105 protein-coding genes and 2 riboswitches (1 of these 107 running past the window's edge) are annotated in these 115,343 nt (G+C 72.1%); of the genes, 72 read left to right on the top strand and 33 right to left on the bottom strand.

All coding sequences use genetic code 11. The features are described 5' to 3' along the window. The 7 genes from ACFY0I_RS26745 to ACFY0I_RS26715 form a co-directional block, all read left to right on the top strand. A protein-coding gene (locus ACFY0I_RS26745; RefSeq protein WP_281204606.1) for a heme-copper oxidase subunit III crosses the window boundary here: on the top strand, positions 1-462 show its 3' portion. Its footprint begins 159 nt before the window's first position; the window shows 462 of its 621 coding nt (coding positions 160-621); the start codon falls outside the window, past its left edge; its stop codon occupies positions 460-462. A 76-nt stretch (positions 463-538) separates the two neighbouring features. Next, positions 539-1,348, top strand: coding sequence for a c-type cytochrome (locus tag ACFY0I_RS26740; protein WP_388900619.1), 810 nt, complete (start codon positions 539-541; stop codon positions 1,346-1,348). Continuing rightward, on the top strand, positions 1,345-2,403 hold the full coding sequence (locus ACFY0I_RS26735) for a Rieske 2Fe-2S domain-containing protein (RefSeq protein WP_388900617.1): 1,059 nt from the start codon (positions 1,345-1,347) through the stop codon (positions 2,401-2,403). Before ACFY0I_RS26740 ends, ACFY0I_RS26735 begins: the two co-directional genes overlap by 4 nt. Further along, on the top strand, positions 2,400-4,031 hold the full coding sequence (locus ACFY0I_RS26730; RefSeq protein ID WP_388900615.1) for a cytochrome bc complex cytochrome b subunit: 1,632 nt from the start codon (positions 2,400-2,402) through the stop codon (positions 4,029-4,031). The genes ACFY0I_RS26735 and ACFY0I_RS26730 overlap by 4 nt, the downstream gene beginning before the upstream one ends. 165 nt (positions 4,032-4,196) lie before the next feature. Next, positions 4,197-5,261: an anthranilate phosphoribosyltransferase gene (gene trpD, locus ACFY0I_RS26725; RefSeq protein WP_388900613.1), complete on the top strand. Its 1,065-nt coding sequence runs from the start codon at positions 4,197-4,199 to the stop codon at positions 5,259-5,261. Between the two features lie 82 nt (positions 5,262-5,343). Further along, a riboswitch (SAM riboswitch) is annotated at positions 5,344-5,460 on the top strand. A gap of 215 nt (positions 5,461-5,675) precedes the next feature. Further along, positions 5,676-7,085, top strand: coding sequence for an aminotransferase class V-fold PLP-dependent enzyme (locus ACFY0I_RS26720; RefSeq protein WP_388900611.1), 1,410 nt, complete (start codon positions 5,676-5,678; stop codon positions 7,083-7,085). Positions 7,086-7,098: 13 nt separating this feature from the next. Beyond that, entirely contained in the window at positions 7,099-7,299 is a 201-nt protein-coding gene (locus tag ACFY0I_RS26715) for a hypothetical protein (protein WP_388900610.1), read from the top strand. A gap of 3 nt (positions 7,300-7,302) precedes the next feature. Here ACFY0I_RS26715 and ACFY0I_RS26710 read toward each other — a convergent pair whose 3' ends face one another. Both ACFY0I_RS26710 and ACFY0I_RS26705 read right to left on the bottom strand, forming a co-directional pair. After that, a complete protein-coding gene (locus ACFY0I_RS26710; protein ID WP_281204614.1) occupies positions 7,303-7,584 on the bottom strand; it encodes an Lrp/AsnC family transcriptional regulator in 282 nt (93 codons plus the stop codon). Next, positions 7,581-8,315 carry a rhomboid family intramembrane serine protease gene (locus tag ACFY0I_RS26705; protein WP_388900608.1) on the bottom strand — a complete coding sequence of 245 codons (735 nt, stop codon included), beginning with the start codon at positions 8,313-8,315 and terminating at the stop codon, positions 7,581-7,583. The genes ACFY0I_RS26710 and ACFY0I_RS26705 overlap by 4 nt, the downstream gene beginning before the upstream one ends. A gap of 112 nt (positions 8,316-8,427) precedes the next feature. Here ACFY0I_RS26705 and ACFY0I_RS26700 point away from each other — a divergent pair, with 112 nt between their 5' ends. The 7 genes from ACFY0I_RS26700 to ACFY0I_RS26670 all read left to right on the top strand — a co-directional run bounded on the left by ACFY0I_RS26700 (position 8,428) and on the right by ACFY0I_RS26670 (position 16,900). Further along, a complete protein-coding gene (locus ACFY0I_RS26700) occupies positions 8,428-8,667 on the top strand; it encodes a hypothetical protein (RefSeq protein ID WP_007263676.1) in 240 nt (79 codons plus the stop codon). Positions 8,668-8,706: 39 nt separating this feature from the next. Then, entirely contained in the window at positions 8,707-10,071 is a 1,365-nt protein-coding gene (locus tag ACFY0I_RS26695) for an NYN domain-containing protein (RefSeq protein ID WP_388900794.1), read from the top strand. Between the two features lie 255 nt (positions 10,072-10,326). Further along, positions 10,327-11,364, top strand: a complete 1,038-nt coding sequence (locus ACFY0I_RS26690; protein ID WP_388900606.1) for an NlpC/P60 family protein — start codon at positions 10,327-10,329, stop codon at positions 11,362-11,364. Positions 11,365-11,607: 243 nt separating this feature from the next. Then, positions 11,608-12,651, top strand: a complete 1,044-nt coding sequence (locus tag ACFY0I_RS26685; protein ID WP_388900604.1) for an NlpC/P60 family protein — start codon at positions 11,608-11,610, stop codon at positions 12,649-12,651. A 96-nt stretch (positions 12,652-12,747) separates the two neighbouring features. Beyond that, a complete protein-coding gene (locus ACFY0I_RS26680; RefSeq protein WP_388900602.1) occupies positions 12,748-13,881 on the top strand; it encodes a hypothetical protein in 1,134 nt (377 codons plus the stop codon). A 53-nt stretch (positions 13,882-13,934) separates the two neighbouring features. Beyond that, entirely contained in the window at positions 13,935-15,077 is a 1,143-nt protein-coding gene (locus ACFY0I_RS26675) for a glycosyltransferase family 4 protein (RefSeq protein ID WP_388900600.1), read from the top strand. 206 nt (positions 15,078-15,283) lie between these two features. After that, complete coding sequence (locus ACFY0I_RS26670) at positions 15,284-16,900, top strand: GMC oxidoreductase (RefSeq protein ID WP_388900599.1); 1,617 nt, start codon at positions 15,284-15,286, stop codon at positions 16,898-16,900. 22 nt (positions 16,901-16,922) lie between these two features. Here ACFY0I_RS26670 and ACFY0I_RS26665 read toward each other — a convergent pair whose 3' ends face one another. Then, positions 16,923-18,719, bottom strand: a complete 1,797-nt coding sequence (locus ACFY0I_RS26665; protein ID WP_388900597.1) for an AMP-dependent synthetase/ligase — start codon at positions 18,717-18,719, stop codon at positions 16,923-16,925. Positions 18,720-18,984: 265 nt separating this feature from the next. Between ACFY0I_RS26665 and ACFY0I_RS26660 the strand changes: the two genes are divergently transcribed. The 6 genes from ACFY0I_RS26660 (at position 18,985) to ACFY0I_RS26635 (ending at position 24,199) form a co-directional block, all read left to right on the top strand. Continuing rightward, entirely contained in the window at positions 18,985-19,767 is a 783-nt protein-coding gene (locus tag ACFY0I_RS26660) for a metallophosphoesterase (RefSeq protein ID WP_388900595.1), read from the top strand. A gap of 135 nt (positions 19,768-19,902) precedes the next feature. Next, on the top strand, positions 19,903-20,343 hold the full coding sequence (locus ACFY0I_RS26655) for an SRPBCC family protein (protein ID WP_388900593.1): 441 nt from the start codon (positions 19,903-19,905) through the stop codon (positions 20,341-20,343). Positions 20,344-20,678: 335 nt separating this feature from the next. Next, positions 20,679-21,821: an ArsA-related P-loop ATPase gene (locus ACFY0I_RS26650; RefSeq protein ID WP_388900591.1), complete on the top strand. Its 1,143-nt coding sequence runs from the start codon at positions 20,679-20,681 to the stop codon at positions 21,819-21,821. 67 nt (positions 21,822-21,888) lie between these two features. Then, positions 21,889-22,362 (top strand): DUF5304 family protein, encoded by a 474-nt coding sequence (locus tag ACFY0I_RS26645; RefSeq protein ID WP_388900589.1) that lies wholly within the window; start codon positions 21,889-21,891, stop codon positions 22,360-22,362. A 61-nt stretch (positions 22,363-22,423) separates the two neighbouring features. Beyond that, complete coding sequence (locus ACFY0I_RS26640) at positions 22,424-23,365, top strand: ROK family glucokinase (protein WP_388900587.1); 942 nt, start codon at positions 22,424-22,426, stop codon at positions 23,363-23,365. Between the two features lie 69 nt (positions 23,366-23,434). Next, positions 23,435-24,199 (top strand): endonuclease/exonuclease/phosphatase family protein, encoded by a 765-nt coding sequence (locus tag ACFY0I_RS26635; RefSeq protein WP_388900585.1) that lies wholly within the window; start codon positions 23,435-23,437, stop codon positions 24,197-24,199. A gap of 220 nt (positions 24,200-24,419) precedes the next feature. On the opposite strand, the gene ACFY0I_RS26630 is transcribed toward ACFY0I_RS26635, so the two are convergent. Both ACFY0I_RS26630 and ACFY0I_RS26625 read right to left on the bottom strand, forming a co-directional pair. Further along, entirely contained in the window at positions 24,420-25,019 is a 600-nt protein-coding gene (locus tag ACFY0I_RS26630; protein ID WP_388900583.1) for a hypothetical protein, read from the bottom strand. Further along, complete coding sequence (locus ACFY0I_RS26625; RefSeq protein ID WP_388900582.1) at positions 25,012-25,791, bottom strand: alpha/beta hydrolase; 780 nt, start codon at positions 25,789-25,791, stop codon at positions 25,012-25,014. The genes ACFY0I_RS26630 and ACFY0I_RS26625 overlap by 8 nt, the downstream gene beginning before the upstream one ends. A gap of 650 nt (positions 25,792-26,441) precedes the next feature. Between ACFY0I_RS26625 and ACFY0I_RS26620 the strand changes: the two genes are divergently transcribed. The 5 genes from ACFY0I_RS26620 to ACFY0I_RS26600 all read left to right on the top strand — a co-directional run bounded on the left by ACFY0I_RS26620 (position 26,442) and on the right by ACFY0I_RS26600 (position 31,425). Next, the gene (locus ACFY0I_RS26620) at positions 26,442-27,182 is read left to right on the top strand and encodes a lysophospholipid acyltransferase family protein (RefSeq protein ID WP_388900793.1); all 741 of its coding nucleotides are present in this window, start codon (positions 26,442-26,444) and stop codon (positions 27,180-27,182) included. A gap of 38 nt (positions 27,183-27,220) precedes the next feature. Then, positions 27,221-28,432, top strand: coding sequence for a MacS family sensor histidine kinase (gene macS, locus ACFY0I_RS26615; protein ID WP_388900580.1), 1,212 nt, complete (start codon positions 27,221-27,223; stop codon positions 28,430-28,432). 32 nt (positions 28,433-28,464) lie between these two features. Continuing rightward, entirely contained in the window at positions 28,465-29,109 is a 645-nt protein-coding gene (locus ACFY0I_RS26610; RefSeq protein WP_388900792.1) for a response regulator, read from the top strand. Positions 29,110-29,286: 177 nt separating this feature from the next. Further along, complete coding sequence (locus ACFY0I_RS26605; RefSeq protein ID WP_388900791.1) at positions 29,287-30,315, top strand: 6-phosphofructokinase; 1,029 nt, start codon at positions 29,287-29,289, stop codon at positions 30,313-30,315. Between the two features lie 111 nt (positions 30,316-30,426). Further along, entirely contained in the window at positions 30,427-31,425 is a 999-nt protein-coding gene (locus ACFY0I_RS26600) for a 2-hydroxyacid dehydrogenase (RefSeq protein WP_388900578.1), read from the top strand. An 18-nt stretch (positions 31,426-31,443) separates the two neighbouring features. On the opposite strand, the gene ACFY0I_RS26595 is transcribed toward ACFY0I_RS26600, so the two are convergent. Then, positions 31,444-33,324: an anthranilate synthase family protein gene (locus ACFY0I_RS26595; RefSeq protein ID WP_388900576.1), complete on the bottom strand. Its 1,881-nt coding sequence runs from the start codon at positions 33,322-33,324 to the stop codon at positions 31,444-31,446. A 282-nt stretch (positions 33,325-33,606) separates the two neighbouring features. Here ACFY0I_RS26595 and ACFY0I_RS26590 point away from each other — a divergent pair, with 282 nt between their 5' ends. Together ACFY0I_RS26590 and ACFY0I_RS26585 are read left to right on the top strand one after the other, a co-directional pair. Beyond that, positions 33,607-34,962, top strand: coding sequence for a class II 3-deoxy-7-phosphoheptulonate synthase (locus tag ACFY0I_RS26590; protein WP_383988859.1), 1,356 nt, complete (start codon positions 33,607-33,609; stop codon positions 34,960-34,962). A 156-nt stretch (positions 34,963-35,118) separates the two neighbouring features. Beyond that, complete coding sequence (locus ACFY0I_RS26585; RefSeq protein ID WP_388900574.1) at positions 35,119-35,370, top strand: bacterioferritin-associated ferredoxin; 252 nt, start codon at positions 35,119-35,121, stop codon at positions 35,368-35,370. Between the two features lie 120 nt (positions 35,371-35,490). Here the strand turns inward: ACFY0I_RS26585 and bfr are convergent, their stop codons facing one another. Continuing rightward, the gene (gene bfr / locus ACFY0I_RS26580; protein ID WP_281204637.1) at positions 35,491-35,970 is read right to left on the bottom strand and encodes a bacterioferritin; all 480 of its coding nucleotides are present in this window, start codon (positions 35,968-35,970) and stop codon (positions 35,491-35,493) included. 173 nt (positions 35,971-36,143) lie between these two features. Here bfr and ACFY0I_RS26575 point away from each other — a divergent pair, with 173 nt between their 5' ends. Then, a complete protein-coding gene (locus ACFY0I_RS26575; protein ID WP_385572093.1) occupies positions 36,144-36,776 on the top strand; it encodes a sulfite oxidase-like oxidoreductase in 633 nt (210 codons plus the stop codon). A gap of 44 nt (positions 36,777-36,820) precedes the next feature. Here ACFY0I_RS26575 and ACFY0I_RS26570 read toward each other — a convergent pair whose 3' ends face one another. From ACFY0I_RS26570 to thiO, 6 genes are all read right to left on the bottom strand, one after another. Continuing rightward, on the bottom strand, positions 36,821-37,393 hold the full coding sequence (locus tag ACFY0I_RS26570; RefSeq protein ID WP_388900572.1) for a DUF4396 domain-containing protein: 573 nt from the start codon (positions 37,391-37,393) through the stop codon (positions 36,821-36,823). A 95-nt stretch (positions 37,394-37,488) separates the two neighbouring features. Continuing rightward, entirely contained in the window at positions 37,489-38,397 is a 909-nt protein-coding gene (locus tag ACFY0I_RS26565; protein WP_388900790.1) for a deoxyribonuclease IV, read from the bottom strand. A gap of 20 nt (positions 38,398-38,417) precedes the next feature. Continuing rightward, entirely contained in the window at positions 38,418-40,331 is a 1,914-nt protein-coding gene (pknB, locus tag ACFY0I_RS26560; RefSeq protein WP_388900570.1) for a Stk1 family PASTA domain-containing Ser/Thr kinase, read from the bottom strand. A gap of 148 nt (positions 40,332-40,479) precedes the next feature. Beyond that, positions 40,480-41,280, bottom strand: a complete 801-nt coding sequence (locus tag ACFY0I_RS26555) for a thiazole synthase (RefSeq protein ID WP_388900568.1) — start codon at positions 41,278-41,280, stop codon at positions 40,480-40,482. Between the two features lie 5 nt (positions 41,281-41,285). Next, complete coding sequence (gene thiS / locus ACFY0I_RS26550; RefSeq protein WP_388900567.1) at positions 41,286-41,486, bottom strand: sulfur carrier protein ThiS; 201 nt, start codon at positions 41,484-41,486, stop codon at positions 41,286-41,288. Next, entirely contained in the window at positions 41,483-42,652 is a 1,170-nt protein-coding gene (gene thiO, locus ACFY0I_RS26545) for a glycine oxidase ThiO (RefSeq protein ID WP_388900565.1), read from the bottom strand. Before thiO ends, thiS begins: the two co-directional genes overlap by 4 nt. Next, positions 42,650-42,762: riboswitch (TPP riboswitch) on the bottom strand. (Overlaps the previous gene by 3 nt.) 146 nt (positions 42,763-42,908) lie before the next feature. Here thiO and ACFY0I_RS26540 point away from each other — a divergent pair. From ACFY0I_RS26540 to ACFY0I_RS26520, 5 genes are all read left to right on the top strand, one after another. After that, a complete protein-coding gene (locus ACFY0I_RS26540; RefSeq protein ID WP_388900563.1) occupies positions 42,909-44,129 on the top strand; it encodes an NAD(P)/FAD-dependent oxidoreductase in 1,221 nt (406 codons plus the stop codon). Positions 44,130-44,258: 129 nt separating this feature from the next. Then, the gene (locus ACFY0I_RS26535; RefSeq protein WP_362879710.1) at positions 44,259-44,624 is read left to right on the top strand and encodes an Rv2175c family DNA-binding protein; all 366 of its coding nucleotides are present in this window, start codon (positions 44,259-44,261) and stop codon (positions 44,622-44,624) included. Between the two features lie 71 nt (positions 44,625-44,695). Beyond that, positions 44,696-45,346 carry a thiamine phosphate synthase gene (gene thiE / locus ACFY0I_RS26530; RefSeq protein ID WP_388900561.1) on the top strand — a complete coding sequence of 217 codons (651 nt, stop codon included), beginning with the start codon at positions 44,696-44,698 and terminating at the stop codon, positions 45,344-45,346. 149 nt (positions 45,347-45,495) lie between these two features. Further along, positions 45,496-46,410, top strand: a complete 915-nt coding sequence (metF, locus tag ACFY0I_RS26525) for a methylenetetrahydrofolate reductase [NAD(P)H] (protein ID WP_388900559.1) — start codon at positions 45,496-45,498, stop codon at positions 46,408-46,410. A 50-nt stretch (positions 46,411-46,460) separates the two neighbouring features. Further along, positions 46,461-47,369, top strand: a complete 909-nt coding sequence (locus tag ACFY0I_RS26520) for a hypothetical protein (RefSeq protein WP_388900557.1) — start codon at positions 46,461-46,463, stop codon at positions 47,367-47,369. Between the two features lie 28 nt (positions 47,370-47,397). On the opposite strand, the gene ACFY0I_RS26515 is transcribed toward ACFY0I_RS26520, so the two are convergent. The 5 genes from ACFY0I_RS26515 to ACFY0I_RS26495 all read right to left on the bottom strand — a co-directional run bounded on the left by ACFY0I_RS26515 (position 47,398) and on the right by ACFY0I_RS26495 (position 51,628). Beyond that, on the bottom strand, positions 47,398-48,852 hold the full coding sequence (locus ACFY0I_RS26515; RefSeq protein ID WP_388900555.1) for a phytoene desaturase family protein: 1,455 nt from the start codon (positions 48,850-48,852) through the stop codon (positions 47,398-47,400). A gap of 9 nt (positions 48,853-48,861) precedes the next feature. After that, entirely contained in the window at positions 48,862-49,509 is a 648-nt protein-coding gene (locus tag ACFY0I_RS26510) for a DUF4126 domain-containing protein (RefSeq protein ID WP_388900553.1), read from the bottom strand. Positions 49,510-49,608: 99 nt separating this feature from the next. Beyond that, positions 49,609-50,010: a DUF3040 domain-containing protein gene (locus ACFY0I_RS26505; RefSeq protein WP_362879700.1), complete on the bottom strand. Its 402-nt coding sequence runs from the start codon at positions 50,008-50,010 to the stop codon at positions 49,609-49,611. Between the two features lie 291 nt (positions 50,011-50,301). Continuing rightward, the gene (locus tag ACFY0I_RS26500; RefSeq protein ID WP_362879699.1) at positions 50,302-51,060 is read right to left on the bottom strand and encodes a methyltransferase; all 759 of its coding nucleotides are present in this window, start codon (positions 51,058-51,060) and stop codon (positions 50,302-50,304) included. Positions 51,061-51,136: 76 nt separating this feature from the next. After that, a complete protein-coding gene (locus tag ACFY0I_RS26495; RefSeq protein WP_388900551.1) occupies positions 51,137-51,628 on the bottom strand; it encodes an SAV_6107 family HEPN domain-containing protein in 492 nt (163 codons plus the stop codon). Positions 51,629-51,830: 202 nt separating this feature from the next. Between ACFY0I_RS26495 and ACFY0I_RS26490 the strand changes: the two genes are divergently transcribed. From ACFY0I_RS26490 to ACFY0I_RS26480, 3 genes are read left to right on the top strand one after another with little or no spacing between them, the layout of a single operon-like run. Then, positions 51,831-52,979, top strand: a complete 1,149-nt coding sequence (locus ACFY0I_RS26490; protein ID WP_388900549.1) for an ATP-binding cassette domain-containing protein — start codon at positions 51,831-51,833, stop codon at positions 52,977-52,979. Continuing rightward, a complete protein-coding gene (locus ACFY0I_RS26485) occupies positions 52,951-55,044 on the top strand; it encodes a YhgE/Pip family protein (protein ID WP_388900547.1) in 2,094 nt (697 codons plus the stop codon). Before ACFY0I_RS26490 ends, ACFY0I_RS26485 begins: the two co-directional genes overlap by 29 nt. A 29-nt stretch (positions 55,045-55,073) precedes the next feature. Next, positions 55,074-55,706 (top strand): TetR/AcrR family transcriptional regulator, encoded by a 633-nt coding sequence (locus tag ACFY0I_RS26480; protein ID WP_362879694.1) that lies wholly within the window; start codon positions 55,074-55,076, stop codon positions 55,704-55,706. Between the two features lie 329 nt (positions 55,707-56,035). Here the strand turns inward: ACFY0I_RS26480 and ACFY0I_RS26475 are convergent, their stop codons facing one another. The 4 genes from ACFY0I_RS26475 to ACFY0I_RS26460 form a co-directional block, all read right to left on the bottom strand. Continuing rightward, the gene (locus tag ACFY0I_RS26475; RefSeq protein WP_388900545.1) at positions 56,036-58,450 is read right to left on the bottom strand and encodes a transglutaminaseTgpA domain-containing protein; all 2,415 of its coding nucleotides are present in this window, start codon (positions 58,448-58,450) and stop codon (positions 56,036-56,038) included. After that, positions 58,447-59,802, bottom strand: a complete 1,356-nt coding sequence (locus tag ACFY0I_RS26470; RefSeq protein WP_388900543.1) for a DUF58 domain-containing protein — start codon at positions 59,800-59,802, stop codon at positions 58,447-58,449. Before ACFY0I_RS26470 ends, ACFY0I_RS26475 begins: the two co-directional genes overlap by 4 nt. Then, a complete protein-coding gene (locus ACFY0I_RS26465) occupies positions 59,802-60,812 on the bottom strand; it encodes an AAA family ATPase (RefSeq protein WP_388900542.1) in 1,011 nt (336 codons plus the stop codon). The genes ACFY0I_RS26470 and ACFY0I_RS26465 overlap by 1 nt, the downstream gene beginning before the upstream one ends. A 138-nt stretch (positions 60,813-60,950) precedes the next feature. Further along, positions 60,951-61,538 (bottom strand): beta-class carbonic anhydrase, encoded by a 588-nt coding sequence (locus tag ACFY0I_RS26460; RefSeq protein WP_388900540.1) that lies wholly within the window; start codon positions 61,536-61,538, stop codon positions 60,951-60,953. A gap of 275 nt (positions 61,539-61,813) precedes the next feature. Here ACFY0I_RS26460 and rsmH point away from each other — a divergent pair, with 275 nt between their 5' ends. From rsmH to ACFY0I_RS26380, 16 genes are all read left to right on the top strand, one after another. After that, positions 61,814-62,773, top strand: a complete 960-nt coding sequence (rsmH, locus tag ACFY0I_RS26455) for a 16S rRNA (cytosine(1402)-N(4))-methyltransferase RsmH (protein WP_362879686.1) — start codon at positions 61,814-61,816, stop codon at positions 62,771-62,773. Then, positions 62,770-63,459, top strand: coding sequence for a hypothetical protein (locus ACFY0I_RS26450; protein ID WP_388900538.1), 690 nt, complete (start codon positions 62,770-62,772; stop codon positions 63,457-63,459). Before rsmH ends, ACFY0I_RS26450 begins: the two co-directional genes overlap by 4 nt. A gap of 144 nt (positions 63,460-63,603) precedes the next feature. Next, complete coding sequence (locus ACFY0I_RS26445) at positions 63,604-65,625, top strand: peptidoglycan D,D-transpeptidase FtsI family protein (RefSeq protein ID WP_388900536.1); 2,022 nt, start codon at positions 63,604-63,606, stop codon at positions 65,623-65,625. A 37-nt stretch (positions 65,626-65,662) separates the two neighbouring features. Further along, positions 65,663-67,357 carry a UDP-N-acetylmuramoyl-L-alanyl-D-glutamate--2,6-diaminopimelate ligase gene (locus ACFY0I_RS26440; RefSeq protein ID WP_388900533.1) on the top strand — a complete coding sequence of 565 codons (1,695 nt, stop codon included), beginning with the start codon at positions 65,663-65,665 and terminating at the stop codon, positions 67,355-67,357. After that, a complete protein-coding gene (murF, locus tag ACFY0I_RS26435; RefSeq protein ID WP_388900530.1) occupies positions 67,354-68,778 on the top strand; it encodes a UDP-N-acetylmuramoyl-tripeptide--D-alanyl-D-alanine ligase in 1,425 nt (474 codons plus the stop codon). The genes ACFY0I_RS26440 and murF overlap by 4 nt, the downstream gene beginning before the upstream one ends. After that, on the top strand, positions 68,775-69,845 hold the full coding sequence (mraY, locus tag ACFY0I_RS26430; RefSeq protein ID WP_281206008.1) for a phospho-N-acetylmuramoyl-pentapeptide-transferase: 1,071 nt from the start codon (positions 68,775-68,777) through the stop codon (positions 69,843-69,845). Before murF ends, mraY begins: the two co-directional genes overlap by 4 nt. Beyond that, positions 69,827-71,254, top strand: a complete 1,428-nt coding sequence (murD, locus tag ACFY0I_RS26425) for a UDP-N-acetylmuramoyl-L-alanine--D-glutamate ligase (RefSeq protein WP_388900527.1) — start codon at positions 69,827-69,829, stop codon at positions 71,252-71,254. The genes mraY and murD overlap by 19 nt, the downstream gene beginning before the upstream one ends. A gap of 69 nt (positions 71,255-71,323) precedes the next feature. Next, complete coding sequence (ftsW, locus tag ACFY0I_RS26420; RefSeq protein ID WP_388900525.1) at positions 71,324-72,685, top strand: putative lipid II flippase FtsW; 1,362 nt, start codon at positions 71,324-71,326, stop codon at positions 72,683-72,685. Positions 72,686-72,691: 6 nt separating this feature from the next. Next, entirely contained in the window at positions 72,692-73,786 is a 1,095-nt protein-coding gene (gene murG / locus ACFY0I_RS26415; protein WP_281206005.1) for an undecaprenyldiphospho-muramoylpentapeptide beta-N-acetylglucosaminyltransferase, read from the top strand. 32 nt (positions 73,787-73,818) lie between these two features. Further along, positions 73,819-74,646: a cell division protein FtsQ/DivIB gene (locus ACFY0I_RS26410; RefSeq protein ID WP_388900522.1), complete on the top strand. Its 828-nt coding sequence runs from the start codon at positions 73,819-73,821 to the stop codon at positions 74,644-74,646. 279 nt (positions 74,647-74,925) lie between these two features. Next, positions 74,926-76,128 carry a cell division protein FtsZ gene (gene ftsZ, locus ACFY0I_RS26405; protein WP_388900520.1) on the top strand — a complete coding sequence of 401 codons (1,203 nt, stop codon included), beginning with the start codon at positions 74,926-74,928 and terminating at the stop codon, positions 76,126-76,128. After that, positions 76,125-76,874: a peptidoglycan editing factor PgeF gene (gene pgeF, locus ACFY0I_RS26400; RefSeq protein WP_388900517.1), complete on the top strand. Its 750-nt coding sequence runs from the start codon at positions 76,125-76,127 to the stop codon at positions 76,872-76,874. The genes ftsZ and pgeF overlap by 4 nt, the downstream gene beginning before the upstream one ends. After that, on the top strand, positions 76,861-77,580 hold the full coding sequence (locus ACFY0I_RS26395) for a YggS family pyridoxal phosphate-dependent enzyme (protein WP_388900514.1): 720 nt from the start codon (positions 76,861-76,863) through the stop codon (positions 77,578-77,580). The genes pgeF and ACFY0I_RS26395 overlap by 14 nt, the downstream gene beginning before the upstream one ends. A gap of 170 nt (positions 77,581-77,750) precedes the next feature. Beyond that, positions 77,751-78,368 carry a cell division protein SepF gene (locus tag ACFY0I_RS26390; RefSeq protein WP_281206000.1) on the top strand — a complete coding sequence of 206 codons (618 nt, stop codon included), beginning with the start codon at positions 77,751-77,753 and terminating at the stop codon, positions 78,366-78,368. 60 nt (positions 78,369-78,428) lie between these two features. Further along, entirely contained in the window at positions 78,429-78,725 is a 297-nt protein-coding gene (locus tag ACFY0I_RS26385) for a YggT family protein (protein WP_030155988.1), read from the top strand. A gap of 76 nt (positions 78,726-78,801) precedes the next feature. Beyond that, the gene (locus ACFY0I_RS26380) at positions 78,802-80,043 is read left to right on the top strand and encodes a DivIVA domain-containing protein (protein ID WP_388900511.1); all 1,242 of its coding nucleotides are present in this window, start codon (positions 78,802-78,804) and stop codon (positions 80,041-80,043) included. A 498-nt stretch (positions 80,044-80,541) separates the two neighbouring features. Here the strand turns inward: ACFY0I_RS26380 and ileS are convergent, their stop codons facing one another. Next, a complete protein-coding gene (gene ileS / locus ACFY0I_RS26375; RefSeq protein ID WP_388900508.1) occupies positions 80,542-83,688 on the bottom strand; it encodes an isoleucine--tRNA ligase in 3,147 nt (1,048 codons plus the stop codon). 541 nt (positions 83,689-84,229) lie between these two features. Between ileS and ACFY0I_RS26370 the strand changes: the two genes are divergently transcribed. The 5 genes from ACFY0I_RS26370 (at position 84,230) to ACFY0I_RS26350 (ending at position 89,062) form a co-directional block, all read left to right on the top strand. Next, entirely contained in the window at positions 84,230-85,030 is an 801-nt protein-coding gene (locus tag ACFY0I_RS26370) for a TraR/DksA family transcriptional regulator (protein WP_388900506.1), read from the top strand. Between the two features lie 216 nt (positions 85,031-85,246). Further along, positions 85,247-85,813 carry a signal peptidase II gene (gene lspA, locus ACFY0I_RS26365; RefSeq protein ID WP_388900503.1) on the top strand — a complete coding sequence of 189 codons (567 nt, stop codon included), beginning with the start codon at positions 85,247-85,249 and terminating at the stop codon, positions 85,811-85,813. 52 nt (positions 85,814-85,865) lie between these two features. Then, positions 85,866-86,807 carry an RluA family pseudouridine synthase gene (locus ACFY0I_RS26360; protein WP_281205993.1) on the top strand — a complete coding sequence of 314 codons (942 nt, stop codon included), beginning with the start codon at positions 85,866-85,868 and terminating at the stop codon, positions 86,805-86,807. Further along, the gene (locus tag ACFY0I_RS26355; RefSeq protein WP_388900500.1) at positions 86,804-87,280 is read left to right on the top strand and encodes a GNAT family N-acetyltransferase; all 477 of its coding nucleotides are present in this window, start codon (positions 86,804-86,806) and stop codon (positions 87,278-87,280) included. Before ACFY0I_RS26360 ends, ACFY0I_RS26355 begins: the two co-directional genes overlap by 4 nt. A gap of 189 nt (positions 87,281-87,469) precedes the next feature. Further along, positions 87,470-89,062 (top strand): Na+/H+ antiporter, encoded by a 1,593-nt coding sequence (locus tag ACFY0I_RS26350; protein WP_388900497.1) that lies wholly within the window; start codon positions 87,470-87,472, stop codon positions 89,060-89,062. A gap of 27 nt (positions 89,063-89,089) precedes the next feature. Here the strand turns inward: ACFY0I_RS26350 and ACFY0I_RS26345 are convergent, their stop codons facing one another. Then, the gene (locus ACFY0I_RS26345; protein WP_388900789.1) at positions 89,090-90,127 is read right to left on the bottom strand and encodes a mechanosensitive ion channel family protein; all 1,038 of its coding nucleotides are present in this window, start codon (positions 90,125-90,127) and stop codon (positions 89,090-89,092) included. 48 nt (positions 90,128-90,175) lie between these two features. On the opposite strand from ACFY0I_RS26345, the gene ACFY0I_RS26340 reads away from it, so the two are divergent. Continuing rightward, positions 90,176-90,754 carry a dienelactone hydrolase family protein gene (locus ACFY0I_RS26340; protein WP_388900494.1) on the top strand — a complete coding sequence of 193 codons (579 nt, stop codon included), beginning with the start codon at positions 90,176-90,178 and terminating at the stop codon, positions 90,752-90,754. Positions 90,755-90,900: 146 nt separating this feature from the next. On the opposite strand, the gene ACFY0I_RS26335 is transcribed toward ACFY0I_RS26340, so the two are convergent. The 5 genes from ACFY0I_RS26335 to ACFY0I_RS26315 all read right to left on the bottom strand — a co-directional run bounded on the left by ACFY0I_RS26335 (position 90,901) and on the right by ACFY0I_RS26315 (position 96,773). Then, entirely contained in the window at positions 90,901-91,848 is a 948-nt protein-coding gene (locus ACFY0I_RS26335; protein ID WP_388900788.1) for a zinc metalloprotease, read from the bottom strand. Positions 91,849-92,069: 221 nt separating this feature from the next. Further along, entirely contained in the window at positions 92,070-93,743 is a 1,674-nt protein-coding gene (locus ACFY0I_RS26330; RefSeq protein WP_388900491.1) for an alkaline phosphatase D family protein, read from the bottom strand. A gap of 108 nt (positions 93,744-93,851) precedes the next feature. Further along, positions 93,852-94,646, bottom strand: coding sequence for a DsbA family protein (locus tag ACFY0I_RS26325; RefSeq protein ID WP_388900489.1), 795 nt, complete (start codon positions 94,644-94,646; stop codon positions 93,852-93,854). 49 nt (positions 94,647-94,695) lie between these two features. After that, positions 94,696-95,385 (bottom strand): hypothetical protein, encoded by a 690-nt coding sequence (locus tag ACFY0I_RS26320; protein WP_388900487.1) that lies wholly within the window; start codon positions 95,383-95,385, stop codon positions 94,696-94,698. 62 nt (positions 95,386-95,447) lie between these two features. Then, complete coding sequence (locus tag ACFY0I_RS26315) at positions 95,448-96,773, bottom strand: DUF2252 domain-containing protein (protein WP_388900485.1); 1,326 nt, start codon at positions 96,771-96,773, stop codon at positions 95,448-95,450. Positions 96,774-96,940: 167 nt separating this feature from the next. Here ACFY0I_RS26315 and dnaE point away from each other — a divergent pair, with 167 nt between their 5' ends. Continuing rightward, positions 96,941-100,483 (top strand): DNA polymerase III subunit alpha, encoded by a 3,543-nt coding sequence (gene dnaE, locus ACFY0I_RS26310; RefSeq protein ID WP_388900483.1) that lies wholly within the window; start codon positions 96,941-96,943, stop codon positions 100,481-100,483. 69 nt (positions 100,484-100,552) lie between these two features. Here dnaE and ACFY0I_RS26305 read toward each other — a convergent pair whose 3' ends face one another. Continuing rightward, a complete protein-coding gene (locus tag ACFY0I_RS26305) occupies positions 100,553-100,717 on the bottom strand; it encodes a hypothetical protein (RefSeq protein ID WP_388900480.1) in 165 nt (54 codons plus the stop codon). 212 nt (positions 100,718-100,929) lie between these two features. On the opposite strand from ACFY0I_RS26305, the gene ACFY0I_RS26300 reads away from it, so the two are divergent. From ACFY0I_RS26300 to ACFY0I_RS26285, 4 genes are read left to right on the top strand one after another with little or no spacing between them, the layout of a single operon-like run. Then, positions 100,930-102,234, top strand: a complete 1,305-nt coding sequence (locus ACFY0I_RS26300; RefSeq protein WP_388900477.1) for an NYN domain-containing protein — start codon at positions 100,930-100,932, stop codon at positions 102,232-102,234. A 22-nt stretch (positions 102,235-102,256) separates the two neighbouring features. Next, entirely contained in the window at positions 102,257-103,294 is a 1,038-nt protein-coding gene (locus ACFY0I_RS26295; RefSeq protein ID WP_388900474.1) for an ABC transporter ATP-binding protein, read from the top strand. Further along, complete coding sequence (locus tag ACFY0I_RS26290) at positions 103,291-104,064, top strand: ABC transporter permease (protein ID WP_362880598.1); 774 nt, start codon at positions 103,291-103,293, stop codon at positions 104,062-104,064. The genes ACFY0I_RS26295 and ACFY0I_RS26290 overlap by 4 nt, the downstream gene beginning before the upstream one ends. Positions 104,065-104,098: 34 nt before the next feature. Then, positions 104,099-104,839 (top strand): hypothetical protein, encoded by a 741-nt coding sequence (locus ACFY0I_RS26285; protein ID WP_388900471.1) that lies wholly within the window; start codon positions 104,099-104,101, stop codon positions 104,837-104,839. A gap of 52 nt (positions 104,840-104,891) precedes the next feature. Here the strand turns inward: ACFY0I_RS26285 and ybaK are convergent, their stop codons facing one another. Genes ybaK through ACFY0I_RS26270 form a run of 3 tightly spaced genes read right to left on the bottom strand, consistent with a single transcriptional unit; the run spans position 104,892 to position 107,770 of the window. Next, complete coding sequence (gene ybaK, locus ACFY0I_RS26280; protein WP_388900468.1) at positions 104,892-105,389, bottom strand: Cys-tRNA(Pro) deacylase; 498 nt, start codon at positions 105,387-105,389, stop codon at positions 104,892-104,894. Between the two features lie 16 nt (positions 105,390-105,405). Next, entirely contained in the window at positions 105,406-106,146 is a 741-nt protein-coding gene (locus ACFY0I_RS26275; RefSeq protein WP_388900466.1) for an LON peptidase substrate-binding domain-containing protein, read from the bottom strand. 34 nt (positions 106,147-106,180) lie between these two features. Next, a complete protein-coding gene (locus ACFY0I_RS26270) occupies positions 106,181-107,770 on the bottom strand; it encodes an oxidoreductase (protein WP_388900463.1) in 1,590 nt (529 codons plus the stop codon). 122 nt (positions 107,771-107,892) lie between these two features. Here ACFY0I_RS26270 and hisD point away from each other — a divergent pair, with 122 nt between their 5' ends. The 9 genes from hisD to ACFY0I_RS26225 all read left to right on the top strand — a co-directional run bounded on the left by hisD (position 107,893) and on the right by ACFY0I_RS26225 (position 114,958). Then, a complete protein-coding gene (gene hisD, locus ACFY0I_RS26265; protein ID WP_388900461.1) occupies positions 107,893-109,224 on the top strand; it encodes a histidinol dehydrogenase in 1,332 nt (443 codons plus the stop codon). Continuing rightward, positions 109,221-110,336 (top strand): histidinol-phosphate transaminase, encoded by a 1,116-nt coding sequence (locus ACFY0I_RS26260; RefSeq protein WP_388900458.1) that lies wholly within the window; start codon positions 109,221-109,223, stop codon positions 110,334-110,336. Before hisD ends, ACFY0I_RS26260 begins: the two co-directional genes overlap by 4 nt. Further along, a complete protein-coding gene (hisB, locus tag ACFY0I_RS26255) occupies positions 110,333-110,926 on the top strand; it encodes an imidazoleglycerol-phosphate dehydratase HisB (protein ID WP_215035049.1) in 594 nt (197 codons plus the stop codon). Before ACFY0I_RS26260 ends, hisB begins: the two co-directional genes overlap by 4 nt. Before the next feature lie 2 nt (positions 110,927-110,928). Next, positions 110,929-111,096, top strand: a complete 168-nt coding sequence (locus ACFY0I_RS26250; protein WP_281205974.1) for a hypothetical protein — start codon at positions 110,929-110,931, stop codon at positions 111,094-111,096. A gap of 5 nt (positions 111,097-111,101) precedes the next feature. Continuing rightward, positions 111,102-111,743, top strand: a complete 642-nt coding sequence (gene hisH / locus ACFY0I_RS26245) for an imidazole glycerol phosphate synthase subunit HisH (protein ID WP_388900787.1) — start codon at positions 111,102-111,104, stop codon at positions 111,741-111,743. Then, the gene (gene priA / locus ACFY0I_RS26240; RefSeq protein WP_388900455.1) at positions 111,743-112,483 is read left to right on the top strand and encodes a bifunctional 1-(5-phosphoribosyl)-5-((5-phosphoribosylamino)methylideneamino)imidazole-4-carboxamide isomerase/phosphoribosylanthranilate isomerase PriA; all 741 of its coding nucleotides are present in this window, start codon (positions 111,743-111,745) and stop codon (positions 112,481-112,483) included. The genes hisH and priA overlap by 1 nt, the downstream gene beginning before the upstream one ends. After that, a complete protein-coding gene (locus ACFY0I_RS26235; protein WP_388900452.1) occupies positions 112,480-112,860 on the top strand; it encodes a RidA family protein in 381 nt (126 codons plus the stop codon). Before priA ends, ACFY0I_RS26235 begins: the two co-directional genes overlap by 4 nt. Next, entirely contained in the window at positions 112,857-113,612 is a 756-nt protein-coding gene (gene hisF, locus ACFY0I_RS26230) for an imidazole glycerol phosphate synthase subunit HisF (RefSeq protein ID WP_388900449.1), read from the top strand. Before ACFY0I_RS26235 ends, hisF begins: the two co-directional genes overlap by 4 nt. Before the next feature lie 83 nt (positions 113,613-113,695). After that, a complete protein-coding gene (locus ACFY0I_RS26225) occupies positions 113,696-114,958 on the top strand; it encodes an MFS transporter (RefSeq protein WP_388900446.1) in 1,263 nt (420 codons plus the stop codon). Positions 114,959-115,343 lie beyond the last annotated feature (385 nt).

The raw sequence follows: 115,343 nt of genomic DNA, 5'->3' as shown, positions 1-115,343 counted from the left end.
ACGGGTGCCGAGTACTGGACAGAGCAGGCTTCGGCCTTGAATCTGCCCTTCTCGGCAACGAACACGACGATCCTGGTGCTCTCCTCGCTCACCTGCCAGCTCGGCGTATTCGCCGCCGAGCGCGGTGACGTGAAGAAGCTCCGATCGTGGTTCATCATCACGTTCGTCATGGGTGCGATCTTCATTGGCGGGCAGGTGTTCGAGTACACCGAGCTGGTCAAGCACGAGGGGATGTCCCTCTCGTCCGGACCGTACGGCTCGGTCTTCTACCTGACCACCGGCTTCCACGGTCTGCACGTGACGGGCGGTCTCATCGCCTTCCTGCTGGTCCTCGGCCGGACGTACGCGGCCAAGAGGTTCACCCACGAACAGGCCACGTCGGCCATCGTCGTGTCCTACTACTGGCACTTCGTCGATGTCGTCTGGATCGGCCTCTTCGCCACGATCTACCTGATCAAGTAGCGAACACGTCGCCGGGCCCGGCTCGGCACTCCATCCAGAAACACCGACGCAGAAGATCCTGACACCGGGGTAATCCGTGAAAAAGCTCTCCGCACGACGACGCCATCCGCTGGCGGCGGTCGTCGTTCTACTCTTCGCGCTGGCGGTCACTGGGGGGCTGTACGCCGCCTTCGCGCCCGCGGGCAAGGCGCAGGCCGACGAAACCGCCCAGTCCCTCGCCATCGAGGAGGGCCAGAAGCTCTACGCCGTGGGCTGCGCAAGCTGCCACGGTACCGGCGGTCAGGGTTCCTCTGACGGCCCCAGCCTGGTAGGCGTCGGCTCCGCTGCCGTCGACTTCCAGGTGAGCACGGGCCGCATGCCCGCCCAGCAGCCCGGCGCCCAGGTGCCGAAGAAGCCGAACATCTACTCGCAGGCCCAGATCGACCAGCTCGCGGCGTACATCGCTTCGCTCGGCGCCGGCCCGATCACGCCGTCCGAGAAGCAGTACGACCCGGCCGGGGCCAACATCGCCAAGGGTGGTGAGCTGTTCCGCAACAACTGCGCGCAGTGCCACAACTTCACCGGCGAGGGCGGCGCCCTGACGAACGGCAAGTACGCCCCGAACCTCGAGGACGTCTCGCCGAAGCACATCTACGAGGCCATGCTCACCGGCCCGCAGAACATGCCCTCCTTCCCGGACAGCACCATGCCGGAGCAGGGAAAGAAGGACATCATCGCGTACCTCCAGAACGTCAACGGCGAGAAGTCGACCAGCCCCGGTGGTCTCAAGCTCGGCGGCCTCGGCCCCGTCTCCGAGGGTCTGTTCGGCTGGATCTTCGGTCTGGGTGCGCTGATCGCTGTCGCCGTCTGGGTCGCGGCCCACACCGCTAAGGCCAAGAAGTCATGAGTAGCCAAGACATTCCCGAAGAGAAGCACCTGCCGAGCGAGCAGGGCGACGCACACCACGGTGGCGTGGCGGTCGCGGACGACCCGTTCGCCGACCCGGGCCTTCCGGTCCACAAGCCCCGTATCCAGGACATCGACGAGCGGGCGGCGAAGCGCTCCGAGCGCACCGTCGCGATGCTGTTCACGTTGTCGATGCTGGCCACGGTCGCCTTCATCGCCTCGTACGTGATCTTCCCGGTCGACAAGATCGTCTACATCTTCCCCATCGGGAAGGTGAGCGCGCTGAACTTCGCGCTCGGTCTCACCCTGGGCACGGCCCTCTTCTGCATCGGCGCGGGCGCGGTCCACTGGGCCCGCACCCTGATGTCCGACGTGGAGGTCGCCGCCGAGCGCCACGAGATCGCCGCTCCGCCGGAGGTCAAGGCGCAGGTCCTGCAGGACTTCGCCGACGGCGCGAACGAGTCCGGCATCGGCCGCCGGCCCCTGATCCGCAACACCCTGCTCGGCGCGCTGGCCCTGGTGCCGCTCTCCGGCGTGATGCTGCTGCGCGACCTGGGCCCGCTGCCCGAGGACAAGCTCCGCAAGACGATCTGGGCCAAGGGCAAGCTGCTCATCAACCAGAACACGATGGAGCCGCTGCGTCCCGAGGACATCCTGGTCGGCTCGCTGACCTTCGCCAAGCCCGAGGGCCTGGAGGAGGACGCGCACGACTACATGTCCCAGATCGCCAAGGCAGCCCTGATGATCGTCCGTATCCAGCCGGACGACATCAAGGACAAGAAGGAACTGGAGTGGTCCCACGACGGCATCGTGGCCTTCTCCAAGATCTGCACCCACGTCGGCTGCCCGATCAGCCTGTACGAGCAGCAGACGCACCACGTGCTCTGCCCGTGCCACCAGTCCACTTTCGACCTCTCCGACGGCGCCCGTGTCATCTTCGGCCCGGCCGGTCACGCGCTTCCGCAGCTGCGGATCGGCGTGAATGACGAGGGCTTCCTCGAAGCGCACGGCGACTTCGAAGAGCCCGTCGGTCCTGCATTCTGGGAGCGCGGATGAGCACTGCCACAGACAACAAGACGGGGCGCAAAGCGCCTGCCGGCGAGCGCGTAGCGGACTGGGCGGACGGCCGCCTGGGCATCTACGGCCTCGCCAAGGCCAACATGCGCAAGATCTTCCCGGACCACTGGTCCTTCATGCTGGGTGAGATCTGCCTCTACAGCTTCATCATCATCATCCTCACGGGTGTGTACCTGACGCTGTTCTTCCACCCGAGCATGAACGAGGTCGTGTACCACGGCTCGTACGTGCCGATGCAGGGTGTCCGGATGTCCGAGGCGTTCGCCTCGACCCTGGACATCAGCTTCGACGTCCGCGGCGGTCTGCTCATCCGGCAGATCCACCACTGGGCGGCACTGATCTTCGTCGCGGCGATGATGGTGCACATGATGCGCGTCTTCTTCACCGGCGCGTTCCGCAAGCCGCGCGAGATCAACTGGATCTTCGGCTTCCTGCTGCTGGTCCTCGGCATGTTCACCGGTTTCACCGGTTACTCGCTGCCGGACGACCTGCTCTCGGGCACCGGTGTCCGCTTCATGCAGGGCGCGATCCTGTCCGTGCCGGTCGTCGGCACGTACCTGTCGATGTTCCTGTTCGGCGGGGAGTTCCCCGGCCACGACTTCGTGGCCCGGTTCTACTCCATCCACATCCTGCTGCTGCCCGGCATCATGATGGGCCTGCTGGTCGCCCACCTGATCCTGGTCTTCTACCACAAGCACACCCAGTTCGCGGGCCCCGGCAAGACGAACAACAACGTCGTCGGCATGCCGCTGCTGCCGGTCTACATGGCGAAGGCAGGAGGCTTCTTCTTCCTGGTCTTCGGCATCATCGCGGCCATCGCGGGCATCGCCTCGATCAACCCCATCTGGGCGCTCGGTCCGTACGTCCCGGACCACGTGTCCACGGGCGCGCAGCCCGACTGGTACATGGGCTTCTCCGAGGGCCTCATCCGTGCGATGCCCGGCTGGGAGATCAACCTCTGGGGTCACACGCTCGTCCTGGGCGTGTTCGTCCCGCTGGTGATCTTCCCGCTGGTGCTGGCGACGATCGCGGTGTACCCGTTCGTCGAGTCCTGGGTCACCGGCGACAAGCGCGAGCACCACATCCTGGACCGCCCGCGCAACGTCCCGACCCGTACTGCCTTCGGTGTGGCCTGGCTGACCTGGTACGTCATCCTGCTGATCGCCGGTGGAAACGACATGTTCGCGCAGTACTTCCACCTCTCGATCAACTCGATCACCTGGTTCGCCCGGATCGGCTTCTTCGTCGGCCCGGTCATCGCCTTCGTCATCACCAAGCGGATCTGCCTCGGCCTCCAGCGCCGGGACCGGGACAAGGTGCTGCACGGTCGCGAGACCGGCATCATCAAGCGCCTGCCGCACGGTGAGTTCGTCGAGATCCACGAGCCGCTCCCGCAGGGCCAGCTCCACACGCTCACCTCGTACAACACGTACGAGCCGGTCGAGATCGGCCCGACGGTCGACGAGAACGGCGTCGAGCGCAAGGTGAAGGCCACCGAGAAGCTGCGCGCGAAGCTCAGCAAGAGCTACTACGCCGAGGGCGGCCAGATCCCGAAGCCCACGGTGGAGGAGTACAAGGAGATCCAGAGCGGCCACGGCCACCACTGATCCCCCGCACGACCGCTTGAGGGATTGGTTTCGGCCAATCCTGGTGTCGCCACGGCGAGAGCCCCGTCCAGTCTCTGGACGGGGCTCTTTGCCGTCTCCGGGGCTGGATAGGCTGGTCCCCTTCCCATTCGACGTGGCAACCTCACCAGGCAGCAGGAGCGGACCATGAACGTTGTGACCCCGGCAGGCGGCGACAGCGTGGCGGCCCGTGGCTGGCCGGGCCTCCTCGACGCCCTGCTGACCGGTCGGAACCTCGGTGCGGACGACACCGCCTGGGCGATGGAGCAGATCATGCGGGGCGAGGCCACCGACGCGCAGATCGCCGGCTTCGTGGTCGCGCTGCGGGCCAAGGGGGAGACCGTCGCGGAGATCAACGGCATGGTGCGGGCCATGTACGAACACGCCAACCTGATCGAGGTCCCGGGCCGGACGGTGGACATCGTCGGCACCGGCGGCGACGGCGCCAAGACGGTCAACATCTCGACCATGTCGGCGATCGTGGTGGCCGGCACGGGCGCGAAGGTCGTCAAGCACGGGAACCGGGCGGCGTCCTCCGCGAGCGGCTCCTCCGACGTGCTGGAGAAGCTCGGCGTCAACCTCAACCTCACCCCGGCCCGGGTCGTGGAGGTCGTCGAGGAAGCCGGGATCACGCTCTGCTTCGCGGTGAAGTTCCACCCGGCGCTGCGGCACGTGGCGGCCGCCCGCAAGGAGTTGGGCATCCGGACGACCTTCAACTTCCTCGGCCCCCTGACCAACCCGGCCAAGGTGCGGGCCCAGGCCACGGGCGTGGCCGATCCCCGGGTGGCCCCCATCATGGCGGGGGTGCTGGCCGAACGGGGCTCCTCCGCGCTGGTGTTCCGCGGGGACGACGGCCTCGACGAGTTGACCACCACCGCCACCTCGCGGGTGTGGTGGGTCCGGGACGGCTCGGTCACCGAGACCCCCTTCGACCCGCGCGACATCGGGATCCCGCTCGTCGACGTGTCGGCGCTGCGCGGCGAGGACGCCTCGTACAACGCCGACGTCGCCCGCCGGCTGCTGGCGGGGGAGACCGGCCCCGTCCGGGACGCCGTACTGCTGAACTCGGCCGCGGCCCTGGTGGCGCTGGACCCGGGGACGGGCTCCCTGGAGGAGCAGCTCGCGGCGGGCGTGACCCGGGCGGCCCAGTCCATCGACTCGGGATCCGCTCGCGCCGCGCTGGACCGCTGGGTGGCGGCGAGCAACGCCTGAGGCACCGTTTCGGCCAAGACCCCGGTCCGCATCGTGGACCGGGGTCTTGCGCACGGGAGATCGTGTGGCAGGATTCTGACCAGGTCACGAGTGACAGCGTTTAGGCCCCGGCTTGCTGTCCGGCAACCCTCCTTCCGTGGCGGGGTGCCCCGGGTGATGACCAGGCCGTAGGCAGCGAGGTCTACGGCAAGCGCGGATCCCTCGATACCAGGGGTCCTGGTCTCTCGAGGAGCGTTTTCCGTGAGCAAGCGAATGCGATAGGGCGACTCCGCCCCCACTTCACCCCTCGGACCGGGGCACTTCCGTGCATCCCGCGTCACTCCGAGGGCTTTCCCGTACCCCGACGGCCGCAGCGCCGCATCCGCGTACGGGCACACCGAAGCCATTCCGCCCTGCCTGCCGGGAGATACCGCCATGTCCGCATCCCTGAACGCCGCCGCCGTCGCCACCGCCACCGACGTGTGCGTCGACGAGCCCACCTGCGCCGAGCCGCTGGCCGTGCTCGGCCGCGACGTCACCGTCCCGCTCGTGACCGGCGGCGAGGTCACCTACGCCGCCCTGGACTACGCTGCCAGCGCCCCGGCGCTCCAGCGGGTCTGGGACGACGTCGCCGCCTACGCCCCCTACTACGGCAGCGTCCACCGCGGGGCCGGCTACCTCTCCCAGCTCTCCACCGACCTCTTCGAGCAGAGCCGCGTCACCGTCGCCGAGTTCCTCGACTGCCGGGCCTCCGACCAGGTGGTCTTCACCCGGTCCACCACCGACTCCCTCAACCTGCTCGCCGCCGTCCTGCCGGCCGACTGCCAGGTGTTCGTCTTCGAGACCGAGCACCACGCCTCGCTGCTGCCCTGGACGAACGCCCGCGTCACCTACCTCAACGCCCCCCGCACCCCCGGCGAGGCCGTCGCCACCCTGGAGCGGGCGCTCGCCGACCGCACTGCGTCGATTGAAGAGGGTTACGGCCCGGCGCTGGTCTGCGTCACCGGCGCCTCCAACGTCACCGGCGAGCTGTGGCCGGTCAAGGAACTCGCCGCCGCCGCGCACGCCCACGGCGCGCGGATCGTCCTGGACGCCGCCCAGCTGGCCCCGCACCACCCCGTCTCCGTCCGGGACCTCGACGTGGACTGGGTCGCCTTCTCCGGCCACAAGCTGTACGCCCCCTTCGGCTCGGGCGTCCTCGCCGGCCGCGCGGACTGGCTCCAGGAGGCCGACCCGTACCTCGCCGGCGGCGGCGCCTCCCGCAAGGTGGCCCGCCGCGAGGACGGCGGCGTCGACGTCGAGTGGCACACCACCGCCGCCCGGCACGAGGCCGGTTCCCCGAACGTCATCGGCGTCTACTCCATCGCCTCCGCCTGCAAGGCCCTGAAGGAGGCCGGGTTCGAGAACCTGGTCGCCCGCGAGAACCACCTCATCGCGAAGGTCCGCGAGGGCCTGTCGGAGGTCCCGGCCGTACGCGTCCTGTCCCTGTTCGGGGACGACGCCCCGCGCGTCGGCGTCATCTCCTTCGTGGTCGACGGCTGGAACAGCTCCCACTTCGCCGCCGCCCTGTCCGCCGAGTACGGCATCGGCGTCCGCGACGGCCTCTTCTGCGCCCACCCGCTGGTCCGCACCCTCCTCGGCAGCGAGCCGCAGGAGCCGGGCGAGTGCGGGGCGCCGGAGGCCGCGCCGGGGGAGCGCTCGCTGAACGCCATCCGCGTCAGCTTCGGCGCGGGCACCCCCGACGAGCACGTCGAGCGGTTCGTCCGCGCGGTGAAGGAACTCGTCGCGGACGGCGCCAAGTGGCAGTACCGCACCGAAGAGGGCCGCTGCGTCCCGGCCGTCTGAGCTCGTTCGGGTCATGACGTACGGGGATCGGCCACCCGTGCTCCGCGCGGCCGTCGACAGGCCGCTGCCCGGGGACCCCGAGGGTGAGGCCACCGGGGCGCGGGCGTACGTCGCGCACGTCGACGGGGATCTCGGCGGCTACCCGCGCGGGTACCTGATCCGGCTCCGGGAGGGGCGCCCCGCCCGGGTGGGCGAGGCGCTGCCCGGGCTGTGAACGCTACGCGTCGAGGCCGATCGCGAAGGCGGCCTCGAGGTCGTGCTGGGAGTACGTGCGGAACGCGACGTGCGTGTCCGTCGCCTCGACGCCGGGGATCTTGCTGATGCTGCCCGGGATGATGTCCGCGAGGTTCTCGTGGCGGGCGACGCGGACCAGCGCGATCAGGTCGTACGTTCCGGTGACCGAGTAGACCTCGCTGACGCTGTCCAGCTGCGCGATGGACTCGGCGATCTCGGGGATGCGGTCCACGCTGGTCTTGATGAGCACGATCGCGGTGATCACGGTTGGCTGTCTCCCTCGCCGGATGTCACTGGTCGCCTCACTGTAGTCGTACGCCGATATCGGGCCCACGCGTACAGGAAGCCGAGGGAGAAGCCCACCACGTGGGCCAGGTAGGCCACCCCCGGACCGCTGTCCGCCCGGTGCGCCGCCAGCCATTGCAGGCCGAACCAGAAGAGCAGCACGATCCACGCCGGGAAGCGCAGCGGCAGGAACAGCAGGAACGGGAACAGGCTGGTCACCCGGGCGTGCGGGAACAGGCAGAGGAAGGCGCCGAGGACCGCCGAGATCGCGCCGGACGCGCCGACCAGGGTCTGGTCGGAGGAGGCGTTGGCCGCCGCGTACGAGGCCAGTGCGAGGTATCCGGTGCAGACGTAGAACACGAGGAAGGGCGCGCGGCCCATCCGTTCCTCCGTCATCGCCCCGAAGACGTACAGGAAGAGCATGTTCCCGAGCAGGTGCAGCCAACTGCCGTGGACGAAGAGGGCCGTCAGGGGGGTGAGCAGCGCCCGGCCGGCTCCCGAGAACAGTTCGTCCGGGACCACGCCCCAGTGCCGGAAGTACGCGGTGCCCGTCTCCGTCAGCCGATCTCCCGTCCCGTACGAGGGGTTCAGGCCCGATGCCGGGCCGAGGACGAACGCCACGCAGCAGCCGGCGATCAGCGCGTACGTGATCACCGGGCCCCGGGCGGCCTCGCGGACGGTCCGCCACCTTACGATCATGCGACAGAGCATGACGCAGGTGGACCCCCTCGGGGGTGGTGCCAGGCCGTAGGGTTACGTGCGCGGTCCGCGGACCGCCGCGGAAGGCTTTGATTGAATGAGCTACGAAGGAGAGAGCGGCCTGATGACGGTTCCCCTGCCGACCGACACCACCCGGTGGCGCTGCACGCTGTGCGGCAACCTCACGCGGTTCGACGTCACCCGATCGTCGAAGGTCGTGGAGTACGTCCACCTGGACCTCGCCGGGGAGCCCAAGGTCGAGGAACGCGAGGTGGTCAGTGAGACCATCGAGTCGGTCCGCTGCCGCTGGTGCAACGCGGTGGACCAGATCGAACTCGTGGACAGGCCGGGCACCGACTCCTGACGGAGCCGGGCCCACAGTAGATCACGGTAGGGGTGACGGATTGTGGAGCCAGCAAGCGGCGCTGAGCCGGCCGACGAGGCCGGCGACGCCGCCGAGGCGCTCGACCGCCCGCTGCCCGAAGGCGTGCGGCGCCGGGTCGTCGCGCTCGTCTCGGACGCCTTCGGCGGCCTGACGGTCGCCGACCTCCCGGCGCAGCTGCGCCAGTACGCGCGGTTCACCCCGACCCGGCGCGCCAAGTTCGCCGGCAACGCGATGGCCGCCGCCGTGGAGACGGACGCCGTCTTCCGCGGCCGGGTCGCGGACAAGCTGCGCGAGGCGCAGCCGGAGCTGACCGGGGCGCTGGAGTCGGGTGCGCCACCGGCCGCGGCCGACCCGCTGGACGTGGCGGCCGCCGCGTACGTGCTGCGCCCGGCCGGCTGGGTCAAGCTGGTGGCCTCCGCGGGCGAGGAGGCGCAGCGCGCCGACGCCGAACGGGTGGGCGACGAGACGCGGCGCGAACTGGAGCGGCTGCGCGAGGAGCTGGCCCAGGTACGGGAACTGCAGCGTTCGGGCGGCGAGCAGGTGCGCGCCGACCTAGAGGCGGCCCGCAAGGAAGCCGAATCGCTTCAGCGCAAGCTGCGCAGCGCCCTGAGCGACGTCAAGCGGGGCGAGGCGGCCCTGCGCAAGGTGGGCGCCGAGGTCGACGGGATCCGCGGGGAGGCGGCCGCGCAGGTGGCCGCCGCCGAGAGCGAGTCCCGGCGGCTCAAGTCCCGCCTCGCGGAGGTGGAGTCGGCGCTGGAGATCTCGCGCCGGGCCACCCGGGAGGGCCGGAGCATCGAGGACATGCGGCTGCGGTTGCTGCTGGACACCGTCCTGGACGCGGCGGCCGGGCTGCGGCGCGAGCTGGCGCTGCCGCCGGTCAGCACCCGTCCCGCGGACACCGTGGAGGCGGTGGAGCCGGGTCGGATGACGCCGAAGGACATCGCGGCGCGGGCCCTGTCGGAGACCGATCCGGCGTTGCTGGACCAGTTGTTGGCGCTGCCCCAGGCGCATCTGGTGGTCGACGGCTACAACGTGACGAAGACCGGCTATCCGACGATGCCGCTGGAGAAGCAGCGGCTGCGCCTGCTGGGCGGGCTGTCGATGCTGGCCGCGCAGACGGGCGCCGAGATGACCTGCGTGTTCGACGGGGCGGAGCTGGCGGCGCCGGTGCTGCTCGCGCCGCCGCGCGGGGTGCGGGTGCTGTTCTCCAAGGCGGGCGTGACGGCGGACGAGCTGATCCGCCAGCTGGTGCGGGCCGAACCGCCGGGCCGCCCGGTGGTCGTGGTCTCCACCGACCGTGAGGTGGCCGACGGGGTCGCGAAGGCGGGAGCCCGGCCCGTGACGTCCGCCCTGCTCCTGAAGCGGCTTTCGCGCGTTTCGTAACCGCCGGGCGCAATGCCGGGATTGGCGGTGTCCGTGGGGGACGCACCGTCAGTCCGTCGGCACGCAGCGTGCGGCCCGGGTAAAGAAGCGGGCAGGACGACGAATTTTTCCGTACGGGCATTTGAAGTGATCAAGCGCGTGTCACTAGGGTCTGCTCAAACCTTCGTGCGGTAGTTCACTCATTCGAGTGGCGACGGGGTTGCTGCCGGGCGTGCGTTCCCCCTCGGCGGTCCGAGGAAGAAGGAGCTCGTCTCCGTGGCGTCCCACCGTCGACCCAAGCACCCGGCCCGCGCGCGCGTGACCGTGCTCACCGCCACCGCCGCGGCGGCCGTCGCGCTCTCCTCGCACTCGGCCGTGGCCGCCCCGGACAAACCGAACAAGGACGAGGTCAAGACCAAGGTCGACACCCTCTACGAGGAGGCCGAGCAGGCCACCGAGAAGTTCAACGGGGCCAAGGAGCGCCAGGAGAAGCTGGAGAAGGAGATCGCCCAGCTCCAGGACCAGGTCGCCCGCGGCCAGGACGAGCTCAACACCCTGCGCACCACGCTCGGTTCGATGGCCACCGCCCAGTACCGCGGCGGCGGATTCGACCAGTCGGTGGAACTCTTCCTCTCCGCCGACCCCGAGACCTACCTCGACAAGGCCGCCACCCTCCAGCAGTTGAGCGGCAAGCAGGTCGACGCCATCGGCAAGATCCAGGCCAAGCAGCGCACCCTCGCACAGCAGCGCCAGGAGGCCTCGGGCAAGCTCGCCGACCTCGACGCCACGCGCAAGGAGCTCAGCGAGAAGAAGAAGGCCTCCCAGGACAAGCTCGCCGAGGCCCAGGCCCTCCTCAACACCCTGACCGCGCAGGAGCGCAGGCAGCTGAAGGACGAGGACGCGAAGGCCGGCGAGGCCGCCCGCGGCGAAGGCGAACGCACCCCCGCCGCGCCGCCCGCCAACGCCTCCGGCCGGGCCGCCGCCGCGCTCGCCGCCGCCAAGACCAAACTGGGCAGCGCCTACATATCCGGCGCCGAGGGCCCCAGCGCCTTCGACTGCTCCGGGCTGGTGCAGTGGGCGTACAAGCAGGCCGGGGTGTCCGTCACCCGCACCACCTACACCCAGGCGAACGAGGGCACCCGCATCAGCCGGAGCCAGCTCCAGCCCGGTGACCTCGTCTTCTTCTACGGCGACCTGCACCACGTCGGCCTGTACGCGGGAAACAACACCACCCTGCACGCCTCCAACCCGCGCGGCGGCGTCAAGTACGAGTCGATCGACAACATGCCGTTCCAGTTCGGCGTCCGCATCTGAGACGACCCGCTCCCGCCGGGACGCGCCCGCGCACCGCCCATCCGGGCGAATTCCCGCGTCCCGCCGCGACCGCACGCCCCGCCCATGACCTGCGTCTGAGGCGGGGCGTCCGCGTACGGGCCCGCCGGCGGTCGTTGGTCGGCGCGTGGTCGCGCCGCTACTGTCTGCCAGCGCGGAACCCGGCACACGGCCGTCCACGGAGGGCGGACCCGGGCCCCGCGCAGCGGAAGGGAGCGGTTCCACGTGGCGTCCCATCGCCGGACCGGGCTCACCAGCCTCGACCGGAACACCAAGGTCACCGTCTTCACCGCCGCGGCGGCCACCGCCGCCGTAGCCATGACGGGCGCACCCGCAGGTGCGGCCCCCGGCCTCCCGCAAGAGCCCCCCTCGGGCACCCGGGCCCAGGTCGACCGGCTCTTCGAGGAGGCCGAGCAGGCGACCGAGCAGTTCAACGCGGCCGGGGAGAAGGCCGACCGGCTGCGCGCCGACATCGGCAGGGCCCAGGACGCGGTGGCCCGCGGCCAGGACCGGATCAACACCATGCGCGGCGTCCTCGGCACCTTCGCCGGAGCCCAGTACCGCTCGGGCGGCCTCGACCCCACCGTCGAGCTGATGCTCTCCGACGACCCGAACGACTATCTGGACAAGGCCGCCGTCCTGAACCGGCTCAGCGGCCGGCAGGCCCGCCAACTGGGCGAACTCCGCGAGGAGCAGCGCCGGCTCGGCCAGCAGCGCCAGGAGGCCTCCCACAAGCTGGCCGAACTCGACGCCCTGCGCGCGGACGTCGCCCGGCACAAGCGCTCCGTCACCGCGAAGCTCGCCGCCGCCCGCCGGCTGCTCAACGAGATGCCGACCGGGGAGCGCGCCGACTTCGAGCGGGCCTCGCGCTCCGGCGGTCGCCCCGGCGCGCCGCCCGAGCCGGCCGTCTCCGGCCATGCCTCGGGCCGGGCCATGACGGCCGTGATGGCCGCCCGCGCCGCGGTGGGAAAGCCGTACGTGTGGGGCTCCACCGGCCCCTCCGGCTTCGACTGCTCCGGGCTGATGGTGTGGTCGTACCGGCAGGCGGGGGTCTCGCTGCCGCGCACCTCGCAGGCCCAGCGCGGCGCGGGCCGGCAGGTCCCGCTCTCGCAGGCCCAGCCCGGCGACCTGGTGACGTACCGCTCGGACGCCAGTCACGTCGGGATGTACGTCGGCAACGGCCAGGTCGTCCACGCCCCCTACCCGGGAGCCCGGGTGCGCTACGACCCGGTCGGGATGATGCCGGTGTCCTCGGTCACCCGACCGTAGGGCGTCCCCGCGAAGTCCCTCCCGGTCGTGGGCACGCCCCCGGGCGGCGCCGCGGCCGGGGGCCCCGCCCCGCCGGGCGCTGCGTACGATCGGGCGGTGACCCCCCTGCCGCGAGCCGTCGTCCGCCTCCTGCTGCCGTGCCTGCTCGCGGTGGCCGGGTGCACGGCGCCCGCTCCGGCCGGCGTCGACGGGCGCGACGTCCGGCGGGCCGTGGCCGACTGGTCCGCCGCGCCGCCCGCGCGGCTGGCCGGGATCCCGCTGGAGGGCTGGTCGTACGAGGTCGCCTCGATCCGGCGGGACGGCGTACGGGCCACCGCGCGGGCCCGGCTGCGCTACGGCCTCGCCGGCCACGACGGCGCCCCCACCGAGGCGGACCGCGAGGTGGAGCTCACCCGTGGCGCGGCCGGCTGGCGGGTCGACGGGGACCGGCCCGCGCCGGGCGCGCTGCCGCAGTTGTGGGACCAGGGCGAACCCGAGGTGGCGCGGGGCGCGCACGCGCTGGTCCTCGGGGTCGGGCAGAGCCCGCGGACCCTGTCGGACATCGCCGCGGAGGCCGACCGGGCCGTGCCCGCCGTGAGCGCCGCATGGCCGGGGAAGTGGGCCGGGCGGGTGGTGGTCCTGGTCCCCGGCAGCCTGGACGCGATGGCCGCGCTGCTCGGCCGGCCGGCCGACGCCTACCGGGGCCTGGGCGCCGTCACCACGGGAAGCACCGGGAGCGGCCCGGCCCCCGCCGACCGGGTCGTCGTCAACCCGGAGGGGTACGCGCAACTGTCCGAGCGGGGCAAGCGGATCCTGCTGACCCACGAGACCACCCATGTCGCGACCCGCGCCGCGACCACCGCCAGGACCCCGCTGTGGCTGTCCGAGGGCTTCGCCGACTGGGTGGCGTACCGCGACACCGGGCTGACTCCGGTCGTAGCCGCGCCCGCCCTCGGCCGGGCCGTGCGACGCGGAGAGGTCCCCGCCGAGCTGCCACCGGACGAGGCCTTCGCCTTCGGCGGCGACCCGGAAGCCCAGGCCAGGGCGTACGAGGGGGCCTGGCTGGCCTGCCGGCTCGTCGCCGACAGGTGGGGCGGGGCCGCGCTGAGCGCACTGTACGAACGGGCCGGACGCGAAGGGCCGGCGACCGCGCTCGCGCAGACCATCGGGGGAGACCCGGCCGGCCTGACCACCGCCTGGCAGGCGGCGCTGCGCACGGAACTCGGCGGGGGCGCTCCCGCCACCGGCTGAGCGCCGGCGTCCGCGCCCGGTGGCCGCGGGCGCGTCCGGTACTTTGGCCGGTGATGCACAAGACGCTGATCGTGACCAACGACTTCCCGCCGCGCCCGGGCGGCATCCAGGCCTTCCTGCACAACATGGCGCTGCGCCTGGATCCCGACCGGATCGTCGTCTACGCCTCCACCTGGAAGCACGGCGAGGAGGGCCGCGCGGCCACCGCCGCCTTCGACGCGGAACAGCCGTTCCAGGTGGTGCGCGACCGTACGACGATGCTCCTGCCGACCCCCCGGGTGACCCGGCGCGCGGTCGGCCTGCTGCGCGAACACGGCTGCGAGTCCGTGTGGTTCGGGGCGGCCGCCCCGCTGGGCCTGATGGGCCCGGCGCTGCGGCGCGCGGGCGCGCGCCGGCTCGTCGCCACCACGCACGGGCACGAGGCCGGCTGGGCCCAACTGCCCGCGGCCCGGCAACTGCTGCGCCGCATCGGCGAGGGCACGGACACCCTGACCTACCTGGGGGAGTACACGCGCGCGCGGATCGCCTCGGCGGTGACCGACCGGGCGGCGGCGCGGATGGTGCAACTGCCGCCGGGGGTCGACGAGAAGACCTTCCACCCCGGATCGGGCGGCGCCGCGGTGCGGGCCCGGCTCGGGCTCACCGACCGCCCGGTCGTCGTGTGCGTCTCGCGGCTGGTCCCGCGCAAGGGGCAGGACACCTTGATCGAGGCGATGCCGCGGATCCTGGCCTCCGTGCCGGACGCGGTGCTGCTCGTCGTGGGCGGCGGCCCGTACGAGGCCGACCTGCGAAGGCTCGCCGTGTCCACCGGGGTGGCCCGTTCCGTGGTCTTCACCGGGGCCGTTCCCTGGGCCGAACTCCCGGCCCACTACGGCGCGGGCGACGTGTTCGCGATGCCGTGCCGGACCCGACGCGGCGGCCTGGACGTCGAAGGACTCGGCATCGTCTACCTGGAGGCCTCGGCGACGGGCCTGCCCGTGGTGGCGGGTGATTCCGGCGGAGCCCCCGACGCCGTACTGGACGGGGAGACGGGCTGGGTCGTGCGCGGCGGCTCCCCCGAGGAGGCGGCCGACCGGATCACGGCCCTGCTCCAGGACCCGGAACTGCGCCGCAGCATGGGCGAGCGGGGCCGCGCCTGGGTCGAGGAGAAGTGGCGCTGGGACCTGCTCGCGGAACGGCTGCGCGAGCTGCTGTAGGCGCGGTCCCGAGCCCCCTTTCCACGGGGAAGGGGGTCCGGGAAGGGGGGGATTATCGCTCCCGACGGCCCCGCCGCGGGCGAAGTCCGGCGAATCGCGCGGACCCCGGCGGGGGCCGCATACGGTCGAGCCATGTCTGACTGTCACTCAGAAGCGTGTCAGTGCGGGTTATGGCCGGTTGGGCGGAATCCGCTCATGATGCGGCCATGACACCCAACCTGACGCGTCGTCATGTCCTGGGGCTCGGCGCCCTCCAGGCCGCCGCGGCGCTCGGCTTCACCCGCATCGGTCCGGCCGCCGCCGCGGGCGCCGAGCCGCCACCCGCCCGGTACGCCCCCGCCATCGTCGTCGGCTCCGGCTACGGATCCGCCGTCGCCGCCCTGCGGCTCGGGCAGGCCGGCGTACGTACCGTCGTCCTCGAAATGGGGCGGCTGTGGGACACCCCCGGGCCCGACGGCAAGATCTTCCCCGCCACCTCGGCGCCCGACCACCGCTCCATGTGGTTCCGCACCCGCACCGAGGCCCCGCTCGCCCAGTTCCTCTGGCTCGACGTGGTCAACCGCGACATCAGCCCCTACCCCGGCGTCCTGGACCGGGTGCACTACGGCGACATGTCCGTGTACGTGGGGCGGGGCGTCGGTGGCGGCTCCCTGGTCAACGGCGGCATGGCGCCGACCCCGCGCCGCTCGTACTTCTCCGAGGTGCTGCCCCAGGTCGACGCCGACGAGATGTACGGCACCTACTACCCCCGGGCCCGCGCCATGCTCGGCGTCAACGACATCGACCCGGCCTGGTTCGAGTCCACCGAGTGGTACCGCTTCGCCCGGACCTCGCGCAAGCACGCCCACAACACCGGACTGAAGACCGTGTTCGTGCCCAACGTCTACGACTTCGACCACATGAAGCGCGAGGCCGCCGGCACCGCCCCCCGCTCCGCGCTCGCAGGCGAGGTCATCTACGGCAACAACCACGGCAAGAAGAGCGTCGACAAGACCTACCTCGCCGCCGCCCTCGGCACCGGCAACGTCACCATCGAGACCATGCAGCGCGTGGTCGGCGTCCGCCCGGACCCGGCGGGCGGCTACGTCCTCACCGTCCGCACCAGTGACCTCAGCGGACGCGTCACGCAGGTCCGCGAGCTGGGCTGTCGCCAACTCTTCCTCGGCGCCGGCAGCCTCGGTACGACCGAGATCCTGCTCCGCGCCAGGGAAACCGGCACCCTGCCCGCGCTGAACGACCAGGTCGGACTCGGCTGGGGGCCCAACGGCAACGTCATGACCGCCCGCGCCAACCACATCTGGGACACCGTCGGCGCCAACCAGGCCACCATGCCCGCCCTCGGCATCGACGACTGGGACAACGCGGCGAACCCGGTCTTCGCCGAGATCGCCCCGCTGCCCATGGGCTTCGAGCACTGGATCTCGATGTACCTGGCCATCACCAAGAACCCGGAACGCGGGCACTTCACCTACGACGCCGCCACCGACTCGGCGCGGCTCCAGTGGCGGCGGGCACAGAGCGACCCGTCGCTGAACGCGGCCAAGAACCTCTTCGACCGCATCAACCGCCGCAACTTCACCGTCTACCGGCACGACCTCTTCGGCGGAAACCGGGCGTTCGCCGGCGACTTCACCTACCACCCGCTGGGCGGCTGCGTGCTCGGCCGCGCGACGGACGCCTACGGCCGCGCCAAGGGCTACCAGGGCCTCTACGTGGTGGACGGATCCCTCGTCCCCGGCTCGCTCGGGGTGAACCCGTTCGTGACGATCACGGCCCTCGCGGAGCGGAACATGGCGCGGATCCTCGCCGAGGACCCGCGCTAGGCCGCCGCCCCTTCCGGACCCGTCAGGCCCGGTACAGGTTCTCGATCTCGTCCGCGAAGTCCTTCGCCACCACGTTCCGCTTCAGCTTCAGCGACGGCGTGATGTGGCCCGACTCCTCCGTGAACTGGGAGGGCAGAATGCGGAATTTCCGCACCGATTCCGCCTTGGAAACCGCCGCGTTGCCGTCGTCCACGGCCTGCTGGACGGCGGCGATCAGATCCGCGTCCTCCCGCAGCTCCGCCGCCGTCACGCCCGCCGGCTTGCCGTGTTCCACGGCCCAGCGGCCGAGGAACTCCTCGTCGATGGTGACCAGCGCGGCGACGAACGGCCGCGCGTCGCCGACCACCATGCACTCCGCGACCAGCGCGTGGGCGCGGATCCGGTCCTCGATCACCGCGGGCGCCACGTTCTTGCCGCCCGCCGTGACGATGAGTTCCTTCTTGCGGCCGGTGATCGCGAGGTATCCGTCCTCGTCGAGGGTGCCGACGTCGCCGGTGTGGAACCAGCCGTCGGTGAGCGCCTCGGCGGTCGCCGCCTCGTTCTTCCAGTACCCGGTGAAGACGTGCTCGCCGTGCAGCAGCACCTCGCCGTCGTCCGCGATGCGCACCACGGAGCCCGGCAGCGGCTGACCGACCGTACCGATCTTCTGCTTGTCCCACGGGTTGAAGGTGGTGGCCGCGCAGGACTCGGTCAGGCCGTAGCCCTCCAGCACCGTGAAACCGATGCCGCGGAAGAAGTGCCCGAGCCGCTCGCCCAGCGGCGCGCCGCCGGAGATCGCGTACTCGCCGCGCCCGCCGAGGACCGCGTGCAGCTTGCTGTAGACGAGCTTCGAGAACAGCTTGTGCTTGAGCTTCAGCCCGAAGGACGGCCCGCGCGGGGTGTCCAGCGCGCGGCTGTACGCGATCGCCGTCTCGGCGGCGGCGTCGAAGATCCGGCCCTTGCCGTCGGCCTGCGCCTTGGCGCGCGCCGAGTTGTAGACCTTCTCGAAGACGCGCGGCACGCCCAGGATCAGCGTCGGCCGGAAGGACTGGAGCTCGTCGGTCAGGTTCTTGATGTCCGGTACGCAACCCAGCCGGATCGGCGCCAGCACGGCCGCCACCTCCACCAGGCGTCCGAAGACGTGCGCCGCGGGCAGGAACAGCAGCACCGAGCACTCGCCGGTCTTGAACAGCGGGCTCAGCCGCTCGACCGCGTTGCCGCACTCGGCGAAGAAGTTCCGGTGGGAGAGCACGCAGCCCTTGGGGCGGCCGGTCGTGCCCGAGGTGTAGACGATGGTCGCCGGGTCGTCGGCGTTCGCCAGACCGCTGCGCTCGTCGACCTCCGCGTCGGTGATCGCGGCGCCCGCGGCCTTCAGCGACTCCAGGGCGCCCTGCTCGATCTCCCAGACCTCGCGCAGCTCCGGCAGCCGGTCGCGCAGCGCGGCCACGGCCCCGCTGTGGCCCGGGCTCTCGACGATCGCCGCGGCGGCGCCGGAGTCGCCGAGGATCCACTGGATCTGCTCGGGGGAGCTGGTCTCGTACACGGGGACGGTGACCGCGCCCGCGCTCCAGATCGCGAAGTCGAACAGGACCCACTCGTAGCGGGTGCGGGAGATCAGGGCGACCCGGTCGCCCGGCTGGATCCCCGCCGCCATCAGGCCCTTGGCGGCGGCCCGTACCTCGGCGAGGAACTCCGTCGCGGTCACGTCCTGCCACCGGCCGTCCACCTTGCGGCTCATGACGGCGGTGTCTGGATGCTGAGCGGCGTTGCGGCGGATGAGATCCGTCAGGTTCCCGTCCGACGGGACCTCGTACAGAGCCGGAAGGCTGAACTCGCGCAAGACTGCTGCTCCTCTGGGCGCCATCGCCACCGTGTGGACCGACCGGACGTTACCCACCGGTAGTGGGTTCCGGATAGAGGGAACCGGCCAGATGTTCCGTGCGTCACATTCTGTACATCGTCAGACATTGCCAGGACGTCGCACGCCCGGTATCGGCGATGCCGACAGTAGTCGACCCTGTTTGCGACTAGGAAGTAACCGCAGGTCCGGCGGGCTTCCAGGGCCGCTCTACCCGTCCGGCCCGGTCGCCCCTAGGGTTGCGGGCATGGGTGGCAGCAGGAGTCGTACGAAGGTCCACGTCGTCAGCGACGTCCATGGCAACGTCGAGGCGCTGGCCCGGGCCAAGGACGGCGCCGACGCGCTGATCTGCCTCGGTGACCTGGTGCTCTTCCTCGACTACGCCGACCACTCGCGCGGCATCTTCCCCGACCTGTTCGGCGTGGAGAACGCCGACCGCATCGTCGAGCTGCGCACGGCCCGGAAGTTCACCGAGGCACGTGATTTCGGCCGCCGGCTGTGGGCCGGACTGGACCGGGACCGGCTGATCGAGGAAGCCGTGCGACGTCAGTACGCCCAGATGTTCGCGGCCTTCCCCTCCCCGACGTACGCCACCTACGGCAACGTCGACGTCCCGTCGCTGTGGCCCGAGTACGCGGGCCCGGGCACGACCGTCCTCGACGGGCAGCGGGTGGAGATCGGCGGCCGCGTCTTCGGCTTCGTCGGCGGCGGACTGCCCTCCCCGATGCGCACGCCGTACGAGGTGTCCGAGGAGGAGTACGCCGCCAAGGTGGAGGCGCTGGGCGAGGTCGACGTGCTGTGCTCGCACATTCCGCCCGAGGTCCCCGAGCTCTGCTACGACACCGTGGCCCGCCGCTTCGAACGCGGCAGCGAGGCCCTGCTGGCCGCCATCCGCCGCACCAAACCGCGGTACGCGCTCTTCGGCCACGTCCACCAGCCGCTGGCCCGGCGCATGCGGATCGGCGGCACGGAATGCGTGAACGTGGGCCACTTCGCCTCGACCGGGCGGCCGTGGGCCCTGGAGTGGTGAACTCCGCCGCCCCCGCTCCTCGAAGAGCCCGGCGGGAGGCGCTGGAGTGGCCGCACCCACACGCGCGGTAGCCTTCACGCGGCGGCCGGAGGCCTCCCGCACACTTGTCGAACACTCCCCGGAGGAGCGACCGCGATGGCGGAACACACCAGCTCGAGCATCACGATCGAGGCCTCGCCGGCCGACGTCATGGCCGTGATCGCCGACTTCGCCCGCTACCCCGAATGGACCGGCGAGGTGAAGGAGGCGGAGGTGCTCGCCACCGACGCCGCGGGCCGGGCCGAGAAGGTGCGCCTGTTGCTCGACGCGGGCGCGATCAAGGACGACCACACCCTCGCGTACGCCTGGAAGGGCTCGGACGAGGTCAGCTGGACCCTGGACAAGTCCCAGATGCTGCGCCAGCTCGACGGCTCGTACCGGCTGTCGCCGCTGGACGGCGGCCGCCGCACGGAGGTCACCTACCAGCTGACCGTGGACGTCAAGATCCCGATGCTGGGCATGATCAAGCGCAAGGCGGAGAAGGTCATCATCGACCGCGCGCTGGCGGGCCTGAAGAAGCGCGTCGAATCCGCCTGATCCCGGCACGGGGATCGGCCCGACCCCGCCAGGGGGGCGGGCGCCGTCCCTGCCCCTGATGCCGGTGGTGGCTCCGGTGGTGGCCCCGGTGTTTGGCCGCGGCCCGGTGCCGGTGCGGCTCCCGGCGCGGCCGGCGGCCTCCTGTCGCCCGTCCTGACGCGCCGCGGGCACGGGGCCGCGGGGCACCGATCCCGCTTCGCGCCGCCGGTCCCGGCGCGCGCCACCGCGGCCGGACCCCGTCCGCCGGGCCGGCCGGTCGGGCGCCCGTCCTCGGCCGGGGCCACCCTCGGGCCGAGTTCGCCCCCGGGCCGCGCCCGATCCGTACGAGGAGAACCATGCCCCGCACCCTGCTGATCACCGGCCCCGGAGGGGCGGGGCGGACCACCGTCGCCGCCGCGACCGCGCTCGCCGCGGCCCGCGCGGGACAGCGGGTGCTGCTGCTCTCCGGGGACCCGGCGGCCGACCCCGGGACCGTTCCCGGGCTGAGGTTCGCCGGCATCGACTCCGGCGAGGAGTTCCGCGCCGAGCTCGCCGCCCTCCAGGAACGCGGAGCCTCCCTCATCGGCATGCTCGGCGGACGCCCGCTCGGCGCCGAGGAACTCACCGAACTGCCCGGCGCCGAACAGTTCGCCCTGCTCCGCGCCCTGCGCCGGGCCGCCACCGCACCCGCGACGGACCTCGTCGTCGTGGACATGCCCCCGCTGCACCAGACCGTGGCCACCCTCGCGCTCCCCGCCCAGCTGCGCCGCTACCTGGCCCGGCTGCTGCCCGCCGAACGACAGGCGGCCCGCGCCCTGCGCCCCGTACTGGCCCAGCTGGCGGGCGTCCCGATGCCCGCCCAGTGGCTCTACGAGGCCGCCGCCCGCTGGGACGAGGAGCTCGCCGCCGTCCAGGCCGTCGTCGAGGCCGCCGACACGGCCGTACGGGTCGTCGCCGAGCCCGGGGACGCCGCGACCGCCACCCTGCGCGCCGGGCTCCTCGGCCTCGCCCTGCACCAGCTGCCCGTCACCGACCTGGTGGCCAACCGCCTCGCGCCCCGGGAGTCCGCCGATCCCTGGGTCGCGGGCATCGCGGCCCGGCAGGACGAGTTCCGCGAGGAGTGGGGCCGGGACCTCCGCGTCCTGGCCCTGCCCCACACGGGCCGGGAGCCGCGCGGCCCGGGTGAGCTGGCCGCCCTCGCCGCCGCCGGCCCGCTCGTCCCCCCGGACGCCCCCGGACGCCCCCGCTGGGCCGTGGAGGACCGGCGGGCCGAGGACGGGGTGCTGGTCTGGGTGGTTCCGCTGCCCCGGGCCCGCAAGAGCGAGCTCGACCTGATCCGGCGCGGTGACGAGCTGCTCCTCGCGGTGGGCCCCCACCGCAGGATCGTTCCCCTGCCCGCCGTACTGCGCCGCTGCACCGTTTCCGGCGCCGCCCTCACCGACGGCGTGCTCCGCGTCCGCTTCACCCCGGACCCCCAGCTGTGGCCACGGACGCACTGAGCGCCGTACCGCCGTTCGGGTAAGGTCGAAAGTGGCTGCACCGTACGCCCCGCAAGGAGAGTCCGCGATGAGCGAGACCGCCGACCGCCCCACCGACGACGACGCCTGGGCGAAGGCCTGCGAGGAGGACCTCGCCGCCGAGCGGGAGCGCCGCCGCGCCGGCCGGGACGGCGCCGCCGCGGGCAACGGAACCGCCGCCGAGGAACTGTTCAAACTCTTCGAGGCCGTGGCCGACAAGGTCTCCTCCCTGAACAACCCGATCGTCGGCGCCGTCGCCCAGGACGCCGTACGCCAGTTCGTCAACCAGGCCAAGACCGCGGCCAAGCCCGTCGTCGAGCGCAATCCCGAGGTATTCGGCCACCTCGCGGCCGCCGGCGCGGAACTCCTCGCGGCCTACCGCTCGGCCGTCGAGGGCCACGAGCGCCGGTGGACGCGCGACGAGCCGCCCACCGCACCGACCACCCGCAAGGACGGCGACCCCGGTCACGGACCCGACGAGGACCCCGGAGCGGGCCCGGCCGAGCGGATCGATCTCGACTGATCCTCCGGCCGCCTCGGGTACGGTGGGCCGTGGCGGGGCTTGACCGGAAACCGAGGGACTAATGGGACTCACCATCGGCGTCGACATCGGCGGCACCAAGATCGCGGCCGGCGTGGTCGACGAAGAGGGCACCATCCTTGAGACGTACAAGGTGCCCACCCCACCGACCGCGGACGGGGTGACGGAGGCCATCTGCGCCGCCGTCGCGGAAGTCAGCAGCAACCACACCATCGAAGCCGTCGGCATCGGCGCCGCCGGATACGTGGACGACAAGCGCGCGACCGTGCTCTTCGCCCCGAACATCCACTGGCGGCACGAGCCGCTCAAGGACAAGGTCGAGCAGCGCATCGGCCTGCCGGTGGTCGTCGAGAACGACGCGAACTGCGCCGCCTGGGGCGAGTACCGCTTCGGCGCCGGCCAGGGCCACGAGGACGTCATCTGCATCACGCTCGGCACGGGCCTGGGCGGCGGCATCATCATCGGCAACAAGCTGCGGCGCGGACGCTTCGGCGTCGCGGCCGAGTTCGGCCACATCCGCGTCGTTCCCGACGGCTTGCTGTGCGGCTGCGGCAGCCAGGGATGCTGGGAGCAGTACGCCTCCGGCCGAGCCCTCGTCCGCTACGCCAGGCAGCGCGCCAACGCCACCCCCGAGAACGCGGCGATCCTGCTCGCCCTCGGCGACGGCACCCCCGAAGGCATCGAGGGCAAGCACATCAGTCAGGCGGCCCGCCAGGGCGACCTGGTGGCCATCGACTCCTTCCGCGAGCTGGCCCGTTGGGCCGGCGCCGGACTGGCCGACCTGGCCTCGCTCTTCGACCCGTCGGCGTTCATCGTCGGCGGCGGCGTCTCCGACGAGGGCGACCTCGTCCTGGACCCGATCCGCAAGTCCTTCAAGCGCTGGCTGATCGGCGGCGCGTGGCGGCCGCACGCGCAGGTGCTGGCCGCGCAGCTCGGCGGCAAGGCCGGACTCGTCGGCGCGGCCGACCTGGCCCGCCAGGGCTGACCAGCCCTTCGTCACGACCGCCCGTCGCGCCCCTTGGGGGAGCGGCGGGCGGCTGCGTATGTTGCGGGCATGGACCCGACGCCGCCCCTGCCGCCCAAGTCCGTGACGGAGCCCGATGGTTCCGTCGTCATCCGGGTGCTCAGCTACAACATCCGCTCGCTGCACGACGACGAGGACGCGCTCGCCCGGGTGATCCGGGCCTGCGCACCGGACCTGGTGCTCGCGCAGGAAGCCCCGCGGTTCTTCCGCTGGCGCAAGCACGCCGCCCGACTGGCCGCGAAGTGCGACCTCGTGGTGCTCGGTGGGGGAGCGACGGCGTCCGGGCCGCTGCTGCTGTGTTCGCTGCGGGCCCTCGTGGAGCGCACCGAGGACGTCCTGCTGCCGCTCAGCCCCGGCCGGCACCGGCGCGGCTTCGCCACGGCGGTGGTCCGGTTCGGGGCGGTCCGGCTCGGGGTGATCAGCGCGCACCTGTCGCTGGCGCGGGAGGAGCGGACGCGGCAGGCGGGGATGCTGCTGGACCGCGTCGCGTCGATGGACGTCCCGTACGTGATCGCCGGGGGTGATGTGAACGAGACCCCTGCGGGGGATGCGTTCGGGAGGTTGGCCGGGGCGTTGCAGGACTGCTGGGCGGTGGCGCCCTGGGGTGGCGAGCACACGTTTCCGGCGGGGCCGGGTGCGGATCGGCGGATCGACGCGGTCTTCGCTTCGCGGGGGGTGGAGGTGCTGGCCTGTGGGGTTCCGGTCGGGTTGCCGGGGGTGACGTCGGCCGATCTGGGGGCGGCCACCGATCACCTGCCGGTGTTGGCCGTGCTGCGGCTTGCGGCGGTGCCGTAGCCCGGGCGGGGGTGGGCCGCTGCGCGGGGCCGCTCCCCGACCCGCCCCTTCTCCGTTTCCCGGGACTGCGTCCCGGCCCCCCTTCCGGGGGCTCCGCCCCCGTACCCCCGCGCCTCAAACGCCGGCGGGGCGGGATAGGGGGGTCGCGTCGTCCGGCGTTGTTGGCGGCGGCAGCCTGGCCGCCGCGCCGGACGGGGTCCGGCGCGGCGGGGGGAAGGGGTCAGACCACCGCGCCGCGGCCCGGGTCGTCGTCCTCGTCGTCGTCGCCGTGGGCCATGCGGGCCACCAGGGTGGCGAAGCCGCCCAGGAAGCCGCCGATGCCCAGGGTGGTCAGCCACCAGGTCATGTTCCACTGGAGCAGCACCGCCAGGAGCAGCAGCACCGGGCCGCCGATCACCGCCAGCCACGCGAATTTCGCCGTCGTGTCCGCGGGCGGGAGCTCCGGCTCCGGCGGGACGAAGTGCCCCTCCTCCGAGCCCGGGTCATCGTCCTTCGGTTCGGCCGGTGAATGGTCCCGGGGACCGGTACCCGGTCCGGTCACGCCCACGCCCGGGGCGAAGACCACCGAACTGCCCAGCGGCGGCAGGGGGTCCGGGTCGGGCCCCTTGCCCTTGCCCTGATCCGCGTCCGACACGGGCGCGGGCGCCGGCGGGGCCGGCTTCACGTCCTCCTCGGGCAGCATCAGGTTCTCGATCGGCCGGAACGGCCGGGCCCCGGGCGGGTCCGGGGGCTCCTGTCCGTACCCGGCGACGATCGCCGCCCACGCCGCCTCCTCGTCCAGCGGGGGAACGCCCCCGGACGACTCCTCGTGCTCAGCCACCGCTGGCCGCCCCCTCCTTGCCGACGCTCTTCGCGAGCCGACCGACGAACGCATAGCTGTCCGCGAAGATCCGCTCCGCGTCATGGTCCAACGTCGCGACGTGGTAGCTCTGTTCCAGCAGGGTCTCGGTGACGTCCGTGGAGGACACCCGGGCCAGGATGCGCGCCGAGTCGACCGCCGGTACGACGTGGTCCTGCGGGCTGTGCAGCAGCAGCACCGGTTGCGTGACCTGCGGCAGCTCGGCGTCGACCAGCCGGAAGAACGTGCGCAGCGAGTGCGCGGCCCGGGTCGGGACCCGGTCGTAGCCGACCTCGACGGAACCCGGCTTGGCGATGTCGCTCGCGATGCCCGGAGTCGACCGGATGAAGTGCTTGGCCACCGGGAGGGCGACGGCGAGCGGGTCGTGGACCTTGTTGGCCGGGTTGACGAGCACGATGCCGCTGATCGCGTCCCCGTGCTTGGCCGCCAACCGCAGGGTCAGCGCGCCACCCATCGACAGCCCGAACACGAACACCTGCGTGCAGGAGTCCAGCAGCTCCCGCAGGGCGCGGTCCACCTCCGCGTACCAGTCCTGCCACCCCGTGAGCTGCATGTCCTGCCAGCGCGTCCCGTGCCCGGGCAGCAGCGGCAGCGACACGGTCAGGCCGCGCTCGGCCAGATACTCGGCCCAGGGGCGGAGCGACTGCGGCGAACCGGTGAAGCCGTGGCAGAGAAGCACGCCGACCTCTCCGCCCTCGTGGCGGAACGGCTCTGCTCCAGGGAGGACGGGCACCAGAGTCTCCTTGTCGATCAGGATGCGCGGGGGTACGGGGAGCGTTGCACTGTGTGACTTCACCGTACGCGACCGGGGTGGTACCGACCAGGGTCGTAGGGCAGCTCCGGACGGAGACCGGGGTGGGGGACTGCTGACGGCTGAGCGTGAACGAGTGCCCACGAGTCGCTCCGGTCAGTTTTTTGATCTTGGTCGTCGGGTGCCCCGCGAGACGTGGGAGCGTGTTGCGTCAGCCAGTGGCTGGGCCACGACCGCCGGAAGCCGCTTACGCGTATCAATGCCACTGGGTGCCGGTAGATTCGTGGTGTCGATCGGGGAGGGGCGGGACCGTGCGGCGAGATCGGGGAAAGCAGCTGCGTGTGATCGCCGATCCTTTCGCGGCGCGACGCGCCCTCGGGGCATCGGACCGTCCGGGCCGGACCGGGTGCACGAGGGCGCGAGGGAACCCGCCCACCCGTCACGGAACGTGTACGACGCACGCGGCCGAGCGGGGAACACCGGAACGCGGGCAACCAGTCGGACATCCAAAACCGTTCGGTATGTCCGCAGTGACCAGATATGGGTATAAAACTCACTCCTGCTCACTTAATTGGAACGGTTAAGGTCTGTTCGACAGACACAGGAAGGCTTTCGAGTTGATCTACGGCGCAATGAAGTTCTCCATCGGCGGGTCCCTGAAGCTCGCCTTCAGGCCCTGGGTGGAGGGCCTCGAGAACATTCCCGCGGAGGGGCCGGCGATCCTCGCGAGCAACCACCTGTCCTTCTCGGACTCCTTCTTCCTCCCGGCCGTGCTCGACCGGAAGGTGACCTTCATTGCGAAGGCGGAGTACTTCACCTCCCCCGGGGTCAAGGGCAAGCTGACGGCCGCGTTCTTCAAGGGCGTCGGTCAGCTTCCGGTGGACCGCTCCGGCGCGCGCGGTGCGGGCGAGGCCGCGATCAAGAGCGGCATCGACGTCATCGAACGCGGGGAGCTGTTCGGTATTTACCCCGAGGGGACGCGTTCACCCGACGGCCGGCTCTACCGCGGCAAGCCCGGCGGTCTGGCCCGGGTGGCGCTCGCCACCGGCGCCCCGGTGATCCCCGTCGCGATGATCGACACGGAGAAGATCCAGCCGCCCGGCAAGGTGGTCCCGAAGCTGATGCGTCCGGGCATCCGGATCGGCAAGCCGCTGGACTTCAGCCGCTACCACGGCATGGACGGGGACCGCTTCATCCTCCGCTCGGTGACCGACGAGGTCATGTACGAGATCATGAAGCTTTCCGGCCAGGAGTACGTCGACATCTACGCGACGGCCGCCAAGCGGCAGATCGCGGACGCCGAGAAGGCCGAGAAGGCCGAGAAGTCGGACAAGGCCGGCAAGGGCGAACAGCAGGACCGGGTCGCGGAGTAGGCGGGCGGCGGACGTACCGCCCGCGGAGGGTGGGGGAGATGGCGAAGCGCGAGCGCGTCGTACGCATGTCGGTCGAGCAGCCGCTGTGGCGGGCCCTGACGGCCTACCGGCTGCTCACCATGGTCTACGCGGTCCTGCTGTTCGCCTTCGCCCACAAGGAGTTCGACCGGCCCGGGGTCGCGATCGGCTACCTCTGCCTCCTCGCGGTCTGGACCCTGGCCACCCACCCCAGGGTGGCGAACGCGGCCAGCTGCACCCGGGGTTTCCTCGGCGCGGACCTCGCCGTCGCGCTGACCGGCATCCTGCTCACCCCGCTCGCCGATTCCCACCAACGGATAGCGGACGGCGGCTCGACCCTGCCGAGCATCTGGACCGCGGGATCGGTCCTCGCCTTCGCCATCAAGGGCGGCTGGCGCTGGGCCGCTTTCGCCTCGTCCTTCGTGGCCGCCGCCAACCTCGTCATCCACGCGGGGCAGCCCACCCGCGACACCCTCCACAACGTCCTGCTGGTCTGGGTCGCGTCCATCGCGATCGGCTACGTCGTCGAGGTCGCCCGGGCCAGTGAGGCGACGCTCGCCCGCGCCCTGGAGATCGAGGCGGCCACCCGCGAGCGCGAGCGCCTGGCCCGCGACATCCACGACGGCGTCCTCCAGGTCCTCGCCATGGTCCAGCGGCGCGGCACCGAGCTGGGCGGCGAGGCCGCCGAGCTGGGACGGATGGCGGGGGAGCAGGAGGTCGCCCTGCGCACGCTGGTCTCCAGCGGGCTGGTGCACCCCTCCCGGGTCTCCCGCGACGAGTCCCTCGGCGCGCTCGTCGACACCTACGAGGTGGACGAGCGCGAGGCCGGGTCCGGGGAACTGGACCTGCGCTCGCTCCTCGCCCCGCACGCCGGATCGAGGGTGAGCTTCGCCGAGCCGGGGACGCCGGTGATGCTGGGGGTGCCCGCCGCCCGGGAACTGGCCGCGGCCGTCGGCGCCGCCCTCGACAACGTGCGCAAGCACGCCGGGGAGGGCGCCCGGGCCTGGATCCTGGTGGAGGACTGGGGCGACGAGGTGATCGTCACCGTCCGGGACGACGGCCCGGGCATCCCGTCGGGCCGGCTCGACCAGGCGGCGGGCGAGGGCAGGATGGGCGTGGCCCTGTCCATCCGGGGCCGGTTGCGCGACCTCGGCGGCAGCGCCGAGCTGGTGTCCGTCCCCGGACAGGGCACCGAAGTGGAACTGAAAGTACCGAGGGGGAGGACCCAGTGAACGCGCCGAACGAACTCCACGACATCAAGGTGATGGTCGTCGACGACCATCCGATGTGGCGGGACGCGGTCGCCCGCGACCTGGCCGCCGCCGGGTTCGACGTCGTGGCCACGGCCGGCGACGGTCCCGAGGCCGTGCGCCGCGCCCGCGCCGTCGTCCCGCAGGTCCTGGTCCTCGACCTCAACCTGCCGGGCATGCCCGGGGTGCAGGTCTGCAAGGAGCTCGTCGGCGCCGATCCCGCCCTGCGCGTCCTGGTCCTGTCGGCCAGCGGGGAGCACGCGGACGTGCTGGAGGCGGTGAAGTCCGGTGCGACCGGCTACCTGATGAAGTCGGCCGGCGCGCAGGAGCTGATCGACGCGGTCCGCCGCACGGCCGCCGGCGACCCGGTGTTCACCCCCGGACTGGCCGGCCTCGTGCTCGGCGAGTACCGCAGGTTGGCGACCGACCCCGCCCCGGTCGCCGCCGACGAGCCCAAGGCGCCGCAGCTGACCGACCGGGAGACCGAGGTCCTGCGACTGGTGGCCAAGGGCCTCTCGTACAAGCAGATCGCCGAACGCCTGGTCATCTCGCACCGCACGGTGCAGAACCACGTCCAGAACACCCTCGGCAAGCTCCAGCTGCACAACCGGGTGGAGCTCGTCCGGTACGCCATAGAGCGCGGGCTCGACGACGCCTGAACGGGCCCGCCGACCCGACGCATCCCGCGAACCGGGTGTCGAAGGTCGTACTTACGTCCTCATACGAGTGAACCGGTGTACGCAACGCCCCTTGATTCCACCTGAATTGCCCGCGCCCGGCCCCTTGCTGTGACCTGGGTCACCACTAGCGTGACCGTCATGGCGAAGGGAGATTCCATGAAGGTCGGAGTGCTCACGGGCGGCGGCGACTGCCCCGGACTCAACGCGGTGATCAGGGCCGTCGTCCGCAAGGGCGTGCAGGAGTACGACTACGGGTTCGTCGGGTTCAAGGACGGCTGGCGCGGGGCCGTCGAGGGCAACACCGTCCCGCTCGACATCCCCGCCGTCCGGGGCATCCTCCCCCGAGGCGGCACGATCCTCGGGTCCTCGCGCACCAACCCGTTCAAGACGGAGAACGGCGTGCGCTCCATCAAGGAGAACCTCGCCAAGTTCGAGGTCGACGCCCTCATCGCGATCGGCGGCGAGGACACCCTGGGCGTGGCCGCCAAGCTGTACGAGGAGTACGGCATCCCGTGCGTCGGCGTCCCCAAGACCATCGACAACGACCTGTCGGCCACCGACTACACCTTCGGCTTCGACACGGCCGTGGGCATCGCCACCGAGGCCATCGACCGGCTGCACACCACGGCCGAATCCCACATGCGGGTCCTGGTCGTCGAGGTGATGGGCCGGCACGCCGGCTGGATCGCCCTGCACTCGGGCCTCGCGGGCGGCGCCAACGTCATCCTCATCCCCGAGCAGCGCTTCGACATCGACAAGGTCTGCGCCTGGGTCACCTCCCGGTTCAAGGCGAGCTACGCCCCGATCGTGGTCGTCGCCGAGGGCGCGATGCCGACCGACGGCGAACTGGTCCTCAAGGACGCCACCACCGACTCCTTCGGGCACGTCCGCCTCTCCGGCGTCGGCGAGTGGCTGGCCAAGGAGATCGAGGCGCGCACCGGCAAGGAGGCCCGTACGACGGTCCTCGGGCACATCCAGCGCGGCGGCACCCCGAGCGCCTTCGACCGCTGGCTGGCCACCCGCTTCGGCCTGCACGCCGTCGACGCCGTGCGGGACGGGGACTTCGGCAAGATGGTCGCGCTCAAGGGGACCGACATCGTCCGGGTGCCGATCATCGAGGCCACCTCGAAGTTGAAGACGGTGGACCCCGCGCTCTACGAGGAGGTCGGCGTCTTCTTCGGCTGAGCGGCCCGGGATTCCCGAGGGTCGTGAGCGGCTGGGTCGCCGGGCGCGGCCGGACCGTGGGTCGTATCGTGACGGACGACCCATGGTCCGACATACCGTACGGGAGCGCGCGTGGAGATCCTGGCCTTCGGAGTGACCGCCGACGAGAAGCCGCTCCTGGAGCGCGCCTTCTCGGGGGAGCACGAGGCCCGCTGCCTCGAAGTCTTCCTGACCGAGGACACCGCGCCCATCGCCGCCGGGTACGAGATCGTCTCCTCCAGTGTCAACGCCGACTTGAACGCCCGCGTCCTGAACATCCTCGCCGACGGCGGGACCAGGATGATCGCCCAGCGGTCCACCGGCTTCAACAACATCGACCTGGACGTGGCCGGCCGGCTCGGCATGACCGTCGGCCGGGTCTCGTACTACTCGCCCTACTCGGTGGCCGAATTCGCCTGGACCCTCGCGATGGCCGTGAACCGGCGGATCGTCCGCGCCTCGATCCGCACCCGCGACTTCGACTTCCGGTTGAACGGGCTGATGGGCCGCGACATGCGCGGCCGCACCGTCGGCGTCCTCGGCACGGGCAAGATCGGCGAGGCCTTCACCCGGATCGCGCACGGCTTCGGGATGAACCTGCTCGGCTGGGACGTCGCCGAGAACCCGGCCTGCGCGGCCCTGGGCATGAAGTACGTGGACAAGGAGGAACTGTTCGCCTCCTCGGACCTGATCAGCCTGCACGTGCCCCTGCTGGAGTCCACCCACCACGTCATCGACGCGGCCGCCCTGAAGGCGATGCGCGACGACGCGATCCTGGTGAACTCCAGCCGCGGCGGACTGATCGACACGGAAGCCCTGGTCACGGAGTTGCGGGCGGGCCGCTTCAGCGGAGTCGGCCTGGACGTGTACGAGGCGGAGGCCGGGGTGTTCTTCCTCGACAAGTCCCTGGAGACCGTGGAGGACGACACCCTGGCCCGGCTGGTCACCTTCCCGCACGTGGTGGTCACCTCCCACCAGGCGTACTACACGAGCGACGCGGTGGGCCAGATCATCGAGACCACCGTCCAGAACGTGGCCGACTACCTCGCCGGCCGCCGCTCCGAGAACACCCTGGTGCCCGGCCCCGCCTGACCCGGGCGGCGCAAGGCCTCACACCGGCGCCCGCACCCCGCTCAGGAGGTCGCGCACCAGCTCCACGCCGCGCAGCGTCAGGACCGACTCGGGGTGGAACTGGACGCCGGCCACGCCCGCGGCCGCCGACCGCAGGGCGTGGACCTCGCCCGTCACCGGATCGCGGGACACCTCCACCCCCTCGACGGCCAGCCGCGCGGCCAGGTCGTCGGCGCAGTGCGCGGTGTACGTGTTGTAGAAGCCGACCACCTCCTCGGCCCCGAACAGGTCGATGCGGGTCTGCGCGCCCTGCGCGGGCTCCGCCTTGCGGACGAGCGGCAGACCCAGCTCGGCCGCCAGCAACTCGTGACCCAGGCAGACGCCCAGGATCCCGCCCCGGTGCGCGGCCAGCAGCTCCCCGGTCAGGGCGCGCAGCATCCGCATCTTCGGGTCGTGCGCGTCCGCCGGGTTGCCGGGCCCCGGGCCCAGCACGACCGGGCCCGCCCAGGCGGTCGCCGCCGCCCGCAGCCCCGGATCGTCGTAGCGGCGTACGGTCACCTCCAGGCCGGTCACCCGCAGCAGGTGCGCCAGCATCGCGGTGAAGGTGTCCTCGGCGTCCACCACCAGGGCGTGCCCGGTGATCTCCGCCGGGCGGTCCTGCATCCGCAGCCAGAACGGGGCCAGGTCCCGGCGCCGGGACGCGAGCGCCTCCCGCACCCGCGGGTCGTCGGCCAGCCGGGCGCCGGCGAAGGCGGGCCGGGGCGCGGCCTCCCGCACACCGAGCGCGGCCAGCACCCCGGCCGCCTTCGCGTGGGTCTCGGCGACCTCGCCGGCCGGGTCGGAGTGCCGGACGAGGGTGGCGCCGACCGCCACCCGCAGCGCGCCGTCCGGGGCGATGTCGGCGGTGCGGATCAGGATGGGGGAGTCCAGGGTCTGGGCCCCGGCGGCGTCCGTGCCGAGGAGCGCCAGCGCCCCCGCGTAGTAGCCGCGGCCGCCGCTCTCGTACCGCTCGATGACCCGGCAGGCGTTCTGGACGGGCGAGCCCGTCACCGTCGCCGCGAACATGGTTTCCCGCAGCACCTCCCGGGCGTCCAGCGAGGAACGGCCGCGGAGCTCGTACTCGGTGTGCGCGAGGTGGGACATCTCCTTCAACCGGGGCCCGACGACGACCCCGCCCATGTCGCCGACCGTGCACATCATCTTCAGCTCCTCGTCGACGACCATCGACAGCTCCTCGGTCTCCTTGCGGTCGCCGAGGAAGGCGAGCAACGAATCGGCCGTCGGGCCGCCCGCGGGATACCGGTACGTCCCGCTGATCGGGTTCATCACGACGGTGCCGCCCGACATCCGTACGTGGACCTCCGGACTGGCCCCGACCAGGGTGCGGTCCCCGGTGTGGACGACGTACGTCCAGTACGCGCCCCGCTCGCCCTCCAGCAGCCGCCGGAACAGGGCCAGCGCGTCCGCCCGGCCGAAGCCGTCGATCCGGCCGCCGTAGGTGCGCCGGATCACGAAGTTCGCGCCCTCGCCGCGGCCGATCTCGTCGCGGATGACCCGTTCGACGGTGGCCGCGTACTCCTCGTCGCCGACGTCGAAGCCGCCGCCCTCGACCCGCACCTCGTGCGCGGGCAGCGCGGCCAGCGCCTCGGCGAGCGGCACCTCCCAGGCCTCCTCGGCGGCCAGCACGCTCAGCGGGGTGCCGTCGTCGCGCACGTCGAAGCCGCGCTCGCGGATCTGCCGGAACGGTACGAGGGCCAGGGTGGGCAGCGGGCCGACGGGCAGGTCGGCGAGGCGCTCGGCCTCGTGGACCGGACCGACGAGGACTTCGACGGTGTCGTGGTCACGGCCCGGGGTCCGCCGGCGCAGCAGCGCGAACGGCGGGGCGGAGTCGTGGAGCAGGCGGCTGAATCCCGCGGTCATGGTGGGTCGTCCTTCCGGAGGGAGGGACGGCCCGGGCTCCTGCGCGGTGTCGGTGGCACCACATGCGGAAGGCCGCCCCTCGGGGCGGCCTTCGCGTCACTCGTACGTGTCAGTGGGTACGCGCGAGGTGTGGGCCGCCGGAAGCGGGCCACCACCAGTTCTGGTTCGAGTGCGCGTACATGGCGTCGACCCTAACCCACACCGCGTACATCGGGGGAGACGGCTGTCTCACGTATTGGGCAACGGGCTGGACGGCCCGTACGACGCCGTAATGTGTACGAGGTGACCGTGAACGCTGAAACCCAAGCCCCCGCCGCCAAGGCGACCTGGCGAGACCTTCCCGCGGCGCAGCAGCCTTCGTACCCCGATGCCGAGGCACTGCGCGCTGTCGTCGCGGACCTCGAGTCGTATCCTCCCCTCGTTTTCGCGGGTGAGTGCGACCAGCTGCGTGCCCGTCTGGGAGCCGTCGCCAAGGGCGAGGCGTTCCTGCTTCAGGGCGGCGACTGCGCAGAGGCCTTCGACGGGGTGTCCGCCGAACACATCCGAGCCAAGCTGAAGACGCTGCTCCAGATGAGTGCCGTCCTGACGTACGCGGCCTCCGTGCCGGTCGTCAAGGTCGGCCGCATCGCCGGCCAGTACTCCAAGCCGCGCTCCAAGGACACCGAGACCCGCGACGGCGTCACCCTGCCGACCTACCGCGGCGATTCCGTCAACGGCTTCGCCTTCACCGAGGCGGACCGCATCCCGGACCCCGAGCGGCTGAAGCGGATGTACAACGCCTCCGCCTCCACGCTCAACCTGGTCCGCGCCTTCACCACCGGTGGTTACGCCGACCTGCGTCAGGTGCACGCCTGGAACCAGGACTTCGTGAAGTCCTCCCCGTCCGGGCAGCGCTACGAGCAGCTCGCGCGGGAGATCGACAACGCGCTCAACTTCATGAAGGCCTGCGGCACCGACCCGGCGGAGTTCAAGGCCGTCGAGTTCTACGCCTCCCACGAGGCGCTGCTCCTCGACTACGAGGGCGCGCTGACCCGCACGGACTCGCGTACCGGCAAGCTGTACGACACCTCCGGCCACATGGTCTGGATCGGTGAGCGCACGCGCCAGCTGGACCACGCGCACATCGAGTTCTGCTCGCAGATCGCGAACCCGATCGGCATCAAGCTCGGCCCCACGACGACCGTCGACGAGGCCCTGACGTACATCGACCGCCTCGACCCCGAGCGCGAGCCGGGCCGGCTGACCTTCGTCGTCCGCATGGGCGCCGACAAGGTCCGCGACAAGCTCCCCGAGCTGGTCGAGAAGGTCACCGCCTCCGGCGCGACCGTCGCCTGGGTCACCGACCCGATGCACGGCAACACCTTCGAGGCGGCCTCCGGCCACAAGACGCGCCGTTTCGACGACGTGCTCGACGAGGTCAAGGGCTTCTTCGAGGTCCACAAGGCGCTGGGCACCCACCCGGGCGGCATCCACGTCGAGCTCACCGGTGACGACGTCACCGAGTGCGTGGGCGGCGGCGACGAGATCTTCGTCGACGACCTGCACCAGCGCTACGAGACGGCCTGCGACCCGCGGCTCAACCGCAGCCAGTCCCTGGACCTGGCGTTCCTGGTCGCCGAGATGTACCGCGACCAGTAGGGATCAATCAGTACCTTCGTACGACGATGGGGCGCGGATCGATGTGATCCGCGCCCCATCGTCGTATCGAGGGCTTTTAGGGTTGCCTAACTTTGGGTACGGTTAGGTAAGCCTCACCGAATCGGGGATGGCCGCCGAACCGTTCCTCGCCAGGAGGTGAACCGCGTGTACGTCTGCTCTTGCTTCGGGGTCACCGACAAGCAGGTCAAGGACCACGCGGCGGCCGGGGCCTGTACCCCCCGCCAGATCGCCTCGGAGACGAAGGCCGGCACCGACTGCGGCTCGTGCGTGCGCACCATCCAGGGCCTCCTGGGCCGCGGGGCGTGCCCGCGCCGGGAGCTGCTGGACCAGGGCAGGACGGCAGCCGTCCTCTCGGCCGACGAGCCCGCGCTGGCCGAAGCGGCCTAGTCGCCGGTCCGCGCCGGGTCGGCTCGAAGCCTTCCGGTCCACCCACGCCTTCCGGTCCACCCACGCCTTCGGGTCCACCGACGCCTTCCGGTCCGAAGGCCTTGCGCACTGCCTTCGGGTCTAGCTCTCCGGCTGCTCGATCAGCTGCGCGATGTAGAGCGGCTCGCCGATGCTCTCGATCAGTTCCAGCTGGGTGTCGAGGTAGTCGATGTGGTGCTCCTCGTCCTCCAGGATCTCCTCGAAGAGCCGCGCCGAGGTGACGTCACCCTTGCCGCGCATGACCTCGATGCCGCGCTTGAGGCGGTCGATGGCCTCGACCTCGACCTGCCGGTCCGCCTGGAACATCTCCGTGAGGGTCTGACCGACGCGCACGTGGAAGAGACGCTGGTAGTTCGGCAGACCGTCGAGCATCAGGATGCGCTCGGTGATCTTGTCCGCGTGCTTCATCTCGTCGATGGACTCGGCACGGGTGTAGTTGGCGAGCTTCGTCCAACCCTTGTTGTCCTGGATGCGGTAGTGCAGCCAGTACTGGTTGATGGCGGTCAGTTCGCCGGTCAGCTGCTCGTTGAGAAACTCAAGGACCTCGGGGTCGCCCTGCATCGCAGAAGCTCCTTCCAAGCAATGTCATCTAAGTGACTGGGCAGGTGCGCGCATCCTTGCACCGCCACCGGAGGCCGTCCAGTAAGTGCCTCCTTAGTGGGAGTTACCGGGACTTGCCCGAATAGGCCCAGACCTGGTCATGACCACCCTGCCCAGTCTGTCACCATGGAGTCATGGGTCAGCCGGAAAACCGGGAATCTCCGGGAGCAGAGCAGCTTGAGCTCCCTCCGGGGCAGCGGTTGCAGCGGGGCTGGCCCGTCACCCACTACGGTCCCGTACCGAAGTTCAAGCCGGACCGCTGGGAGTTCCGCGTCTTCGGCGCGACCGCCGACGGCGAGAAGCGCTGCTGGAACCACGAGGAGTTCGCGGCGCTGCCGTTCGACTCGGTCGTCGCGGACCTGCACTGCGTCACCAAGTTCAGCATGCTGGGCGCCGAATGGGGCGGCGTGCTCGCGCGCACCCTCCTCCAACTGGCGCCCCCGGCCCCGCAGGTCACGCACGTGATGGTGTGGGCCGAGTACGGCTTCAGCTCGAACATGAGACTCGCCGACTTCGCCGCCGAACGGACCGTCTTCGCCACCCACATGGGCGGCGAACTGCTGACGGCCGAACACGGTTTCCCGCTGCGCCTGGTCGTCCCGCACCTGTACGCGTGGAAGGGCCCCAAGTGGGTCCGCGGCATCGAGTACATGACCGCCGATCGCCGCGGCTTCTGGGAGGAGCGCGGCTACCACAACATCGGCGACCCCTGGCGCGAGCAGCGCTACTCGTACCAGGAGGAGCCGGGCGACGGGCCCGAGCTCTAGCCCGTCCCTCTCGGATGTGGCCCGGCCCGTGAAGTGGCCCCGGTTCAGTGGTGGTAGCGGTGGACGACCGCGTGACCCTTGCCGCGGCCGATCATCCACCTGTTCACCGGCACGGTGATCACGAAGGCGGCGGCCAGCGCGATCGCCAGGACGATCCAGAACAGCGGGTCCGCCAGGTGCGCGTCCATCGCGCCCGGCCACAGCGCGATCACCCCGTTGTCGATCAACTCCATGACCGCGATCGACAGCGTGTCCGCGGCCAGCGCCACCCGGACGGCCGAGCGGAAGTCCACCCCGGCCGCGAGGATCCCGCGCAGGGTCAGCGCGTAACCGAAGACGAACGCGAGGGCGATCGCGAGGATCATCGTCGGGACGTTGCCCCAGCCCAGCGCGGTACCGATGACCATGCCGAGCACCTCGCCGATGGCGCATCCGGTGAGGCAGTGCAGGGTGGCCCGGGCCGCCGCGGCCCAGCTGACCTTGCCGCCGGCGGGCGGATGCCCGTGGTCGTGTCCGTGTCCGTGTGTGGATCCGGGTCCGTGGCCGGGCGCGTGCCCCGGGTCGTGGATGCCGTCGTGCTCGTCGCCGTGCTCGTGGTGCGCGTGCGCGTGTTCCATGACCAAGCCCCTCGCATGGGAAAACGCCGTATGCGGTTCCGTCACCGTGACCGAACCGTATACCCCCCCAGGGTATTCCTCAAGGAGCCTGTGGATCAGTGCGCGGTGCGCAGCTCCTTCAGCAGGGCCACGTCCGCCGCGTGCCCTTCCTTGCCGCCGGGCGTCTCGATGATCAGCGGCACGCCATCGGTCTCGGGGTGCGAGAACAACTCGCCGAAGGCCTCCTGGCCGATGTGGCCCCGGCCGATGTTGGCGTGCCGGTCCTTGTGGGCGCCGACGCCCTCCTTGGAGTCGTTGGCGTGGATCAGTTTCAGCCGGCCGGGTCCGACGGTGTCCACCAGCAGGTCCAGCGTCTGCTTGGTGCCGCCGGGCTCCGCCAGGTCGTGACCGGCCGCGAAGATGTGGCAGGTGTCCAGGCAGATCCCGAGCTTCGGGTGGTGGTCGAGCGCCTCGAAGTACGGCCCGAAGTCCCAGGTCCGCGAGCACAGCGAGGAACCCTGTCCGGCCGTGGACTCCAGCAACAGGAACGGGTCGTCGTCGTGGGTCAACTCGTCCAACAGCGGCAGCATGTGCTCCCTGACCTGCGCGTACGCCGCATCGCGCGGGCGGCCGCCGGTCGCCGAGCCGGTGTGGACGACCACCCCGAGGGCGCCGATCACCCGGGCCCGGCGCAGCGAGTGCCGCAGCGACTCCACGGACTTCTCCACCGTCGCCTCGGTGTGCGAGCCGAAGTTGATCAGGTACGGCGCGTGCACGTAAGCCGGTACGGAGAGCTCGGCGCACCGCGCGCGGAAGAGTTCGTCCTGCGCCGGGTTCCCCGTCGGCGTGGCCCAGCCGCGGGGGTTGGCGACGAAGACCTGGACGGCCTCGGCGCCCATCTCGGCGGCGTACGGCAGGCCGACCGAGGCGAGCCCGCCGGCGACGGGCACGTGCCCGCCCACCGGATTGCGCGTCGCCGCCGCGTCGCGGGGGGCTGCGGGGGAGGCCGGCGTCGAGGTGGTCATCGCGGGCGTGACGGACGGGTTCACAGGCCCCTCGTCCGCACCGTGATCGTGCTGCCCTCGGGGGCGTTCAGGCCGCCGAGCACCGACTGGGACTCCACCGTGTTGCTGAAGGAGAGGAACGGCCGGTCCACCTTGACCTGGAAGCCCAGGCCTTCCAGCGTCCTGCGGGCCGCGTCCAGGTCCTGGCCGGTCACGTCCGGTACCTGGACCTGGCGGGGGCCCTTGGAGAGGGTGAGGGTGACGGTGTCTCCGGCGGCCGCCTGGGCGCCGGCGAGCGCCGACTGGTTGGCCACCGTGCCCGGCGCCGAGGGCGAGTTGACCTGTTCGTCGGCCGTCTTCACGATGAGGCCGAGGCCCTGCAGCGCTTCGCGCGCCTGGTCGAGTGTCCGGCCGGTGACGTTCGGCACCTGGACGGGTCGCCCCTTGCTGACGACCAGCGCGACGGCGGTGTCGGGTGCCCGCCGCTGGCCGCCCGCCGGGTCCGTGCTGATCACCGAGCCCCGGGCGACGTCCTGGCTGAAGGCCTGCGTGACGATTCCGGGCGCCAGGCCCGTCTTCGTCAGCTCGGCCTTGGCCTCCTCCAGCGGCCGACCCTTGAGGTCGGGCACGCTGACGACCTCGGGGCCGCGCGAGATGGTGAGCACCACCGCGCCGTTCCCGCGGATCCGCTTGCCGCCCTCGGGGTCGGTGTTCATCACCGTCCCGCGGTCGAAGGCGTCGCTGAACTTGCGGTCGACCCGCTTCACCCCGAGCCCGGCCGCCGACAGCTGCGACTTCGCCCGCTCCTCCGACTTGCCGAGCAGGTTCGGGACCTTCGTGAACTGGCCGGAGTTGATGTACCAGACGCCCGTGCCGAGACCCAGGGCGAGCAGCACCCCCGCGACGATCAGCAGCGGACCGCGCCGGGGGCCGCGCGGAAGCCGGCGGGTCGGCGGCGGCGCCGACGACGCGAGCGGCGCCGACTCCAGCCGCGAGGTGTGGAGCACCGGCTGCTGCACGTCCACCGAGCGGGGGATCACCCCCGTACGGTCCTCCGCGGCCGTGCGTGCCTGGGCCAGCGCCTGCGGCGGTACGGCGTCCAGTTCGCCTTCGCCGAGGCCGCCCCGGACGCCGCGGGCCAGCCCGAGGAGGGCGGCGGCGTCGGAGGGGCGCAGCTCGGGGTTGCGGGAGGTGGCCTGCGCGACGAGCGCGTCGAGACCGGCCGGGAGGCCCGGGACGAGGGCCGACGGGGGCGGCACGTCCTCGTTGAGGTGCTGGTAGAGCACCTGGGCGGGACTCCCGCCGTTGTGCGGCTTGCTGCCGGTGAGCATCTCGTAGAGCACGACGCCGCAGGCGTACACGTCCACGCGGGTGTCGGTGATCCCGTTCTCGATCTGCTCGGGCGCCAGGTAGGAGACGGTGCCGAGGACCGAGCCGGTGGTGTTCGTGACGGAGCCCACGGAGCGGACCAGCCCGAAGTCGGCGACCTTCACGCGGCCGTCGTCCCCGATCAGGACGTTCTCGGGCTTCATGTCCCGGTGCACGAAGCCGGCCCGGTGGGCGGCGCCGAGGGCGGCGAGGACCGGTTCGAGGATGTCGAGGGCGGCCCGCGGCTGGAGCGCGCCGCGCTCGCGGAGCACGTCGCGCAGGGTGCAGCCGGAGACGTACTCCATCGCGAGGTAGGTGTACGGGCCGTCGGTGCCCTGGTCGAAGACGGCGACCACGTTGGAGTGGGCGAGGCGGGCCACGGACTTCGCCTCGCGGATGAAGCGGTCGACGAACGCGCCGTCCGCCGCGAGCGCCGGGTGCATCACCTTCAGCGCGAGGACGCGGTCGAGTCGGGTGTCCACGGCCCGGTAGACCGTGGCCATGCCGCCGGCCGCGATGCGGGCATCGATGCGGTAGCGGCCGTCGAGCACGCGCCCGACGAGGGGGTCATCCAGGGTCGTATCCACCCGGCGATTCTACGAGCGCCCGCCGCGCCACCGGCCCGGGTGGGGGCGGTTGCAGCGCAGCTGTGACGCATGTCCCCCTCCGCGCCAGCCCTTCCGGGGTGCCCGAAGGGCCCTGCCGGCCCCGCCCGGCAGGGCCCGTACCGCAGGGTCAGGAGGTGAAGGCGGGGCGTTCCGGGTCGAGGGAGGCGCGGCCCTCGACGGGGGAGGAGGCCTCGGCGAAGCGCCGCTGCGGGATGCGTCCCGCGCGGTGCGCGAGGCGTCCCGCCGATACGGCGTCCCGCATGGCCGCGGCCATCAGCACCGGTTCCTGGGCCCGGGTCACGGCGGAGGCCAGCATCACGCCCGCGCAGCCCAGCTCCATGGCCAGCGCGGCGTCCGAGGCGGTGCCGGCCCCCGCGTCCAGGATGACCGGGACGCCGGCCCGCTCGACGATCAGCTCGAAGTTGTGCGGGTTGCGGATCCCCATGCCCGAACCGATGGGGGAGCCGAGCGGCATGATCGCCGCGCAGCCCACGTCCTCCAGCTTCCGGGCCAGCACCGGATCGTCGTTGGTGTACGGGAGGACGGTGAAGCCCTCGTCCACCAGGACCTCGGCGGCGTCGAGCAGTTCGACGCCGTCGGGCAGGAGGGTGCGCTCGTCCGCGACGACCTCCAGTTTGATCCAGTCCGTGCCCAGGGCCTCCCGTGCGAGGCGGGCCGTGAGCACGGCCTCGCCGGCGGTGAAGCAGCCCGCCGTGTTCGGCAGCACGGCGATGCCGAGCTTCGTCAGCACCGACAGCACCGAGCCCTGCACCGTCGGGTCGAGGCGGCGCATCGCCACCGTCGTCAGTTCCGTCCCGGACGCGGTCAGCGCGCGTTCCAGCACGTCAAGGCTCGGGGCGCCGCCCGTGCCCATGATCAGGCGGGAGGTGAAGGTACGGCCGCCGAGCGTGAAGAGGTCGTCCGCCATCGCCGTCAGCCTCCCTGGACCGCGGTGAGGACCTCGACCCGGTCGCCGTCGCCCAGCCGCGTGTGCTGCCACTGTCCGCGCGGGACCACGGTCTCGTTGAGGGCGGCGGCGACCCCCTTGGGCGCCCGGGACAAAGTGGCGACCACCGCGTCGAGGGTGGTGCCGGCCGCGACCTCGCGCGGCTCGCCGTTGACGGAGATGGTCATGCGTAGGACTCCTGACGCGTGGGGGAGAAGCGGCGGGGGGTGAACGGGCGGGCGATCTCCGGTACGACTCCGGTCGCCAGCAGCTCCGCCATCACGTCCCCGGTGACGGGGGTCAGCAGGACCCCGTTGCGGTAGTGGCCGGTGGCCAGGTGCAGGCCCGGCAGCTCGGTCGGACCGAGCAGCGGGGCGTTGTCCGGAGAACCGGGACGCAGCCCCGCCAGGGTTTCCACCAGCGGGAGTTCGGTGATGCCGGGCACCAACTCGTGGGCGTCGCGCAGCAGCTCGTAGACGCCGCCCGCGGTGACCGTGGTGTCCCAGCCGAGTTCCTCGCTGGTGGCGCCGACGACGAGCTCGCCGTTCTCGCGCGGCACCAGGTAGACGTGGCTGCCGCGCACGACCGCCCGTACGGTCCGGGAGAGGAACGGGCCGTACGCGGCCGGCACCGACAGCCGCAGCACCTGCCCCTTCACCGGCCGTACGGGGACGGCCACCTCCGGCGGCACGCCGGCCAGCCGGCCGCTGAGCGAGCCCGCGGCCAACACCACCTGGTCGGCGAGCAGCTCCGTACCGTCGTCGAGGACGGCGCCCGCGGCCCGGTCCCCGGTGGTGAGGAGCCGGTCCGCGCGGCTGCGGTACGACGCCACCCCGGACCGCTCGCAGGCGGCCAGCAGGGCGGCCGCGAGGCGGCGCGGATCGACCTGGTGGTCCCCGTCGACGCGCAGCCCGCCGCGCACCCCGGGCGCCAGCATCGGCTCCAGGCGGCGGCACTCGCGGCCGGTGAGCCACTCGGACTCCAGCCCGCAGCGGCGCTGGAGCGCGTGCAGTTCGCGCAGGTGGAGGCGGTCGTCGGCGTCGAGGGCGACGGCCAGGGTGCCGCAGGCCCGGTAGCCGATGTCCATGCCGCCGGCGGCATCGGACAGCTCGGCGGCGAAGTCCGGGTAGCGGGCGGCGGAGGCCACGTTGAGCCCGAGCAGGGTCTCCTCGCCGTAGTGCAGTTCCGTGACGGCGGCCAGCATGCCCGCCGCGACCCGGGCCGCGCCGCCGCCCGGGTCCGGATCGGCCAGTACGACGCGCAGGCCGCGCCGGGCCGCCCGCCAGGCGGTGACCAGGCCGATGATCCCGCCCCCGATGACGAGGACGTCGGATCCCTTCCGAGATGAGTGCATGGGCGTCCAGCCCCTCCCTTCGCCGGCATGACCCGGATCAGGTTCGTACGGTCGGAGGCCGGCCAGCCTCCCTCTCAGCCCGGTGCGCCCGGACTCCCGCGATAGGTACGGTGGCCAGACTAACCCCGTGGCCGATGGCGGGTAAGGCTGCCTCCCCGCTGCCCACCCGCCGCCTCCCCGCCGCATCCCCCGTGTCCCGCCCGGGCTCCCGCCCCCGCTATTCCTGACGGATCGTCAGGGAACTAGGCTGGGGCGGGTGAGCGAGCAGACGCAACAGACGAACCCCGGTGTCGTGATCGTCGGCGCCGGAATGGCCGGGGTGCAGACCGCGGTGGCCCTGCGCGAACAGGGCTTCGCCGGCCCCGTGACCCTGCTGGGAGCCGAACCCCACCAGCCCTACGACCGGCCCCCGCTGTCCAAGGCGGTGCTGCTCGGCAAGGCCGAGGACTCCGCCTTCGACGTCGACTTCGAAGGCCTCGACATCGAGCTGCGGCTCGGCACCGAGGTCACCGGCCTGCGGCACGCCGCGCGCGAACTGGACACCGGGGCCGGACCCGTCCCGTACGGGGTCCTCGTCCTGGCCACCGGCGCGCGACCGCTGACCCTGCCCGGCACCGAGGGCGTCCCCGGCGTACACCTGCTGCGCACCCTCGACGACGCCGCCCGGCTGCGACCCGTCCTGGCCGCCGCCCCCGCCACCGTTGTCGTCGGAGCCGGCTGGATCGGCGCCGAGTTCGCCACCGCCGCCCGGGCGGCGGGCTGCGCCGTGACCGTCGTCGAGGCGGCGGACCGGGTCCTGGCGGGCGCCCTGCCGGCCGAGGTCACCGCACCGATGGCCCACTGGTACGCCGAGGCGGGCGCCGAACTGATCACCGGCGCGAAGGTGGCCGGCATCGAGGAGGGCCGGGTCCGACTGGCGGACGGCCGGGAACTGGAGGCGGGCGCCGTCGTCGTCGGCATCGGCGCGCGCCCCGCGACCGACTGGCTGGCCGGCACCGGCGTCGACCGCGGCCCCGACGGCTCCGTCACCGCGGACGCCCACCTGCGCACCACCCTCCCCGGGGTGTACGCCGTCGGCGACTGCTCCTCCTTCCCGTCGGCCCGCTACGGGACGCGGCTGCTGGTCCACCACTGGGACAACGCCCTCCAGGGCCCGCGCGCCGTCGCGGCGAACATCCTGGCGGGGGAGCCCGTACGGGCCTACGACCCGGTGCCGTACTTCTGGTCGGAGCAGTTCGGCCGCTTCGTCCAGTACGCGGGCCACCACGCCGGCGCCGACACCCTGGTGTGGCGCGGCGACCCGGGCGACGCCGGCTGGTCGGTGTGCTGGCTGCGGGACGGGGCCCTGGTCGCCGTCCTGGCCGTCGGCCGGCCTCGGGACCTCGCACAGGGCCGCAAGCTCATCGAGTCGGCCGTCCCCGTCGACCCGGCCCGGGTGGCGGACCCCGGCACTCCGCTGAAGTCCGCCACCGCCTGACGGCCCGGGCGGGACACGGGCGGGCGGAGCGGGGAAGTCCGCAGCGCGCCGCCCGGGCGGCAGGCGGCCCGGACCCCGGACGGACGGGCCAGGTACCGGCGGCCCGTCCGAGATGGCAGGCTTGTGTCCGTGACCGAGATTGACGCAAAGATCGATGCCCTTGTCCCCTCCTGGCTGCACCTCCCCGACATCGCGGAGATGCTCGACATCGAGGTGACCCGGGTCCGCCAGATGGTCAAGGAAGGCCAGCTCATCGCCGTACGCCGGGGCGAGAACCGCACCCTGCAGGTTCCGGCCCAGTTCATCGACGGCGACAAGGTCGTGAAGGGCCTCGTGGGCCTGCTGACCGTGCTGCGCGACGACCGCTTCTCCGAGGAGGAGATCCTGGAATGGCTCTTCACCGAGGATCCGACCCTGCCCGGCAGCCCCGTGCAGGCGCTGAGCGAGAATCGCGGCACGGAGGTGAAGCGCCGCGCGCAGGCGCTCGCCCTCTGACGCGCTGATCCACAGGTGTGCGGGCCGGTCCCGCCGACCCGCACACCGCCACCACCACGGGGGGAACACCCATGCAGCAGCTGTCCGACGCCCGGCTCTACCTGTGCACGGACGCCCGCAAGCGGCAGGGTGACCTCCCCGAGTTCCTGGACGCCGTCCTGGCCGGCGGCGTGGACATCGTCCAGCTGCGGGACAAGGGCATGGAGGCCGGCGAGGAACTGGAACACCTCCGGGTCTTCGCCGAGGCGGCCCGCCGCCACGGCAAGCTCCTCGCGGTCAACGACCGCGCCGACGTCGCGCACGCCATCGGCTCCGACGTCCTGCACCTCGGCCAGGGCGACATCCCCGTCCCGGCCGCCCGCGCCATCCTCGGCGGCGGCGTCCTCATCGGCCGGTCCTGCCACTCCGAGTCCGAGGTCGACGCGGCGGCCGCCGAGCCCGGCGTCGACTACTTCTGCACCGGCCCCTGCTGGCCCACCCCCACCAAGCCGGGCCGTCACGCCCCCGGCCTCGACCTCGTCCGCCACGCCGCCGCCCTGCGCCAGGACCGGCCCTGGTTCGCCATCGGCGGCATCGACGCCGGCAACCTGGACGAGGTCCTGGACGCCGGAGCCACCCGCGTCGTCGTCGTACGGGCCCTCACCGAGGCGTCCGACCCGGGCGCCGCCGCCGCGGACCTCGCCCGGCGCGTCCGTGCCCGCGCCGAGGTCGCCGCGGGCTGAGGTCGCCGGGCCGGTGTGTCGGGCCGGGGTCGTCGAGGCCTTTCGAGCCGAAGTCGCGGCCCGGGACCGGACCCCGTCGGGTGTCCAAAAATGTGTCCAATGGATGGACACGGCTTCGGTGTCCGGCGAGCCGCGTCTAACCTGCCCGTATGGCCCTTGGTACCGCTTCCACCTGGTCGGACCGTGCACACACGGTCCGGGACCTCATCGCGTCCGGGTGCTCGTACTCATTCGAGTTCTGGGCCCCCAAGACGGAGAAGGGCGAGCGCAACCTCTGGAACGCGCTCCGCCGGATCGAGGCGGTCTCCCCGAGCTTCGTCTCGGTGACCTACGGGGCCGGCGGCTCCACCCGAGGCGGCACCGTCCGCGCCACCCAGCAGATCGCCGCCGACACCACCCTCACCCCCGTCGCGCACCTCACCGCCGTGGACCACTCGGTCGCCGAGCTGCGCCACGTCATCGGGCAGTTCGCGGACGCCGGGATCCGCAACATGCTCGTCGTGCGCGGGGACCCGCCGGGCGACCCGATGGGCGAGTGGGTCCCGCACCCCGAGGGCGTGCACTACGCGGCCGACCTGGTCCGGCTGGTCAAGGAGTCGGGCGACTACTGCGTCGGCGTCGCCGCCTTCCCCGAGATGCACCCCCGCTCGTCCGACTGGGACACGGACATCCGGCACTTCGTGGACAAGTGCCGCGCCGGCGCCGACTATGCGATCACCCAGATGTTCTTCGATCCGGAGAATTATCTGCGGCTGCGCGACAGCGTCGCGAAGGCGGGCTGCGAGACCCCGATCATCCCCGAGGTCATGCCCGTTGTGGCCGTGAAGCAGCTCGAACGGCTGCCGCAACTCAGCAACGCGCTCTTCCCCGCGACTGTGAAAGAGCGCATGCTCGCGGTCAAGGACGATCCGGCCGCTGTACGCTCCATTGGCATCGAGTTCGCCACGGAGTTCTGCGCGCGGCTGCTGTCCGAGGGCGTTCCCGGACTGCACTTCATCACGTTGAACAATTCCACGGCTTCCCTCGAGATCTACGAGAACCTGGGCCTGCACCAGCGGGCCTGACCGGCCAATCCCCGTTCCCGTGCGGGCGGCCGTACCGAGAGGGGCCACGCATGGGAATGACGGTCCTCTACATCGCGTTCGGTGTCGTCGCGTTGTGGTTGCTTGCCGAGGTCCTGATGCAGTACAAGGCCCGGCTCCGCTGGCGCCTGCTCGCCTTCACCGGGTTCCTCGGCGTCGTGGCGGGGGTGCTGCTGCCCTCGGTCTACGTGATCGGCGCCGGCGCCGTGGCCTTCGCCCTGGGCCAGACCCTGGTGACGCTGTCCTTCCGCAAGGGCTTCGTGGCCGGCTGGTCGCTGCGCAAGGGCGGGGAACCCGCACCGCAGGAACAGGGCCGGCGCCGCCGCTCGGGGAGCGCACCGCGCCCGGACGCCGGGCTGGAGGTGACCGCGCTGGAGTACGGATCCCAGGGACCGGACCCCGGCCGCGAGGACGGCTCCGCCGCACGCCGGGACGGCGACGACCGCGACGTGGACTCCACGCAGGTCTTCACCCCGGAGCCGGTCCCCGAGGACACCGGCTCGTACGGCATACAGAGCTTCGCCCCCCGCCAGGGCGACGGGGCCACGCCCTACGGGCAGTCCGAGCAGGACGCCCAGCAGTACGCGGCGTACTACGACCAGCAGCAGGGCGGCCAGGGCTACGACCACTCCGGCTACCCGACCGGCGAACAGCAGGTCTACGCCGCCTACTCGGACCCGTACATCGGCACCGGCGGGGCGGTCGCCCCGCCGAGCTACGACTACTCCGGCTACGCCCAGTACGACCCGGCGCAGCAGCAGTACTCGACGGACACCCCGCCCGGCGGGGTCTGGGTCCCGCAGCAGCGCGCCAACGAGGCGCAGCCCCCCTACCCGGGCCAGGACGGCCAGGACCAGCAGGGCTACCCGTACCAGGGCCGGCAGAACAACCAGAACAACCAGAACAACGGCACCGGCGAGTACGAGCAGTACCGCTACTGACGGCCGCCCGGAGGGCACCGGACCGGGGTCACTGCGAACCCCGGAACCGGTCCCCCTCCACGATCAGCCCGGCCACCAGGGCCCCGGTCATCCCGGCGTGCGCGAGCCCGCCGCCCGGGTGGGCCCAACCGCCCGCGAGGTAGAACCCGGGCAGGGCCGTCGTGTTCGCCGGGTAGAGCAGCCGGCCGCCCGCTCCCGCGAGGGCCGGCGGGGGCACGGACCCGCCGAGGGCCCCGGTCGCCGCCTCCACGTCCGCCGGGGTGCGCACCTCGTGCCACAGCAGCCTCTCCCGCAGCCCCGGTACCGCCCGTTCGGCGCGGTCGAGCAGCTCCTGTGCCCCGGGGACGCCCTGCGGCGTCTGCGGGTCGCACACGGCGCTCACGGTGACGGCCTCGTGGTCCGCGTCGGGCCGGGTCGTCGGGTCGTCGGGGCGCATGACGGTGACCGTGCCCGCGCCGGCCCCGCCCCGGTGGGCCGGGTCGCGGTGGACCAGGGTGCGGTGCACGGCGTCCGCCGGACGGGCCCCGCGCAGGGCCAGCAGCAGGGTGACCCGGCTGGGCACCCCGGCGCCCCGGGCCGGAACCGCGTCCGGGGCCCGGGTGGGGGAGCCGGCCGGCAGCCGCCTCGGGTCGATGCCGCAGACGACGAGGTCGGCGGGCTCCTCGGTGCCGTCCTCGAGCAGCAGGCCGGCGGCGCGGCCGTCCCGCGTCAGGACGTCCCGTACGCCGGAGCCGAAGACGAACTCCACCTTCCGTTCCCGACAGCGTTCGTGGACGGCGGTGGCCAGGGCGCGCAGGCCGCCCCGGACGTACCAGCTGCCGAAGGTCTGCTCCATGTACGGCAGCACCGCGGCGGAGGCGGGCGCGGAGCCGGGGTCGACGCCGTACGTCTCGACCCGGGCGGTCAGCAGTTCGGCGAGGGCGCCGCCCAGCTCGCGCCCGGCCACCTCGGCCAGGGTCGGCGGGCGCCGGCGCAGCAGCCCGCTCCCGCGCAGCGCCGGGTACGGGTCGCGGCCCAGTGCCTGCCGGTCCGGGCTCAGCGGCTCCTCCAGCAGGGGTCGGCGGGTGGCGTCCCAGGCGTCGCGGGCGCGGCCCAGCACCGCGTTCCAGCGGTCGCCCGCGCCCGGACCGAAGGTCTCGTCGAGTGCGGCGGCGACTCCGCCGCGCGAGGCGCCGGGGAGGGTGACGGTGGTGGCGTCGGCGTCGCCGAGGACGTGCCGCACGGCCGGGTCCAGCTGGACCAGGTCGACGTGGTCCTCCAGGGGCCGTTTGCCGGTCTTGATGAAGAGGTCGCGGTAGACGGCGGGCAGGTGCAGCAGGCCCGGGCCGGTGTCGAAGGCGAAGCCGTCGCGCTTGTGACGCCCGAGGGAGCCCCCGTAGTCGGGTCCGCGTTCGTGGACCGTCACCCGGTGGCCCGCCACGGCCAGTCGGGCCGCCGTCGCCATCGCGCCCATCCCGGCGCCGATCACCGCAATTCGTGCCATGGGTTGAGCCTATCGGGGGAGGTCGGGGGGCCAGTCCGGTGGTGCCCCGCCGGTCGCGCGGAATTCGGCGGCGAGCCGCTTCTCCTCGCGGCGCTGGGCACGCCGGCGCAGGAAGCGGCGGATCCGGGTCCACAGGTAGAACACCATGGCCAGGCCGGCGACCAGCAGGACGGCCGCGATGATCGCGGCGGCCTGCGGGTTGAACATGGCGAAGGTGACGATCGCGCCGACGCCGAGGTCCTCGGCCGTGCTCATCACGATGTTGCTGACGGGCTCGGGTGAGGTGTTGATGGCCATCCGGGTGCCGGCCTTGACGAAATGGCTGGCCAGCGCGGTGGAGCCGCCGACCGCGCCGGCGGCGATGTCCGACAGGGAGCCGCTCTGCCCGGCGAGCAGGGCGCCGACCACGGCCCCGGAGAGCGGCCGGATGACGGTGTGGACCGAGTCCCACAGCGAGTCCACGTAGGGGATCTTGTCGGCGACGGCCTCGCAGAGGAACAGGACGGCCGCCGCGATCAGGACGTCGGGGCGCTGGAGCGATTCGGGTACGTCGTCGCTCAGGCCGGTCGCGCCGAAGATGCCGAGCAGGAGGATCACGGCGTACGCGTTGATCCCGCTGGCCCAGCCGCTGGTGAAGACCAGGGGGAGCACACTCACCCGGTCATCATGCCGCAGGCCGGTTGCTCCGGCAGATGGAAACGACGGAGGGGACGGCCGCCCTCGGGCGCCGTCCCCTCCGATCAGTGCGTGTGGGGCTCACTGCCCCTGTTCGTCACGGCGGCGCTGCCACCGTTCCTCGATCCGGGTCATCATCGACCGACGCTGTCGGCTGCGGCCGGGGGCCGAGCCGTCTGCACTTCCGGAGACGGGCTGCTCGCCAGGCTTGGGTGCCTTGCGCCAACCGGTGACCACGAGGACCGTACATCCCAGCATGACGAGGAAACCCACCACGCTGATCCAGAGCACGTTCGGCACGATCACACCGGTCATGAGGAGCGCGATACCCACCACAATGCCTGCGACTGCTTGGTAGACCCGTCGCCGGGTGTACGTGCGCAGTCCACTACCCTCAAGCGCTGTCGCGAACTTGGGGTCTTCGGCGTACAGCGCTCGCTCCATCTGCTCGAGCATTCGCTGCTCGTGCTCCGAGAGCGGCACGGGAGTCCTCCTCATCCGTCGGTCGCGGGGTGAGCGACCAGGGGTCCCCTTCAGGATAGGCGGGGAATCGCCCCCGTGACACCCGCCCTCTACGCCACATTCTGCGAATCCACCGTGCCGGTGAAGCACGGTGTCAAATCTGTGGGTCAAACCGTACCGCCGCCAGTGCGGTCACTGAGGCGCTTATTCCCCAATGCGCAGTCCGCCATGCCGACCGGTGCTTCCGATCATACGGGGAGGAGCGCCGGATGGGAGGGTGTGCGGCCGAGCCCGTCCGCGCATGCCCGCAGATCAGGCGGGCTTCTCGCCCAGGACGTGCAGTTGCGTGGCGACCGCGTGGAAGGCCGGGAGCTCGGCCGCGGCCTCCTCCAGACGCAGCAGGGCCTCCACCGCGCCCGGCTCGGTGTCGACCAGGACACCGGGGACCAGGTCGGCGAAGATCCGTACGCCGTGCACCGCGCCGACGGCGAGGCCGGCTCCGCCGACCAGTTCGCCGAGCTGCTCGGCGGTGAAGCGGCGCGGTACCGGGTCGCCTGCGCCCCAGCGGCCGGCCGGGTCGGTGAGCGCCGTACGGGCCTCGGTGAAGTGCCCGGCCAGGGCGCGGGCGAGCACGGCCCCGCCGACGCCGGAGCCGAGCACGCTGAGGACGCCACCGGGACGCAGGGCCGCGACCGCGTTGGCCACGCCCTCGGCCGGGTCGTCCACGTACTCCAGCACGCCGTGGCAGAGCACGACGTCGTACGCGTCGCGCTCGACCACGTCCAGCAGGCCCTGGGCGTCGCCCTGGACCCCGCGCACCAGATCGGCGACGCCGGCCTCGGAGACCCGGCGCTCCAGCCCGAACAGCGCGTTCGGGCTGGGGTCGACCACGGTCACCCGGTGGCCCAGGTGGGCCACCGGCACGGCGAACTTGCCGGTGCCGCCACCGGTGTCCAGTACGTCCAGCACGTCCCGCCCGGTCGCCTTCACCCGGCGGTCGAGGGCCTCCTTGAGGACCTCCCACACCACGGCGGTGCGGAGGGAGGCGCGGGGGCGGGAATTGTCCGACACGGCTGATGACTCCTCGGCGCGTATGGGTGGGGGAGCGGTGCGATCCCCACCCTATGGCCTCGGGCAGTCGGGCAGGTCATCCCGCCTCCGGACGCTCCGGTCCCGGTGTCCTCGGCAGGGGCAGGGCCTGCGCGACCGGTTGCAGCGCGAGCATCCGCTCGACCAGTCGCAGGAACATGCCCGCCTCCCGCACCAGGTCATCCGCCTGACGGGCGGTCGCCGCGTCCCGTATCCCCGCCTCGGCCCGCGCCCGGCGTGCCGCGCCGGAGGCGAACAGGGCGCTCCATTCCGTCAGCTCCGGCGCTATCTCCGGGAGCACCTCCCACGCGCTGCGGATCCGGGGCCTGCGCCGCGGGTGGACCGGCTCGGGGCGCCCGCGAGCGGCGAGCACCGCCGCGGCGGCGCGCAGCGCCGCCAGGTGGGCGGTGGCGTACCGCTCGTTGGACCGGGGCAGCAGGGCCGCCTCGGCCAGGCCGCTGCGGGCCTTGGCGAGCAGGTCCAGGGCGGCCGGTGGTGCGGCCGACCTGCGCGGGACGGGGTGGACAGGGGACGGGGACGGTGTGGCCATGACGAACCTCCTGTCGTTGCGTGGTGCTCGGCGGTGTTGCGGGTACGCGTGCGGTGTGCATGTGCTCCTCCATCGTGACGGCCCCCACTGACAATCGTCCTGACCTGCGCTTTTACCCCCAAAGTCCCCCTCGGGTACGGCCCTTGGTCCGGAACCTGATAGTTTTTGAACTGACCGGTCAGTTCAAATGAAGGGGGACGGCGTGGACAGCCCGCACGGCGCATCCGTCAAGGCCGAGGACTTCGGACTCAAGGGCCCGCGCGGCTGGGCCTTCCGGGGCGTGGGGATCGACGCGGCGCCCGGCTCGCTCATCGCGCTGGAAGGGCCGTCCGGCAGCGGTCGGACCTGCCTGCTCCTCGCCCTCACCGGGCGGATGAAGGCCACCGAGGGCCACGCCGAGATCGGCCGCCACCGGCTGCCGAAGAAGATGGCCGCGGTCCGACGGATCTGCGCCCTCGGCCCGGTCCCCGGGGTCAACGACCTCGACCAGGCGCTCACCGTCACCGAGCAGTTGCGCGAGGGCGCCCTCCTCCAGCGGCACTACACCGGCCCCGTACGCGCCCTGCTGCGCCCGCGCGGCGAGGGCCGGGCCGGCGCCAAGGCCCGGATCGAGGAGGCGCTGACCGCGGTCGCGCTGGACCTGGACACGTTGCCCAAGGGGCCGCGCACCTCGGTGCGCGACCTGGAGCGGCTGGAGGCCGTACGGCTGTCCGTGGCCATCGCCCTGCTGGGCAACCCCCGCCTGCTGGCGCTGGACGACCTGGACATCAAGCTCTCGGACGCCGAGCGCGTCGAGGTCTGGGCCCTGCTCCGGTCCATCGCCGCCCGCGGCACCACCGTCCTCGCGGTGTGCAGCGAGGCCCCCGCGGACGTGACGGTGCTGCGCACGGTCCCGGCCGCGGCGGAGCCCACGCCTGCGCCGAAGGCCACCCCTGCGGCGAGGGCCACCCCTCGCGCGAAGGCCGCGCCTGCGGCGAAGCCCGCGGCCGAGGCCGCCGAGCCGGCCGGCGGCGGGACCGCTAAGCCCGCCCCCGCCGCCTCCCGAGGCGCCGGTCCGAAGATCACCTGGGGCCTCTCCGAAGGAGCCGCGTCCGCACCGGACGCGGCACCCGCCCGGAAGCCGGCCCCGGACAACGACACGGACGACGCCCCGGCCGGGGCCGACACCACGCCGGACAGCGGGGCCGCCGCCCCGGCCGAGACCCCGGCCGACACCACACCGGACACCGCGACGGATCCGGAAACGCCCACGGACACCGGCGCGGCGGCCAAGAGCGCCCCCGCCACCACCACCCACCACGACCCGAAGGGAGCGGCGGACGATGCGATCGCCGAAGCTGGCCGCGCTTGAGCTGAAGCGGTTCGGGCGGGGCAAGCTGCCCCGGGCCGCGCTCGTCGCGCTGCTCCTGCTGCCGCTGCTGTACGGAGCCCTGTACCTCTGGTCCTTCTGGGACCCGTACAGCCGTCTCGACAAGGTTCCCGTCGCCCTGGTCAACGTCGACAAGGGCGCCACCGTGGACGGCAAGCGGATCGAGGCCGGTGACGAGATCACCAAGAAGCTGCACGACAGCAAGACCTTCGACTGGCGCGAGGTCGGCCCCGCCGAGGCGGCGAAGGGCCTGGAGGAGGGGAAGTACTACCTGTCCCTGACCATGCCCGCCGACTTCAGCGAGAAGATCGCCTCCAGCTCCGGCGACGACCCGGCCACCGGCGCCCTCCAGGTCCGCACGAACGACGCGAACAACTACATCGTCGGCTCGATCTCCAAGACCGTCTTCTCCGAGGTCCGTTCCGCCGCGTCCACCAATGCCTCCCGCGGTTTCCTCGACAAGATCTTCGTCAACTTCTCCGACCTGCACGACAAGACGGCCGAGGCCGCCGACGGCGCCGACAAGCTGAAGGACGGCGCGGGCAAGGCGCAGAAGGGCGCCAAGGACCTCGCCGACGGCCTCGACACGGCCAAGGAGAAGACCGGCGAGCTCAACGGCGGGCTGAAGAAGCTCAACACCTCCGCCGGCCAGTTGGAGACCGGTGCGAAGGACCTCGCCGCCGGTACCCAGATCCTCGCCGACAAGGTCAACGGCGCGGCCGCCAAGGCCAAGCCCTTCGTCAGCGACCCGAAGTCCCTGGCGGCCAACGCGGCGCTCGTCGCGGACTCCGCCAAGGTCGTCAGGGAGCACCTCGACACCTTCATGAAGGCCGCCCCCGTCGCGGCCACCGTCACCAAGCGGGCCCAGACCGGCGCCGACAAGTACTACACCGACCACTGCGTCACGCCCGGTGCCGAACCGCACCTGGCCTCCTGCCCCGACCTGAAGAAGGTCAAGGACGACGTGTCCGAGGGCGCGGCGGCGGCCGCCGACGCCAACAAGGTCGCCCAGGCCGCCGGCACCGACCTCGGCAAGCTCCGCGGTCAGCTCACCGAGCTGGAGAACAAGGCGCGCGAGCTCGTCGACAAGGCGCCCTCCCTCGCCTCCGACCTCGACCAGGCCGTCACCAAGGTCAACGCCCTCAACAGCGGCGCCCAGAAGGTCTCCTCGGGCATGGGTCAGCTGCACACCGGCATCGGCAGCGCCATGAAGGGCTCCGGCGCCATCAACGAGGGCGTCGGCAAGCTCGGCGACGGCGCGCACACCCTCGACGGCGGCATGTACAAGCTGGTCGACGGCTCCGGCGAGCTCGCCGGCGGCCTGCACGACGGCGCCGGCAAGATCCCGGACTACGACCAGCAGGCGCGCGACGCCCGTACCCAGGTCATGTCCGACCCCATCCGGCTCGCCAACCAGTCCCTGCACAAGGCGCCCAACTACGGCACCGGCTTCGCCCCGTACTTCATCCCGCTGTCCCTCTGGGTCGGCGCGATGGTCGCCTACATGCTCATCGCCCCGATGAACAAGCGGGCCCTGTCCACCGGCGCCTCGCCCTGGCGGATCGCCCTCGCCGGCTGGCTGCCCGTGGTGGGGATCGGCGCCGCCCAGGTCGGCCTGCTGATGTCCGTGCTCCACTGGGCGCCCGGCCTCGGCCTGGAGATGGCCCGCCCGGCGCTGACCATCGGATTCCTGCTGCTGGTCACCGGCTGCTTCGCGGCGATCGTCCAGTGGCTGAACGCCAAGTTCGGCGCCGCCGGCCGCATCCTGGTGCTGGCCGTCCTGATGCTCCAGCTGACCTCCGCCGGCGGTACGTACCCCGTTCAGACCAGTCCGGGCTTCTTCAACGCCATCCACCCGTACCTGCCGATGTCGTACGTCGTCGAGAGCCTGCGCCGCCTGATCACCGGCGGCGACCTCACCCCGGTGTGGCAGGGCGGCGCGGTCCTGGTGGCCTTCACGGTCGGGGCGCTCGCCCTCACCGCGCTCGCCGCCCGCGGCAAGCAGGTGTGGACGATGGACCGGCTGCACCCGGAACTGAGCCTGTGAGGGGCTGTTGACCTGTGAGAATCAGCGCCATGGAAAGCAGCAGCACCGGTACGGGCACGGGCGGCGCACGCCGCCGGGCCACCCGGCAGAAGCTCTACGAAGCCGCCGTCACCCTCATCGCCGAGCAGGGATTCTCCGCGACCACGGTCGACGAGATCGCGGAGCGGGCGGGCGTGGCCAAGGGCACCGTCTACTACAACTTCGCCAGCAAGACCGACCTCTTCGAGGAGCTCCTGCGGCACGGGGTGGGGTTGCTCACCGCCTCGCTGCGGGCCGCGGCCGAGGAGACGGAGGCCCGCGGCGGCAGCCGCGTCGAGGCCCTGGACGGGATGATCCGCGCGGGTCTGGTCTTCATCGACCGCTACCCCGCCTTCACCCAGCTCTACGTCGCCGAACTGTGGCGGACCAACCGGGCCTGGCAGTCCACCCTGATGGTGGTCCGCCAGGAGGCCGTGGCGGTCGTGGAGACGGTGCTGCGCGAGGGCGTCGAACGGGGCGAACTCAGCGCCGAGATCGACGTCCCGCTGACGGCGGCGGCGATGGTCGGGATGGTGCTGGTGGCGGCGCTGGACTGGCAGGCCTTCCAGAGCGAACGCTCGCTGGACGACGTCCACTCGGCGCTCTCACTGCTCCTGCGGGGCCGGGTCAGCGGCAGCCGGTGACCGCGTTCGGACCCCCCGGTCGGCGGTGCCCACCGGGGGCCCGCGCGACGTAGAACTGAGTATCCGTACCCAGGCGCCGAATTGAGTACCCGTACGGATGGGCTCCCACCTGCGAGGACAGCAGACTGGGAGGCGACGGACAGGGCTTCGGCCCGCACCGCGGACACGGGGCCGCGGAGCGGGCCGGATCCTTGTCCGGGCGGGGATCGGGGGACCCCGGGAAGGGAAACGCCGGTGTGTCGGGGCTCGGGGGGAACGAGCCCGGACACACCGGCGTTTTTTCGTGCGTACGTACCTCCGGGCACGTCCCGCAGGCGGTCGGCCCGCCCTCAGCCCCGCCCGCGCAGCGGGATCCGGATGCGGCCCACCACGGCCGCCACCCGCTCCGACAGCGCGGCCCAGCGGGCCGCGACGGCCCAGGACACCCGGGCCGCGGACCGCGGCAGCAGCAGCGCCCGCAGCCGACCGGTCCGGCCGGCGCCCGCCAGCAGGCCGGACCGGGCCAGCAGCACGTCGTCGGCGAGACCGGGGTAGGACAGGTCGGCGCCGGGCGGCGCGTACAGCGCCCGCTCGACCGCGCCCGCCACCCGGTGGACGGCTTCGGCCGGCTCCGCCTCCAGCTTGCCCAGCGTCACGACGCGCCCCGCGGCCCGCCGCGGCGACAGCGCCTCGTCCGGGGGCACGTTCACGTCCCACGCGGCGTCACCCAGTTCCCGCCAGGCGTCCAGCACCTCCCGCGAGCCCAACCGGCGCGCCCGGACCCGGCCGCGCCACAGCACCGGCAGCAGCGGCAGCGCGAGCACCGCCAGGGCCGCGCCCGTCCAGCCGAGGACCGCGCCGACCGAAGGGCCGCCGGAGCCCGAAGCGCCGTCCTGCTTCAGCGCCGGACCGCCGCACTCGCCGAGCTTCTTCAGCTCCGGCGGGCACTCGTCCGCCCTCGACGGCGCCGTCGAGGGCTGGGTGACCGGCTGCGACGGCAGCGCGGACGGCGCCGACGGCTGCGGGGCCGGGGACTCGGCGCGGCTGTAGTCCGGCACCGAGATGCCCGCGCGGGGCGTCGGCTCGAAACGGGTCCAGCCGACGCCCTCGAAGTACAGCTCCGGCCAGGCGTGCGCGTCCCGCATGGAGACGTTGACGCTGCCGTCCGCCTGCTTCTCGCCCGGGGTGAAGCCGACCGCGACCCGCGCCGGGATCCCGAGGGTCCGCGACATGGCCGCCATCGAGAACGCGAAGTGGACGCAGAAGCCCTCCTTGTCGTTCAGGAACCGGGCGATGGCCTGCGAACCCGTACCGGAGGAGACCTTCGTGTCGTAGCGGAAGCCACCGTTCACCGCGAAGAAGTCCTGGAGCCTGACCGCCCGCGTGTAGTCGTCCTTCGCGCCGGCCGTGACCCGCCGGGCCGTCTCCGCCACCACAGGCGGCAGGTTGTCCGGCAGCTTGGTGTACTCCGCCTGCACGAAGGGGTTCGGGCCCGGGGCGGACTGCAACTGCGCCGCCGTGGGCCGCAGCAGCAGGCTCCGTACGGTGTACTGCGCGCCCTGCACGTTCTGGAAGCGGTCCTTGCCCAGCTGGTCGCCGACGAGGGTCCGGCCGGCCGGCTCGAAGCGCCACTTCCCGCCGATGTCCACCTGCGTCGCCGGGTACGGCATCGGCAGGTAGCGCTGGGCGTAGGTGTCCGCCGCCGAAACGGTGGTGCGCACCTCGCTCGCGCTCGCGCGGACCCGCTCGCTCAGCCCCGTGGGGGTCGGCAGCCGCTCGGGGACGTCGGTGAGCGGGCGCCCGGAGGCCTCCCACTTCACCCCGTTGAACTCGTCCAGCGCCAGGATCCGCAGGTACTGCTCGCCCAGCTGGGGGCTGTCGGTGCGGTACCGCAGGACGACCCGGTTGTCCTGCGCGTTCAGGCTGCTCTGCAGCGAGACCAGCGGGTTCACCGCCGAGATCGTCCCGCCGGTCCCGCCGCCCGAACCGTCGTCGCCCCCGGGCGGGCCCAGCACGCCGCTGCCGAGCGCGGGCAGCAGGGCCGGCGCGACCAGCGCCAGACCCAGCGCGGCCACGCCGATGCGGCGCCCGGTGCGCACCGGGGCGACCGCCTTGGCGCCGGCCCCGCCCCCGTAACCGGAGGCGGCCGACACGCGCCCGCCGGGGGCCGCGCCGAAGACCCGGCCCCACTGGGCGAGGCGGTCGCGGCCCTCGGAGAGCAGCAGCATCAGGTAGCCGCCGCCGGCCAGCACGAAGGCGAACCAGGCACCGCCCTGGCCGGCGGACAGCCCGGCGGCCACCGAGTACAGCGCCAGCAGCGGCAGTCCGGCCGCTGCGGCGGTGCGCACGGTCACCGCGAGGACGTCGACCAGCAGGCCGATCAGCAGGACGCCGGACAGCAGCAGCAGCCGGATGCCGTCGGTCGTCGGGGCCGGGATCGCGAACTCCGCGACGTCCCGGGTGCCCTGCTGGAACAGGGCCCCGAAGTCGGTGACGAGGAACGCCAACGGCCCGGAGCCGGTGGACTCGGCCTTCCCGGCGAAGAGGAACGCCAGCAGCAGCAGGGACACCAGCAGCTGGGTCGCCACGGTCAACGACCGGGCCAGCGGCACCCGTCGGGCCCCGGCGCCCACCGCCGCCTGCACGGCCAGCAGCGCGGCGGCCTGGAGCAGCCAGCCCGACGATTGCACCAGCGGCGCCAGTGACCAGGAGGTCAGCAGCGTCGCCAGCATTCCGAAGAGCGTCACGCGCGCCCGTCCGCTCATCCCCGGCCTCCGGAGGTTCCCGCGCCGAGCGGAGCGTTCCCGGCCTGCCGCCACAGCTCGCCGAACGGGGCGCCGGGCGGTACGGACACTGCCGTCCAGCCCGCGTCCCGCAGTCCTCGCAGCCGCTCCTCCACCCGGGAGGGCTCTCCCGCCCAGGTCGCGGAGTCCAGGACGAACGCCACGGCGCCTCCGCTGCGCCGGCGCATCCGCGCCGCCATGTCCGCCTGTACGTCGTCCAGGTCGCCGAAGAACGCGATGAGCAGGCCGTCCCCGCCGGAGGAGGCGAACCCGGCGCCCACGCCGCGCAGGGCGTCGTAGGCGGCGGAGAGCCCGGCCCCGTCGGAGTGCCCGACCACCGCGAGGGTGTCCATCATCAGTCCGGCCGCCTCGGCGGACTCCTGCCCGCCCGAGGAGAAGCCGCCGCCCTCGCCGCCCGCGGAATCCCCGGTGTCGGTCAGCAGCCGTACCGAGAAGCCCTGTTCGAGCACGTGCAACAGGGTGGAGGCGGCCGCGGACACCGCCCACTCGAAGGCGGAGTCCGGGCCGGCGCCCTCGTACGCGAGGTGCCGGGTGTCCAGCAGCACGGTGGCCTTGCTGCGCTGCGGCTGTTCCTCGCGGCGCACCATCAGCTCGCCGTAGCGGGCGGTGGAGCGCCAGTGGACCCGGCGCAGGTCGTCGCCGCGCCGGTAGGTGCGCGGGATCACGTCGTCGTCCCCGGCCAGGGCCAGCGAGCGGCGGGAGCCGTCGCCGTAGCCGTTCGCCTCGCCGGTCATCCGGACCGGGGGCAGGGGTTCGGTGCGGGGGATGACGGTCAGGGTGTCGTAGGCGCTGAAGGAGCGGGTCAGCTCGACCAGCCCGAAGGGGTCGGTCAGCCGCAGTTGGAGCGGGCCCAGCGGGTAGCGGCCGCGCAGGTCGGAACGGACCCGGTACGAGACCTCGCGCCGGCCGCCCGCCTCGACCCGGTCCAGGACGAACCGGGGCCGGGGCCCCAGTACGTACGGGACCCGGTCCTGGAGCATGAGCAGTCCGGTCGGGACGCGGGAGACGTTCTCCATCCGCAGCTGGACCCGGGCCTCGCCGCCGGCGGGCACCCGCGAGGGGGTCAGTCGGCGGCTGCCGGAGACCCGGTGGCGGGTGCGGTGCAGGGCCAGTACGCAGATCAGCGGGAGGACGACCAGCAGCAGTCCGACCCGCAGCAGCTGGCTCTGACCCAGGACGTACGCGCACGCGGCGGCGGCGGCCCCGGCGGCCAGGAACGACCGGCCCCGGGTGGTCAGGCCGGCCAGCGAGGCCCGTAGCCCGCCCGCCTCCCTCGGCAGCCCGCCGGCGCCGCGCGGGGCACCGGCGCTCATCAGAAGCCCCGGATGCCCGCGCCGGGCGGCATCTCGCCGCGGGCGTGCGCCGCGGGGACGGGGGTGCGCTGGAGGATGTCCTGGACGACCTGCTCGGCGGTGCGCCGGTTCAGCTGGGCCTGCGCCGTGGGCAGCAGCCGGTGCGCGAGGACGGGCGGGGCCAGGGCCTGCACGTCGTCGGGCAGGACGTAGTCCCGGCCTGCCAGGGCGGCCGAGGCCTTCACGGCGCGCAGCAGGTGCAGCGTGGCGCGGGGGGAGGCGCCCAGACGCAGGTCGGGGTGGCTGCGGGTCGCGGAGACCAGGTCGACCACGTAGCGGCGGACCGGCGCGGCGACGTACACCTCGCGGACGGCCTCGATCAGCTTGACGATGTCGTGGGCGTGCGCGACGGCCGTCAGGTCGTCGAGCGGGGAGACCCCGCCGTGCACGTCGAGCATCTGGAGCTCGGCCTCGGGGCTGGGGTAGCCGACGGAGACGCGGGCCATGAAGCGGTCGCGCTGCGCTTCGGGGAGCGGGTAGGTGCCCTCCATCTCCACCGGGTTCTGCGTGGCGACCACCATGAACGGGCTGGGCAGCGCGTAGGTGGTGCCGTCGATGGTGACCTGGCGTTCCTCCATCGACTCCAGCAGCGCGGACTGGGTCTTGGGCGAGGCGCGGTTGATCTCGTCACCGATGACGATCTGCGCGAAGATCGCGCCCGGCTTGAACTCGAACTCGCGGCGCTGCTGGTCGTAGATGCTGACGCCGGTGATGTCGGAGGGCAGCAGGTCCGGAGTGAACTGGATGCGCTGCACCGAGCAGTCGATGGACTTGGCGAGCGTCTTGGCCAGCATGGTCTTGCCGACGCCGGGGACGTCCTCGATCAGGAGGTGTCCCTCGGCGAGCAGCACGGTCAGCGCGAGTCGCACGACCTCGGGCTTGCCCTCGATCACGCCCTCGACCGAGTGGCGGACCCGCTCTGCCGTGCTGGTCAGATCCGCGAGGCTGGCTCGGTCGTCGTACGTGGTCACCTGGTTCTCCTCGGCCCTTTCCCAGGGCCGACGCCGTTGGCGCATGTACCGGCCCACCCCTGAACGCGGACACCGGCCCCGGAGGTCTTCCGGGGGGCGTCACACCGCATTCTTGACGCCGTTACGGCCTCGTGTCACTCAAGAGGCGGGATCGATCTCCCGCAGCAGCCCGGTGTGCACGTCGAAGACGAAGCCTCGCACATCGTCGCGGAAGGGCAGGAAGGGGTTCGTGCGGACCCGCTGCATGGACTGCCGTACGTCCTGGTCGACGTCACGGAAGGCCTCGACGGCCCAGGCGGGGCGCTGACCGACCTCGTCCTCCAGTTCGTGCCGGAAGTCCTCGGTCAGGCTTTCGAGACCACAGCCGGTGTGGTGGATGAGTATCACCGCGCGGGTGCCGAGCGCCCGCTGGCTGATGGTGAGGGAGCGGATGGTGTCGTCGGTGACCACCCCGCCCGCGTTCCGGACGGTGTGGCAGTCACCGAGTTCAAGGCCCAGGGCGGCGTGCAGGTCGAGGCGGGCGTCCATGCAGGCCACGACGGCCACCTGGAGGACCGGGCGGGCGTCCATGCCCGGGTCGGTGAACGCCGAGGCGTACTTCCGGTTCGCCTCGATCAGACGATCGGTGACGGAACCGACGCCGGATGCCTGGGGCGCGGGGGTGGCTGGCAGGGATGCGGAAGTCGTCATGGTGAAGACGTTAGTGGTCACAGGTCGGTGAGGCATTGAGTGAGGGTGGACAAAGAAGGTCAACGAGCCTTGTTGTGAGCTAACCCACAGGGGTGGGGCGGAGGCCGCCGTTCGGGTGATTCGCGGCTTTTGCGGATTCGCCGGGAGAGGGGCGCACCGGGCGCGGGGCGGTTCGTTGACCGTGGCGACCGTTGCACTAAAGTGACGCGAACCGGCCGGAGCCCGGCCCTCACCGGCCGCCCGGCCCCCTGGTAAAACTCCGCGTGCGCGGCGCGGCGTACGCCTGCCGCGCCGTTATCTGAGAGGGCGCTTTGACTAGCGAGTCCCGACATGTCCCGGTGATGCTCCAGCGGTGCCTGGACCTGTTGGCCCCGGCGCTGGAGAGGCCGGGGGCCGTCGTCGTCGACTGCACCCTCGGCCTCGGCGGCCACAGCGAGGCCCTGCTGACCCGGTTCCCCGAGGCCCACCTGATCGGCCTCGACCGCGACAAGGAAGCCCTGCGGCTCTCCGGCGAGCGCCTCGCGCCGTTCGGCGACCGCGTCACCCTCGTCCACGCGATCTACGCCGATCTGGCCGAGGTGCTGGACGGCCTGCGGATCCCCACCGTCCAGGGCATCCTCTTCGACCTGGGCGTCTCCTCCATGCAGCTCGACGAGGCCGACCGCGGGTTCGCGTACGCGCAGGACGCCCCGCTCGACATGCGCATGGACCAGAGCACCGGCATCAGCGCCGCCGAGGTCCTCAACACCTACGCCCCCGGCGAGCTCGTACGGATCCTGCGGCAGTACGGCGAGGAGAAGCAGGCCAAGCGGATCGTGTCGGCGGTCGTCCGCGAGCGGGACAAGAACCCCTTCACCAACAGCGCCCGGCTCGTCGAGCTGATCCGCGACTCGCTCCCGCAGGCGGCCAAGCGCACCGGCGGCAACCCCGCCAAGCGGACCTTCCAGGCCCTGCGCATCGAGGTCAACGGCGAGCTCTCCGGCCTGGAGCGGGCCATCCCGGCGGCGGTGGACCGGATCGCGGTCGGCGGCCGGATCGCGGTGCTCTCGTACCACTCCCTGGAGGACCGGCTCGTCAAGCAGGTCTTCGCGGCGGGCGCGGCCTCCACCGCGCCGCCCGGGCTCCCGGTGGTGCCGGAGAAGTACCAGCCGAAGCTGAAGCTGCTGACGCGCGGCGCCGAGCTGCCGACCGAGGAGGAGATCGCCGAGAACCGGCGGGCCGCCCCGGCCCGGTGCCGCGGCGTCGAGCGCATCCGCGAGGCGCGGCTGTGACCCCGGCGGGCCGCTCCGGTGGCGGCAGGGCCGGCAAGGTGGCCACCCTGACCCGCGGGCAGGCGGCCCGCATCGGCCGGGCGCTCGGCAGCGGCCCGGCCGCGCGGCCCGGCGGGGCACCGGGGCAGGCGGCCCGGATGCCGTTCGTCCTGCTCGTCGTGGCCCTCCTCGGCGGTGGGCTGATCAGCCTGCTGCTGCTGAACTCGGCGCTGAACGAGGGCTCCTTCCAGCTGAGCAAGCTGAAGAAGGAGACCACCGCGCTGACCGACGAGGAGCAGGCCCTCCAGCGCGACGTCGACGGCTACTCGGCACCCGACGCCCTCCAGCGCCGGGCCCACGAGCTGGGTCTGGTGCCCGGCGGCAGTCCGGTCTTCATCGGCGCGGACGGCAAGGTCGCGGGCGCCGTCTCGACGGCGGAAGCCCCGCCGCCGCCCTCCCCGCCGCCCACCGCCCAGCCCACCCCGGGCCAGCCCACCCCGGGCCAGAGCGCGGCTCCCTCCGCCGCGCCGTCCGGAGCCCCCGCGCCCGCGGGCCGGGCCCCGGCGGCGTCCGGCGCCCCGGGCTCCCCGAATCCGGCGGCCCCCGACCCGGCCGTGCAGGACCCCGCCGCGCAGGGCCCCTCGTCCGGCCCGGGCGGCACGCCCCAGCCCCCGCAGCAGCAGCCCTCCCCGAACCCAGGCAGGTGACGTCGTGACCCCGCTGACAGGCGGTTCCGCCGTACCCGGGCGCGGCCCCGCGGGGCCCCGCCCGGCCCCGCCCTTCCCCCGCGCCCAGGGTCCCGCCCGGACCCCCGGGCGCGCCGGCGGCACCCGTACCGCGGAGGTGGGCGCGTGAGCCCCAAGGAGCCGCCCCGGCGACGGGTGCCCGGCCCGGCCCGACCGCGACCCGGCGACCGGGCCCGCGCGAACGCCCGACCGGCCTCGCGCCCCGCGACCCGGCGCCCCGTCGCCGCGGCGCGCGCGCCGCACATCATCCGGCTGGGCAGCCCCCGACCCCGGCTGCGGCTGGTCGGGGTGGGGCTGACCCTGGTGATGCTGGCCTTCGTCGTCCGGCTCCTCCAGGTGCAGGCCGTCGACGCCTCCTCGTACTCGGCGAAGGCGTCCGAGAACCGCTTCGCGAGCCACACCCTGGCCGCCGAGCGCGGGGAGATCACCGACCGCAAGGGCGTCGCCCTGGCGACGAGCGTGGACGCGTACGACATCACCGCGGACCCGAAGATGTTCACCCCGCAGGAGAGCAAGGCGCCCGACGCCCCCGAACAGGCCGCCGCGCTCCTCGCGCCCATCCTCGGCAAGGACGCCAAGGAACTCACCGCGCGCCTGAAGACCAAGAACACCCGCTACGTCGTCCTGGCCCGGCGGCAGACCCCCCAGGTCTGGAACCAGATCAAGGACCTCAAGAAGCTCTTCGCCGACAAGGCCGCCGCGGACAAGAAGAGCAACGGCCCCGGCGCCAACGTCATCGCCGGCGTGTTCAACGAGAACAGCAGCAAGCGCGTGTACCCGAACGGCACCCTCGCCGCCGGGATACTGGGTTACGTCAACGCCGAGGGCAAGGGCGGCGGCGGACTGGAGTCCTCCCTCGACAAGAAGCTGGCCGGCAAGGACGGCGAGCTCACCTACGCCCAGTCCGGTGGCCGTCGCGTGCCCACGGCGGGATCCAGCGAGAAGCCCGCCGTGCCCGGCGACGACATCGAGCTGACCATCGACCGCGACATCCAGTGGGCCGCGCAGAGCGCCATCACGGAACAGGTCGAGAAGTCCGCCGCCGACCGCGGCTACGTCATCGTCCAGGACACCCGCACCGGCGAGGTGTTGGCCATGGCCAATTCCCCCGGCTTCGACCCCAACGACCTGACCCGGGCCAGCTCCGCCGCCATGGGCAACGCCGCCCTCCAGGACGTGTACGAGCCCGGCTCCACGGCCAAGGTCATGTCGATGGCGGCGGTCCTGGAGGAGAAGAAGGCCACCCCCGCGACGCACGTCGAGGTACCCAACCGACTGCACCGCGGCGACCGCCTGTTCAAGGACGACATCGACCACCCCACCTGGTACCTGACCCTCAACGGGGTCCTCGCCAAGTCCTCGAACATCGGCACCATCCTGGCCACCGGCCAACTCGGCGCCACCCAGCCCGAGGCCAACAAGGTCCTGCACTCCTACCTGACCAAGTTCGGCATCGGAGCGCCCACCGGCCTGGGCTACCCCGGCGAATCGCGCGGCATCCTCGCCGAGCCCGGAGCCTGGTCCACCTCCCAGCAGTACACGATCCCGTTCGGCCAGGGCCTGTCCGTGAACGCGATGCAGGCGGCCTCCGTCTACTCGACCATCGCCAACGACGGCGTCCGGATCACCCCGACCCTGGTCCGCGGCACCAGGGGCCCCGACGGCCGCTTCACCCCGGCCCCGGCGCCCGAACGCACCCAGGTGGTCAGCAAGGCGACCGCCAAGACCCTCGCCGAGATGCTGGAGTCCGTGGTCGACGACCAGGAGGGCACCGGCACCAAGGCGCGGATCCCCGGCTACCGGGTCGGCGGCAAGACGGGCACCTCCAACCGGGTGGATCCGGCCACCGGCCGCTACAAGGGCTACACCGCCTCCTTCGCCGGGTTCGCCCCCGCCGACAACCCGCGGATCACCGTCTACTGCGCCATCCAGAACCCCACGAAGGGCAGTTACTTCGGCGGCCAGATCTGCGGCCCGATCTACAAGACGGTCATGGAGTTCGCCCTCAAGACCCTCCAGGTCGCTCCCTCCGGCACGGCACCCGCCGGACTCCCGGTGACCTTCGAGGGAGGCCCGCCGCCCGCCGCCCCGAACACGACGCAGCCCAGCCCGCAGCCCGGACCGTGAACCGGCCGACCAGCCAGAAAAGCGTGAGGCACCATCAGTGACAACGATCACCCCGAATGCCGGGAACCAGTCGCCCGAGGACGCCCCGGCCGGGCCCTCGCTTCGCGGGCGGGCCGCAGCGCCCGGTACGCTCACCGCCGTGCCCCACGCTGATCAGCCCAGAAACGCCCAGAAAGACGCCCCGGCAGCGCCGCCGGGAGCGCCCCGGCCCGTGTCCACCGGCCCCACCCCCCTGGGTGAGCTGGCCACGCTGCTGGGACTGCCTGAGCCAGGCGCCGCGCAGATCACCGGCATCACGCACGACTCCCGTGCCGTACGCCCCGGAGACCTGTACGCGGCCCTGCCCGGCGCCCGCCTGCACGGCGCGGACTTCTCCGCCCAGGCGGCCGCCCTCGGCGCCGCGGCCGTCCTGACCGACCCCGCGGGCGCCGAACGCGCCGCCGCGACGGGCCTGCCGGTCCTGACCGTGGCGGATCCGCGCGGCCGGATGGGCGAGGTCGCCGCCGCGATCTACGGACAACCCGGCGAAGGCCTGCTCCGGCTCGGCATCACCGGTACCTCCGGCAAGACCACCACCGCGTACCTCGTCGAGGGCGGGCTCCGCGCGGCGGGACGGACGACCGGGCTCATCGGCACCGTCGAGATGCGCGTCGGCGACGAACGCATCAAGTCCGAGCGCACCACCCCCGAGGCCACCGACCTCCAGGCGCTGTTCGCCGTCATGCGCGAACGCGGCGTCGAGGCCGTGGCGATGGAGGTCTCCAGCCACGCGCTGGTGCTCGGCCGGGTCGACGGCTGCGTCTTCGACGTCGCCGTCTTCAACAACCTGAGCCCGGAACACATGGAGTTCCACTCCGACATGGAGGACTACTTCCAGGCGAAGGCCCAGCTCTTCACCGAGCGCCGGGCCCGCCTCGGGGTGGTCAACGTCGACGACGAGTACGGCCGCCGGCTCGCCAAGGAGGCGCCGATCCCGGTCGTCACCTTCTCCGCGACGGGCGACCCCGCCGCCGACTGGCGCGCCGAGGACGTGGTCAGCGGTCACATGGACTCGACCCTGACCCTGGTCGGCCCCGCCGGTGAGCGGGTACGGGCCACCGCGCCGCTGCCGGGCCCCTTCAACGTCGCCAACACCGTCGCCGCGATCGTCACCCTCGCCGCGGCCGGCATCGACGCGCAGACCGCCGCCGACGGCGTCGCCGCGGTCCCCGGGGTGCCGGGCCGACTGGAGCGGGTCGACGCGGGCCAGGAGTACCTGGCCGTCGTCGACTACGCCCACAAGACCGACGCCGTCGAGTCCGTCCTGCGGGCCCTGCGCGAAGTCACCACCGGCCGACTGCACATCGTGCTCGGCTGCGGCGGCGACCGCGACACCACCAAGCGGGCCCCCATGGGCGCCGCGGCCGCCCGGTACGCCGACGTGGCCGTCCTGACCTCCGACAACCCGCGCTCCGAGGACCCCCTCGCGATCCTCGCCGCCATGTTCGCCGGCGCGGTGTCCGTGCCGCCCGAGGAGCGGGGCGCCGTCCTCGTCGACGCCGACCGGGCGGCGGCCATCGCCGCGGCCGTCGCGCGCGCCGAGCCCGGCGACACCGTCCTCGTCGCGGGCAAGGGCCACGAGCAGGGCCAGGACACCGCGGGCGTCGTACGGCCCTTCGACGACCGCGCCGTGCTCCGCGCGGCCATCGAGAACCAGCAGCGCAGCGCCCGACAGGCCGAGGTGAACCAGTGATCGCCCTTTCCCTCGCCGAGATCGCCGACATCACCGGCGGGCGGCCCCACGACATACCGGACCCCTCGGTGCGGATCGGCGGCCCCGTCGTCATCGACTCCCGCCAGGTCGAGCCCGGCAGCCTCTTCGCCGCCTTCGAGGGCGAGCAAGTCGACGGCCACGACTACGCCGAGCGCGCGGTCGCGGCCGGCGCCGCGGCCGTCCTCGCGGCCCGGCCCGTCGGTGTTCCGGCGATCGTCGTCGACGACGTGGAGAAGGCGCTCGGAGCCCTCGCCCGCGCCGTCGTCGGCCGCCTCGGCACCGATGTGGTGGCCCTGACCGGCTCGGCCGGCAAGACCTCCACCAAGGACCTCATCGCCCAGGTGCTCCAGCACCACGCGCCCACGGTGTGGACACCCGGCTCCCTGAACAACGAGATCGGCCTTCCGCTCACGGCGTTGAAGGCCACCGCGGAAACCCGCCACCTGGTCCTGGAGATGGGCGCGCGGGGCATCGGCCACATCGCGTACCTCACCGGTCTGACCCCGCCGCGCATCGGCCTCGTCCTGAACGTCGGAACCGCCCACATCGGCGAGTTCGGCGGCCGCGAGGCCATCGCGCAGGCCAAGGGGGAGCTGGTCGAGGCCCTGCCGGCCGCGCAGGACGGCGGAGTTGCCGTGCTGAACGCCGACGACCCCCTCGTCCGCGCCATGGAGAGCCGCACGAAGGCCCGTACGGTGTTCTTCGGCGAGGCCGAGGAGGCCGACGTACGGGCCACCGAGGTCCGGATGACGCCGGGGGGACAGCCCTCGTTCACACTCCACACCCCGACCGGGTGCAGCGATGTGACCTTGCGGCTGTACGGTGAGCACCACGTGTCGAACGCGCTCGCCGCGGCCGCCGTCGCCCATGTACTGGGCATGTCCGTCGAGGAGATCGCCACCGCGCTCTCCGGAGCGGGCACGCTGTCCCGGTGGCGGATGGAGGTCACCGAGCGTGCGGACGGCGTGACGATCGTCAACGACGCCTACAACGCGAACCCCGAATCCATGCGGGCCGCCCTGCGCGCACTCGCCGCGATGGGCGGCGGCGCCAAGGCCAACGGGGGACGTACGTGGGCAGTGCTCGGCCCCATGGCCGAACTCGGTGACGCGGCGTTGGCCGAGCACGACGCGGTGGGACGGCTTGCCGTCCGGCTCAACGTGAGCAAGCTCGTAGCAGTCGGGGGCAGGGAAGCGTCCTGGCTGCAACTGGGCGCATATAACGAGGGTTCGTGGGGTGAGGAGTCGGTGCTCGTGTCCGACGCGCAGGCGGCGGTCGACTTGTTGCGCAGTGAGTTGCGCCCGGGGGACGTCGTGCTGGTGAAGGCTTCCAGGTCGGTCGGCCTGGAGCGGGTCGCGCTGGCGTTGCTGGAGCGCGAGGGCGAGGTCGCCGGCCGATGAGGCAGATCCTTTTCGCCGGAGTCATCGGCCTTTTCCTCACCCTCGTGGGAACCCCGCTGCTGATCAAGCTGCTGGCCCGCAAGGGCTACGGCCAGTTCATCCGCGACGACGGCCCGCGCGGGCACGCCGGGAAGAAGGGCACGCCCACCATGGGCGGCATCTCCTTCATCCTGGCGACGCTCGTCGCGTACGCCCTGACCAAGGTGATCACCGGGAGCGAGCCGACCTTCTCGGGTCTGCTCGTCCTGTTCCTGATGGCGGGAATGGGCCTGGTCGGTTACCTCGACGACTACATCAAGATCGTCAAGCGACGCTCGCTCGGCCTGCGGGCCAAGGCGAAGATGTCCGGACAGCTGATCGTCGGCATCGCCTTCGCGGTGCTCGCGCTCCAGTTCAAGGACTCCCGCGGACTCGCCCCGGCCTCCATGAAGCTGTCGTTCGTCACGGACTTCGGCTGGTCGATCGGCCCGGTGCTGTTCGTGGTCTGGGCGCTGTTCATGATCCTGGCCATGTCCAACGGCGTGAACCTGACCGACGGTCTGGACGGCCTGGCCACCGGCGCCGCGGTGATGGTCTTCGGTGCCTACACCTTCATCGGCGTCTGGCAGTTCCAGGAGTCCTGCGCCAACGCGCAGACCCTGACCAACCCGAACGCCTGTTTCGAGGTCCGTGACCCGCTCGACCTGGCCGTCGTGGCGTCCGCCCTGATGGGTGCCTGCTTCGGCTTCCTGTGGTGGAACACCTCGCCCGCCAAGATCTTCATGGGCGACACCGGTTCCCTCGCCCTCGGCGGCGCGCTCGCGGGTCTGGCCATCTGCTCCCGCACGGAGTTCCTGATGGCGCTCCTCGGCGGCCTCTTCGTGCTCATCACGATGTCGGTCGTCATCCAGGTCGGCTCCTTCAAGATGACCGGCAAGCGGGTCTTCCGGATGGCGCCACTCCAACACCACTTCGAACTCAAGGGCTGGTCCGAAGTCCTCGTCGTGGTCCGGTTCTGGATCATCCAGGGCATGTGCGTGATCGTGGGTCTCGGTCTCTTCTACGCGGGATGGGCAGCCGAAAAGTGACCTCCTGGCACGGCAAGAACATCACCGTCGCCGGCCTCGGCGTGAGCGGCATCAGTGCCGCCCGCGCCCTGGCCGGCCTCGGCGCTTCGGTGACCGTCGTCGACGGCGGTGACAGCGAGGGCCACCGCGCCCGCGCGGCGGAGCTGGAGGCGGCGGGGATCGCCGTACGCCTCGGCGACGCCGAACGGCTGCCCGGCGGGACCGACCTGGTCGTCACCTCGCCCGGCTGGAAGCCCGACAGCCCGCTCTTCGCGGCCGCCGCCGAAGCCGGCGTCGACGTCGTCGGCGACGTGGAGATCGCCTGGCAGCTGCGCGGCGAGAACGCCGCCCCCTGGCTCGCCATCACCGGCACCAACGGCAAGACCACCACCACCCAGATGCTCGCGTCGATCCTGCGCGCCGCCGGTCTGCGGACCGCGGCCGTCGGCAACATCGGCACCCCGATCATCGACGTGGTGACCGGCGAGGAGACGTACGACGTCCTCGCCGTCGAACTCTCCAGCTACCAGCTGCACTGGGCGCCCTCCGTACGCGCCCACTCCGCGGCCGTCCTCAACCTGGCCCCCGACCACCTCGACTGGCACGGCTCCATGGAGGCGTACGCCGCCGACAAGGGCCGCGTCTACGAGGGCAACACCGTCGCCTGCGTCTACAACGTCGCCGACAAGGCCACCGAGGACCTCGTGGTCGAGGCCGACGTCGAAGAGGGCTGCCGGGCCATCGGCTTCACCCTCGGCGCCCCCGGCCCCTCCATGCTCGGCGTCGTCGACGGCATCCTCGTCGACCGCGCCTTCGTCGAGAACCGGCAGAAGAACGCCCAGGAACTCGCGCAGGTCGAGGACGTCAACCCGCCCGCGCCGCACAACATCGCCAACGCCCTCGCCGCCGCCGCCCTGGCCCGCGCCTTCGGCGTCGAGCCGCGCGCCGTGCGCGACGGACTGCGCGACTTCCGCCCCGACGCCCACCGCGTCGCGCACGTCGCCGAGGTCGCCGAGGTGACCTACATCGACGACTCCAAGGCCACCAACACCCACGCGGCGGAGGCCTCCCTGGCCGCCTTCGAACCCGTCGTGTGGATCGCCGGCGGCCTCGCCAAGGGCGCCACCTTCGACGAACTCGTCCAGAAGTCGGCCGAGCGTCTGCGCGCCGTGGTGCTGATCGGCGCCGACCGGGCGCTCATCGCCGACGCGCTGGCGCGACACGCCCCCGAGGTCCCGGTCACCGACCTCGACCGGACCGACACTGGGGCGATGCTCGCGGCGGTCCGGGAAGCCGCCCGGCTCGCCCGACCCGGCGACACGGTCCTGCTGGCGCCGGCCTGCGCCTCCATGGACATGTTCGCGAACTACAACAAGCGTGGGGACGCATTCGCCGACGCGGTGCGCGAACTGGCCGCCGAGAGCGCCTAGGTCGATCCAGGGCAGGTTTCCTCCCCGACCCGGCTGCTCGCCTCGCACGAGTGGAGGGGAAGATCACAGATGCCGGCCAAGCAGATGCTGCCGGGGAGGCGGCCGAGCGCCGTGAAGGCGAGGGGCCGGGCCCGTCCGGCGTCCGGCGCCGAGCGGCCCGCGGGACGCGGGCCGCTCGCCCGCGTCCGGCGTACGCAGGAGCAGTTGCGCAAAGCCTGGGACCGCCCCCTCACCGCGTACTACCTGATCCTCGGCAGCTCGCTGCTCATCACCGTGCTCGGCCTGGTGATGGTCTACTCGGCCTCGATGATCAAGGCGCTCCAGCTGGGCCTGGGCGACGCGTACTTCTTCAAGAAGCAGTTCCTGGCCGCCCTCATCGGCGCCGTCCTGATGCTGGCCGCCTCCCGGATGCCCGTACGGCTCCACCGGGCACTGTCCTATCCCGTACTCGCCGGGACGCTGTTCCTGATGGTCCTGGTCCAGGTCCCGGGGATAGGGGTGTCGATCAACGGCAACCAGAACTGGATCTCCCTCGGCGGTCCGTTCATGCTCCAGCCCAGTGAGTTCGGCAAGCTCGCACTCATCCTGTGGGGCGCCGACCTGCTGGCCCGCAAGGGCGACAAAGCGCTGCTGAGCCAGTGGAAGCACCTGCTGGTGCCGCTGGTCCCGGTCGCCTTCCTGCTGCTCGGACTGATCATGCTCGGCGGGGACATGGGCACCGCGATGATCCTCGGCGCCATCCTGTTCGGCCTGCTCTGGCTCGCCGGAGCGCCCACCCGGATGTTCGTCGGCGTCCTCGCGTTCGCGGGTGTGATCGTCGCACTCCTCATCAAGACCAGCCCGCACCGCATGGACCGGCTCTCCTGCCTCGGAGCGACGGAACCGGGCAAGAACGACCTTTGCTGGCAGGCCGTGCACGGCATCTACGCCCTCGCGTCCGGCGGATGGTTCGGATCCGGCCTGGGTGCCAGTGTGGAAAAATGGGGTCAACTGCCAGAAGCCCACACGGACTTCATCTTCGCCATCACGGGCGAGGAGCTGGGTCTGGCGGGGACGCTGTCGGTGCTCGCCCTCTTCGCGGCCCTAGGCTATGCGGGTATCCGCGTGGCCGGACGCACGGAGGACTCCTTCGTACGGTATGCCGCGGGAGGCGTGACCACCTGGATCACGGCCCAGGCCGTGATCAACATCGGTGCGGTGCTCGGTCTGCTGCCGATCGCCGGGGTCCCGCTCCCGCTGTTCTCCTACGGAGGTTCCGCCCTGCTGCCGACCATGTTCGCGGTCGGACTCCTCATCGCCTTCGCGCGGGAGGAACCGGCGGCGCGTGCGGCGCTCGCGATGCGGCAGCCGAGGTCCGGCCGGCAGCGGAGCGGGCCGATATGGAAGTCGATGAGACGGCGCGTCAAGAAGCGTCCGTCCGGAGAGCGGTGAATTTCGGTGCATGTCGTACTCGCCGGTGGGGGGACCGCCGGCCACATCGAGCCGGCGCTCGCCCTCGCGGACGCCCTGCGCAGGCAGGACCCGACCGTGGGCATCACCGCCCTCGGCACGGAGCGCGGACTCGAAACCCGCCTGGTCCCTGAGCGCGGTTACGAGCTGGGTCTCATCCCCGCCGTCCCGCTGCCCCGCAAGCCCACGCCCGAGCTGATCACCGTCCCCGGACGGCTGCGCGGCACCATCAAGGCGGCCGAGGAGATCCTCGTACGCACCAAGGCCGACTGCGTCGTGGGCTTCGGCGGCTACGTGGCGCTGCCCGGCTACCTCGCCGCCAAGCGGCTCGGGGTGCCGATCATCGTCCACGAGGCCAACGCCCGGCCCGGACTGGCCAACAAGATCGGCTCCCGGTACGCCCACGCCGTCGCCGTGTCCACCCCGGACAGCAAGCTGCGCGGTGCCCGCTACGTGGGCATCCCGCTGCGCCGGTCGATCTCGACCCTGGACCGGTCGGCCGTCCGCCCCGAGGCGCGCGCCGCCTTCGGCCTGGACCCCAACCTGCCGACCCTGCTGGTCTCCGGCGGCTCGCAGGGCGCCCGCCGGCTCAACGAGACCATCCAGCAGATCGCCCCGACCCTCCAGCGCTCCGGGATCCAGATCCTCCACGCGGTCGGACCGAAGAACGAACTGCCGCGTGTCGACAACATGCCCGGGATGCCGCCGTATGTGCCGGTACCGTACGTGGACCGGATGGACCTCGCGTACGCCGCCGCCGACATGATGCTGTGCCGCGCGGGCGCGATGACCGTCGCCGAACTCTCCGCCGTCGGACTGCCGGCCGCCTACGTACCGTTGCCCATCGGCAACGGCGAACAGCGGCTCAACGCCCAGCCGGTGGTCAAGGCCGGCGGTGGTCTCCTGGTGGACGACGCGGAGCTGACGCCCGAGTGGGTGCTCGGCCAGGTGCTGCCGGTGCTGTCCGACCCGCACCGCCTCTACGAGATGTCCCGCGCCGCCGCCGAGTTCGGCCGCCGGGACGCCGACGACCTGCTCGTCGGTCTGGTCCACGAGGCGATCGCCGCACGCAGAGCCCGCTGAGCGGGGGACGCACAGACCCAGGAGGCACAGGAGTGGCCGGAGCGACGACCGCGCAGCGTGGGGCCGCCCGCAAGGGCAGGGGCCCCGGTTCGCCCAAGCCCCCCAAGCCGCCCAGGTCGTCGAAGACGACCGGCCCGCGGGGCCCCGGTGGCGGACGTTCGCGCCGGGTCCCCGTCCTGGTCTCCCTCGCCGCCGCGGTGCTCCTCGCCGGCGGCGGCACCTGGGTGCTCTACGGATCCTCCTGGCTCCGCGTCGAGAAGGTCACGTCCTCCGGTACCGAGGTGCTCACCCCCGAGCAGGTCCTCGCCGCCGCGGCCGTGCCCGTCGGCGCACCCCTGGTGGGCATCGACACCGACGAGATCGCGGAGCGGGTGCGCACCAAGCTGCCCCGCATCGATTCGGTCGATGTGGCGCGCTCCTGGCCGCACGGAATCGGGCTGAAAGTGACGGAACGCAAACCCGTCCTGCTCATCAAGAAGGACGCGGAGTTCGTCGAAGTGGACGCATCGGGTGTGCGATTCGACACGGTCGCGAAACCTCCCGCGGGTGTTCCGGTTCTCGAATTGGACGCGGCGAGGTCCCCGAGCGCCCGTCGCTTCGACGAGCAGCGGCTCCTGAGCGAGGCGGTGGGCATCGCGGGAAGCCTTCCGAAGGCCGTCGCGGCGCAGACCGTGCAGGTCAAGGTGCGGTCGTACGATTCAGTCGTACTGGAGCTCACCAAGGGGCGCACGGTCGTGTGGGGGAGCGGCGAACTGGGTGAGGCGAAGGGCCGGGCGTTGACCGCCTTGCTCAAAGCCGCTCCCAAGGCTGTCCACTTCGACGTGAGCGTTCCCACCGCCCCGGCGGTGTCCGGGAGTTGACGTCGAGTCGAACAGCGAAGCACCCTGGTTGGCCACCGATACGGGTGATCACATAGGGTGAAAAGAAAAACGGGAGGTTCGGCGTGTTCGTTGAACACGCGCTACTTGTCGACTTAGTGTCCTGTTCGGAAGAGTCCAAGGAACAGACACACCCCTAACCCTAAACTTCAGGGTGAGGGTTCGGGTCGGCGCGTACGGACCGTCCCAATTTCGGCATCAGTCGTCGCAACGCAGGCCCGCGAGGCGGCGACACGTAACTCGAGGCGAGAGGCCTTCGACGTGGCAGCACCGCAGAACTACCTCGCAGTCATCAAGGTCATCGGTGTCGGCGGCGGTGGTGTCAATGCCATCAACCGAATGATCGAGGTCGGTCTCAAGGGCGTCGAGTTCATCGCCATCAACACGGACGCCCAGGCGCTGTTGATGAGCGACGCCGACGTCAAGCTCGACGTCGGCCGCGAACTCACCCGGGGCCTCGGCGCCGGAGCCAACCCGGCCGTCGGTCGCAAGGCGGCAGAGGACCACCGCGAGGAGATCGAGGAGGTCCTCAAGGGGGCCGACATGGTCTTCGTCACCGCCGGTGAGGGCGGCGGCACCGGCACCGGCGGCGCACCCGTCGTCGCCAACATCGCGCGCTCGCTGGGCGCCCTGACGATCGGTGTGGTCACCCGACCGTTCACCTTCGAGGGCCGGCGTCGCGCGAACCAGGCGGAGGACGGCATCGCCGAGCTCCGCGAAGAGGTCGACACCCTCATCGTCATCCCCAACGACCGCCTGCTGTCCATCTCGGACCGCCAGGTCAGCGTCCTCGACGCCTTCAAGTCGGCCGACCAGGTCCTCCTGTCGGGCGTCCAGGGCATCACCGATCTCATCACCACCCCGGGTCTGATCAACCTCGACTTCGCGGACGTCAAGTCCGTGATGTCCGAGGCGGGCTCGGCGCTCATGGGCATCGGCTCGGCCCGCGGCGACGACCGCGCGGTGGCCGCGGCCGAGATGGCGATCTCCTCGCCGCTGCTGGAGGCGTCCATCGACGGCGCCCGCGGCGTGCTGCTCTCCATCTCCGGCGGCTCGGACCTCGGTCTCTTCGAGATCAACGAGGCCGCGCAGCTGGTCAGCGAGGCCGCGCACCCCGAGGCGAACATCATCTTCGGCGCCGTCATCGACGACGCGCTCGGCGACGAGGTACGCGTCACCGTGATCGCCGCCGGCTTCGACGGCGGACAGCCCCCGGCCCGTCGGGACAACGTCATCGGTGCCGCGTCCACCAAGCGCGAGGAGCCGGCGCCCGCGCCGGTCCGTGCCCCCGAGCCGGTCCGGCCGGCCTTCGGCGGGCTCGGTACGGTCACCCCGCGTGAGGAGCCCCCGGCTCCGGTGGAGATCCCGGTCGAGGCCGCGCCGCCCGCGCCGCAGGTCCCGACGGCCCGGCCGTACCAGGACAGCCCGGCCGAGGAACTGGACGTCCCGGACTTCTTGAAGTGACCTTGGGGCAGCACAGCGAGAACGGCGCCCACTTCGCCTTCACCGACCGGTGGGGCGGAGTGAGCGCCGTTCCGTACGAGGAGCTCAATCTCGGCGGCGCGGTCGGAGACGACCCGGCCGCCGTTCGTGCGAACCGGGCCGGCACGGCGCGGACCCTGGGCATCGACCCGGACCTGGTGGTCTGGATGAACCAGGTCCACGGGCGGGACGTGGCCGTGGTCGACGGACCGTGGGGCGCCGGGCAACCGGTCCCCGCCGTCGACGCGGTGGTGACGGCGCGTCGGGGCCTGGCCCTGGCCGTGCTCACCGCCGACTGCACTCCGGTCCTGCTCGCCGACCCCGTCGCCGGGATCGCGGGCGCCGCCCACGCGGGGCGGCCCGGGCTGGTCGCGGGGGTGGTCCCCGCCGCCGTGGAGGCGATGGTGGCCCTCGGCGCCGACCCCGCGCGCATGGTCGCCCGTACGGGACCGGCCGTCTGCGGGCGTTGCTACGAAGTACCGGCCGAGATGCGGGAGGCCGTCGCCGAGGTGGCGCCCGCCGCGTGGGCCGAAACGAGCTGGGGGACGCCGGCCGTGGACGTGGTCGCCGGGGTGCACGCGCAACTGGTCGAGGCGGGGGTGGCTTCCGTTCACCGTTCCCCGGTCTGCACACTGGAGTCGCGGGACCACTTCTCGTACCGCCGTGACCGGGTGACCGGGCGGCTCGCCGGATATGTGTGGTTGGAACGGATTGATGACAGACCGTAAGTCGGAACTCGCGGAGAACCTCGCGCGGGTGGAGGAGCGCATCGCGTCCGCCTGCGCGGCCGCGGGCCGCGCCCGGGAGGACGTGACCCTCATCGTGGTCACCAAGACCTACCCCGCGAGCGACGTACGACTGCTGGCGGACCTGGGCATCCGTCATGTTGCGGAAAACCGCGACCAGGACGCCGCCCCCAAGGCCGCGGCCTGCGCGGATCTGCCGCTCGACTGGCACTTCGTCGGCCAGTTGCAGACGAACAAAGTCCGTTCCGTGGCGGGATACGCGCACGTGGTGCAGTCGGTCGACCGGCCGAAGCTCGTCACGGCGCTGTCGACGGCGGCCGAGGCCACCGGGCGCGAACTCGGCGTCCTGGTACAGATCGCCCTCGACGCCGAGTCGGGCGAACGGGGCACCCGGGGCGGCGCGGCCCCGGACCTGCTGCCGGAGTTGGCGGACCTCGTGGCGCGGGCGCCCGGACTGCGGATCGACGGTCTCATGACCGTGGCCCCCCTGTCCGGCACGTACGCGGGACGCGAACGGGCGGCCTTCGAGAGGCTGGTGGAATTGTCATCCCGCCTGCGCGAAGACCATCCGACTGCCACGATGGTGTCGGCCGGAATGAGTGCGGACCTGGAACAGGCGGTGCAGGCGGGTGCGACACATGTACGCGTCGGCACTGCGGTGCTCGGCGCGAGACCCCGGCTCGGGTAACGTCGCGAAGAAAGTCGGACCACAGCAGAAAATATGGTCATTTCCGCAGATGAGCGGACAGACCACGTGGATCGCGGGCAGTTGGTGACTTTGGTGACACAGCGACCTTGCTGACTGACACAGCGACACCTGCGACAGGGCGATCCACCACAGAGCGGAGGACTCGGAGAATGGCCGGCGCGATGCGCAAGATGGCGGTCTACCTCGGCCTCGTGGAGGACGACCGGTACGACAACCCGGGGTACGACCCCGATGACGAGTTCGAACCCGAGCCGGAGCCGGAGCGTCCGCGCGACCGCGACCATCGGCAGCAGCCTGTGCACCAACCGCCCGTAAGGGACGAACCGGTACGAGCCGTACAGCCTCCGGCGCAGCGGGAACCCCTCCCGATGCCGGTAGAAAGCGGACGTCCGGCGCGAATTGCCCCCGTGGCATCCATCACACCTGACCGAACCAACCTGGAGAAGAACGCCCCCGTGATCATGCCCAAGGTCGTCTCCGAGCGGGAGCCGTACCGCATCACGACGCTGCACCCCCGGACCTACAACGAGGCCCGTACCATCGGGGAACACTTCCGTGAGGGCACTCCGGTGATCATGAATCTCACGGAGATGGACGACACGGACGCGAAGCGTCTGGTCGACTTCGCCGCCGGCCTCGTGTTCGGTCTGCACGGCAGCATTGAACGCGTGACACAGAAGGTGTTCCTGCTGTCGCCTGCTAACGTCGATGTCACGGCGGAGGACAAGGCCCGCATTGCGGAGGGCGGGTTCTTCAACCAAAGCTAGACCGATCCGTCAGATACGGGACCGGGAACAGAGCGGAAGCAGGGGAGAGGGAAGCGCGGGATGGGCGTCGCACTGCAAGTGGTCTACATCGCGCTGATGTGCTTCCTCATCGTGCTGATCTTCCGACTGGTCATGGACTACGTGTTCCAGTTCGCACGTTCATGGACACCCGGCAAGGCGATGGTGGTCGTCCTGGAGGCCACCTACACTGTCACCGATCCACCGCTCAAGCTTCTTCGGCGTTTCATCCCGCCGTTGCGTCTCGGGGGCGTGGCACTCGACCTGTCCTTCTTCGTTCTGATGATCATCGTTTACATCCTCATCAGTTTCGTGAGCACCGCTGCGAGAAGCGTGTGAACGATGTGCTCCCCACACGCGCGGGGATGCTCCAGGTCTTGCCGACTGCCGACGACTACGTAGAGGTGAAGAAGACATGCCGCTGACTCCCGAGGACGTGCGGAACAAGCAGTTCACGACCGTCCGCCTGCGAGAAGGCTATGACGAGGACGAGGTCGATGCCTTCCTCGACGAGGTCGAGTCCGAACTGACGCGCCTGCTGCGCGAGAACGAGGACCTGCGCGCCAAGCTGGCCGCCGCCACGCGCGCCGCCGCGCAGAACCAGCAGAACCAGCAGCAGCAGGGGATGCGCAAGCCGGAACCCCAGGACCAGCGCGGCCCCGGCGCCCCCGTGCCCGCGGCCATATCCGGCCCGCCGCAGCAGCAGCAGCCGCAGATGGGCCCGCCGCAGCTTCCGGGCGGCCAGCCGCAGCTTCCCCCGGGCCCCGGTGGACACGGACAGCAGGGTCCGGGCCCGATGGGTGGCCCCATGCAGCAGCAGTCCATGGGCGGACAGCACCCCATGGCGCCGCAGCAGCAGCCCATGCAGCAGCAGATGCAGCAGCAGCAGATGCAGCAACAGCAGCAGCAGCAGCAGTCCATGGGCGGGCAGAACCAGCTCGGTCAGCCGATGGGCCAGCAGATGCAGCCGATGGGGCAGCAGATGCAGCCCATGGGCCAGCCGATGCACCAGCAGCAGCCGCAGCTTCCGCAGCAGGGCCCCGGTGGCGACAGCGCCGCCCGCGTCCTGTCGCTCGCGCAGCAGACCGCCGACCAGGCGATCGCGGAGGCCCGCTCCGAGGCCAACAAGATCGTCGGCGAGGCCCGTTCGCGCGCCGAGGGTCTGGAGCGCGACGCCCGTGCGAAGGCCGACGCGCTGGAGCGGGACGCGCAGGAGAAGCACCGCGTCGCGATGGGCTCCCTGGAGTCCGCCCGCGCCACGCTGGAGCGCAAGGTCGAGGACCTGCGGGGCTTCGAGCGTGAGTACCGCACGCGTCTGAAGTCGTACCTGGAGTCGCAGCTGCGCCAGCTGGAGACCCAGGCCGACGACTCCCTGGCTCCGCCGCGCGGGCCCGCCGGTCCGGCGCTGCCGCCGTCGCAGTCCCCGTCCATGGCTCCGGCCGGGGCGATGGGGCACTCGATGGGGAACCCGTCCATGGGCGGACCGTCCCCGATGGGCGGCCCCTCGCCGATGAGTGGCGGACCGTCCTACGGTGGCCAGCAGCAGATGTCCCCGGCGATGACCCAGCCGATGGCTCCGGTCCGGCCGGCGGCTCCGCAGCCGATGCAGGCGCCGTCTCCCATGCGGGGCTTTCTGATCGACGAGGACGACAACTAGGCGTTGTCGCCGCCCTCTTCGCTTCGGCGGGGTCGGCAGTTCCACGGGCCGGGCCCGGTTCCCCTGCGGGGGTGCCGGGCCCGGCCCGTTCCCGTACCCGGGGGTGGGTGCCGCTGCGCGGGGCATCTCCCCGCCCCGCCCTTCCTCCGTTCCCCGGGCTCCGCCCGGACCCCGTGCGCGTGCGGCGCCGTCGCCGGGGGCGCTGCCCCCGGACCCCCGCGCCTCAAACGCCGGCGGGGCTGGATCGGGGGCTGCCACCGACCCCGTGCCTCACGTGCCGGTGGGGCTGGATCGGGGCTGATTCGGCCCCGTGCCTCGCATGCCCGTGGGGCTGGATCGGGGCTGCCCCGGGCTGCCACCGGCCCCCGCGCCTCGTATGCCGGTGGGGCTGGGGTGTGGGCCCGCGCCTCGCATGCCGGTGGGGGCAGGGCGTGGGGGTGGGAATGGGGACGGCCCGCACCCCCTTGATGGGGTGCGGGCCGGGTGGGGTGGTGGGGGTCAGGCCTTGTGGAGGTGGAAGGTCAGGGACAGGGAGTCGTCCGTGAACGCCGGGCCGTGCTGGGGTTCGGCGTCGCCCCGGGCGAAGTCGGTGGCCAGGACCTCGTCGGCGATGAGGGCCGCGTGGTCGGTCAGAGCCGTGACGACCTCCTCGTCCGGGGAGGACCAGCGCAGGGCGATCCGGTCCGCGACGTCCAGCCCGGAGTTCTTGCGGGCCTCCTGGATCAGTCGGATCGCGTCACGGGCCAGGCCCGCGAGCCGCAGTTCCGGGGTGATCTCCAGGTCCAGGGCCACCGTGGCGCCGGAGTCGGAGGCCACCGACCAACCCTCGCGCGGGGTCTCGGTGATGATGACCTCCTCCGGGGTGAGGGCCACGGTCTCGCCGTTCACCTCGATCTCCGCGGAGCCGCCCCGCAGGGCCAGCGACAGCGCCGCCGCGTCGGCCGCGGCGACGGCCTTCGCGACGTCCTGCACGCCCTTGCCGAAGCGCTTGCCCAGGGCGCGGAAGTTGGCCTTCGCCGTCGTGTCCACCAGGGACCCGCCGACCTCCGAAAGGGAGGCCAGGGAGGAGACGTTCAGCTCCTCCGTGATCTGGGCGCGCAGCTCCGGGGACAGGGCGTCGAAGCCGACCGCTCCGACCAGCGCGCGCGAGAGCGGCTGACGGGTCTTGACGCCCGACTCCGCGCGGGTCGCCCGGCCCAGCTCGACGAGGCGGCGCACCAGCAGCATCTGCTGGGACAGGCCGCGGTCGATCGCCCCGGTGTCCGCGACCGGCCAGCTCGACAGGTGCACCGACTCCGGGGCCTCCGGGGTGACCGGGACGATCATGTCCTGCCAGACCCGCTCCGTGATGAACGGGGTCAGCGGGGCCATCAGCCGGGTCACCGTCTCGACCACGTCGTGCAGGGTGCGCAGCGCGGCCGCGTCGCCCTGCCAGAAGCGGCGGCGCGAGCGGCGGACGTACCAGTTCGACAGGTCGTCGACGAACGCGGACAGCAACTTGCCGGCGCGCTGGGTGTCGTACGCCTCCAACGCGTCCGTGACCTCGGCGGTCAGGGTGTGCAGCTCGGAGAGCAGCCAGCGGTCCAGGACCGTGCGGTCGGCCGGGGCCGGATCCGCGGCGGAGGGGGCCCAGTTGGAGGTGCGGGCGTACAGGGCCTGGAAGGCGACCGTGTTCCAGTAGGTGAGGAGCGTCTTGCGGACGACCTCCTGGATCGTGCCGTGGCCCACGCGCCGCGCCGCCCACGGCGAACCACCGGCGGCCATGAACCAGCGGACGGCGTCGGCGCCGTGCTGGTCCATCAGCGGGATCGGCTGGAGGATGTTGCCCAGGTGCTTGGACATCTTGCGGCCGTCCTCGGCGAGGATGTGGCCGAGGCAGACCACGTTCTCGTAGGACGACTTGTCGAAGACGAGGGTGCCGACCGCCATCATCGTGTAGAACCAGCCGCGCGTCTGGTCGATGGCCTCCGAGATGAACTGCGCCGGGTAGCGCTTCTCGAAGATCTCCTTGTTCTTGTACGGGTAGCCCCACTGCGCGAACGGCATGGAACCCGAGTCGTACCAGGCGTCGATGACCTCCGGCACGCGGACCGCTTCGAGCGAGCAGCCCTCGGCGGTGCAGGGGAAGGTGACGGCGTCGATGTACGGGCGGTGCGGGTCCAGCTGCGACTGGTCCGTGCCGGACAGCTCGCTCAGCTCGGCGCGCGAGCCGACACAGGTGAGGTGGTCATCCTCGCAGCGCCAGATCGGCAGCGGGGTGCCCCAGTAGCGGTTGCGGGACAGCGCCCAGTCGATGTTGTTGTTCAGCCAGTCGCCGAAGCGGCCCTGCTTGACGGAGTCCGGGAACCAGTTGGTCTTCTCGTTCTCCCGCAGCATCGCGTCCTTGACGGCGGTGGTGCGGACGTACCAGGAGGGCTGCGCGTAGTACAGCAGCGCGGTGTGGCAGCGCCAGCAGTGCGGGTAGCTGTGCTCGTAGGCGATGTGCTTGAAGAGCAGGCCGCGCGCGTCGAGGTCGGCGGTCAGCTTCTCGTCGGCCTTCTTGAAGAAGACGCCGCCGACGAGCGGGACCTCCTCCTCGAAGGTGCCGTCGGGACGGACCGGGTTCACGACCGGCAGGCCGTACGCGCGGCACACCGCGAGGTCGTCGGCGCCGAAGGCGGGGGACTGGTGGACCAGACCGGTGCCGTCCTCGGTCGTGACGTACTCGGCGTTCACGACGTAGTGGGCGGGCTCGGGGAACTCGATGAGGGAGAACGGACGCTCGTACGTCCAGCGCTCCATCTCCTTGCCCGTGAAGGACTGGCCGGTGGCCTCCCAGCCCTCGCCGAGGGACTTCTCCAGCAGCGGCTCGGCGACGAGGAGCTTCTGCTCGCCGTCCGTCGCGACGACGTACGTGACCTCGGGGTGGGCCGCGACCGCCGTGTTGGACACCAGGGTCCAGGGGGTCGTCGTCCACACCAGCAGCGCGGCCTCGCCGGCGAGGGGGCCCGAGGTCAGCGGGAAGCGGACGTAGACCGAGGGGTCGACGACGGTCTCGTAGCCCTGGGCCAGTTCGTGGTCGGACAGGCCGGTGCCGCAGCGCGGGCACCAGGGGGCGACGCGGTGGTCCTGGGTGAGGAGGCCCTTGTTGAAGATCTCCTTCAGCGACCACCACACGGACTCGACGTACTCGGGGTCCATGGTCCGGTAGGCGTCGTCCAGGTCGACCCAGTAGCCCATCCGGGTCGTGAGCTCGGCGAACGCGTCGGTGTGGCGGGTCACCGACTCGCGACACTTGTCGTTGAACTCGGCGATGCCGTACGCCTCGATGTCCTGCTTGCCGTTGAAGCCGAGTTCCTTCTCGACGGCGAGCTCGACGGGCAGGCCGTGGCAGTCCCAGCCGGCCTTGCGGGCGACGTGGTAGCCGCGCATGGTGCGGAACCGGGGGAAGACGTCCTTGAAGACGCGGGCCTCGATGTGGTGCGCGCCGGGCATGCCGTTCGCGGTGGGCGGGCCCTCGTAGAAGACCCACTCGGGGCGGCCCTCGGACTGCTCCAGGGTCTTGGCGAAGGTCTTGCTCTCGCGCCAGAAGTCGAGGACCGCGTGCTCAAGGGCAGGCAGGTCGACCTGGGCGGGTACCGGGCGGTATTGCGGCGGTGTGGTCATGAGGCTGAACTCTTCCTCCGGCGGGGTGTCACTTCCGTCCGGAGGGACGAGAGCGCTGACGGCTCCCGCGGTACCACCCTCCTTGGCCCCCGGACGTGCCGGTGGCCCCCTCATTGGGGTGCGAAGCCGGTTCTACGGGCCCTGGGGGCTTTCTTCCGGCGGCTCCGGGGTGATCCTTCGCATCGCGCTCGCCCCCGGGCTCTCACCGTCCCCGGGTCGCTCCTGGCTGCGTCCGACGCTACTCGTCCCCATCCATGCCTCTCGCTGCGCCCAGTGTACGGGCCGGTGCGGCGCCCGGACGACCGGTTTGGGCCGGTCGGCGGCGGGGCGCGGGGCGGCGGCGGTATGACCCGAATGGGCCGACGGGCCGGTGCGGGATCCACCGGGGCGGGCGGGGCGGATTACCGGGCGTCACGCTGGGCACAACGGATGCAGGTTGACCTCGATGGACGCGTGCCCCGTTGCCGTGGGGTCGGAGCCGAATTATCGTTCCGGCACGATTCACAAACAAGATCACAGTATGTGAAAAGGGGCCGCGGCCATGGTGGCGAAGAAGACGGCGACGCAGGAGGTGGCTGCTGTGCCAGGCTCCACGCCTGCCACCGAGCGGGCGGCTCCTGCCAAGAAGGCGACCGCGAAGAAGCCCCCGGCCGAGAAGTCGGCGGCGGCGGAACCTGCCGAGCCCGCCAAGGCGGCCAAGACCGCCAAGACCGCCAGGACCGCCAAAACGGCGAAGGCGGCCCGGTCCGCCGGGTCCCCGGCGGCGAAGCGCACCACGAGCAAGGCCACGGCCAAGACGGCCGCGGCCGAGGGGGCGGCCCCGGCCGCGCAGAAGACGGGAGCTCGGAAAGTGGTTGCCAAGAAGACTGCGGGTACGGCCAGGAAGACGGCCACGGCCGCCACCAGCGGACTCCCCAAGGCGCGGGCCACCGCGCCCCTGGCCCCCGAGGAGCTCGCCGTACGTCCCGGCGAGGACCCGTGGACGACCGGTGAGGTCGAGGAGGCCCGTACGGAGCTGCTGTCGGAGGTGCTGCGGCTGCGGGCCGAGCTGGAGGCCTCCGAGGTGGCGATCACCGGCCTGATGCGGGACTCGGGCGACGGCGCGGGCGACGATCAGGCCGACACCGGCACCAAGAACATCACCCGGGAGTCCGAGCTCGCCCTCGCGGCGAACGCCAGCTCGATGCTGGAGCAGACCGAGCGGGCCCTGGAACGTCTGGAGGCGGGCACGTACGGGCTCTGCGAGAACTGCGGGCAGCCGATCGGCAAGGCCAGGATGCAGGCCTTCCCGCGGGCCACCCTGTGCGTGGACTGCAAGCAGAAGCAGGAGCGGCGCCACTAGGGCGTCCCTTTCGGATCCCGGGCGCTCCCGCGGCCCGGGTCGTTTCGTCGTGGTCCCGGTCGGTGCCTCCGACGCGCGAGGAGCGGCTGACGCGCGAGGAGCGGCCCGGGCCGGGGCGCTCGCGCGCACCCTGACGTACTCTCGTGTACCAGTCAGGGTCCAGGCATCCGGCGCCGCGCGCCGGCCACCTGGTTCGCGCTAGTTCGAGGGACTCACGTGGCAGAGGCGGAGCGCATCATCGGTACGCCGGAGGTCGGGGACGGCGCCGAGCCGCAGGCGGAGCCGGACGCGCCCAAGGGGCACCGGCGGATCGTCGCGCTGCTCGTCGTGGCGCTGCTGGCGTACCTGCTCGACCTCGGCAGCAAGATGCTGGTCGTGGCGAAGCTGGAGCACCAGCCGCCGATCGACATCGTCGGCGACCTGCTGCGGTTCGAGGCGATCCGCAACCCCGGAGCGGCCTTCGGCTTCGGCGAGGCCTTCACCATCATCTTCACCTGCATCGCGGCGGGCGTGATCGTCGTGATCGTGCGGCTGGCGCGCAAGCTCTACAGCCTGCCGTGGGCGATCGCGCTGGGCCTGCTGCTCGGTGGCGCGCTGGGCAACCTCACCGACCGGATCTTCCGTTCGCCGGGCGTGTTCCGCGGTGCGGTCGTCGACTTCATCGCCCCCGCGCACTTCGCGGTCTTCAACCTCGCGGACTCGGCGATCGTGTGCGGCGGCATCCTCATCGTCCTGCTCTCGTTCCGGGGCCTGGACCCGGACGGCACCGTCCACAAGGACTGATCGCGGGGCGCTCGCGGGAATCGCCGTCTGCCGAGTCCTGCATACTCGACAGGTGAGTACGATTCCCGAGATCCGCACCCTGCCCGTTCCCGATGGCCTCGAAGGCGAGCGCGTGGACGCCGCCATCGCCCGTATGTTCGGTTTTTCCCGGACGAAGGCGGCCGAACTGGCGTCCGAGGGGAAGGTGTCGGTCGACGGCAGCGTCGTCGGGAAGTCCGAACGCGTGCACGGTGGCGCCTGGCTCGAAGTCGAGATGCCCGCACCCCCGCGTCCGGTCGAGCTCGTGGCCGAGCCGGTCCCCGGCATGGAGATCGTCCACGACGACGACGACATCGTGGTCATCATGAAGCCGGTGGGCGTCGCCGCCCACCCGAGCCCCGGCTGGACGGGCACCACCGTCATCGGCGGCCTCGCCGCCGCCGGCTACCGGATCTCCACCTCCGGCGCCGCCGAGCGCCAGGGCATCGTGCACCGCCTCGACGTCGGCACTTCCGGCCTGATGGCCGTCGCCAAGTCCGAGCGCGCGTACACCTCCCTCAAGAACCAGTTCCGCGAGCGCGTCGTGGACAAGCGCTACCACGCGCTGGTGCAGGGACACCCGGACCCGATGAGCGGCACCATCGACGCCCCCATCGGCCGGCACCCGAACGCCGACTACAAGTGGGCCGTGACGCAGGAGGGCAAGCCCTCCGTCACCCACTACGACCTGATCGAGGCCTTCCGCGCGGCCTCGCTGCTGGACATCAAGCTGGAGACCGGGCGCACGCACCAGATCCGCGTGCACATGTCCGCGCACCGGCACCCCTGCGTCGGCGACCTGACCTACGGGGCCGACCCGACCGTCGCCAAGCGGCTGGGGCTGACCCGCCAGTGGCTGCACGCGGTCCGCCTCGGCTTCGAGCACCCCTCCGACGGCCAGTGGGTGGAGTTCGAGAGCGGCTACCCGGCGGACCTGCGGCACGCCCTGGATGTGATCCGGGCCGAGAGCCAGTGACGGCCCCCGCCGTCACCGTCCGGGTCGCGTCCTGCGACGCCGACCTGGCCGCCTGCTACGCCGTGCGGACCGAGGTGTTCGTCGTCGAGCAGTCGGTGCCCGAGTCCATCGAGTACGACGCCTACGACGCGATCGCCCTGCACGTACTGGCCACCGGGCCGGACGGCGAGCCGCTCGGCACCGGCCGGTTGCTGTACGGGCCCGGGGCGCTGGGCAAGACGGGCTCCCCGGAGGTCGGCTCCCTCGGGCGGCTGGCCGTCACCAAGTCCGCGCGCGGACTGGGCGTCGGGGTGGCGCTGGTCCGCGCGATCGAGGCGGAGGCGGTGCGGCTCGGGCTGGCCGCCGTCGATCTGGGCGCGCAGACGCATGCGCTCGGCTTCTACGAGCGGCTCGGGTACGTGGCCTACGGGCCGGAGTTCCTCGACGCGGACATCGCGCACCGTGCCATGCGCAGGGCCCTGGCCGGGCGGTGAGCCGGGGAGGGTGCCGCTGATCCCCTGATCCCCTGATCCCCTGATCCCCTGATCCCCTGGGGCCTCGGCCCCTGCACCGTTGGTGCGTGCGGCGCCGTTGCCGGGGTCGGCGGGCCGGGTTCGGGCGCCCGCGGGGCGACACGGGGTGTGGCTGCTTCGGTCGGCCGGGTGGGCCGGCAGGGTGGGGGAGTGGATCAGCTCGCCCTGTTGTTCGTCATGCTGCTCGGAGCCGTCGTCACCGTACCGCTCGGGGACCGGCTCGGGCTGCCCTCGCCGGTACTGATGACCCTCGGCGGGATCGTGCTGGCGCTGGTACCCGCCGTGCCGAACGTGGACATCCCGCCCGACTACATCCTGCCGTTGGTGCTGCCTCCGCTGCTGTACGCCTCGGTGCAGCGGACCTCCTGGCGGCAGTTCACCGCCAACGTCCGGCCGATCCTGCTGCTGGCCGTCGCCCTGGTGTTCGTGACCACCGCCGCCGTCGCCGCCGTGGCGCACGCCGTCATCCCGGCCCTGCCGATTGCGGCCGCCGTCGCGCTCGGCGCGCTGGTCGCCCCGCCCGACCCGGTCGCGGCCACCGCCGTCGCCGGCTCGCTCGGGCTGCCGCGCCGCATGGTGTCCGTCCTGGAGGGCGAGGGGCTGTTCAACGACGTCACCGCCATCGTGCTCTACCACGTGGCCGTCGCCGCCGTCGTGAGCGGCAGCTTCTCCTGGCCCGAGGCCCTCGGCGAGTTCGTGCTGTCCGCCGTGGTCGCCCTGGCGGTGGGGCTCGCCCTCGGCTGGGCCACCCAGCGGCTCATGGGCCGGCTCGACGACGCCACGCTCCAGATCGGGCTGACGCTGCTGGTGCCCTTCGTGTCGTACGTCGTCGCCGAGGAAATGCGGGGTTCCGGTGTGCTGGCCGTACTGACGACGGCGTTGTTCCTCGCCGAGTACGCCTCCGACGCCGACGACGTCCTGGGGCGACTCGCCGGGCACACGTTCTGGGAAGTCGTCGACATGCTGGTCACCGGGGTGGCGTTCGGGCTGATCGGCCTGGAACTGCACAACGTCTTCAGCGTCGCCAAGGGCCGCGTCTGGGAGATGGCGGGTTGGGCGATCGTGGTGATCGCGGTCGTGGTCGGAGTCCGGCTGATCTGGCTGCTGCCGGCCGGTTGGTTGGCGCGCAAGCTCCACCGGCGCCGCGACTACGACGAGGAGATCCCGGTCAGCTGGCGCGAGAGCGTGGTCATGTGGTGGGCCGGGATGCGCGGGGTGGCCTCGGTGGCCCTGGCCCTCGCCATCCCGCTGAAGACCGAGGCCGGTGAGCCCTTCCCCGGACGGGACGAGATCGTCTTCATCGCCTTCGCGGTGATCATGGTGACCCTGGTCTGCCAGGGCTTGACCCTGCCCTGGCTGGTGCGGCGGCTGGGCGTGGAGGCGGACGTGGACGCCGAGCGGGAGACCGAACGGCAACTCGCGGTCCGCGCCGCGAAGGCCGCCAAGCGGCGGCTGAAGGAGATCGAGGAGGTCGAGGACCTGCCCGACGACCTGGTGGAGACGCTGTACCGGCGGGCCTACGACGTCGGGGCCAGGATCAGCCCCGACATGGTCGACGAGGAACGGCGCGAGGCCTACGCCCAGCGGGTCGAACGCATCCGGCACATCCAGCGGATCCAGCGGGAGATGATGTCCGCCGCCCGTCACGAGGTGCTGGCCGCCCGCAGCGAACCCGGCTCCGACCCCGAGATCGTGGACCGGGTCCTGCGCCACCTCGACGTACGCAGCCTGCGCAGCCCGTAGCACCGCCCGGGCGCGACCGGGTCGCGGCTACGGGCGGGGAGCGGCCTCCGTCGTCGTGACGCGGGGGAGGGCGTACGGGTGGTGTTCGGTCAGCCAGGTGATCAGTTGCTCGCGCACCGCGCAGCGCACCGTCCAGATGTCGTCCGCGTCCTTCGCGGTGACCACCGCGCGGACCAGGATGGTGTGCGGGGTGGTGTCCGTGACGGCCAGGCCGCAGGAGCGGCCGTCCCATGCGGGCACGTCCTTGAGGATCTCCGCGAGCCGCTCCCGCATGAGGGCGACGGGCGCCGAGTGGTCCAGGTGCCAGAAGACGGTGCCGGTCATCTCCGCGCCGCCGCGCGACCAGTTCTCGTACGGCTTGCTGGTGAAGTACGAGACCGGCATCGTGATCCGGCGCTCGTCCCAGGTGCGGACCACCAGGAAGGTGAGGGTGATCTCCTCGACCGTGCCCCACTCCTTGTCCACGACCACGGTGTCCCCGATGCGGACGGTGTCGCCGAAGGCGATCTGCAGTCCGGCGAAGAGGTTGCCGAGGGCGGCCTGGGCGGCGATGCCCGCGACGATGCCGAGCACGCCGGCCGAGGCCAGCATGGAGGCGCCGAGGGTGCGCATCGGGGGGAAGGTCAGCAGCATGGCGGCGATGGCGACCACCACGACCACGGCGGTGACCACCCGCTGGATCAGCGTGACCTGGGTGCGGACCCGGCGGACCCGGGCGTCGTTCGGGGCGGCCGAGGCGTAGCGCGCGTACGAGGCGTCGACGATCGCGGTGGCGATGCCCACGAGCAGCCAGGCCGTCGAGGCGATCATGACCAGGGTCAGCGCCCGGCCGACGCCCACGGTGTGGTCGGGCAGCACGCTCGCCTGCCGGTAGCTGCCGCGCAGCAGGGCGGTGCCCAGGACCAGCCGGAACGGCAGGCCGCAGCGGCGCAGCAACCCCCAGAGCGGGGTTTCCGGATGCCGGGCGTCCGCCTTGCGGAGCAGCAGGTCGAGCAACCATCCGGCGAGCAGGGCGAGCGCCAGGGCGATGCCGATGACGACGAGGGGACGCAGGATGTTCTCCATATCCATGCCAGAGAACGTAACCGGGGAACCCGCCGGGAAACTGGCACGATGGGAGACATGAACATCATGCTCTTCCATTCGACGTACGGGCTGAGGCCCGCGGTGCACGCGGCGGCCGACCGGCTGCGGGCGGCCGGACACCGGGTCGAGGTGCCCGACCTCTTCGAGGGCCGTACGTTCGCGACGGTCGAGGAAGGCATCGCCCACCAGGAGGAGATCGGCCGGGACGAGCTGCTCAAGCGGGCGGTGCTGGCCGCGGCCCCGCACTCCGACCAGGGCTTGGTCTACGCGGGCTTCTCCTTCGGCGGTTCCGTCGCCCAGCACTTGGCCCTGGCCGACGACAAGGCGCGCGGGCTGCTGCTCCTGCACGGGACGGCGGACCTGGCGGAGGACGCCTCGGCGGACGAGCTGCCGGTGCAGTTGCACATTGCCGACCCGGACCCGTTCGAGCCGCACGACTGGCTGACCGCGTGGTACCTGCGGATGCGGCGGGCCGGCGCGGACGTGGAGGTCCACACCTATCCCGGCGCAGGCCACCTGTTCACGGACCCGGACCTCGACGACTACGACGCGGAGGCGGCGGAGCAGGCCTGGAAGGTGTCGCTCGGGTTCCTCGACACCCTGTAGGCGACGCCCACCGACGCCCACCGACGCCCACCGACGCCCACCGACGCCCGCCGACGACAACCGCGGACAACCGGGGACGGGCACGGACGGGCACGGACCGGCGACCTGCGCCGGACCGTGCCCGCGGTCGTGCGACCGGGTCGTGATCAGGCCCGGTAGGCCGTCCACATGCTCTTCATCCGGGTCACCTGGCCCGCGGTGAACTGGTACATGCAGGCGTCGTACGTGTAGTCCATGAAGTTGTGGATCGGGTCCGCGCCGGTGGCGGTGCAGGTGTCACGGCCCGTCGGGCACTCGAAGGCCGCGCTCTTCTCGGCCGGGGTGTCGGAGACGGAGTCGCCGCTGCCCGAGCAACCGCCCTGGAAGGTGTGGTAGAGCCCGAGCCAGTGGCCGACCTCGTGGGTGCCGGTGTCGCCCTCGTTGTAGTTCGCGGAGGAACCGCCGGGCAGCGAGCTGTTGAGCAGGACCACGCCGTCCATCTTGGGCTGGGAGGCGTAGGAGCTCGGGAAGGTCGCCCAGCCGAGCAGGCCGCCGCCGAGGTTGGCGGTGTAGACGTTCAGCGCGTTCTTGCCGCCCTTGCGCAGGGCGTTCTTCATGTTCTTCTCCGCGGTGGTGCCGTCGGAGACGTTGTACCAGCCGGCGTTGTTCGTGTAGTCGGTCCCGGCCAGGGTGAACTGGAAGCCGGAGTTGACGTTGCCGGTGCCCTGGCCGCCGTACGCGGCGTTGAGGACCGCCATCTGCTTGTTGATGTCGGTCGCGGTCAGCTTCCCGGCCGTGCCGTTGTGGATGACGTGGAAGTAGACCGGGATGGTCGTCGCGGCGGCCGCGCCGGCGCGCAGGCCGTCGAGCTGCTGCGGACCGAGTCGGCCGAGCTTCTTCTTCAGGTCGGCGTCCATCGCCTTGACCTGGGCGTCCGTGACCTCGTTGGGGTCGGCCGCGTGCTCGTCCTCGGGACGGGCGACACGGGCGTTGGCGGCGGCCCCGGTCGTACCTTCCTCGGCGCACACCTCGGCGGGGGTCTTGGCGGCGGCGAGCGTGGTGGGGGTGGAGAGCGGGGTGAGGGCCAGGGTTCCGGCCAGGACCGCCGTGGTCATCAGGCGGCGGCGGAGAAGGGGGGATATGCGGGCATGGGCGCGCACGGGTGCTCCTCGCGGTGGGGGGTGGTGGCCGGAGGATCTCTCCGACTGGCGCGAAGCTTATGTGTGCATGACATATTCAGGTCAAGATCCCGAGGTAAAAGATTTGTCGATTCCGACGCCGAAGGGGCGCCTGGAGTGAACCAAGCGCCCCTTTTTACAACAGGATTGACGGTTCGTCAGTGACTGGGCTGGTACACCCGCTCCACCTTCTGCGTCCCGTTCGGTGTCCGGTACGAGCGGGTCCAGGCGGAGGTCGCGTCCTGCCGCCGCTTGTCCGAGACCACGTAGTAGTCCATCTGCGAACGCTCGGCCGTGACGTCCAGGACCCCGTAGCCGTGGGAGTCCATGTCCAGCCACTTCACGTGCCAGTTCGCGGCCTTGATGGCCGATTCGGCGACCAGCGAGGCCGTGTCCGCCGGCACGTGGAGGATGTCGTCCACGTTGTCGGAGGTCACCGAGGTCACCACGAACTCGGTGGCCGCGCTGCCCGAGCTCGGGTACGTCGCCTTGTGCACCGGGACCTCGTTCGCCCACGCCATGTGGATGTCGCCGGTCAGGAACACCGTGTTCTTGATGTTCCGGTCCTTCAAGTGGCCCAGGAGTTCCTTGCGATCGTCCGTGTAGCCGTCCCACTGGTCCACGTTGGCCGCGATGCCGCCCTCGGGCAGGCCGAGCAGCTTGGTGAGCGGCTGGAGCAGGTGCGCGGGCAGCGCGCCGAACGCCACCGGCGAGATCATCACCGAGGTGCCGACCAGCTTCCAGGTCGCGTCGGAGGTCGCCAGCCCCTGCTTCAGCCAGTCCAGCTGCGCCCGCCCGGTGAGGGTGCGCTCCGGGTCGTCCACCGATCCGGAGCCCACCTTGACCTGCTGGGAGCGGAAGGAGCGCAGGTCGAGCAGGTGCAGGTCGGCGAGGGTGCCGAAGCGCAGGCGCCGGTAGACGGTGCCGGCGATGGAGGCGCGTACGGGCATCCACTCGAAGTACGCCTGCTTGGCGGCGGCCGCCCGGGCCGCCCAGTCGCCCTCGGCGCCCGGGGTGTGGTTCTCGGCGCCGCCCGCCCAGGCGTCGTTGGCGAACTCGTGGTCGTCCCAGATCGCGACGATCGCGTGCGCCGCGTGCAGTGACTGGAGGTCGGTGTCCGTCTTGTACTTGCCGTGCCGGGTGCGGTAGTCGGCCAGGGTGACGATCTCGTGCTTCGGCTCGTGCGCGCGGACGGTGTACTTCGCCTCCGGGTAACCGCCGCCGGCGTACTCGTAGATGTAGTCCCCCAGGTGCAGGACCGCGTCCAGGTCGGCGCGGGCCGCGAGGTGCCGGTACGCCGAGAAGTAGCCGGCCTCCCAGTTGGCGCAGGAGACCACGCCGAAGCGGACCCCCGGGGTGGTGGTGTCGGCGGCCGGGGTGGTCAGGGTCCGGCCGACGGGGGAGACGCCGGCGCCGGCGGTGAACCGGTACCAGTACGGGGTCCGGGGGCGCAGGCCGCGTACGTCCGCCTTGACCGTGTGGTCGGAGGCGGCGCTCGCGGTGACGGTGCCGGAGGCCACGACGCGGGTGAAGGCCTTGTCCTCGGCCACCTCCCAGCCCACGGCCACGGCCGGGCCGAGTCCGGAGCCGGGCGCGGCCTCCGGCGTCGGGGTGACCCGGGTCCACAGCAGGACCCCGTCGGGCAGCGGGTCGCCGGAGGCGACGCCGTGGAGGAAGGCGGGCGCGACGCCCGCCGCGTGGGCGGCCGGGGTGCCCAGGGCGGTGATCGGCGCGAGTGCGGCCGTGGCCGCGGCGGCCAGGACGACCGTACGGCGGCGCGGGTGGGCCGGGCGCTCGGCGGAGCCGGCGGAAGGGGTGAGATGACTGGTCACGGACAAGGATATTACTGATCGGTACACGTCTGGGAACAGACATGGAACGGCAACGGGCGGGCGAACTCCAGGAGTTCGCCCGCCCGCTTGCGGTGGTGTGACGGTGAATCAGCCGGCGAGGGCCTTGTCGAGGGCCGCCGTGAACGCCTCGGCGGTCTGCGGGGTCTCGATCTTCTTGCCGTCCATCTTCAGCGTCGGGGTGCCCTTGACGTCGGAGTTGTTGAAGACCTTCGACATCTCCAGCGCCCACCGGTCGTACGTACCGTCCTCGACGGCCTTCTTGAACTCGGCGTTGCCCTTGAGCGCCGGCACCGTGTCCGCGACCTTGAGCAGGTAGTCGTCCTTGGCGAAGTTGTCGACCGTCTCCTCCGGGTGCAGCTCCTTCGAGTAGAGCGCGCCCTTGTAGTCGAGGAAGGCCTGCGGGCTGACGTTCAGCGCGGCGCCCAGCGCGCTCAGCGCGTTCTTCGAGCCCTCGCCCTTGACCGCGTTGTCGATGAAGGTCGCGCCGAAGTACTGCAGCTTGTACTTGCCGGCGTCGACGTCCTTCTTGACCTGCTCGCCGACCGCCTGCTCGAAGGAGGCGCACGCCGGGCAGCGCGAGTCCTCGTACAGTTCCAGGGTCTTCTTCGCCTCGGCCTTGCCGATGACGACCGTGGTGCCGTCCTCGCCGGTGGTGTTCTTCGGCTTCACCAGGGCGGCGTCGGCCGCCTTGTCCCAGTAGCCGGGCTGGTTGGCCTGCACGACCGCCCAGCCGACGCCGCCGGCCAGCGCGAGGGCGCCGACGACCGCTCCGGCCACGATGACCTGCCGGCGCGCCCGGTCCTTCTTGGCCTGCTTCTCGCGCTCGATCCGCAGCTTCTCGCGGGCCGCCGCCTTGTTCGCCTGGCTGTTGCGTGAACTCATGATGATCTCCGTGGGCTGTGCGTGGGGATGGGGAACCGCCGTACGTACGTCAGGCGCTCGTGAGCGCCGCGCGTACGGGAGGTCCCCGCCGTCCCACGGAGTGCGCGGGGAACCGGGTGCGGCTGCCCGTGCGCCGGGCCAGGGGGCGCAGTGCCCGCCCGGCCGTCCCCGCGGCCGGCGCCACCGCGGCGACCGCCAGCAGCAGCGGCCGGAACGCGAAGGCCGCCACGGCCCGCATCAGCCGGGCCAGGGACCGCTCGCCGCCCCGCAGCCAGGCCGCGGCCAGCAGCCCGACGGTGACGTGGGCGCCCAGCAGCAGCCAGGGCGTCCACGGTCCGGGCGAGGCCAGCAGCGCCGCCGGGTCGGAGACCGGCCCCGCCATCTCGGTCAGCGGTCCGCCCACCGGCGTCCCGCCGCACAGCTCGTCCAGGCCCAGCGCGCGCAGCGGACCGGAGACCGGGCCGCCCGCGGGGCCGTAGCAGAGGTGCTGCCCGGCGGTGAAGACGGTGTCGGCCGCCAGCTCCAGCGGCACCAGCAGGGCCGCGATCGGGCCGAAGCCGCGCTCCCGACCCGCCAGCGCGAAGGCGATCACGAACACGCCGACGAAGGCTCCGGCCACCAGGGCGGGCGGCAGCGGCACCCGGGACATCAGTACGTGGGAGCCCGCCGAGAGCAGCACGACGAGCGCGCTGAACAGCGCGGCCCGCAGCCCTCGGAGTCCCGTCCCTGATACGTCCATCGTCGCGAGTGTGCCACGACTCCCTGTGGGCCCGGGCCCTGGGGCCCGGGCTCCGTGGGGAACTACGACGTGATCCGGCCGTTGCGGAACAGGTCCACGAAGATCTGGTGGTCGGCGCGCGCCCGGGCCCCGTAGGCGTGGGCGAAGTCGACCAGCATGCGGGTGAAGCCCTCCTCGTCGGCGGCGATGGCCGCGTCGATGGCGCGCTCGGTGGAGAACGGCACCAGGGACTGGCCGCTCTCCGCCTCGTCGGCCGCCGCGTGCATGGTGGCCGTGGCCCGCCCGAGGTCGGCGACCACCGCCGCGATCTCCTCCGGGTCGTCCAGGTCGGACCAGTCCAGGTCCACTGCGTACGGGGAGACCTCCGCCACCAGTTGCCCGGCGCCGTCCAGCTCGGTCCAGCCCAGCCACGGGTCCGCGTGCGCCTGCAGGGCCCGCTGGGAGATCACCGTGCGGTGCCCCTCGTGCAGGAAGTACTCCCGCACCGTCCGGTCGGTGATGTGCCGGGACACGGCGGGGGTCTGCGCCTGCTTGAGGTAGATCACGACGTCGTTCTCCAGGGCGTCGCTGTGCCCCTCCAGCAGGATGTTGTACGAGGGCAGGCCCGCCGAGCCGATGCCGACGCCCCGGCGGCCCACCACGTCCTTGACCCGGTAGGAATCCGGCCGGACCAGGGACTCCTCCGGCAGCGTCTCCAGGTACCCGTCGAAGGCGGCCAGCACCTTGTAGCGGGTCGCCGCGTCGAGCTCGATGGCCCCGCCGCCCGAGGTGAAGCGGCGCTCGTGGTCGCGGATCTCCGTCATCGAGTCCAGCAGCGAGAACCGGGTGCGCGAGCGGGCGACGCGCAGCGCCGACAGCAGCGGGCCCTCGGCGCTGTCCAGGGTGAAGGAGGGGACCTCCTCGTACTTCGCCCCGGCAGCCAGCCGGTGGATGCGCTCCCGGTAGGAGAGGGCGTAGATCCTGACCAGCTCGCTGATCTGTTCGTCACTGAGGGCCTTGGTGTAGCCGATCAGGGCGACGGAGGCGGCGAAGCGCTTGAGGTCCCAGGTGAAGGGGCCGACGTACGCCTCGTCGAAGTCGTTCACGTTGAAGATCAGTCGACCTTCGGAGTTCATGTACGTGCCGAAGTTCTCGGCGTGCAGGTCGCCGTGGATCCACACGCGGCCCGTCCGCTCGTCCAGGAAGGGACCGCCGTGCCGGTCGCGCTCCAGGTCGGCGTAGAACAGGCAGGCCGTGCCCCGGTAGAAGGCGAAGGCGGAGGCGGCCATCTTCCGGAACTTGACCTGGAAAGCGGCGGGGTCGGCGGCGAGCAGCAGGCCGAACGCGGTGTCGAAGACATCGAGTATCTGTTCGGCGCGCTGTTCGTCGGTCGTCTCGGGAACCGCCATGGCGGATGCCTCCTGGTGGTGCGGGTGGATCACGGTGCCGGTCGGATTCCGGACACCGTCCTTGGCTCTGCAACGGATGACCGTACCCGTCGGTGCCCGTGATCTGTCACCCGCCCGACGTAGACTTCGGGGCTGCCCCCCTCACTCCCGGCCGGAGGACTCCCACTGTGACCAAGCCGCCGTTCACGCACCTGCACGTCCACACCCAGTACTCGCTGCTGGACGGTGCCGCGCGGCTGAAGGACATGTTCAACGCGTGCAACGAGATGGGCATGACGCACATCGCGATGTCCGACCACGGCAACCTGCACGGGGCCTACGACTTCTTCCACACCGCCCAGAAGGCCGGAATCACGCCGATCATCGGCATCGAGGCGTACGTCGCCCCCGAGTCCCGCCGCAACAAGCGCCGCGTGCAGTGGGGCCAGCCGCACCAGAAGCGGGACGACGTCTCCGGTTCCGGTGGTTACACCCACAAGACGATCTGGGCGTCGAACGCCACCGGCCTGCACAACATCTTCCGGCTGTCCTCCGACGCGTACGCCGAGGGCTGGCTCACGAAGTGGCCGCGCATGGACAAGGAGACGATCTCCAAGTGGTCGGAGGGCCTGATCGCCTCCACCGGCTGCCCGTCCGGCGAGGTGCAGACGAGGCTGCGGCTCGGCCAGTTCGACGAGGCCGTGCAGGCCGCCTCCGACTACAAGGACATCTTCGGCGAGGGGCGCTACTTCCTGGAGCTGATGGACCACGGCATCGAGATCGAGCGCCGGGTCCGCGACGGGCTCCTGGAGATCGGCAAGAAGCTCGGCATCCCGCCGCTGGTGACGAACGACTCCCACTACACGTACGCGAGCGAGTCCGTCGCCCACGACGCCCTGCTCTGCATCCAGACCGGCAAGAACCTCTCGGACCCGGACCGCTTCCGCTTCGACGGCACCGGTTACTACCTGAAGTCCACCGACGAGATGTACGCCATCGACTCCTCGGACGCCTGGCAGGAGGGCTGCGCCAACACGCGGCTGGTCGCGGACCAGGTCGACACCGAGGGCATGTTCAAGTTCCGGAACCTGATGCCGAAGTTCGACATCCCGGACGGCTACACCGAGGTCACCTGGTTCCGTGAGGAAACCATGCGCGGCATGCACCGCCGCTACCCGGGAGGCATCCCGGAGGACCGGATGCGGCAGGCCGAGTACGAGATGGACACGATCATCTCGATGGGCTTCCCCGGCTACTTCCTCGTGGTCGCCGACTTCATCATGTGGGCCAAGAACCAGGGCATCGCGGTCGGCCCCGGCCGAGGCTCCGCGGCCGGCTCGATCGTCGCGTACGCCATGGGCATCACCGACCTCGACCCGCTCACCCACGGCCTGATCTTCGAGCGCTTCCTGAACCCCGAGCGCGTCTCCATGCCCGATGTCGACATCGACTTCGACGAGCGCAGGCGCGTCGAGGTGATCAGGTACGTGACCGACAAGTACGGCGCCGACAAGGTCGCCATGATCGGCACGTACGGCACCATCAAGGCCAAGAACGCGATCAAGGACTCCGCCCGCGTCCTCGGCTACCCGTACGCCATGGGCGACCGGCTCACCAAGGCCATGCCCGCCGACGTCCTCGGCAAGGGCATCCCGCTCTCCGGCATCCTCGACCCGACGCACCCCCGCTACGGCGAGGCCGGCGAGATCCGCGGGATGTACGAGAACGAGCCGGACGTGAAGAAGGTCATCGACACCGCCCGCGGTGTTGAGGGTCTGGTCCGCCAGATGGGCGTGCACGCCGCCGGCGTGATCATGTCCAGCGAGACGATCACGGACCACGTGCCCGTCTGGGTGCGGCACTCCGACGGCGTCACCATCACCCAGTGGGACTACCCGAGCTGCGAGTCGCTCGGCCTGCTGAAGATGGACTTCCTCGGCCTGCGCAACCTCACGATCATGGACGACGCCGTCAAGATGGTGAAGGCCAACAAGGGGATCGACATCGATCTCCTCGGCCTGCCGCTCGACGACCCCAAGACCTTCGAACTGCTCGGCCGCGGTGACACCCTCGGCGTCTTCCAGTTCGACGGCGGCCCCATGCGCTCCCTGCTGCGCCTGATGAAGCCCGACAACTTCGAGGACATCTCCGCCGTCTCGGCCCTGTACCGGCCGGGCCCGATGGGCATGAACTCGCACACGAACTACGCCCTGCGCAAGAACAAGCAGCAGGAGATCACCCCGATCCACCCGGAGCTGGAGGGTCCCCTCGAAGAGGTGCTCGCGGTCACCTACGGCCTGATCGTCTACCAGGAGCAGGTGCAGAAGGCCGCCCAGATCATCGCCGGGTACTCGCTCGGCGAGGCCGACATCCTGCGCCGCGTGATGGGCAAGAAGAAGCCCGAGGAACTGGCGAAGAACTTCGTCATCTTCGAGGGGGGCGCCAAGAAGAAGGGCTTCAGCGACCAGGCCATCAAGGCCCTGTGGGACGTCCTGGTCCCCTTCGCCGGATACGCCTTCAACAAGGCCCACTCGGCCGCGTACGGCCTGGTCTCCTACTGGACCGCCTACCTCAAGGCGAACTTCCCGGCCGAGTACATGGCCGGTCTGCTCACCTCGGTCAAGGACGACAAGGACAAGTCCGCGATCTACCTGAACGAGTGCCGCCGCATGGGCATCAAGGTGCTCCCGCCGAACGTGAACGAGTCCGAGCCGAACTTCGCCGCCCAGGGCGACGACGTGATCCTCTTCGGGCTCACCGCCGTGCGCAACGTCGGCCAGAACGTCGTCGAGTCGATCATCAAGACCAGGAAGGCCAAGGGGAAGTTCTCCTCCTTCCCCGACTTCCTGGACAAGGTCGAGGCCGTCGTCTGCAACAAGCGGACCGTCGAATCGTTGATCAAGGCCGGCGCGTACGACGAGATGGGCCACACCCGCAAGGGGCTCGTCGCCCACCACGAACCCATGATCGACAACGTGGTGGCGGTCAAGCGCAAGGAGGCCGAGGGACAGTTCGACCTCTTCGGCGCAATGGGTGACGAGGGCGGCGCCGACGAGCCCGGCTTCGGCCTGGACGTGGAGTTCTCGGACGTCGAGTGGGAGAAGTCCTACCTGCTCGCCCAGGAGCGCGAGATGCTCGGCCTCTACGTCTCCGACCACCCGCTCTTCGGCCTGGAGCACGTCCTCTCCGACAAGACCGACGCCGGCATCTCCCAGCTGACCGGCGGGGAGCACTCCGACGGTGCGGTCGTCACCATCGGCGGCATCATCTCCGGCCTCCAGCGCAAGATGACCAAGCAGGGCAACGCCTGGGCCATCGCCACCGTCGAGGACCTGGCCGGCTCCATCGAATGCATGTTCTTCCCCGCGACCTACCAGCTCGTCTCCACCCAGCTGGTCGAGGACACGGTCGTCTTCGTCAAGGGCCGCCTGGACAAGCGCGAGGACGTCCCCCGCCTGGTCGCCATGGAGATGATGGTCCCCGACCTCACCTCGGCCGGCACCAACGCCCCCGTCGTCCTCACCATCCCCACCGTCAAGGTCACCCCGCCGATGGTCACCCGCCTCGGCGAGATCCTGCGCCACCACCGGGGCAACACCGAGGTGCGGATCAAGCTCCAGGGTCCGCGCAGCACCACCGTCCTGCGGCTCGACAAGCACCGCGTCCAGCCCGACCCGGCGCTCTTCGGCGACCTGAAGGTCCTGCTCGGACCGTCCTGCCTGGCCGGCTAGCGGTCGTCGCACGTACGGAGGGGCGCACCCGGAAGCCGGGTGCGCCCCTCCGTGTACGCGCGGGGTTCGTCAGTTGTGGCCGAACTTCTTTTCCTTGCGCTTGTGCGCCATGTCCATCGGACTCGGCGACGGGGAGAGGGACTCGCCCGGCTGGCTCGAACTCTTGCCCGGGTCCTGCGCCGCGGTGCGCTCCTGGGACTTCGCGGGCTGCTTCTGGTTCTTGTTCTTGGCCATGGAATGCCTCCGTGGGGGTGTAGGGGCCAGGGCCGCCTTCACACTCACACAGCCCCACAACCCGCGCATTTTGGATCATTACCGCGCGTGGTGAACGCCCCGTCCCCACCGCCCTGGGAGATCCGCCACGCCGATGATCGAGTTCCGGCCTTCAACGCCCGCGCGGTCGGGCAGACTCGGGGAAACCCAATCGAGGACCCCCAGGGAAGAGGGTGGAACGCGTGGACCGCTGCGTCGTCCTGGTGGACGCCGGCTACCTGCTCGGCGCCGCCGCGAGCCTCCTCGCGGGGGAACCCTCCCGCTCCCGCATCACCGTCGACCACGCCGCCCTCATCCAGGGCCTGCGCGAGCGGGCCGAGGCCGACACCGAACAGCCCCTGCTGCGGATCTACTGGTTCGACGGCGCACCCGATCGGGTGCCCCAACCCGAACACCGCCGACTGCGCGTCATGCCCCGCGTCACCGTTCGCCTCGGCGCCCTGACCCGCAGCGACGGCCGCTGGGCCCAAAAGGGCGTCGACGCGGCCATGCACGCCGAGCTCACCGAACTGGCCCGCAACCGGGCCTGCTCCGACGTGGTGCTGGTGACCGGCGACGGCGATCTGCTGCCCGGGCTGATGTCCGCCAAGGAACACGGGGTCGCCGTCCACCTCTGGGCCGTCCAGGCCGCCGACGGGGACTACAACCAGTCCGAGGACCTCGTCGCCGAGGCCGACGAACGCCGCGTCCTGGACCGGGCCTGGATCACCCGCGCCGTCCGCGCCCGCGACCTCGCCGGACTGTGCGCCCCGGCGCCCGCCCCGCGACCCGAGATCGCCGCGATCCTCTCCGCACCCCTGCCCGAGGCGGCCCTCGCCGAAGCCGCCCGCAACGGGGCCCCGCCCGCCCCGGCCGCCCCGAACGGGGCCCCCGTACCGGCCCCCGCCGGCGAGGGCGCCAAAACCGTCCCCACCCCCAAGGACCTCGCCTCGCTGCGCGCCCCCGGCCAGGCCCAGGGACCCGCCGGACACCCCCCGCAGGGCCCCCCGGCACCCGCCGGGAGCGCCCTGCGCTGGTCCTCCGACAAGGGGTGGATCGACCGGGCCGGCCCCCTCGGCGAGCCCGCCGAGACCGCCTCCCTGCCCACCCTCGCCCAGCTCACCAGCGCCGAACAGCGTTGGGCGGACCGCGAGGAGGACATCACCACCGTCGGCGGTGACCCCTTCGAGGTGGGCCAGGTCTTCGCCCGCCGCTGGATGGAACGCCTCCCCGAAACCGTCCACCTCCAAAAGCTCGCCACCATGTACCCGCGCGTCCCGCACCGCATCGACGGCGAGCTGCTGCGCTACGCCGCCCGCTTCGGGCTGCTCGCGCACAAGGACGACCAGATCGACGAACACGACCGGTACGCCATCCGGGCCGGCTTCTGGCGGGAGATCGACGTCCGGGCCGCCGCCGAGCACGTGAGCGGCGCCCCGGGCCCCGCGAGCGCCCCGCAGCCCGCGGGCCCGGGCACCCCGGCGGCCGACCAGGGGTGAAAGCCGCGTAGGCTGCTCCCTCGTGAGTACGGGCACAGCACAGGCAGGGCACACCGCGGCAGCAGCCGCGGACGCGGCCTCCGACGTGGTCTGCGCGGTGCGTGACCTGGTCAAGACCTACCCCGCGGTCCGCGGTCGGCGAGGTGCCCCCGCACTGCCCGAGACCCGGGCCACCGACGGGATCTCCCTGACCGTCCGGCGCGGCGAGGTCTTCGGCCTGCTCGGCCCCAACGGCGCCGGCAAGTCCACCCTGGTCCGCCAGCTCACCGGCCTGCTGCGGCCCGACAGCGGCTCCGTGACCCTGCTCGGCCACGACGTCGTACGCCACCCCGAACGCGCGGCCCGACTGCTCGCCTACCTGGGGCAGGAGTCCACCGCCCTCGACGAACTCACCGTCTCCCTCGCCGCCGAGACCACGGGCCGGCTGCGCGGGCTCGCACTGCGCGACGCGCGGACCGCGCGGGACGAGGTACTGGAGGAACTCGGGCTGACCGGGATCGCCGGGCGACCCCTGAAGAAGCTCTCCGGCGGCCAACGCCGCCTCGCCTGCTTCGCCACCGCACTGGTGGGGGAGCGGCCGTTGCTGGTCCTCGACGAACCCACCACCGGCATGGACCCGGTGGCCCGACGGGCGGTGTGGGCGGCCGTCGACCGCCGCCGCGCCGCGCACGGGGCCACGGTCCTGCTCGTCACCCACAACGTCATCGAGGCCGAGACCGTCCTCGACCGGGTCGCCGTCGTCGACCACGGCAAGGTCATCGCCTGCGACACCCCGAGCGGACTGAGGGCCATGGTGTCCGACGAGGTCCGCCTCGAACTCGTGTGGCGCACCGCCCCGCCCCTGGACGTGCCCGCGGTCGCCGCGCTGGCACCCGCCGCCGCCGAGTCGGGCCGCCGCTGGGTCCTGCGGCTGCCGCAGGACGAGGCGCGCGCGGCCGTCGCCGCGGTGACGGGCGGCCCCGCCTTCGCCGCCCTCGACGATTTCACGTTGGCCACGCCGAGCCTGGAGGACGTCTACCTCGCGCTGGGTGGACGGATGAAGGGTCTGGTCAAGTCGTGACCACCGCTGTCGTTCCCGGGGTGCTCGCACCCCGCGCCCGGTTCTTCCCGGCCCTCGCCGCCGTCTACCGGGCCCAACTGTCCCGGGCCCGCGTCGCCCGGATCCCGCTGCTGTTCGTGGCGACCTTCCAGTCCGTCGGCATCATGATCCTCATGCGCGGAGTGGTCGACGGGGGCTCCGAGGCGCGGGCGGTCGTCGCCGGCTCCTCGGTGCTCGTCGTCGCCTTCGTCGCGCTGAACCTGCTCGCCCAGTACTTCGGGCAGTTGCGGGCCGGCGGCGGGCTCGACCACTACGCCACCCTGCCCGTGCCGCCCGCCTCGGTGGTGCTCGGCGCCGCCGCCGCGTACGCCTCGTTCACGCTGCCCGGGACCCTGGTCACCGCCGTCTTCGGGAGCCTGCTGTTCGGGCTGCCGATGGGCGGCCTGTGGATCCTGGCGGCGGTGGTACCGCTGGCCGGCGCCGCGCTCGCCGGGCTGGGGGCGGCGCTCGGGCTGCTCGCGCCGCGCCAGGAGCTCGCCACGCTGGCCGGTCAACTGGGCATGTCCGCCGCGCTGCTGCTCGGGGTGCTGCCGCCCGAGCGGATGCCGGACGTGATCGTGTGGGCCCGGGACCTGCTGCCGTCGACGTACGGGGTCGAGGCCTTCGCGGAAACCTTCGCCCCGCACCCCGACTGGGCGGCCGTCCTCATCGACCTCGGGGTGTGCGCCGCCGTGGGCGTGCTGTCGCTGGCCGTCGCGACATGGGCGTACCGCCGGGCGGCGGTCCGCTGAAGCCGGTGCCCGGCGTACCTGGCACGATGTGGGGGTGACCGAAGCCGTGACCCCGCCGCCGTCCCCGCACGACCCGCCGCAGCCCCCGCCCGCGGCGGAGCCGGCGGGCCGGCCCGGACAGCAGCACTTCGAACAGCCGCAGCCGCAGGACGCGAAGCCGCCGAACCCCCGACCGGACAGGCCGGACGAGCCGGGAGGGGGCGCCGGGGGCATCACCGCCGCGGACATCCGCGACGGCGCCGCAGTCGCCCTCGTGGTCGGCGTGGCCGGCGTGCTCCTCGGGTTGCTGTGGGCGTGGCTCGCGCCCCGCGCGCAGTACGTCTCCAACGGCGAGGCCGTCTTCCTGCGCGACACCGAGAGCGAGGCGCGGATCGGCGCCGACGGCACCTTCTTCCTGCTGGCCCTCGGATTCGGCGTGCTGAGCGCGGTCGCCGTCTTCCTGTGGCGCCGCCGCGGGGGAGTACCCCTCGTGATCGGCCTGACCCTCGGCGCCTGCTTCGCCTCGCTCGCCGCGTGGCGGCTGGGGCTGCTCCTGGGCCCGAGCGGGAACCTGCCGGCGGCCGCCGCCGAGGCGGGCAAGGGCGTCCCGTTCGACGCCCCGCTCCAGTTGCTCGCCCACGGCGTACTGCTCGTCTGGCCGATGTCGGCCGTCGCCCTGCACCTGGGCCTGACCGCGCTGTGGTCCCCCCGGGAGCCCCTCCCGGCGGAGGACTGGGACACCTACCCGCCGCCGCACGTCCACGTCGACCTGACGAAGGACGCCCCGCGCGATTGACGCGACCGGCCCCGCGGACCCGTCCGGGCCGTCCCTGCGCCCGGGCCGTTCCCTAGGCCCGGGCGATCGGGGCCACCACCGCGTCCGTGAGCGCCGTCAGGTCCGCCGGGGACAGCTCGACCTCAAGGCCCCGGCGGCCCGCCGAGACACAGACCGTCGGGTGCGCGCCGGCCGAGGCGTCCACGACCGTACGCAGTCGCTTGCGCTGCCCGAGCGGGGAGATCCCGCCCCGGACGTAGCCCGTGGTGCGCTCCGCGAGGGCCGGATCCGCCATCGCGGCGCGCTTGCCGCCCGAGGCCGCGGCCAGGGCCTTCAGGTCCAGGGAGCCCGACACGGGCACCACCGCGACGGTGAGGACCCCGTCCACGTCCGCGACGAGGGTCTTGAAGATCCGCTCCGCGGGGACGCCGAGGGCCTCGGCGGCCTCCTCGCCGTACGAGGGGTGGGCCGGATCGTGCGCGTAGGCGTGGGTGGTGAACTCCACGCCCGCCGCGGTGAGGGCGACGATCGCCGGGGTGCCCGCCGGACCGGCCGGTTTCTTCTTCGCCATCAGTTCGGGTTCGCCATCAGTTCGGGCTCGTCGGGGTGCGGGTGAGTTCCACCGCCGGGAGGGACGGCAGGTGGCGGATCACGGCGGTCTCCGAGCGCAGCAGCTTCAGCTCCTCCGCCAGCCGGGTCGCGGTGTCCGGGGCCTGGAGCAGGCGCTGCTTCGCGGGGATGTCCAGTACGGCCGCCGCCGCCACCAGGTACGACACCACCGACGGCTCGTCCGGCAGGTCGGGCGGTGAGGCGAGCGAACGCTCCCGGGCCCCGGCCAGCCGCTTCTGATAGCTCCTGAAAGCCCGCAGCACGCCCTCCGACAGGGCGCCCGCGCCGTCACCCGCGTCCTCCGCGAGTTCCTCCAGCTCCGCGACGAGGAAGGGCCCCGACGCGTCGACGGACAGCAGCCGGACCCGGGTCGTGCCGGTGGCCAGGACCTCGAAGCTGCCGTCCTCGCGCTCCCGGATCGTGGCCGCGTCGGCGACGCAGCCGACCCGGTGGAAGGCCTGGATCGGGTCCGCGCCGAAGCCCGCCGCCGGGCCCCGCTCGGGCAGGGCCGTCTGGTCGGGCAGGCCGGGAGCGGTCGGGGCCACCTCCCGGCCGTCGCGGATCGCGACGACCGCGAAGCGGCGCGGCTCGTCCTCGCCCGACTTCAGCAGTTCGCGCATCATGGCGCGATAGCGCTCCTCGAAGATGTTCAGCGGCAGCACGAGGCCCGGGAACAGTACCGAGTTCAGCGGGAAGAGGGGCAGGCGAACGGTGGTCACGAGGCACAGGGTAGTGGCCTGACGGCCGGAGCCGTCACCCCCGCCTCAGCAGCCGTGACGCGCCCGCCGCCACCGTCGTGGCCAGGATCCAGCCCAGGAGGACCAGGGTCGCCGAAGCCCACTGCCAACCGCCCGCCATCTTCCAGTGACCCTCCTGGCCGAGATCGATCACCGGCAGCAGCAGGTCCAGTGCGTACAGGGCGGCGTTCCAGTGCGGGTGTTCGTCCGCCTTGACCGGCTCCGGACGGTGTCCGAGGAACATCAGGGTCCCCGCCGCCCACAGCAGCGCCATCCACAGCGCGGCCCGGCCGGGCCGGTAGCCGTAGACCACCGTCCAGTCCTGGAGCAGGCCCCAGGCCCGGGCCGCCGGCGGCAGGGTGGACCGGCGCCGGCGCTGCTTGGTCAGCAGCACCTCGCGGGCCTCCGCGTCCTCCCCGCCGTCCCGCAGCACGGTGGCGAGCCGCTCGTACGGCTCGGGGGAGTACTCGGGGGTCGCCGCCGCCACCCAGGCGAGGCGCCGGGCGAGCGTGAAGTCGCCGCGGGGTGCGATCTCCGCGTAGACGAACCCCTCCATGGACAGCCGGCCCGGGCCCGGCCAGCTCGTGTGCCGGTCGACCAGCTTGTCGACCCGCGAGCCGGAGACCACGACCCGGCCCCGCTCCGGGGCCTCCCCGACGAAACGGAACTCCGGGGTCTGGATCCGCCGCAGCGATACCTCCTGGTCCGGGGCGAGGTCGAAGCGGGCCCCGTAGAAGTCGACGGCGTCGCCGAAGCGCCCGTCGTCCAGCCGCAGGGCGCCCCGGCACTCGAAGGCCCGCCCGGGGCCGCCGTTCGTGGGCGTCCGGCTCCAGTCGTTGCCGTAGGCGGGATCGCCGTTCGGGGTGGTGAGGGCGATGGAGGTCAGGTACAGCGTCCGCTCGACGGTCAGGGTGGGCGCGTTCAGCGCCCGGTGCCCGGCCGGGGCGGTCAGCCGCGCGCCGCGCAGGCTCATCGAGGCGCCGACCTTCGCCCCGCGCAGGCTGACCTCGCCGTGCGTCTCCAGCATGTCGGCGTGGAGGTCCTGCGCGATCGAGATCCCGTCGGCCGCGATCGCCAGGCCCCGGTGATCGGCGCGCACGACGGCCCGGCCGACCAGCAGGTCCGTCCCGATCTGCGCGTCGGTCAGCCGGATGCCGCCCGCCACCCGGGAGGCCACCAGGTGCAGGTCGCCCTCGGCGTGCAGCCGGGCCGCCTCCAGCCGGGGCAGCGCGCAGTTGTGCAGCCGCAGCGTGCCGCAGCGCGTTTCGGACAGTCGGACGTCGTCCTCGAAGCGGCACGAGCGGATCTCGACGTACGGGGCCACCGTGCCACCCGAAAGGTCCAGCCGCCCGGTGATCCGCGCCCCGCGCAGCTTCAGGCAGCCCACCCGGCCCGGTACCGGTTCGGGACCGGCCAACAGCAGCAGCGCCACCACCTCGGCCCGCACCGACCGCTCGGCGCCCCACGACGACCCGTCGTGCGGCGCCGCCGGCCCCTCCCCGGGCGCACGGAAGTCACAGATCGTGCCCGCGCGGAAGGTCTCCCACATCCGATGCTCGGCGTCGGTCAGGCCCCCCGGCGGCGCTTGCGTCATCACTTCGGTCATGGCAGCCCCCCGCTGTCACGTGCGTGTACGTCCAAGCTAAGCGGTGCCTGTGACAGCCGGGGCGCGTATCAGCCAGTGATACGGGCGAACGGTCGCGGGAGACGGTCTGAGAGAATTGGGGCGTGATCTCTCGTATCGACCTGCGCGGTGACACCCTCCCCGAGGGTGGCGCCCTGCGCGATCTGCTGCCCCGTGCCGAGTTCGACGTCGAAGCCGCCCTGGAAAAGGTGCGGCCCATCTGCGAGGACGTCCATCATCGCGGCACGGCGGCGCTGATCGAGTACGCGCAGAAGTTCGACGGGGTCGAGCTCTCGCAGGTCCGGGTACCCGCGGAGGCCATCGAGGCCGCCCTGGAGCAGCTGGATCCGGCCGTCCGCGCCGCCCTGGAGGAGTCGATCCGGCGCGCCCGGATCGTGCACCGCAACCAGCGCCGCACCGAGCACACCACCCAGGTGGTCCCCGGCGGCACCGTGACCGAGAAGTGGGTTCCGGTCGAGCGCGTGGGGCTGTACGCCCCGGGCGGTCGCTCCGTGTACCCGTCCTCCGTCGTGATGAACGTCGTCCCGGCCCAGGAGGCGGGCGTCGAGTCGATCGCGTTGGCCTCCCCGCCGCAGCGCGAGTTCGACGGGCTGCCGCACCCCACCATCCTCGCCGCGTGCGCGCTGCTCGGCGTGGACGAGGTGTACGCGGTCGGCGGTGCCCAGGCCGTCGCGATGTTCGCGTACGGAACCACCGGTCCGGACGGCTGCCCGCCGGCGAACATGGTGACCGGCCCCGGCAACATCTGGGTCGCCGCCGCCAAGCGGTACTTCACCGGGAAGATCGGCATCGACACCGAGGCCGGCCCCACCGAGATCGCCGTCCTCGCGGACTCCACGGCCGACCCGGTGCACGTCGCCGCCGACCTGATCAGCCAGGCCGAGCACGACCCGCTGGCCGCCGCCGTCCTCGTCACGGACTCCGTCGCGCTCGCGGACGCCGTCGAGAAGGAACTGGAACCGCAGGTCGCGGCCACCAAGCACATCGAGGACCGGATCAAGCCCGCCCTCGCGGGCCGCCAGTCCGCGATCGTCCTCGTCGACAGCCTGGAGGACGGCCTCAAGGTCGTCGACGCGTACGGCGCCGAGCACCTGGAGATCCAGACCGCCGACGCCGCCGCGTGGGCCGCCCGGGTGCGCAACGCCGGCGCGATCTTCGTCGGCCCGTGGTCCCCGGTCTCCCTGGGCGACTACTGCGCCGGCTCCAACCACGTGCTGCCCACCGGCGGCTGCGCCTGCCACTCCTCCGGCCTGTCCGTGCAGTCGTTCCTGCGCGGCATCCACATCGTCGACTACACGCGCGACGCCCTCGCCGAGGTCGCCCACCACGTGGTGACGCTCGCCGAGGCCGAGGACCTGCCGGCGCACGGGGCCGCCCTGAAGGCCCGCTTCGGATGGAAGGTTCCCCAGCAGTGACCGCGGACATCGGAATCGACGACCTCCCCATCCGGGACGAGCTCCGCGGCAAGACCCCGTACGGCGCCCCGCAGCTCGACGTGCCCGTCCAGCTGAACACCAACGAGAACCCGTACGAGCTCCCCGCCGAACTCGTCGCCCGGATCGCCGAACGCGTGGCCGACGCCGCCCGCACCCTCAACCGCTACCCGGACCGGGACGCGGTCGAGCTGCGCACCGAGCTCGCCGCCTACCTCACCCGTACCGGCAAGCACCCGGTGGCGCGCGAGAACGTCTGGGCGGCCAACGGCTCCAACGAGGTCCTCCAGCAGCTGCTGCAGACCTTCGGCGGGCCCGGCCGCACCGCGATCGGCTTCGAGCCCTCGTACTCGATGCACGCGCTGATCGCCCGCGGCACCGGAACGGACTGGATCTCCGGGCCGCGCCGCGCGGACTTCACCATCGACCTCGAAGCGGCGGAGCGGGCGCTCGCCGAACACGCCCCCGACGTCGTCTTCATCACCTCGCCCAACAACCCCACGGGCACCGCCGTCACGGCGGAGACGGTCCTCGCGCTGTACGAGGCCGCGCAGGCCGCCAAGCCGTCCCTCGTCATCGTCGACGAGGCGTACGTGGAGTTCAGCCACCGGGACTCGCTGCTGCCCCTCATCGAGGGCCGCCCGAACCTGGTGGTCTCCCGGACCATGTCCAAGGCCTTCGGCGCCGCGGGCCTGCGCCTGGGCTACCTGGCCGCGCACCCCGCCGTCGTCGACGCCGTCCAGCTGGTGCGCCTGCCGTACCACCTGTCGGCCGTCACCCAGGCGACCGCGCTGGCCGCCCTGGAGCACACGGACACCCTGCTCGGCTACGTCGAGCAGCTCAAGGCCGAACGGGACCGGCTCGTCACCGAGCTGCGGGCCCTCGGGTACGAGGTCACCGACTCCGACGCGAACTTCGTCCAGTTCGGGCGGTTCGAGGATTCCCACACCGCCTGGCGGAAGATCCTCGACCAGGGCGTCCTGGTCCGGGACAACGGCGTACCGGGATGGCTGCGGGTCACCGCCGGCACCCCGGCAGAGAACGACGCGTTCCTGGAAGCGGTTCGCGCACTGAAGAAGGAGCAGCAGGCATGAGCCGCATCGGACGGGTCGAACGGACCACGAAGGAGACCTCGGTCCTCGTCGAGATAAACCTCGACGGCACGGGCAAGGTCGACGTGTCGACCGGCGTGGGCTTCTACGACCACATGCTCGACCAGCTCGGCCGCCACGGCCTCTTCGACCTCACGGTCAAGACCGAGGGCGACCTGCACATCGACAGCCACCACACCATCGAGGACAGCGCCCTCGCGCTGGGCGCCGCCTTCAAGCAGGCCCTCGGCGACAAGGTCGGCATCTACCGCTTCGGCAACTGCACCGTGCCGCTCGACGAGTCCCTCGCGCAGGTGACCGTGGACCTGTCCGGCCGCCCGTACCTCGTGCACACCGAGCCCGAGAACATGGCGCCGATGATCGGCTCGTACGACACGACGATGACCCGGCACATCTTCGAGTCCTTCGTCGCGCAGGCCCAGATCGCCCTGCACATCCACGTCCCGTACGGCCGCAACGCCCACCACATCGTGGAGTGCCAGTTCAAGGCCCTCGCCCGGGCGCTGCGCTACGCGGCCGAGTTCGACCCGCGCGCGGCCGGCATCCTGCCCTCCACGAAGGGCGCCCTCTAGCCGTGAACGGCCTCAACACCATCCTGATCGTCGTCGGCCTCTTCCTGGCCGGCGGCGTCTACTCCTTCCAGAAGCAGAAGATGCCGCTGTCGCTCATCATCCTGCTCACCATCGGCTCCGTGATGTGCCTGGCCGCCGGAGTCCTGCGGATCCAGGGAATTTGGGAGTGAGCCCGGTGACCCCCACCAAGAAGGTCGTCGTCTTCGACTACGGCTTCGGCAACGTCCGTTCCGCCGAACGCGCCCTCGCCCGCGTCGGCGCGGACGTCGAGATCACCCGCGACTACGACAAGGCGATGGACGCCGACGGCCTCCTCGTCCCCGGCGTGGGCGCCTTCTCCGCCTGCATGCAGGGACTCAAGGACGCCCGCGGCGACTGGATCATCGGCCGCCGGCTCTCCGGTGGACGCCCCGTCATGGGCATCTGCGTCGGCATGCAGATCCTCTTCGAACGCGGCATCGAGCACGGCGTCGAGACCGAGGGACTCGACGAGTGGCCCGGCACGGTCGGCCCGCTCAAGGCGCCCGTCGTCCCCCACATGGGCTGGAACACCGTCGACGCCCCCGCCGACAGCCAGGCCTTCGCGGGACTCGACGCCGACGCCCGCTTCTACTTCGTGCACTCCTACGCGGCGCACGACTGGAGCCTGGAAGTCACCAACCCGCTGATCCGCGCCCCCAAGGTCACCTGGGCCACCCACGGCGAGCGCTTCGTCGCGGCCGTGGAGAACGGGGCCCTGTGGGCCACCCAGTTCCACCCCGAGAAGTCCGGCGACACCGGTGCCCAGCTCCTCACCAACTGGATCGAGACCCTGTGATGACCGCACCCGCCCTCGAACTCCTCCCCGCGGTCGACGTCCGCGACGGCCAGGCCGTCCGCCTCGTCCACGGCGTGTCCGGCAGCGAGACCTCCTACGGCTCCCCGCTGGAGGCGGCCCTGGCCTGGCAGCGCTCGGGCGCCGAGTGGCTCCACCTCGTCGACCTGGACGCCGCGTTCGGCACCGGCGACAACCGCGCCCTGGTCGCCGAGATCACCGGCGCCATGGACATCAAGGTCGAACTGTCCGGCGGCATCCGCGACGACGCCTCGCTCGCCGCGGCCCTCGCCACCGGCTGCACCCGCGTCAACCTCGGCACCGCCGCCCTGGAGACCCCGGAGTGGGCCGCCAAGGCCATCGCCGCCCACGGCGACCGGATCGCCGTCGGCCTCGACGTCCGCGGCACCACCCTCAAGGGCCGCGGCTGGACCAGCGAGGGAGGCGACCTCTACGAGACCCTCGCCCGCCTGGACTCCGAGGGCTGCGCCCGCTACGTCGTCACCGACATCGGCAAGGACGGCACCCTCACCGGCCCCAACCTGGAGCTGCTGAAGAACGTCTGCGCCGCCACCGACCGGCCCGTGGTGGCCTCCGGCGGCATCTCCTCCCTGGACGACCTGCGCGCGCTGTCCGCGCTCGTGCCGCTCGGCGTCGAGGGCGCGATCGTCGGCAAGGCCCTGTACGCCAAGGCCTTCACCCTGGAAGAAGCCCTGAACGTCACGAAGGCAGGCTCCGCATGAGTTCCGTACGTCGTATCTCCTCCGGCGGCCCGTACGAGGACGTCATCGCGTACTCCCGCGCCGTCCAGCTCCCCAACGGGCTGGTGCTCGTCTCGGGTTGCACCGCCGGTGACGCGGGCGGCCCGTACGACCAGGCCATCGCGGCCTTCGGGGTCGCCTTCAAGGCCCTCGCCCAGGCCGGACTCGGCCCCGAGGACGTGGTGCGCACCCGCATGTACCTCACCCACGCCCGCGACGTGGACGAGGTGGGCCGCGCCCACAAGACGCTGTTCGACGCCGTCCGCCCCGCCGCGACGATGCTCATCGTCTCCGGCTTCGTCGACCCGTCGATGGTCGTCGAGGTGGAGGTAGAGGCGTACCGGGAGCCGTCCGCATGAGCCTCGCCGTACGCGTGATCCCCTGCCTCGACGTGGACAACGGCCGCGTCGTCAAGGGCGTCAACTTCCAGAACCTGCGCGACGCGGGCGATCCCGTCGAGATGGCCAAGCTGTACGACGCCGAGGGCGCCGACGAGCTGACCTTCCTCGACATCACCGCCTCCTCCGGCAACCGCGAGACGACCTACGACGTGGTGCGCCGCACCGCCGAGCAGGTCTTCATCCCGCTGACCGTCGGCGGCGGCGTGCGCACCGCCGACGACGTGGACAAGCTGCTGCGGGCCGGGGCCGACAAGGTCGGCGTCAACACCGCCGCCATCGCCCGCCCCGAGCTCATCCAGGAGATCGCCGAGCGCTTCGGCCGCCAGGTGCTGGTCCTGTCGGTCGACGCGCGCCGCACCGCCACCGGCTCCTTCGAGGTCACCACGCACGGCGGCCGCAAGGGCACCGGCATCGACGCCGTCGAGTGGGCGCACCGCGCCGCCGAACTCGGCGCCGGCGAGATCCTGCTCAACTCGATGGACGCCGACGGCACCAAGGACGGCTACGACACCGAGATGATCGCGGCGGTGCGGCGGCACGTCACCGTCCCGGTGATCGCCTCCGGCGGCGCCGGTACCCTCGCGCACTTCCCGCCGGCCATCGCCGCCGGGGCCGACGCGGTGCTCGCCGCCTCGGTGTTCCACTTCGGCGACCTGCGGATCTCCGAGGTCAAGACCTCGCTGCGGGAGGCGGGCCACCCCGTGCGCTGAGCGGCCCGCCGCCTCGCGAAAACCACCTGCCGCGTCCCGCCCGCCCCGCCTACTCTGGTCCAGACCAGTCGAGGAGGGGTGCGGTGGGCGCGGCAGCCGTGTTGCGTGACGGGAACGTCCTGCGGTGGCTCGGGGCGTACGCCGCCTCGCTCATCGGGGACGGGATCTACTTCCTCGCCCTCGGCTGGGCCGCCGCGCAGAGCGCCGGACCCGGGGAGGTCGGGCTGGTCATGGCCGCCGGAGCGGTACCCCGCGCCCTGCTGATGCTGGGCGGCGGGGTGATCGCCGACCGGTTCGGCCCGCGCCTGGTCGTCCTGTCCTCGGACGCCGTGCGGTGCGCGGTGATCCTGGCCCTCGCGGTGGTGGTCGGCCTCACCTCTCCGGGCCTGTGGGTCCTGGTCTCCGTGGCCCTGGTGTTCGGGCTCGTCGACGCCCTGTTCATGCCCGCCGTCGGGGCGCTCCCGCCGCGGATCGCCGCGCCCGGGCACCTCGTACGCGTCCAAGGCCTGCGCAGCCTCGCCGAACGCGTCGGCCACACCGCCGGGCCGCCGGCGGCGGGCCTGGCGATGGGCCTGGGCGGCCCGGCGACGGCCTTCGCGGTGGCCGCCGCCCTGTTCGCCGTCTCGCTGGTGCTGCTGCTGACGGTACGCATCTCCCCGCTCCCGGCGCCGCCACCGCTCGCAGGTACCGGGCGGCGGGCCCCGGAGGGGCGGACGGGGCCCCGCACGCGGGGGAGCGCCGGGCGGGAGCTGCGCTCCGGGCTCGCGTACATCCGGCGGCACGGGCTGATAGGCCCGCTCGTCCTCTCCGGCGCGCTCAGCCAGCTCGGCACCTCGGCCCCGCTCACCCTCGGGCTGATCCTGCTCGCCGGGGAACGCGGTTGGGGGGCCGGCGGGGTGGGTTGGATCGTCGGGTCCCTCGGCGCGGGAGCCGCCGCCAGCGCGCTGCTGCTCACCCTGATCCCGCGCTTCCCGCGCGCCGGGGCCTGGCAGAACGCCACCCTGATCGTCGGCTCCGCCGGCATCGGCGCCCTGGCACTGGCCCCGAGCCTCGCGTCGGCGGTGGCGCTCGCGCTGGTGACGGGGCTCGTCTGCGGGATCTGCGGTGGCCTGGCCGTAGCCCTGATCCAGACCGCCACCGACCCCGCCTACCTGGGCCGCGTCAGCTCCGTCATGGCCTTCACGGCCGTGGGCCTGGCACCGCTGGCCTATCCCGTGTTCGGGCTCGCGACGCAGCTGTGGGGCATCACCCCGGTCTTCCTCGCCGGCGGCGCGCTGAGCATGGCCGGCGCGGTGGTCGGCACCGCGGCCCCCGAGGTCCGCCGAGCGGAACTGGCCTTCGCCTGACCCCGCGCGGCGCCATCCGGCGGGGCGGGGTCACGGTGCAGGCTCCCGGGGCTCCGCCCCGGACCCCGCGCCTCAATCGCCGGCGAGGCTGGTGGGGTGGCGGGGCCGGCTTGTGCGGCGGGGTCACGGTGCAGGTCCCCGGGGCTCCGCCCCGGACCCCGCGCCTCAATCGCCGGCGAGGCTGGGATGGCACCGGCTGCGGTGGCGTCGGCGAGGTGGAATCGACGGGGGCGCCGTCGGCCAGGGTGGGCCGCGCAGGTCGGGGTCGGGGACGGGGTGGGGTGTCGGCCGGGACTAAAACGTGATTTGTTGGCGCCCACTCCCGCCCCACCGACGCAGCCCGGGACAGGGCGCCATAAATCATGCCCGTCCCGGACGACACCCC

The sequence above is a fragment of the Streptomyces sp. NPDC001568 genome (genome assembly GCF_042893755.1).
Classification (GTDB): Bacteria; Actinomycetota; Actinomycetes; order Streptomycetales; family Streptomycetaceae; genus Streptomyces.
This window is presented reverse-complemented; position numbering and strand designations above follow the sequence as displayed.

Bases quoted from the DNA above. Each gene is read 5' to 3' on its own strand.
- ACFY0I_RS26270 (WP_388900463.1), bottom strand. From the start codon at position 107,770: ATGACCGAAGTGATGACGCAAGCGCCGCCGGGGGGCCTGACCGACGCC.
- ACFY0I_RS26610 (WP_388900792.1), top strand. From the start codon at position 28,465: ATGGTCGTCGACGACCATCCGATGTGGCGGGACGCGGTCGCCCGCGAC.
- ACFY0I_RS26305 (WP_388900480.1), bottom strand. From the start codon at position 100,717: ATGGCCAAGAACAAGAACCAGAAGCAGCCCGCGAAGTCCCAGGAGCGC.
- ACFY0I_RS26480 (WP_362879694.1), top strand. From the start codon at position 55,074: ATGGAAAGCAGCAGCACCGGTACGGGCACGGGCGGCGCACGCCGCCGG.
- ACFY0I_RS26645 (WP_388900589.1), top strand. From the start codon at position 21,889: ATGAGCGAGACCGCCGACCGCCCCACCGACGACGACGCCTGGGCGAAG.
- ACFY0I_RS26395 (WP_388900514.1), top strand. From the start codon at position 76,861: ATGACAGACCGTAAGTCGGAACTCGCGGAGAACCTCGCGCGGGTGGAG.
- ACFY0I_RS26640 (WP_388900587.1), top strand. From the start codon at position 22,424: ATGGGACTCACCATCGGCGTCGACATCGGCGGCACCAAGATCGCGGCC.
- ACFY0I_RS26715 (WP_388900610.1), top strand. From the start codon at position 7,099: ATGACGTACGGGGATCGGCCACCCGTGCTCCGCGCGGCCGTCGACAGG.
- ACFY0I_RS26460 (WP_388900540.1), bottom strand. From the start codon at position 61,538: ATGCCTCACCGACCTGTGACCACTAACGTCTTCACCATGACGACTTCC.
- thiE (WP_388900561.1), top strand. From the start codon at position 44,696: ATGCAGCAGCTGTCCGACGCCCGGCTCTACCTGTGCACGGACGCCCGC.
- ACFY0I_RS26555 (WP_388900568.1), bottom strand. From the start codon at position 41,280: ATGGCGGACGACCTCTTCACGCTCGGCGGCCGTACCTTCACCTCCCGC.
- metF (WP_388900559.1), top strand. From the start codon at position 45,496: ATGGCCCTTGGTACCGCTTCCACCTGGTCGGACCGTGCACACACGGTC.
- ACFY0I_RS26515 (WP_388900555.1), bottom strand. From the start codon at position 48,852: ATGGCACGAATTGCGGTGATCGGCGCCGGGATGGGCGCGATGGCGACG.
- hisF (WP_388900449.1), top strand. From the start codon at position 112,857: ATGAGCCTCGCCGTACGCGTGATCCCCTGCCTCGACGTGGACAACGGC.
- bfr (WP_281204637.1), bottom strand. From the start codon at position 35,970: ATGCAGGGCGACCCCGAGGTCCTTGAGTTTCTCAACGAGCAGCTGACC.
- ACFY0I_RS26605 (WP_388900791.1), top strand. From the start codon at position 29,287: ATGAAGGTCGGAGTGCTCACGGGCGGCGGCGACTGCCCCGGACTCAAC.
- ACFY0I_RS26655 (WP_388900593.1), top strand. From the start codon at position 19,903: ATGGCGGAACACACCAGCTCGAGCATCACGATCGAGGCCTCGCCGGCC.
- ACFY0I_RS26340 (WP_388900494.1), top strand. From the start codon at position 90,176: ATGGGAGACATGAACATCATGCTCTTCCATTCGACGTACGGGCTGAGG.
- ACFY0I_RS26570 (WP_388900572.1), bottom strand. From the start codon at position 37,393: ATGGAACACGCGCACGCGCACCACGAGCACGGCGACGAGCACGACGGC.
- ACFY0I_RS26720 (WP_388900611.1), top strand. From the start codon at position 5,676: ATGTCCGCATCCCTGAACGCCGCCGCCGTCGCCACCGCCACCGACGTG.
- mraY (WP_281206008.1), top strand. From the start codon at position 68,775: ATGAGGCAGATCCTTTTCGCCGGAGTCATCGGCCTTTTCCTCACCCTC.
- ACFY0I_RS26385 (WP_030155988.1), top strand. From the start codon at position 78,429: ATGGGCGTCGCACTGCAAGTGGTCTACATCGCGCTGATGTGCTTCCTC.
- ACFY0I_RS26495 (WP_388900551.1), bottom strand. From the start codon at position 51,628: ATGGCCACACCGTCCCCGTCCCCTGTCCACCCCGTCCCGCGCAGGTCG.
- ybaK (WP_388900468.1), bottom strand. From the start codon at position 105,389: ATGGCGAAGAAGAAACCGGCCGGTCCGGCGGGCACCCCGGCGATCGTC.
- ACFY0I_RS26705 (WP_388900608.1), bottom strand. From the start codon at position 8,315: ATGCTCTGTCGCATGATCGTAAGGTGGCGGACCGTCCGCGAGGCCGCC.
- ACFY0I_RS26475 (WP_388900545.1), bottom strand. From the start codon at position 58,450: ATGAGCGGACGGGCGCGCGTGACGCTCTTCGGAATGCTGGCGACGCTG.
- ACFY0I_RS26575 (WP_385572093.1), top strand. From the start codon at position 36,144: ATGGGTCAGCCGGAAAACCGGGAATCTCCGGGAGCAGAGCAGCTTGAG.
- ACFY0I_RS26370 (WP_388900506.1), top strand. From the start codon at position 84,230: ATGGTGGCGAAGAAGACGGCGACGCAGGAGGTGGCTGCTGTGCCAGGC.
- ACFY0I_RS26335 (WP_388900788.1), bottom strand. From the start codon at position 91,848: ATGACCACGGCGGTCCTGGCCGGAACCCTGGCCCTCACCCCGCTCTCC.
- ACFY0I_RS26235 (WP_388900452.1), top strand. From the start codon at position 112,480: ATGAGTTCCGTACGTCGTATCTCCTCCGGCGGCCCGTACGAGGACGTC.
- thiS (WP_388900567.1), bottom strand. From the start codon at position 41,486: ATGACCATCTCCGTCAACGGCGAGCCGCGCGAGGTCGCGGCCGGCACC.
- ACFY0I_RS26650 (WP_388900591.1), top strand. From the start codon at position 20,679: ATGCCCCGCACCCTGCTGATCACCGGCCCCGGAGGGGCGGGGCGGACC.
- thiO (WP_388900565.1), bottom strand. From the start codon at position 42,652: ATGCACTCATCTCGGAAGGGATCCGACGTCCTCGTCATCGGGGGCGGG.
- ACFY0I_RS26700 (WP_007263676.1), top strand. From the start codon at position 8,428: ATGACGGTTCCCCTGCCGACCGACACCACCCGGTGGCGCTGCACGCTG.
- ftsW (WP_388900525.1), top strand. From the start codon at position 71,324: ATGCCGGCCAAGCAGATGCTGCCGGGGAGGCGGCCGAGCGCCGTGAAG.
- ACFY0I_RS26735 (WP_388900617.1), top strand. From the start codon at position 1,345: ATGAGTAGCCAAGACATTCCCGAAGAGAAGCACCTGCCGAGCGAGCAG.
- ACFY0I_RS26380 (WP_388900511.1), top strand. From the start codon at position 78,802: ATGCCGCTGACTCCCGAGGACGTGCGGAACAAGCAGTTCACGACCGTC.
- ACFY0I_RS26325 (WP_388900489.1), bottom strand. From the start codon at position 94,646: ATGAGTTCACGCAACAGCCAGGCGAACAAGGCGGCGGCCCGCGAGAAG.
- ACFY0I_RS26730 (WP_388900615.1), top strand. From the start codon at position 2,400: ATGAGCACTGCCACAGACAACAAGACGGGGCGCAAAGCGCCTGCCGGC.
- ACFY0I_RS26485 (WP_388900547.1), top strand. From the start codon at position 52,951: ATGCGATCGCCGAAGCTGGCCGCGCTTGAGCTGAAGCGGTTCGGGCGG.
- hisB (WP_215035049.1), top strand. From the start codon at position 110,333: ATGAGCCGCATCGGACGGGTCGAACGGACCACGAAGGAGACCTCGGTC.
- ileS (WP_388900508.1), bottom strand. From the start codon at position 83,688: ATGACCACACCGCCGCAATACCGCCCGGTACCCGCCCAGGTCGACCTG.
- priA (WP_388900455.1), top strand. From the start codon at position 111,743: ATGACCGCACCCGCCCTCGAACTCCTCCCCGCGGTCGACGTCCGCGAC.
- ACFY0I_RS26390 (WP_281206000.1), top strand. From the start codon at position 77,751: ATGGCCGGCGCGATGCGCAAGATGGCGGTCTACCTCGGCCTCGTGGAG.
- macS (WP_388900580.1), top strand. From the start codon at position 27,221: ATGGCGAAGCGCGAGCGCGTCGTACGCATGTCGGTCGAGCAGCCGCTG.
- ACFY0I_RS26660 (WP_388900595.1), top strand. From the start codon at position 18,985: ATGGGTGGCAGCAGGAGTCGTACGAAGGTCCACGTCGTCAGCGACGTC.
- ACFY0I_RS26595 (WP_388900576.1), bottom strand. From the start codon at position 33,324: ATGACCGCGGGATTCAGCCGCCTGCTCCACGACTCCGCCCCGCCGTTC.
- ACFY0I_RS26635 (WP_388900585.1), top strand. From the start codon at position 23,435: ATGGACCCGACGCCGCCCCTGCCGCCCAAGTCCGTGACGGAGCCCGAT.
- ACFY0I_RS26345 (WP_388900789.1), bottom strand. From the start codon at position 90,127: ATGGAGAACATCCTGCGTCCCCTCGTCGTCATCGGCATCGCCCTGGCG.
- murD (WP_388900527.1), top strand. From the start codon at position 69,827: ATGGGCAGCCGAAAAGTGACCTCCTGGCACGGCAAGAACATCACCGTC.
- ACFY0I_RS26620 (WP_388900793.1), top strand. From the start codon at position 26,442: ATGAAGTTCTCCATCGGCGGGTCCCTGAAGCTCGCCTTCAGGCCCTGG.
- ACFY0I_RS26675 (WP_388900600.1), top strand. From the start codon at position 13,935: ATGCACAAGACGCTGATCGTGACCAACGACTTCCCGCCGCGCCCGGGC.
- ACFY0I_RS26470 (WP_388900543.1), bottom strand. From the start codon at position 59,802: ATGAGCGCCGGTGCCCCGCGCGGCGCCGGCGGGCTGCCGAGGGAGGCG.
- ACFY0I_RS26320 (WP_388900487.1), bottom strand. From the start codon at position 95,385: ATGGACGTATCAGGGACGGGACTCCGAGGGCTGCGGGCCGCGCTGTTC.
- ACFY0I_RS26670 (WP_388900599.1), top strand. From the start codon at position 15,284: ATGACACCCAACCTGACGCGTCGTCATGTCCTGGGGCTCGGCGCCCTC.
- trpD (WP_388900613.1), top strand. From the start codon at position 4,197: ATGAACGTTGTGACCCCGGCAGGCGGCGACAGCGTGGCGGCCCGTGGC.
- ACFY0I_RS26565 (WP_388900790.1), bottom strand. From the start codon at position 38,397: ATGACCACCTCGACGCCGGCCTCCCCCGCAGCCCCCCGCGACGCGGCG.
- ACFY0I_RS26520 (WP_388900557.1), top strand. From the start codon at position 46,461: ATGGGAATGACGGTCCTCTACATCGCGTTCGGTGTCGTCGCGTTGTGG.
- ACFY0I_RS26315 (WP_388900485.1), bottom strand. From the start codon at position 96,773: ATGGCGGTTCCCGAGACGACCGACGAACAGCGCGCCGAACAGATACTC.